The sequence below is a fragment of the Ruegeria sp. AL12 genome (genome assembly GCF_056540885.1).
Genome location: NZ_JBQFXN010000001.1, coordinates 510,355 through 620,655 on the forward strand (window position 1 = coordinate 510,355; position 110,301 = coordinate 620,655).

At 58.7% G+C, this 110,301-nt stretch carries 114 protein-coding genes (2 of these 114 cut by a window edge); 67 read left to right on the plus strand and 47 right to left on the minus strand.

The window, feature by feature from the left end; translation table 11 throughout:
* Window position 1, minus strand: a 1-nt sliver of a protein-coding gene (locus tag ACR0C6_RS02540) for a hypothetical protein (protein ID WP_480445499.1). It extends 422 nt beyond the left edge of the window; just 1 of its 423 coding nucleotides falls inside the window; its start codon straddles the left edge of the window (only 1 of its three bases is visible, at window position 1); its stop codon lies beyond the left edge, outside the window.
* Between the two features lie 456 nt (window positions 2-457).
* Between ACR0C6_RS02540 and ACR0C6_RS02545 the strand changes: the two genes are divergently transcribed.
* Entirely contained in the window at window positions 458-1,441 is a 984-nt protein-coding gene (locus tag ACR0C6_RS02545) for a fatty acid desaturase (protein WP_480445498.1), read from the plus strand.
* Window positions 1,442-1,534: 93 nt separating this feature from the next.
* Window positions 1,535-2,176 (plus strand): helix-hairpin-helix domain-containing protein, encoded by a 642-nt coding sequence (locus ACR0C6_RS02550; protein WP_480618157.1) that lies wholly within the window; start codon window positions 1,535-1,537, stop codon window positions 2,174-2,176.
* A gap of 57 nt (window positions 2,177-2,233) precedes the next feature.
* Here the strand turns inward: ACR0C6_RS02550 and serS are convergent, their stop codons facing one another.
* Both serS and ACR0C6_RS02560 read right to left on the minus strand, forming a co-directional pair.
* Entirely contained in the window at window positions 2,234-3,526 is a 1,293-nt protein-coding gene (gene serS, locus ACR0C6_RS02555) for a serine--tRNA ligase (protein ID WP_480618158.1), read from the minus strand.
* 72 nt (window positions 3,527-3,598) lie between these two features.
* The gene (locus ACR0C6_RS02560) at window positions 3,599-5,263 is read right to left on the minus strand and encodes a mechanosensitive ion channel family protein (RefSeq protein ID WP_480618159.1); all 1,665 of its coding nucleotides are present in this window, start codon (window positions 5,261-5,263) and stop codon (window positions 3,599-3,601) included.
* A gap of 201 nt (window positions 5,264-5,464) precedes the next feature.
* On the opposite strand from ACR0C6_RS02560, the gene yajC reads away from it, so the two are divergent.
* The 10 genes from yajC to ACR0C6_RS02610 all read left to right on the plus strand — a co-directional run bounded on the left by yajC (window position 5,465) and on the right by ACR0C6_RS02610 (window position 12,462).
* Window positions 5,465-5,752, plus strand: coding sequence for a preprotein translocase subunit YajC (yajC, locus tag ACR0C6_RS02565; RefSeq protein WP_152458368.1), 288 nt, complete (start codon window positions 5,465-5,467; stop codon window positions 5,750-5,752).
* 33 nt (window positions 5,753-5,785) lie between these two features.
* Entirely contained in the window at window positions 5,786-7,447 is a 1,662-nt protein-coding gene (gene secD / locus ACR0C6_RS02570) for a protein translocase subunit SecD (protein ID WP_171228065.1), read from the plus strand.
* A 1-nt stretch (window position 7,448) separates the two neighbouring features.
* Window positions 7,449-8,417, plus strand: coding sequence for a protein translocase subunit SecF (gene secF / locus ACR0C6_RS02575; RefSeq protein WP_480618160.1), 969 nt, complete (start codon window positions 7,449-7,451; stop codon window positions 8,415-8,417).
* Window positions 8,410-9,162 (plus strand): sulfite exporter TauE/SafE family protein, encoded by a 753-nt coding sequence (locus ACR0C6_RS02580; RefSeq protein ID WP_171116500.1) that lies wholly within the window; start codon window positions 8,410-8,412, stop codon window positions 9,160-9,162. Before secF ends, ACR0C6_RS02580 begins: the two co-directional genes overlap by 8 nt.
* A gap of 12 nt (window positions 9,163-9,174) precedes the next feature.
* Window positions 9,175-9,528, plus strand: coding sequence for an Mth938-like domain-containing protein (locus tag ACR0C6_RS02585; RefSeq protein WP_480618161.1), 354 nt, complete (start codon window positions 9,175-9,177; stop codon window positions 9,526-9,528).
* A gap of 144 nt (window positions 9,529-9,672) precedes the next feature.
* The gene (gene ccmA / locus ACR0C6_RS02590) at window positions 9,673-10,287 is read left to right on the plus strand and encodes a heme ABC exporter ATP-binding protein CcmA (RefSeq protein ID WP_480618162.1); all 615 of its coding nucleotides are present in this window, start codon (window positions 9,673-9,675) and stop codon (window positions 10,285-10,287) included.
* Entirely contained in the window at window positions 10,284-10,940 is a 657-nt protein-coding gene (gene ccmB, locus ACR0C6_RS02595) for a heme exporter protein CcmB (RefSeq protein WP_152458362.1), read from the plus strand. The genes ccmA and ccmB overlap by 4 nt, the downstream gene beginning before the upstream one ends.
* A gap of 61 nt (window positions 10,941-11,001) precedes the next feature.
* Window positions 11,002-11,775 carry a heme ABC transporter permease gene (locus tag ACR0C6_RS02600; protein WP_171362647.1) on the plus strand — a complete coding sequence of 258 codons (774 nt, stop codon included), beginning with the start codon at window positions 11,002-11,004 and terminating at the stop codon, window positions 11,773-11,775.
* A complete protein-coding gene (gene ccmD / locus ACR0C6_RS02605; RefSeq protein WP_171115312.1) occupies window positions 11,772-11,930 on the plus strand; it encodes a heme exporter protein CcmD in 159 nt (52 codons plus the stop codon). Before ACR0C6_RS02600 ends, ccmD begins: the two co-directional genes overlap by 4 nt.
* Window positions 11,923-12,462 (plus strand): DsbE family thiol:disulfide interchange protein, encoded by a 540-nt coding sequence (locus ACR0C6_RS02610; protein WP_171231406.1) that lies wholly within the window; start codon window positions 11,923-11,925, stop codon window positions 12,460-12,462. Before ccmD ends, ACR0C6_RS02610 begins: the two co-directional genes overlap by 8 nt.
* A gap of 29 nt (window positions 12,463-12,491) precedes the next feature.
* Here the strand turns inward: ACR0C6_RS02610 and ACR0C6_RS02615 are convergent, their stop codons facing one another.
* The 3 genes from ACR0C6_RS02615 to acnA all read right to left on the minus strand — a co-directional run bounded on the left by ACR0C6_RS02615 (window position 12,492) and on the right by acnA (window position 17,646).
* Complete coding sequence (locus tag ACR0C6_RS02615) at window positions 12,492-13,193, minus strand: SDR family NAD(P)-dependent oxidoreductase (RefSeq protein WP_480618164.1); 702 nt, start codon at window positions 13,191-13,193, stop codon at window positions 12,492-12,494.
* A gap of 140 nt (window positions 13,194-13,333) precedes the next feature.
* The gene (locus tag ACR0C6_RS02620; RefSeq protein ID WP_480618165.1) at window positions 13,334-14,836 is read right to left on the minus strand and encodes a BCCT family transporter; all 1,503 of its coding nucleotides are present in this window, start codon (window positions 14,834-14,836) and stop codon (window positions 13,334-13,336) included.
* A 119-nt stretch (window positions 14,837-14,955) separates the two neighbouring features.
* Entirely contained in the window at window positions 14,956-17,646 is a 2,691-nt protein-coding gene (gene acnA, locus ACR0C6_RS02625) for an aconitate hydratase AcnA (protein WP_480618166.1), read from the minus strand.
* A gap of 224 nt (window positions 17,647-17,870) precedes the next feature.
* On the opposite strand from acnA, the gene ACR0C6_RS02630 reads away from it, so the two are divergent.
* Window positions 17,871-18,572, plus strand: a complete 702-nt coding sequence (locus ACR0C6_RS02630) for a DUF1223 domain-containing protein (RefSeq protein WP_480618167.1) — start codon at window positions 17,871-17,873, stop codon at window positions 18,570-18,572.
* Here the strand turns inward: ACR0C6_RS02630 and ACR0C6_RS02635 are convergent, their stop codons facing one another.
* From ACR0C6_RS02635 to purB, 4 genes are all read right to left on the minus strand, one after another.
* A complete protein-coding gene (locus ACR0C6_RS02635; RefSeq protein WP_171228073.1) occupies window positions 18,573-19,496 on the minus strand; it encodes a lysophospholipid acyltransferase family protein in 924 nt (307 codons plus the stop codon).
* A gap of 138 nt (window positions 19,497-19,634) precedes the next feature.
* Entirely contained in the window at window positions 19,635-20,708 is a 1,074-nt protein-coding gene (locus ACR0C6_RS02640) for a flagellar motor switch protein FliG (RefSeq protein WP_480618810.1), read from the minus strand.
* A 96-nt stretch (window positions 20,709-20,804) separates the two neighbouring features.
* The gene (locus tag ACR0C6_RS02645) at window positions 20,805-21,347 is read right to left on the minus strand and encodes a tetratricopeptide repeat protein (RefSeq protein WP_171167585.1); all 543 of its coding nucleotides are present in this window, start codon (window positions 21,345-21,347) and stop codon (window positions 20,805-20,807) included.
* A 374-nt stretch (window positions 21,348-21,721) separates the two neighbouring features.
* On the minus strand, window positions 21,722-23,026 hold the full coding sequence (gene purB, locus ACR0C6_RS02650; RefSeq protein ID WP_171228076.1) for an adenylosuccinate lyase: 1,305 nt from the start codon (window positions 23,024-23,026) through the stop codon (window positions 21,722-21,724).
* Between the two features lie 88 nt (window positions 23,027-23,114).
* Here purB and ACR0C6_RS02655 point away from each other — a divergent pair, with 88 nt between their 5' ends.
* The 3 genes from ACR0C6_RS02655 to ACR0C6_RS02665 all read left to right on the plus strand — a co-directional run bounded on the left by ACR0C6_RS02655 (window position 23,115) and on the right by ACR0C6_RS02665 (window position 24,523).
* Window positions 23,115-23,447: a hypothetical protein gene (locus tag ACR0C6_RS02655; RefSeq protein ID WP_480618168.1), complete on the plus strand. Its 333-nt coding sequence runs from the start codon at window positions 23,115-23,117 to the stop codon at window positions 23,445-23,447.
* Window positions 23,448-23,621: 174 nt separating this feature from the next.
* On the plus strand, window positions 23,622-24,182 hold the full coding sequence (locus tag ACR0C6_RS02660) for a hypothetical protein (protein WP_152458352.1): 561 nt from the start codon (window positions 23,622-23,624) through the stop codon (window positions 24,180-24,182).
* 11 nt (window positions 24,183-24,193) lie between these two features.
* Window positions 24,194-24,523 carry a hypothetical protein gene (locus tag ACR0C6_RS02665; RefSeq protein WP_171167593.1) on the plus strand — a complete coding sequence of 110 codons (330 nt, stop codon included), beginning with the start codon at window positions 24,194-24,196 and terminating at the stop codon, window positions 24,521-24,523.
* Between the two features lie 30 nt (window positions 24,524-24,553).
* Here ACR0C6_RS02665 and ACR0C6_RS02670 read toward each other — a convergent pair whose 3' ends face one another.
* Window positions 24,554-25,768 carry a bifunctional alpha/beta hydrolase/OsmC family protein gene (locus ACR0C6_RS02670; RefSeq protein ID WP_171639268.1) on the minus strand — a complete coding sequence of 405 codons (1,215 nt, stop codon included), beginning with the start codon at window positions 25,766-25,768 and terminating at the stop codon, window positions 24,554-24,556.
* A gap of 274 nt (window positions 25,769-26,042) precedes the next feature.
* Between ACR0C6_RS02670 and ACR0C6_RS02675 the strand changes: the two genes are divergently transcribed.
* A complete protein-coding gene (locus tag ACR0C6_RS02675) occupies window positions 26,043-26,237 on the plus strand; it encodes a hypothetical protein (RefSeq protein WP_480445481.1) in 195 nt (64 codons plus the stop codon).
* A 10-nt stretch (window positions 26,238-26,247) separates the two neighbouring features.
* On the opposite strand, the gene dddP is transcribed toward ACR0C6_RS02675, so the two are convergent.
* Complete coding sequence (gene dddP, locus ACR0C6_RS02680) at window positions 26,248-27,591, minus strand: dimethylsulfonioproprionate lyase DddP (RefSeq protein ID WP_480445480.1); 1,344 nt, start codon at window positions 27,589-27,591, stop codon at window positions 26,248-26,250.
* A 123-nt stretch (window positions 27,592-27,714) separates the two neighbouring features.
* On the opposite strand from dddP, the gene ACR0C6_RS02685 reads away from it, so the two are divergent.
* Complete coding sequence (locus ACR0C6_RS02685) at window positions 27,715-28,458, plus strand: heme-dependent oxidative N-demethylase family protein (protein ID WP_171725542.1); 744 nt, start codon at window positions 27,715-27,717, stop codon at window positions 28,456-28,458.
* A 36-nt stretch (window positions 28,459-28,494) separates the two neighbouring features.
* Here the strand turns inward: ACR0C6_RS02685 and ACR0C6_RS02690 are convergent, their stop codons facing one another.
* From ACR0C6_RS02690 to ACR0C6_RS02710, 5 genes are all read right to left on the minus strand, one after another.
* Window positions 28,495-29,406 carry a hypothetical protein gene (locus ACR0C6_RS02690; protein WP_480618169.1) on the minus strand — a complete coding sequence of 304 codons (912 nt, stop codon included), beginning with the start codon at window positions 29,404-29,406 and terminating at the stop codon, window positions 28,495-28,497.
* A gap of 197 nt (window positions 29,407-29,603) precedes the next feature.
* On the minus strand, window positions 29,604-30,392 hold the full coding sequence (locus tag ACR0C6_RS02695) for a lytic murein transglycosylase (RefSeq protein WP_480618170.1): 789 nt from the start codon (window positions 30,390-30,392) through the stop codon (window positions 29,604-29,606).
* Between the two features lie 66 nt (window positions 30,393-30,458).
* Window positions 30,459-31,106, minus strand: a complete 648-nt coding sequence (locus ACR0C6_RS02700; RefSeq protein WP_152458344.1) for an MSMEG_1061 family FMN-dependent PPOX-type flavoprotein — start codon at window positions 31,104-31,106, stop codon at window positions 30,459-30,461.
* Window positions 31,107-31,232: 126 nt separating this feature from the next.
* Window positions 31,233-32,639 (minus strand): type I glutamate--ammonia ligase, encoded by a 1,407-nt coding sequence (gene glnA / locus ACR0C6_RS02705; RefSeq protein ID WP_171228085.1) that lies wholly within the window; start codon window positions 32,637-32,639, stop codon window positions 31,233-31,235.
* 41 nt (window positions 32,640-32,680) lie between these two features.
* A complete protein-coding gene (locus ACR0C6_RS02710; RefSeq protein WP_152458342.1) occupies window positions 32,681-33,019 on the minus strand; it encodes a P-II family nitrogen regulator in 339 nt (112 codons plus the stop codon).
* A gap of 171 nt (window positions 33,020-33,190) precedes the next feature.
* On the opposite strand from ACR0C6_RS02710, the gene ACR0C6_RS02715 reads away from it, so the two are divergent.
* The 3 genes from ACR0C6_RS02715 (at window position 33,191) to tig (ending at window position 37,741) form a co-directional block, all read left to right on the plus strand.
* Window positions 33,191-34,792 carry an NAD(P)H-hydrate dehydratase gene (locus ACR0C6_RS02715; RefSeq protein ID WP_480618171.1) on the plus strand — a complete coding sequence of 534 codons (1,602 nt, stop codon included), beginning with the start codon at window positions 33,191-33,193 and terminating at the stop codon, window positions 34,790-34,792.
* A gap of 308 nt (window positions 34,793-35,100) precedes the next feature.
* On the plus strand, window positions 35,101-36,225 hold the full coding sequence (locus ACR0C6_RS02720) for a porin (protein ID WP_480618172.1): 1,125 nt from the start codon (window positions 35,101-35,103) through the stop codon (window positions 36,223-36,225).
* A 184-nt stretch (window positions 36,226-36,409) separates the two neighbouring features.
* Window positions 36,410-37,741: a trigger factor gene (tig, locus tag ACR0C6_RS02725; RefSeq protein WP_480618811.1), complete on the plus strand. Its 1,332-nt coding sequence runs from the start codon at window positions 36,410-36,412 to the stop codon at window positions 37,739-37,741.
* A gap of 100 nt (window positions 37,742-37,841) precedes the next feature.
* Here tig and ACR0C6_RS02730 read toward each other — a convergent pair whose 3' ends face one another.
* The 6 genes from ACR0C6_RS02730 to rpsF form a co-directional block, all read right to left on the minus strand.
* Window positions 37,842-38,696 carry an acyl-homoserine-lactone synthase gene (locus ACR0C6_RS02730; RefSeq protein WP_152458338.1) on the minus strand — a complete coding sequence of 285 codons (855 nt, stop codon included), beginning with the start codon at window positions 38,694-38,696 and terminating at the stop codon, window positions 37,842-37,844.
* A gap of 107 nt (window positions 38,697-38,803) precedes the next feature.
* Window positions 38,804-39,505, minus strand: a complete 702-nt coding sequence (locus ACR0C6_RS02735; RefSeq protein WP_152458337.1) for an autoinducer binding domain-containing protein — start codon at window positions 39,503-39,505, stop codon at window positions 38,804-38,806.
* A 236-nt stretch (window positions 39,506-39,741) separates the two neighbouring features.
* The gene (locus tag ACR0C6_RS02740) at window positions 39,742-40,227 is read right to left on the minus strand and encodes a transglycosylase SLT domain-containing protein (protein WP_480445470.1); all 486 of its coding nucleotides are present in this window, start codon (window positions 40,225-40,227) and stop codon (window positions 39,742-39,744) included.
* Between the two features lie 157 nt (window positions 40,228-40,384).
* Window positions 40,385-41,005: a 50S ribosomal protein L9 gene (rplI, locus tag ACR0C6_RS02745; RefSeq protein WP_171115363.1), complete on the minus strand. Its 621-nt coding sequence runs from the start codon at window positions 41,003-41,005 to the stop codon at window positions 40,385-40,387.
* Between the two features lie 12 nt (window positions 41,006-41,017).
* Window positions 41,018-41,245 carry a 30S ribosomal protein S18 gene (rpsR, locus tag ACR0C6_RS02750; protein ID WP_005608650.1) on the minus strand — a complete coding sequence of 76 codons (228 nt, stop codon included), beginning with the start codon at window positions 41,243-41,245 and terminating at the stop codon, window positions 41,018-41,020.
* 28 nt (window positions 41,246-41,273) lie between these two features.
* Window positions 41,274-41,627 (minus strand): 30S ribosomal protein S6, encoded by a 354-nt coding sequence (gene rpsF, locus ACR0C6_RS02755; protein ID WP_152458335.1) that lies wholly within the window; start codon window positions 41,625-41,627, stop codon window positions 41,274-41,276.
* Between the two features lie 283 nt (window positions 41,628-41,910).
* On the opposite strand from rpsF, the gene ACR0C6_RS02760 reads away from it, so the two are divergent.
* Together ACR0C6_RS02760 and ACR0C6_RS02765 are read left to right on the plus strand one after the other, a co-directional pair.
* A complete protein-coding gene (locus ACR0C6_RS02760) occupies window positions 41,911-42,429 on the plus strand; it encodes a hypothetical protein (protein WP_171167615.1) in 519 nt (172 codons plus the stop codon).
* A 125-nt stretch (window positions 42,430-42,554) separates the two neighbouring features.
* Window positions 42,555-43,127 carry a YceI family protein gene (locus ACR0C6_RS02765; protein WP_152458333.1) on the plus strand — a complete coding sequence of 191 codons (573 nt, stop codon included), beginning with the start codon at window positions 42,555-42,557 and terminating at the stop codon, window positions 43,125-43,127.
* A gap of 61 nt (window positions 43,128-43,188) precedes the next feature.
* On the opposite strand, the gene ACR0C6_RS02770 is transcribed toward ACR0C6_RS02765, so the two are convergent.
* Window positions 43,189-44,415: a cytochrome b/b6 domain-containing protein gene (locus ACR0C6_RS02770; RefSeq protein WP_171231423.1), complete on the minus strand. Its 1,227-nt coding sequence runs from the start codon at window positions 44,413-44,415 to the stop codon at window positions 43,189-43,191.
* Between the two features lie 174 nt (window positions 44,416-44,589).
* Between ACR0C6_RS02770 and fabD the strand changes: the two genes are divergently transcribed.
* The 7 genes from fabD (at window position 44,590) to mltG (ending at window position 50,900) form a co-directional block, all read left to right on the plus strand.
* Window positions 44,590-45,528, plus strand: coding sequence for an ACP S-malonyltransferase (gene fabD, locus ACR0C6_RS02775; protein ID WP_171204964.1), 939 nt, complete (start codon window positions 44,590-44,592; stop codon window positions 45,526-45,528).
* A 42-nt stretch (window positions 45,529-45,570) separates the two neighbouring features.
* The gene (gene fabG, locus ACR0C6_RS02780; RefSeq protein ID WP_480445467.1) at window positions 45,571-46,308 is read left to right on the plus strand and encodes a 3-oxoacyl-[acyl-carrier-protein] reductase; all 738 of its coding nucleotides are present in this window, start codon (window positions 45,571-45,573) and stop codon (window positions 46,306-46,308) included.
* A gap of 206 nt (window positions 46,309-46,514) precedes the next feature.
* Complete coding sequence (locus ACR0C6_RS02785; RefSeq protein ID WP_008756330.1) at window positions 46,515-46,748, plus strand: acyl carrier protein; 234 nt, start codon at window positions 46,515-46,517, stop codon at window positions 46,746-46,748.
* 138 nt (window positions 46,749-46,886) lie between these two features.
* A complete protein-coding gene (locus ACR0C6_RS02790) occupies window positions 46,887-47,426 on the plus strand; it encodes a GNAT family N-acetyltransferase (RefSeq protein WP_480618173.1) in 540 nt (179 codons plus the stop codon).
* A gap of 123 nt (window positions 47,427-47,549) precedes the next feature.
* Window positions 47,550-48,293 carry a 1-(5-phosphoribosyl)-5-[(5-phosphoribosylamino)methylideneamino]imidazole-4-carboxamide isomerase gene (locus tag ACR0C6_RS02795; RefSeq protein WP_152458328.1) on the plus strand — a complete coding sequence of 248 codons (744 nt, stop codon included), beginning with the start codon at window positions 47,550-47,552 and terminating at the stop codon, window positions 48,291-48,293.
* Window positions 48,294-48,476: 183 nt separating this feature from the next.
* The gene (gene fabF / locus ACR0C6_RS02800) at window positions 48,477-49,742 is read left to right on the plus strand and encodes a beta-ketoacyl-ACP synthase II (protein ID WP_480445463.1); all 1,266 of its coding nucleotides are present in this window, start codon (window positions 48,477-48,479) and stop codon (window positions 49,740-49,742) included.
* Window positions 49,743-50,900, plus strand: a complete 1,158-nt coding sequence (mltG, locus tag ACR0C6_RS02805; protein ID WP_480445461.1) for an endolytic transglycosylase MltG — start codon at window positions 49,743-49,745, stop codon at window positions 50,898-50,900.
* An 81-nt stretch (window positions 50,901-50,981) separates the two neighbouring features.
* On the opposite strand, the gene ACR0C6_RS02810 is transcribed toward mltG, so the two are convergent.
* Both ACR0C6_RS02810 and ACR0C6_RS02815 read right to left on the minus strand, forming a co-directional pair.
* Window positions 50,982-52,247, minus strand: coding sequence for a DEAD/DEAH box helicase (locus ACR0C6_RS02810; RefSeq protein WP_480618175.1), 1,266 nt, complete (start codon window positions 52,245-52,247; stop codon window positions 50,982-50,984).
* Between the two features lie 326 nt (window positions 52,248-52,573).
* The gene (locus tag ACR0C6_RS02815; protein ID WP_171362669.1) at window positions 52,574-53,110 is read right to left on the minus strand and encodes a winged helix-turn-helix transcriptional regulator; all 537 of its coding nucleotides are present in this window, start codon (window positions 53,108-53,110) and stop codon (window positions 52,574-52,576) included.
* A 39-nt stretch (window positions 53,111-53,149) separates the two neighbouring features.
* Here ACR0C6_RS02815 and ACR0C6_RS02820 point away from each other — a divergent pair, with 39 nt between their 5' ends.
* The 3 genes from ACR0C6_RS02820 (at window position 53,150) to ACR0C6_RS02830 (ending at window position 55,350) form a co-directional block, all read left to right on the plus strand.
* On the plus strand, window positions 53,150-53,527 hold the full coding sequence (locus tag ACR0C6_RS02820) for a VOC family protein (protein WP_171204959.1): 378 nt from the start codon (window positions 53,150-53,152) through the stop codon (window positions 53,525-53,527).
* A gap of 199 nt (window positions 53,528-53,726) precedes the next feature.
* The gene (locus tag ACR0C6_RS02825) at window positions 53,727-54,071 is read left to right on the plus strand and encodes a hypothetical protein (protein WP_480445457.1); all 345 of its coding nucleotides are present in this window, start codon (window positions 53,727-53,729) and stop codon (window positions 54,069-54,071) included.
* Window positions 53,992-55,350, plus strand: coding sequence for a DNA-packaging protein (locus ACR0C6_RS02830; RefSeq protein WP_480618176.1), 1,359 nt, complete (start codon window positions 53,992-53,994; stop codon window positions 55,348-55,350). The genes ACR0C6_RS02825 and ACR0C6_RS02830 overlap by 80 nt, the downstream gene beginning before the upstream one ends.
* 19 nt (window positions 55,351-55,369) lie before the next feature.
* On the opposite strand, the gene ACR0C6_RS02835 is transcribed toward ACR0C6_RS02830, so the two are convergent.
* The gene (locus ACR0C6_RS02835) at window positions 55,370-56,338 is read right to left on the minus strand and encodes a cation efflux transmembrane domain-containing protein (RefSeq protein WP_480618177.1); all 969 of its coding nucleotides are present in this window, start codon (window positions 56,336-56,338) and stop codon (window positions 55,370-55,372) included.
* Between the two features lie 179 nt (window positions 56,339-56,517).
* On the opposite strand from ACR0C6_RS02835, the gene ACR0C6_RS02840 reads away from it, so the two are divergent.
* The 16 genes from ACR0C6_RS02840 (at window position 56,518) to ACR0C6_RS02915 (ending at window position 69,192) form a co-directional block, all read left to right on the plus strand.
* The gene (locus tag ACR0C6_RS02840; RefSeq protein WP_480618178.1) at window positions 56,518-57,678 is read left to right on the plus strand and encodes a phage portal protein; all 1,161 of its coding nucleotides are present in this window, start codon (window positions 56,518-56,520) and stop codon (window positions 57,676-57,678) included.
* Window positions 57,671-57,889: a GTA head formation protein, RCAP_rcc01685 family gene (locus tag ACR0C6_RS02845; protein ID WP_480618179.1), complete on the plus strand. Its 219-nt coding sequence runs from the start codon at window positions 57,671-57,673 to the stop codon at window positions 57,887-57,889. The genes ACR0C6_RS02840 and ACR0C6_RS02845 overlap by 8 nt, the downstream gene beginning before the upstream one ends.
* Window positions 57,890-57,915: 26 nt before the next feature.
* Complete coding sequence (locus ACR0C6_RS02850; protein ID WP_480618181.1) at window positions 57,916-58,461, plus strand: HK97 family phage prohead protease; 546 nt, start codon at window positions 57,916-57,918, stop codon at window positions 58,459-58,461.
* Window positions 58,462-58,495: 34 nt separating this feature from the next.
* Window positions 58,496-59,674 (plus strand): phage major capsid protein, encoded by a 1,179-nt coding sequence (locus ACR0C6_RS02855; protein WP_480618182.1) that lies wholly within the window; start codon window positions 58,496-58,498, stop codon window positions 59,672-59,674.
* 170 nt (window positions 59,675-59,844) lie between these two features.
* On the plus strand, window positions 59,845-60,444 hold the full coding sequence (locus tag ACR0C6_RS02860) for a head-tail connector protein (protein WP_171115395.1): 600 nt from the start codon (window positions 59,845-59,847) through the stop codon (window positions 60,442-60,444).
* Window positions 60,441-60,779, plus strand: a complete 339-nt coding sequence (locus tag ACR0C6_RS02865; protein WP_480618184.1) for a phage head closure protein — start codon at window positions 60,441-60,443, stop codon at window positions 60,777-60,779. Before ACR0C6_RS02860 ends, ACR0C6_RS02865 begins: the two co-directional genes overlap by 4 nt.
* On the plus strand, window positions 60,776-61,189 hold the full coding sequence (locus ACR0C6_RS02870) for a DUF3168 domain-containing protein (RefSeq protein WP_480618186.1): 414 nt from the start codon (window positions 60,776-60,778) through the stop codon (window positions 61,187-61,189). Before ACR0C6_RS02865 ends, ACR0C6_RS02870 begins: the two co-directional genes overlap by 4 nt.
* Window positions 61,190-61,209: 20 nt before the next feature.
* Entirely contained in the window at window positions 61,210-61,623 is a 414-nt protein-coding gene (locus ACR0C6_RS02875; protein ID WP_170343937.1) for a phage major tail protein, TP901-1 family, read from the plus strand.
* Between the two features lie 4 nt (window positions 61,624-61,627).
* Window positions 61,628-61,948: a gene transfer agent family protein gene (locus ACR0C6_RS02880; RefSeq protein ID WP_152458312.1), complete on the plus strand. Its 321-nt coding sequence runs from the start codon at window positions 61,628-61,630 to the stop codon at window positions 61,946-61,948.
* A complete protein-coding gene (locus ACR0C6_RS02885) occupies window positions 61,945-62,154 on the plus strand; it encodes a rcc01693 family protein (RefSeq protein ID WP_152458311.1) in 210 nt (69 codons plus the stop codon). The genes ACR0C6_RS02880 and ACR0C6_RS02885 overlap by 4 nt, the downstream gene beginning before the upstream one ends.
* Window positions 62,141-62,803 carry a phage tail tape measure protein gene (locus ACR0C6_RS02890; RefSeq protein WP_480445444.1) on the plus strand — a complete coding sequence of 221 codons (663 nt, stop codon included), beginning with the start codon at window positions 62,141-62,143 and terminating at the stop codon, window positions 62,801-62,803. Before ACR0C6_RS02885 ends, ACR0C6_RS02890 begins: the two co-directional genes overlap by 14 nt.
* Before the next feature lie 15 nt (window positions 62,804-62,818).
* Complete coding sequence (locus ACR0C6_RS02895) at window positions 62,819-63,451, plus strand: DUF2460 domain-containing protein (RefSeq protein ID WP_152458309.1); 633 nt, start codon at window positions 62,819-62,821, stop codon at window positions 63,449-63,451.
* On the plus strand, window positions 63,451-64,338 hold the full coding sequence (locus tag ACR0C6_RS02900) for a DUF2163 domain-containing protein (RefSeq protein ID WP_480618189.1): 888 nt from the start codon (window positions 63,451-63,453) through the stop codon (window positions 64,336-64,338). The genes ACR0C6_RS02895 and ACR0C6_RS02900 overlap by 1 nt, the downstream gene beginning before the upstream one ends.
* Window positions 64,335-64,781 carry an NlpC/P60 family protein gene (locus ACR0C6_RS02905; RefSeq protein ID WP_480618190.1) on the plus strand — a complete coding sequence of 149 codons (447 nt, stop codon included), beginning with the start codon at window positions 64,335-64,337 and terminating at the stop codon, window positions 64,779-64,781. The genes ACR0C6_RS02900 and ACR0C6_RS02905 overlap by 4 nt, the downstream gene beginning before the upstream one ends.
* Window positions 64,781-68,896 carry a baseplate multidomain protein megatron gene (locus tag ACR0C6_RS02910; protein WP_480618192.1) on the plus strand — a complete coding sequence of 1,372 codons (4,116 nt, stop codon included), beginning with the start codon at window positions 64,781-64,783 and terminating at the stop codon, window positions 68,894-68,896. The genes ACR0C6_RS02905 and ACR0C6_RS02910 overlap by 1 nt, the downstream gene beginning before the upstream one ends.
* Window positions 68,896-69,192, plus strand: a complete 297-nt coding sequence (locus ACR0C6_RS02915) for a DUF7742 family protein (protein WP_152458306.1) — start codon at window positions 68,896-68,898, stop codon at window positions 69,190-69,192. The genes ACR0C6_RS02910 and ACR0C6_RS02915 overlap by 1 nt, the downstream gene beginning before the upstream one ends.
* Here the strand turns inward: ACR0C6_RS02915 and ACR0C6_RS02920 are convergent.
* Complete coding sequence (locus tag ACR0C6_RS02920) at window positions 69,173-69,511, minus strand: TraR/DksA family transcriptional regulator (protein WP_171228355.1); 339 nt, start codon at window positions 69,509-69,511, stop codon at window positions 69,173-69,175. The genes ACR0C6_RS02915 and ACR0C6_RS02920 overlap by 20 nt on opposite strands.
* A gap of 83 nt (window positions 69,512-69,594) precedes the next feature.
* Here ACR0C6_RS02920 and cysE point away from each other — a divergent pair, with 83 nt between their 5' ends.
* On the plus strand, window positions 69,595-70,404 hold the full coding sequence (cysE, locus tag ACR0C6_RS02925) for a serine O-acetyltransferase (RefSeq protein WP_171639287.1): 810 nt from the start codon (window positions 69,595-69,597) through the stop codon (window positions 70,402-70,404).
* Between the two features lie 4 nt (window positions 70,405-70,408).
* Here the strand turns inward: cysE and ACR0C6_RS02930 are convergent, their stop codons facing one another.
* The 7 genes from ACR0C6_RS02930 to ACR0C6_RS02960 form a co-directional block, all read right to left on the minus strand.
* The gene (locus ACR0C6_RS02930; protein WP_171639288.1) at window positions 70,409-70,579 is read right to left on the minus strand and encodes a hypothetical protein; all 171 of its coding nucleotides are present in this window, start codon (window positions 70,577-70,579) and stop codon (window positions 70,409-70,411) included.
* Window positions 70,580-70,805: 226 nt separating this feature from the next.
* Entirely contained in the window at window positions 70,806-72,119 is a 1,314-nt protein-coding gene (locus ACR0C6_RS02935) for a pyruvate dehydrogenase complex dihydrolipoamide acetyltransferase (RefSeq protein WP_480445438.1), read from the minus strand.
* A 14-nt stretch (window positions 72,120-72,133) separates the two neighbouring features.
* Window positions 72,134-73,507 (minus strand): pyruvate dehydrogenase complex E1 component subunit beta, encoded by a 1,374-nt coding sequence (locus ACR0C6_RS02940; protein WP_480445437.1) that lies wholly within the window; start codon window positions 73,505-73,507, stop codon window positions 72,134-72,136.
* A 15-nt stretch (window positions 73,508-73,522) separates the two neighbouring features.
* Complete coding sequence (gene pdhA, locus ACR0C6_RS02945; RefSeq protein ID WP_171115415.1) at window positions 73,523-74,512, minus strand: pyruvate dehydrogenase (acetyl-transferring) E1 component subunit alpha; 990 nt, start codon at window positions 74,510-74,512, stop codon at window positions 73,523-73,525.
* A 170-nt stretch (window positions 74,513-74,682) separates the two neighbouring features.
* On the minus strand, window positions 74,683-74,982 hold the full coding sequence (locus ACR0C6_RS02950; protein ID WP_171115419.1) for an FtsB family cell division protein: 300 nt from the start codon (window positions 74,980-74,982) through the stop codon (window positions 74,683-74,685).
* Between the two features lie 140 nt (window positions 74,983-75,122).
* On the minus strand, window positions 75,123-75,437 hold the full coding sequence (locus ACR0C6_RS02955; protein ID WP_171228109.1) for a lysozyme inhibitor LprI family protein: 315 nt from the start codon (window positions 75,435-75,437) through the stop codon (window positions 75,123-75,125).
* Between the two features lie 101 nt (window positions 75,438-75,538).
* Window positions 75,539-76,729 carry a phosphoglycerate kinase gene (locus ACR0C6_RS02960; protein WP_480618194.1) on the minus strand — a complete coding sequence of 397 codons (1,191 nt, stop codon included), beginning with the start codon at window positions 76,727-76,729 and terminating at the stop codon, window positions 75,539-75,541.
* Window positions 76,730-76,862: 133 nt separating this feature from the next.
* Between ACR0C6_RS02960 and ACR0C6_RS02965 the strand changes: the two genes are divergently transcribed.
* Entirely contained in the window at window positions 76,863-77,369 is a 507-nt protein-coding gene (locus tag ACR0C6_RS02965) for a peptidylprolyl isomerase (protein WP_152458298.1), read from the plus strand.
* Window positions 77,362-77,919 (plus strand): peptidylprolyl isomerase, encoded by a 558-nt coding sequence (locus ACR0C6_RS02970; protein ID WP_152458297.1) that lies wholly within the window; start codon window positions 77,362-77,364, stop codon window positions 77,917-77,919. Before ACR0C6_RS02965 ends, ACR0C6_RS02970 begins: the two co-directional genes overlap by 8 nt.
* A 62-nt stretch (window positions 77,920-77,981) precedes the next feature.
* Here the strand turns inward: ACR0C6_RS02970 and aqpZ are convergent, their stop codons facing one another.
* From aqpZ to ACR0C6_RS03000, 6 genes are all read right to left on the minus strand, one after another.
* Window positions 77,982-78,671, minus strand: a complete 690-nt coding sequence (gene aqpZ, locus ACR0C6_RS02975) for an aquaporin Z (RefSeq protein WP_480618195.1) — start codon at window positions 78,669-78,671, stop codon at window positions 77,982-77,984.
* Between the two features lie 113 nt (window positions 78,672-78,784).
* Window positions 78,785-79,594 carry a M90 family metallopeptidase gene (locus tag ACR0C6_RS02980; RefSeq protein ID WP_480618196.1) on the minus strand — a complete coding sequence of 270 codons (810 nt, stop codon included), beginning with the start codon at window positions 79,592-79,594 and terminating at the stop codon, window positions 78,785-78,787.
* Window positions 79,595-79,715: 121 nt separating this feature from the next.
* Window positions 79,716-80,216 (minus strand): bactofilin family protein, encoded by a 501-nt coding sequence (locus ACR0C6_RS02985; RefSeq protein WP_117868644.1) that lies wholly within the window; start codon window positions 80,214-80,216, stop codon window positions 79,716-79,718.
* A complete protein-coding gene (locus tag ACR0C6_RS02990) occupies window positions 80,206-81,537 on the minus strand; it encodes a DUF5930 domain-containing protein (protein ID WP_171167673.1) in 1,332 nt (443 codons plus the stop codon). The genes ACR0C6_RS02985 and ACR0C6_RS02990 overlap by 11 nt, the downstream gene beginning before the upstream one ends.
* Window positions 81,538-81,711: 174 nt before the next feature.
* A complete protein-coding gene (locus ACR0C6_RS02995) occupies window positions 81,712-82,554 on the minus strand; it encodes a ferritin-like domain-containing protein (protein ID WP_480618197.1) in 843 nt (280 codons plus the stop codon).
* A gap of 60 nt (window positions 82,555-82,614) precedes the next feature.
* A complete protein-coding gene (locus tag ACR0C6_RS03000; protein ID WP_480618198.1) occupies window positions 82,615-83,076 on the minus strand; it encodes a peroxiredoxin in 462 nt (153 codons plus the stop codon).
* Window positions 83,077-83,144: 68 nt separating this feature from the next.
* Between ACR0C6_RS03000 and ACR0C6_RS03005 the strand changes: the two genes are divergently transcribed.
* The 4 genes from ACR0C6_RS03005 (at window position 83,145) to ACR0C6_RS03020 (ending at window position 89,688) form a co-directional block, all read left to right on the plus strand.
* Window positions 83,145-86,531, plus strand: coding sequence for a YhdP family protein (locus tag ACR0C6_RS03005; RefSeq protein WP_480618199.1), 3,387 nt, complete (start codon window positions 83,145-83,147; stop codon window positions 86,529-86,531).
* A 42-nt stretch (window positions 86,532-86,573) separates the two neighbouring features.
* Entirely contained in the window at window positions 86,574-87,620 is a 1,047-nt protein-coding gene (queA, locus tag ACR0C6_RS03010; RefSeq protein ID WP_480618200.1) for a tRNA preQ1(34) S-adenosylmethionine ribosyltransferase-isomerase QueA, read from the plus strand.
* A gap of 111 nt (window positions 87,621-87,731) precedes the next feature.
* Window positions 87,732-89,003 (plus strand): MFS transporter, encoded by a 1,272-nt coding sequence (locus tag ACR0C6_RS03015; RefSeq protein ID WP_171115435.1) that lies wholly within the window; start codon window positions 87,732-87,734, stop codon window positions 89,001-89,003.
* 109 nt (window positions 89,004-89,112) lie between these two features.
* Window positions 89,113-89,688, plus strand: a complete 576-nt coding sequence (locus tag ACR0C6_RS03020; protein ID WP_152458288.1) for a DUF924 family protein — start codon at window positions 89,113-89,115, stop codon at window positions 89,686-89,688.
* A gap of 43 nt (window positions 89,689-89,731) precedes the next feature.
* On the opposite strand, the gene ACR0C6_RS03025 is transcribed toward ACR0C6_RS03020, so the two are convergent.
* A complete protein-coding gene (locus ACR0C6_RS03025) occupies window positions 89,732-90,166 on the minus strand; it encodes a hypothetical protein (RefSeq protein ID WP_480445422.1) in 435 nt (144 codons plus the stop codon).
* A 213-nt stretch (window positions 90,167-90,379) separates the two neighbouring features.
* On the opposite strand from ACR0C6_RS03025, the gene lpdA reads away from it, so the two are divergent.
* Window positions 90,380-91,774, plus strand: a complete 1,395-nt coding sequence (lpdA, locus tag ACR0C6_RS03030; RefSeq protein WP_480618201.1) for a dihydrolipoyl dehydrogenase — start codon at window positions 90,380-90,382, stop codon at window positions 91,772-91,774.
* 153 nt (window positions 91,775-91,927) lie between these two features.
* Here the strand turns inward: lpdA and ACR0C6_RS03035 are convergent, their stop codons facing one another.
* A complete protein-coding gene (locus ACR0C6_RS03035; protein ID WP_480618202.1) occupies window positions 91,928-93,313 on the minus strand; it encodes a dipeptidase in 1,386 nt (461 codons plus the stop codon).
* Between the two features lie 325 nt (window positions 93,314-93,638).
* On the opposite strand from ACR0C6_RS03035, the gene hemA reads away from it, so the two are divergent.
* From hemA to ispG, 3 genes are all read left to right on the plus strand, one after another.
* Entirely contained in the window at window positions 93,639-94,862 is a 1,224-nt protein-coding gene (hemA, locus tag ACR0C6_RS03040) for a 5-aminolevulinate synthase (protein WP_152458284.1), read from the plus strand.
* A gap of 129 nt (window positions 94,863-94,991) precedes the next feature.
* Window positions 94,992-96,197, plus strand: coding sequence for a helix-turn-helix domain-containing protein (locus ACR0C6_RS03045; RefSeq protein WP_152458283.1), 1,206 nt, complete (start codon window positions 94,992-94,994; stop codon window positions 96,195-96,197).
* A gap of 71 nt (window positions 96,198-96,268) precedes the next feature.
* A complete protein-coding gene (gene ispG, locus ACR0C6_RS03050; RefSeq protein WP_480618204.1) occupies window positions 96,269-97,390 on the plus strand; it encodes a flavodoxin-dependent (E)-4-hydroxy-3-methylbut-2-enyl-diphosphate synthase in 1,122 nt (373 codons plus the stop codon).
* A 9-nt stretch (window positions 97,391-97,399) separates the two neighbouring features.
* Here ispG and ACR0C6_RS03055 read toward each other — a convergent pair whose 3' ends face one another.
* The 3 genes from ACR0C6_RS03055 to ACR0C6_RS03065 are packed head-to-tail and all read right to left on the minus strand — an operon-like array spanning window position 97,400 to window position 100,617.
* Window positions 97,400-98,479 carry an agmatine deiminase family protein gene (locus tag ACR0C6_RS03055; RefSeq protein ID WP_480618205.1) on the minus strand — a complete coding sequence of 360 codons (1,080 nt, stop codon included), beginning with the start codon at window positions 98,477-98,479 and terminating at the stop codon, window positions 97,400-97,402.
* Between the two features lie 24 nt (window positions 98,480-98,503).
* On the minus strand, window positions 98,504-99,262 hold the full coding sequence (locus ACR0C6_RS03060; RefSeq protein WP_480618206.1) for a DsbA family protein: 759 nt from the start codon (window positions 99,260-99,262) through the stop codon (window positions 98,504-98,506).
* A complete protein-coding gene (locus ACR0C6_RS03065) occupies window positions 99,259-100,617 on the minus strand; it encodes a M48 family metalloprotease (RefSeq protein WP_480618207.1) in 1,359 nt (452 codons plus the stop codon). The genes ACR0C6_RS03060 and ACR0C6_RS03065 overlap by 4 nt, the downstream gene beginning before the upstream one ends.
* Before the next feature lie 22 nt (window positions 100,618-100,639).
* Between ACR0C6_RS03065 and ACR0C6_RS03070 the strand changes: the two genes are divergently transcribed.
* The 3 genes from ACR0C6_RS03070 (at window position 100,640) to ACR0C6_RS03080 (ending at window position 105,674) form a co-directional block, all read left to right on the plus strand.
* A complete protein-coding gene (locus tag ACR0C6_RS03070; protein ID WP_224852903.1) occupies window positions 100,640-101,803 on the plus strand; it encodes a pyridoxal phosphate-dependent aminotransferase in 1,164 nt (387 codons plus the stop codon).
* Window positions 101,804-101,869: 66 nt separating this feature from the next.
* Entirely contained in the window at window positions 101,870-103,090 is a 1,221-nt protein-coding gene (locus tag ACR0C6_RS03075) for an N-acetylmuramoyl-L-alanine amidase (protein ID WP_480618208.1), read from the plus strand.
* A 94-nt stretch (window positions 103,091-103,184) separates the two neighbouring features.
* The gene (locus tag ACR0C6_RS03080; RefSeq protein ID WP_152458276.1) at window positions 103,185-105,674 is read left to right on the plus strand and encodes a penicillin-binding protein 1A; all 2,490 of its coding nucleotides are present in this window, start codon (window positions 103,185-103,187) and stop codon (window positions 105,672-105,674) included.
* Here the strand turns inward: ACR0C6_RS03080 and ACR0C6_RS03085 are convergent.
* The gene (locus tag ACR0C6_RS03085; protein ID WP_480618210.1) at window positions 105,671-106,114 is read right to left on the minus strand and encodes an aminoglycoside phosphotransferase family protein; all 444 of its coding nucleotides are present in this window, start codon (window positions 106,112-106,114) and stop codon (window positions 105,671-105,673) included. The genes ACR0C6_RS03080 and ACR0C6_RS03085 overlap by 4 nt on opposite strands.
* Before the next feature lie 45 nt (window positions 106,115-106,159).
* Here ACR0C6_RS03085 and prfB point away from each other — a divergent pair, with 45 nt between their 5' ends.
* From prfB to ACR0C6_RS03105, 4 genes are all read left to right on the plus strand, one after another.
* Entirely contained in the window at window positions 106,160-107,287 is a 1,128-nt protein-coding gene (gene prfB / locus ACR0C6_RS03090) for a peptide chain release factor 2 (protein WP_152458274.1), read from the plus strand.
* A gap of 1 nt (window position 107,288) precedes the next feature.
* Complete coding sequence (locus ACR0C6_RS03095) at window positions 107,289-107,993, plus strand: M50 family metallopeptidase (protein WP_480618212.1); 705 nt, start codon at window positions 107,289-107,291, stop codon at window positions 107,991-107,993.
* Window positions 107,994-108,096: 103 nt separating this feature from the next.
* Entirely contained in the window at window positions 108,097-109,497 is a 1,401-nt protein-coding gene (locus tag ACR0C6_RS03100) for an amidase (protein ID WP_480618812.1), read from the plus strand.
* A 26-nt stretch (window positions 109,498-109,523) separates the two neighbouring features.
* A protein-coding gene (locus ACR0C6_RS03105; RefSeq protein WP_480445403.1) for a DUF2189 domain-containing protein crosses the window boundary here: on the plus strand, window positions 109,524-110,301 show its 5' portion. The gene runs 8 nt beyond the window's last position; the window shows 778 of its 786 coding nt (coding positions 1-778); its start codon is at window positions 109,524-109,526; the stop codon falls past the right edge of the window.

Genomic DNA, 110,301 nt, shown 5'->3' on the forward strand with positions numbered 1-110,301 from the left:
TTGCCAGTCAAGATGGCGGCAGAGGATGAGGTGCCGAAGCCGTTAAAAGAGTACCCCGCAAGCGAGACGCAGATGAATGGCGCAAATGGCAAAATATTTCTCGATAAAGTCAATCAACAGGCCTGAAAATACTGTTTGTTTTTCTGATCGGCAGCCTCCACGCGTCAACTCAGAGGGGCATACGAATGCGGTTGAAGCGTTCCGAGACACTTCAGGGCAGTATTTTTCGGGCGCTTCCGTCATATGAAAGGCTCGCGTATTTCAGTGCCGGTGATCCTGACGCCAGCGCGTAACTGCGCCAATTTTCAGCGTTTTCGCTCTGAGGGCGTGACAGCCCCTGTTCTGCGCGCTAGCATTCATGTGTGTGCATCTGTCAGCACATGCATTGCCTGCACGCGGTTGAGCCGCGACTGGATTTTAGCAGATTAAAACAGGGCCATCGTGGGGAGCGGACTGGATGGATCTGAGGGAATACACAAGACACTACGCAGTTCAGGACAACAGATTGGCTGCACTGAGCTATTTTGGCACGTTTGCGGTGTATTTCGCATCGCTGTCTCTGGCGATCGTATTCGTGGATCGCTGGTACATCATGATCCCGGCCGGGATCGTCTTCGCCTTTTCGGCGGTACGCCTTTATGTGCTGCAACATGATTGCGGGCACCATTCGCTGTTTGAAACGCGAATGCAGAACGAATGGGCAGGGCATGGTCTGTCGCCATTCACCTTTGCACCGTTCGAGGTGATGAAACAGAACCACAATCTGCACCACGCGGGGATCGGAAACCTTGAGCATCGTGAGACCGGCGAAATTCACACCATGACATTGCAGGAATGGAAAAATGCGGACTGGAAAACACGTTTGTTTTACAGGCTGTATCGAAACCCTTTCATTCTGGTGCCGGTCGGTGCGCTGTTCACATATTTCATTCGCTATCGCTGGCCCAAGAACACTGTTCGTTTCGGTGTCAAAGGCGTCTTGCTGCACAATGCCTCGATCATCGTGTTTTTGGGCCTGTTGTACCTGGTGGCGGGCATGACCGGTATTCTGGTCTGGCTGGTATTTTCTTTTCTGGGCGGAATGCTGGGTGTGTTTCTCGTGTATCTGCAACACAATTTTGAAGATACCTATTGGGATCGCCGTCCTGATCTGAACCCGCAGACTGCAGCGTTGCATGGATCTTCTGCACTGGATTTCGGATGGTGGTTCGATACTGCCGTCGCCTGCATCACGCTACATGACATCCATCATTACAACGCACGTATCCCGTCGTACCGGTTGCGGGCCTGCCACTATAACCTGCCGCCTGAATTCACGCCTCGTCGGATCAAGTTCCCCGAGGCAGTGGCGGCTTTGAACCTCAAGCTTTGGGATGAGGATGCGAAACGCCTCGTGCCATTCCCGAAAAATGACCGAACCGCTGGGTTGGCGCATAGCTGATCCATTGGCTCTGAGAAGGCAAGCGCTGAACTGGCGTACATGCATTTCCAATGTATACGCGATGAGGCAGGGCGATAGAGAAAGGACCCTTAGATGACTGCAGTGACCGACGTAAAAGGTGTGGGAGAGGCGCTGGAAAAAGCCCTTGCAGCCAATGGCTTTAAGACCGCAGAAGTGATAGCGAAGGCGTCACCCGCAGATCTGGTCAAGGTTCCTCGGGTCGGTGAGAGTCGAGCCGCCGTATTGATCGAAGCCGCAAAAGCCGCAATAGCCGCAACACCCACTGCCGGTAAACTTGGCGCGCGCAAGGCGCCGGCACGAAAGTCAGCGGCACGGAAGCCAGCAGCCGCAAAACCAGCCGCCCGAAAGCCGGCGACACGAAAAGCCGCCCCGCGCAAGACCGTGGCCGCTGTAGCGGCAGAAAAACGGGCGGAAGAAGCTGCACGCAAAGCGGCAGAAGAACAAGCGGCGGCCGAAAAAGCCGAAGCCGCCGCCAAGAAAAAGGCCAAGGCCAAGGCGAAAGCTGAAAAAGCCGCCAAGAAACGCAAAGAAATGGAAGCAGCGTTTTCCAAGGCCAAGGATAAGGTGAAAGCAAAGTCCAAGAAGGACAAAAAATCGAAAAAGGACGAAAAGAAAAAAGACGCCAAGAAGGGCAAAAAGGACGCCGAGAAGGGCAAGAAAAAAAGTGACAAGAAGAAAGATAGCAAGAAGGACAAGAAAAAGGCGAAGAAATAAATTCCTTCGCCCCGTCTTGCATTGTGAACCGGCGCCCGGTGGTGCCGGTTTCGTTTTTCAGGCCAGTGTGCCGTCCAGTTGCAGGGTCAGTTTGCCGCCCAGATAGGGGCTCAGGACTTCGGGCAGGGTCACGGTGCCGTCCGCGTTCTGGCCATTTTCCAGCACGGCAATCAGGCAACGCCCAACGGCCAAACCCGAACCGTTCAGCGTATGGACGTATTCCGGCTTGCCGCCACCTTCGGGGCGGAACCTTGCGTTCATGCGGCGGGCCTGGAAATCACCACAGGTCGAAACCGAGCTGATCTCGCGATAGGTGTCCTGACCGGGCAACCAGGCCTCGATATCATAGGTGCGGCGGGCGCCAAAGCCCATGTCACCGGTACACAGGATGACAGTGCGGTAAGGAATGCCCAGCTTTTCCAGAATGCCCTCGGCGCAGCGCAGCATGCGCTTCTGTTCTTCATCCGATTTGTCCGGATGCGTGATCGAAACCATCTCGACCTTTTCGAACTGGTGCTGTCGCAACATCCCGCGGGTGTCTTTGCCCGCGGATCCGGCCTCGGACCGGAAGCACACGGAATGCGCGGTGTAGCGACGGGGCAGATAGCTTTCCTCGATCAAACTGTCGTTTACGATATTGGTCAGCGACACTTCGGAGGTCGGGATAAGCCACCAGCCTTCGCGGGTCTGATAGCTGTCTTCGCCAAATTTCGGCAATTGGCCGGTGCCCTGCATCATCTCGGACAGAACCAGAACCGGGCCATTCACCTCGGTCAGCCCGTTTTCGGTGATATGCGTATCCAGCATGAACTGCGCCAAAGCGCGATGAATACGGGCGACTCCACCGGACAACAGCACAAATCGCGAACCCGAGAGTTTGGCCGCGGTTTCGAAATCCATGCCTTGCTGAACGGCTTCGATCTCGAAGTGTTCCTTGGGCGCAAAATCCAGTTCACGCGGTGTGCCCCAGCGGCTGATCTCGACATTGTCGTTTTCATCCACGCCATCCGGCACATCCTCGGCGGGCAGATTTGCGATCCGGATCAACTGATCCGTCAGCAGGGCATCCAGATCCTTGGCCTCGGTCTGCATACGCGCGATTTCGGCCTTTTTCTCGGCGACCAGCGCGCGCAGGCGTTCGAATTCGGCTTCGTCGCCTCGAGCTTTGGCAGCCCCGACTTCCTTGGACGCTTTGTTTTGTTCGGCTTGCGCTGTTTCGGCCGCCAGAATCTTGGCGCGGCGGCTTTCGTCCAACCTGAGCAAATCTGACGACACCGGCGCGTCCCCACGGCGCGCTAAAGCGGCGTCGAAAGCGGCAGGGTTTTCGCGAATGGCGCGGATGTCGTGCATGTCTCAGATCCTTGAATGCGTGAATCACTGAAACCGCTTATGCACCATCTGTGGGGCAGGGTGTAGCGCCGGTTACGACTTATCGGCCTCGTCGTGGGTTTCATGTGCCAGATGTCCATCCCATTCCTCCGCCGGGATTTTTGGTTCTGGCGGATCAGCCATGTAAGAGGGCGTCATGATCTGCACTTTGTTCTCGTTGAAAACGGCGACAATGTTGCGATGCAGGTCCGAGCGGATTTTCGGAATGATGCTGCCGCGGGTGGTGTAACCGTTGATCTGATAATTGATGGCGTAGTCGGCCAGCGCCGTCCACAACACGAAAGGTTCAGGCTTGGCCTTGATCCCCTTGGTGCGGTTGGCCGCCTCAATCAGCATTGCTTCGACTTTTTCGGGCGGTTCTTCATATCCGATACCAACCGTCGTGTGCAGCAGCAAACCACTGCCATCGGTTTTCTTCGAGAAATTCACGACGTCCGAATTCATCAATTGGGCGTTCGGGATCGAAATCAGCTCGTTCTTGATGGATTTCAGATGCGTCTCCATCAGTTTGATCTGAACCACGTCACCGATATGCTCTCCGATCTGAATGCGGTCGCCGATTGACGTGGAGCGGCGATAGATCACGAACAGCCCTGCCAGCATGTTGGACACGACCGAGTTGGCACCCAGCGACAGCATAGCGCCGACCAGAATGGTCAGACCCTGGAAGGCGGCCGAATCCGAACCGGGAATGTAGGGAACGGCAAAGACGAGCGCTATCAGAATCACGATAACCCGAGCGATGTTGAACGTCGGATTGACCCAGTGTTTTTCAAAATCGCCCATTTCGAACGAACCGGCTTCGACCGCGTCGAAGAACACGCGCATGCCCTTGATGATGTACAACGTGACCCATGCGATCAGGCTGAGCATAATCAGGTTTGGGATATAGCTGAGTATTCCCTTGAATATCAGCAGTACCGGTTCTGTCAGATAGGTCAGCAGCAGTTGCGCGAAATAGCGTGTTTCCGCAAAGGCCAGTAGAACGAAGGACAGGTAGTAGTAGAAGCCGAGAAAGAAGATGACCAACAGGGCAAAATTCAACCCGTATCGGATCAGGGCGGCGATTGCTTCGGCCTGAACGCTTTTGGCCGTCGCCGTTTCGACATCCTTCAAGTAACGCTTTACCAGTTTCAGAGTGCGCCGCCTGATCCGTCGGTGCAGCCAAAGGATAACCAGCACCAAGACGACAAAGCCAAAGGTCCATCCGGCGGCCTCAATCGCTCCGGATACCCGGGCTTGATCTGTACGGTTGGAGCGGTAGGCAAGGATGGCCTCTTCGATGGCCTGACCATGCAAGAAGCCGAGGACGTCCAGCTCCATCTGGTCCAGTTCGGCGTCCGCAACCGTTACGATCGATACGATTTCACCGTCGGCGCGAATGCGTATGCCCAGGTCGGTCTCTTCAAAGGTGATGTCGACCGTTGGGCTTTCCGAGGCCTCGGCCACCTCAATGATCTTGTTCTGCACGCTTTCGGCACGTTCCGGCGCGGGCAGGGCGCTGGAGCCGCGCAGGAAGAACAACATGTCGCCGTCCACGATGACGGGTGCCTTGAAACTTTCGGTTTCTTCCGCCTCGGGTTCGGTGGCTTCCGCAGGCAATTCCTGGGCCTTCACCGGTGCGGCCAGACACAGGATCAAGCTCAGCAGAGACAGCAAAAGCGTCAACGATTGGAATGGTTTGTATCTAGCTCTCATTGCCCCCCCTGATGTTCGACTATAGCCAAATTGAGATATCTGCATAGGACATATCTGCAACGATTGACCGGTTCATGTGGCACCTTTGTCAGGTTGCGGCCGATCACATGACCACCTTTGCTTGCAAACACGCATTTCAAAGCATAGGTTCCGGCAAAATTTGCGGAACGGTGCCGCAAAATCTGAACAAAGGAATATCCCATGGAAGGTGGCGCAATCGCCCAGTTTCTCCCGCTTATCCTGATCTTTGCGATCATGTATTTCCTGCTGATCCGTCCGCAGCAGAAGAAAATGAAGGAACATCAGGCCATGGTCGATGCCGTGCGTCGAGGGGATCAGGTTGTCACCCAGGGCGGGCTGATCGGCAAAGTGTCGAAGGTCAAGGAAGGCGAAAACGAGATCGAAGTCGAGATCGCCGAAGGTGTCAAAGTGCGTGTGGTCAAATCGACCATCGCTCAGGTTCTGAACAAAACCGAACCTGCGAAATAACATCACCTTACAAATCCTTGAAAAGGCAGGGTAATGCTGCACATTGATACCTGGAAGCGGGTTCTGATCTGGCTGGTCTGCGTGACTGGCCTGATCATGGCCCTGCCAAATGCGTTTTATACACGGGTCGAGCAATCAAACGACGCCAAAGCCGCGATCGAGCTGGGCGTGGACACGCCCGAGTTGCAGGCCGAGGCGGGGCAATGGCCGAACTGGCTGCCCTCGTCACTGGTTAATCTGGGCCTTGACCTGCGCGGCGGTGCACACCTGTTGGCCGAAGTTCAGGTGCAGGACGTCTACGAATCCCGGATGGAGGCGATGTGGCCAGATATCCGTGACGCCCTGCGCGATGAGCGTTCGACCGTTGGGACGGTCCGCCGTCAGGAATCGGCCCCAGATGAGATTCGCGTGCGCATCAGCCAGCCTGAGGGCATGGCGCGGGCACTGGAGGTCGTGCGCGGCCTTGCCCGCCAAGTGCAGACCCTGACCGGTGTCGGGGCAACGGATATCGAGGCACGTGCCGAAGGCGACACGATTGTCGTTCAGTTGTCCGAGGCAGAAAAACTGGCCTCAGACGACCGCACAGTGCGTCAATCGTTGGAAATCATCCGCCGCCGGATCGACGAAGTGGGCACCCGAGAACCGACCATTCAGCGTCAGGGTGCCGATCGTATCCTGATTCAGGTGCCTGGCATCGGCAGCGCGGGTGAGTTGAAAGAGATCATCGGCACGACGGCGCAACTGACCTTTAACCCGGTTGCCGGACGCGGCACCGATCCGGATGCCGTTGCAGGCATCGGCGAAGAAATCGTGCCGTCGATTGACGAAAGCGGTGTTTACTACACAATTGAGTCCGCTCCAGTCGTTACCGGAGAGGAACTGGTCGATGCGCAGCCCGCATTCGACCAAAACGGCCGCCCTGCGGTCAACTTCCGGTTCAACACGTCTGGTGCGCGCAAATTCGGGGATTACACCCGCGACAATATCGGAGCCCCCTTTGCCATCGTTCTGGACGATGAAGTGATTTCAGCCCCCGTGATCCAAAGTCATATTCCGGGCGGCTCGGGCATCATCACCGGCAACTTTACGGTTGAGGAAAGCACCAACCTGGCCGTCCTGCTGCGAGCGGGCGCACTGCCAGCCGGTTTGGAATTCCTCGAAGAACGTACCATCGGACCCGAGTTGGGGCAGGACAGTATCGACGCGGGCAAAGTCGCCACAATCGTGGCCTTTGTGGCAGTACTGGTTTTCATGGCGCTCAGCTATGGTCTGTTCGGGATCTTCGCCAACATCGCGCTGATCATCAATGTGGGCCTGTTGTTCGGTCTGCTGTCCGTGATCGGAGCAACCTTGACCCTGCCGGGTATCGCGGGGATTGTATTGACTGTCGGTATGGCGGTGGACGCCAACGTGCTGATCTTTGAACGTATCCGCGAGGAATTGAAATCCGCCAAAGGTCCGGCGCGTGCAATCGAACTGGGCTATGAGAAGGCGCTGTCTGCCATTCTGGATGCGAATGTGACCACATTTATCACCGCCGTGATCCTGTTTGCCATGGGCAGTGGCCCGGTGCGCGGCTTTGCAATCACTCTGGGCCTCGGCATTCTGACCTCGGTCTTCACCGCGATCTTCGTGACGCGCCTGATGGTCGTGATGTGGTTCGAACGCCGCCGTCCGAAAACGATCGAGGTTTGACATGAGACTGAAACTCGTACCCCAGAACACCTCGTTCGATTTCTTCAACCGCTGGAAGGTCTGGTTGGGCATTTCCGGCCTGATGATGGTGATTGCCTTCACCTCGTTCATGCTGCAAGGGTTGAATTTCGGTATTGATTTCCGGGGTGGCACGACGATCCGGACGCAAAGCGCGGTCGAGATCGATGTGGGCACATACCGAGATGCCATCGCCCCGCTGGAACTGGGCGATGTGACCATCACCGAGATTTTCGATCCAACCTTTGCGGATTACGAAAACGTTGCGATGATCCGCATCCAGGCGCAGGAAGATGCCGAGGCCGTCGAAGCAGCGACCATCACCGCCGTGGAGGGCGCGTTGCAGCAGGTTGTTCCCGACATTCAGTTCGTGTCCGTGGAATCCGTCGGCCCCAAGGTCTCGGGCGAGTTGATCCAAACCGCCGTCATCGCGGTGGCTTTGGCGATTGGCGCGGTGCTTGTCTATATCTGGCTACGGTTCGAATGGCAGTTTGCGCTGGGGGCCGTGGCGGCGCTGGTTCACGATGTGATCCTGACCATCGGTATCTTCTCGGAACTGCAAATCCGCTTTGATCTGGCCATTATCGCGGCCCTTCTGACCATCGTCGGTTATTCGCTGAACGATACCGTGGTCGTTTTCGACCGAGTTCGAGAGAATCTGCGGAAGTACAAAAAGAAAGACCTCAAAGAGGTGCTGAACATTTCGATCAACGAGACGCTCAGCCGGACGGTGATGACCTCGGTCACCACGTTGCTGGCGTTGATCTCACTTTATGTTCTGGGTGGCGATGTGATCCGCGGATTTGTATTCGCGATGATCTGGGGCGTGATCGTGGGCACCTATTCATCGGTCTTCGTCGCCTCGACCATCCTGTTGTGGCTGGGGGTCAAGCGCGACTGGTCCAAGCCGTCGAACACGGCGGGCAACCAGTTTGCCAATATTGATGCCTGAGGCGTTGCAACAGGCCTTGTCCCTGCCGGGGCTGGGTTGGTTGGTTCTTACCATCGGAGCCGCGGGACTTGTCCGCGGCTTCACTGGTTTTGGCACCGCGATGATCTTTGTTCCGGTGGCCACTCAATTTCTGCCGATTGCAGATGTCGTCTTTCTGATGGCAGCCACCGGGATCGTATCGACCTTTGCGCTGGCGCCGCAGGCATGGCGTGAATGCGACAAGACTGAAATCAGCACTTTGGGCGTTGCAGCGGCATTAACCGTGCCGCTTGGCCTTTGGGTCATGGCACAGGCCGACACGGTCGTTCTGCGCTGGATTGCCTGCGGTATCACCGGCGTGACCCTGTTGGCGATCGTCACTGGTTGGCGCTGGCAGGGGCGGCTGGGTGTGCCGGGACGGCTGGCCATCGGAGGCAGCGCAGGCGTGATCGGCGGCATGACCGGACTGACCGGCCCGGTCGTTATCGTATTCTATCTGGCCAGCTCTTCAGACGTACGCAAGATTCGTGCCAACACGATCATCTTTCTGGCTTTGCTGGACGTGGCCATCGTCTTCAGCATCCTGATCGGAGGCGCTGCGGATCTGTCGATCCTTTGGATTGTCCTGCTGCTGGGCTTGCCCTATCTGACCACGACACTGATCGGCAAGGCTCTGTTCGATCCAAAGCTCGAACGGATCTATCGCGCTGCGGCTTATTCGGTCATTCTGATAGCAGTCGTGTCCGGCTTGCCGATCCTGGATTGAAGGAGGGAAGAAATGCGCCTGAACAAAGTTACGTTTTCAGATGCCAAACCGGTTGATGGCTATGGCCCCGGTTTTTTTCGCATTGGCGGTGATGTGTTCGAAGGCGCCGTTCTGACGGGCCCCGCAGGACCTGCCACCTGGGGCGGTTATGAAGATGCGCAGCCACTTCTGGAGCTGGCCGATGGAATTGACGTTCTGCTTGTCGGTACGGGCAAAGACATGGCCCACATTCCCCAGTCTTTGCGCACCCGGCTGGAGAGTGCCGGTGTCGGCGTCGAAATCATGAATTCTCCGGCTGCGTGCCGCACCTACAATGTCTTGCTCTCTGAAGGTCGTCGAATAGCGCTTGCTCTGATCCCGGTCTGACGGGATCCCTTCATCTGGCTGAAAATATCCCGGGGTGTGTGAGGGGCTGGCCCCTCACTCGGACCTCTCTGCTCAGAGCTCCCACAACCGAACTGCGGCAAATCCCACCTTTTGCCTCTGATGACATTCCGATAAGCGGGTCTCATGACTCTGATTGTAACCGACCTGTCGATCACCCGTGGTGGCATTCCCGTCCTGGAGCATCTCAGCTTTCAGCTGCCTCCTGGCAAAGCGCTGATTCTGCGTGGGCCGAACGGGATCGGCAAAACGACCCTTCTGCGCACATTGGCCGGGTTGCAGCCGCCGCTGAAGGGTCAGATTCAGGGCGCGGAAGATCAGATTGCATATGCGTCACATTCGGACGGGCTGAAACCGACGCTGACCGTATCCGAGAACCTGACGTTCTGGGCTTCTGTCTTTGGCACCGACGGCATCCAGACGGCGCTGGACGCGTTCCAGTTGAACGAGCTGGCGGATCGCCATGCGGGGAACCTGTCGGCCGGTCAGAAACGGCGGCTGGGGTTGGCACGAATGCTGGTCACCGGGCGGCCGATCTGGATGCTGGACGAGCCGACCGTTTCGCTGGACAGAAATGCGGTGCAGATGTTTGCCGATGCAGTCCGCGCGCATCTGGGGCAGGGTGGGTCAGCCCTGATCGCGACCCATATCGACCTTGGTCTGGATGGCGAGGTTCTGGACGTCGGCCCGAACAAGGCCAAACCCAAACCCATTGACGATTTCGACGGAGGTTTCCTGTGATCGCCCTTCTGCTGCGCGACCTGAAACTGGCCTTCCGTGCGGGTGGCGGGTTTGGTTTGGGATTGGCCTTTTTCCTGATCGTGACCGTAATGGTGCCTTTTGCAGTGGGGCCACAATCGTCACTGCTGTCCACCATCGCGCCCGGTGTGCTCTGGCTGGGGGCGTTGCTGGCTTGCCTGCTGTCTCTTGACCGTCTTCTGGCGCTGGACTGGGAGGACGGATCGCTGGACCTGCTGGCCACGGCGCCGCTGCCACTGGAATCTGTCGTGACCATCAAGGCGCTGGCCCACTGGCTGACCACAGGCCTGCCTTTGGTTCTGGCCGCACCTTTCCTGGGGGTCTTGCTGAACCTGCCTGCACAGGGGTTCTTCTGGCTTGTCATCTCGCTGCTGATCGGCACCCCGGCCATGAGCGTGATCGGAACGTTCGGGGCTGCCCTGACCGTCGGTCTCAAGCGCGGCGGATTGCTGTTGTCGCTTCTGGTGCTGCCGCTTTATGTCCCCACCCTGATTTTCGGGGCCGAGGTCGCCCGGCGTGGGGCAACGGGGATGGACGTGCAGACGCCGTTGTTGATGCTGGCGGGGATCACGGCGGCCACCATCGCATTGTTGCCCTTCGCCAGCGCGGCTGTGTTGCGTATCAATCTGCGGTGAACCGTCCCAACTTTGACTGATGTCAATTGAGAAACCCCCCAACTCGGACTAGATAGGGCCCATGTCGATAGCAGCCAAAGCCAATGCCCTCTGGGAATACGCCAACCCGCGCAAGTTTCTTGCGACCAGTGAACGTGTCCTGCCGTTTTTCTGGATTGTCTCGATTTTAAGCATCGTCGTCGGGCTGGTTTGGGGGTTCTTCTTCACGCCGGACGACTACAAACAAGGGTCGACGGTCAAGATCATCTATCTGCACGTCCCGGCGGCCCTGATGGCGATCAATTGCTGGCTGATGATGCTGGCGACTTCTCTGGTCTGGCTGGTGCGGCGTCATCATGTCAGCGCGCTGGCGGCACGGGCGGCTGCGCCGATCGGGATCGTGATGACCCTGATTGCGTTGCTGACAGGGGCGATCTGGGGACAGCCCATGTGGGGCACCTGGTGGGCGTGGGATCCGCGCCTGACGTCGTTCCTGATCCTGTTCCTGTTCTATCTTGGCTATGTCGCGTTGTGGGAAGCCATCGAGGATCCGGACACTGCGGCGGACCTGACTTCGGTTCTGTGTCTGGTCGGATCCGTGTTTGCGCTGCTCAGCCGATATGCGGTCAACTTCTGGAACCAGGGCCTGCATCAGGGCGCATCGGTCATGCGCGCGGCAGCCGTGACCGGGGCCGATACGGAAGAGAAAGTCAGCAATATCTACTTCTATCCGTTGTTGCTGTGCATCATCGGATTTGTGCTGCTGTTCATCGCTTTGGTGCTGTACCGCACCGGAACTGAAATCCGCGCGCGGCGTATCAAGGCGTTGCAGGCGCGGGAAAGGGTGGGCGGATGATCCCCGATCTCGGAAAATATGCTGACGCGGTTTTGTCGTCTTATGCCGTGTCCATCGTGCTGCTGGTGGCATTGATCGTGTTCAGCGTGATGCGAGGGCGCAAGGTACGCACTGAAATGGAAAAGATCGAACAAAGGATTTCGCGAAATGGCTAAGATATCGCCCCTGATGATCGCGCCGCCTTTGATTTTTGGCGCGTTCGCCGTGTTGGCCGGGATCGGTATGTTCCGTGAAGACCCCAACGCGTTGCCCTCTGCCCGCGAAGGTCAACCGGCTCCGCCCGTGGTTCTGAGCGAGTTCCCGGAAAAGAAGCTGTTTGATGATGCCACGCTGCGGGATGGAGAGGTCAAGCTGGTCAACTACTGGGCCAGCTGGTGCGCGCCATGCCGTGCCGAGCATCCCAATCTGGAGGCTCTGGCCGCCGAAGGCATCCCGGTCTATGGCATCAACTACAAAGACCAGCTGGACAACGCCCAAGCCTTTTTGACCGAGCTTGGCGATCCCTACGCCGCGATTGGACGTGATGAGAAGGGTCGCATGGCATTGGATTGGGGCCTTTACGGCGTTCCCGAAACCTATGTGGTTGATGGCGACGGCACGATCATTCTGCGCTTTGCCGGCCCGATCACGCAGCGTGTGATTGAAAACACTCTGCGTCCGGCGTTGGAAAAGGCTGCGGGCGGTTGAGCAATTTGGAAAACGAGGTTTAAGCCACCTTACAAGCGATAGCCTCCGGTCACGCCCAGAACCTCTCCGGTTACGAATCCCGCCGCGTCCGAGGTCAGAAACCGAACGACCCTGGCGATGTCTTCCGGAGTTCCGATCCGGCCCAGCGCCGTTTCCTTGACGAATAGCGATGTCAGATCGTCAGGACGGGGGTCTTCGGGGATGTTGATGGCACCCGGCGCAACCGCGTTGACGCGGATTCCGTCCGGGCCAAGCTCTTTCGCCATGGCGCGCGTCCAGAGGTTCAGCGCGGCCTTGCTTGCCCCATAGGTCGCGGCGTCGCGCGGTGGCAATGTTGCGTTCATCGATGAGATGCTGACGATCGAAGCGCCGCGTTTCAGATGCGGTAATGCCGCGGCAAGCAACGCGGCGGGGGCCAGCACGTTGAGGTCAAGAATGGCGCGATGGTCCGCGGCCTGAAACTCTTGTTTCGGAGTGGAGCGAACAAGACCGGCGTTGTTCACGATCACGTCCAGTCGTCCGAAGTGATCGATGACCTTTTCGACCACCCGGGTGGGTTGGTTGTCTTTTGTAAGGTCCGATTGAATCGCCAGAACGTCGCCTTTCAGCAATTCTGAATCGGGGTGGCTGGCCAACCAGGTGAAGGCGACATGGTGATCACCGCGCAGGTCTTCGACTATTGCCCGCCCAATTCCACGGGCGCCACCGGTTATCAGTGCAACTTTTTCCATGAACTCAGATGACCGTCAAAGCGCCCAGTATTCAACGTTGATTTTTTGCGCTGCCGGAATGCTGTCATTTGCGCAGTAATATCCAGAGCATTGCCGCGATGAAAGCGAAGGTGACAAGGTTCATCAATGTGTCCGTGAGATCACCGATCAGCATTGCGTTGGCCCTCCTCTCTGAGCCCGCGGAACAGGCAAACCATCAGCAGGACCGAAATGAAGACAAAGGGCAATGCGCCAAGCGAGATGAGGATCTTAACCGAGTCGACGGATCCCGAAAGGATCATTGCAACGCTCAGCAATCCCAGCAATCCCCCCCAGATCAGACGCACACGCGGCGGGGGGTTCTCGTCCCCGCCCGTCGAGAAGGTGCCCAGAACAAAGGCTGCGCTTACGACGCTAGTCACGATGAACAGAAAGGCGGCCAGCACCGTTGCAAGCGTGGTGATTACGGAAAGTGGAAGTCGGTCGAGCAGGGCGAAGGTCACGCGTTCGATGTTTGTCTGTGTATAGGCCAGCAGTTCGCCCGCACCATTGAGTGCCTCGAACAGGCCAATGCCACCAAAGGCACCGAACCAGAGGATTGAAAACAGCGTGGGGGCGAACAGGACGCCGATCACGAATTCCCGTATCGTGCGACCGCGAGAGATGCGGGCGACAAAGACGCCCACGAACGGGCCCCAGGCAATCCACCAGACCATGTAGGTCAGGGTCCAGTCGCTGAACCATCTGGTGACGTCATCGCTGAAGAACGTAAAGGTCTGAAATCCCCTGGGAATGACATTGGTGACATAGTCGCCGAACCCCTGAACGATGGTATTCAGAAGGTATTCGGTGGGGCCCAGGACCACCGTGTAGGCAACAAGGCCGATTGCGATCAGCATGGCGGCATTGGACAGGCGCGCCATGCCCTGGCCCAGATCGATCATGAGTGCCGGGATATACGCAGCAACCATTGCCAGAAACACGACACCAATCAAAAGGGCGCCGACCGTTTCCCGACCGCCCAGCACTGCGATGCCGTCAGCCACCTGAAACACGCCCATGGCCATGGAGCCGCCAACACCAATGGATATGGCGATGATCGCCATGAAGTCCGAAAGCCACCCGACGCGTTCAGCCCAGCGTTCGCCGGGAAACAGGTTTTTGATCGGCGCACTGACCATCATCCCGGTACCGCGCCGGAAGCTGAAATAGGCAATAGTCAGCGCGGTAGAGCCATAAATCGCCCAGGCATGCAGCCCCCAATGGAAATTTGTCGCCAGCATGGCCTGCTGCGCCGCGATGAAATCTGGTGCCATGCCGGAGATGAAGTTGAAATGGGTCAGCGGTTCCGCCACAGCCCAAAACAGCAGGCCGACGCCCATACCGGCGGAGAACAACATTGAAATCCATGTGGCGGTGGAAAACTCTGGCTCCTCGTCATCCCGGCCGAGGCGAATGTTTCCATAGGGTGAAAATGCCAGAAACAGGCATCCGATCAACATGCCCGAAGCGGCGAGCATCACGAACCAGCCGCGGCTGTGGAAGGTCTGCTGGACGATGCCGCTTGCCCAGGTCACCAGGCTTTGAATGTCCACGACACCCCATATCCCGACCACGGCAATTACGCTGAGCGAACATACCAGCAGGGCGTTGGGTTTCTTCATGGCGTTTGGTTTTCCGTTGATGACCTTGCCCAACAGTTTCAGGTTTTCGAATAAATGACCAGAATACAAAAAACCCCCGGCGGGTGGCCGGGGGTTTGAATTGCACGCTTTGGTATCGGTTATGATGCCTTCGCAAGATTGCGCAGGACGTAATGCAACACGCCTCCGTTTTCGATGTATTCAATCTCGGGCGCGGTATCGATGCGGCATTTCAGGGTGATGGTCTTTTCGGTTCCATCGCCATAAACGATCGTGCAGGGGACTTCCTGTAGCGGCTCGATCGTATCCAGCCCGTGAATCGAAACGGTTTCATCCCCTTTCAGCCCCAGGGTTTTACGGGTGTCGCCACCTGTAAACTCGAACGGAATGACCCCCATGCCAACAAGGTTCGAACGGTGGATACGCTCAAAGCTCTCGGCGATTACGGCCTTGACGCCCAGCAGCGCCGTGCCCTTGGCCGCCCAGTCGCGGCTTGAGCCCGCGCCATATTGCTCGCCACCGAATACCACAAGCGGGGTGCCGTGCGCCTGATAGGCCATCGAGGCGTCATAAATTGACGTCTGTTCACCATCCGGGCCTTTGGTGTAACCGCCTTCGACGCCGTCCAGCATCTCGTTCTTGATGCGGATGTTGGCGAAAGTTCCGCGCATCATCACCTCGTGGTTGCCGCGGCGTGAACCATATGAATTGAATTCACGCGGCTGAACCTGACGTTCAATCAGGTACTGGCCTGCGGGCGAAGTTGTCGCAAAAGACCCCGCGGGCGAGATGTGGTCGGTCGTGACCATGTCACCCAGAATGGCCAGAACCTTGGCGCCTTCGATGTTGGAAATCGTGCCCGGTTCGGGGCCCATGCCCTGGAAATAGGGCGGGTTCTGGATATAGGTCGATGTCGGCGGCCAGTCATAGGTTTCCGCATCGGTGGTTTCGACCGACTGCCATTTCTCGTCCCCTTTGAAGACGTCGGCGTATTTCGATTGGAACGCTTCGCGCGTGACGGTCTGTTCGACCAGTTCCGCGACCTCCTGCTGGGTTGGCCAGAGGTCTTTCATATAGACGTCGTTGCCGTCCTTGTCCTGACCGATCGGTTCGGACGTCAGGTCGATGTCCATGGTGCCCGCCAGGGCGTACACGACGACCAGAGGCGGCGAAGCCAGATAGTTTGCGCGCACGTCGGGCGAGATGCGGCCTTCGAAGTTGCGGTTGCCGGACAAGACCGAAGTGGCGACCAGATCGCCTTCCGCAATGGCCTCCGAGATTTCTTTCTGGATCGGCCCCGAGTTGCCGATACATGTGGTGCAGCCGTATCCGACGAGGTTGAAGCCGATCTTGTCCAGATCCTCTTGAAGGCCTGCGGCCTCGAGGTAAGCGGACACAACCTGCGAACCCGGTGCCAGTGAGGTTTTGACCCAAGGTTTGCGATCCAGCCCCAGCGCGACTGCCTTACGCGCCACGAGGCCCGCTCCGATCATCACGTATGGGTTCGACGTGTTGGTGCAGGACGTGATCGAGGCGATCACGACCTTACCCGATTCCATGCCATAGTTTTCGCCTTTGACCTCGACCTGTTTGCCCATCGGGCGCTTGAAGGTCTCGGCCATTTCCTTGGCGAAAGCGGCCTTGGCGTCAGTCAGCGCAACATAATCCTGCGGGCGTTTGGGCCCCGAGATTGCCGGAACAATCGTGCCCATATCCAGGGTCAGGGTGTCGGTGTAGATCGGCGCATAGTTTTCATCGCGCCAGAAACCGTTTTCCTTGGCGTAGGCTTCAACCAGCGCGATGCGATCCTCGTCGCGGCCGGTGTTGCGCATGTAGCGCAACGTTTCGCCGTCAATCGGGAAAAAGCCGCATGTCGCGCCGTATTCCGGGGCCATGTTGGCGATGGTCGCACGGTCGGCCAGCGGCAGACGATCCAGGCCTTCGCCGTAGAATTCGACGAACTTGCCGACAACGCCTTTTTCGCGCAGCATTTCCACGACCTTCAGAACCAGGTCGGTGCCGGTGGTGCCTTCGACCAGATCACCGGTCAGCTCAAAGCCCACGACCTCAGGGATCAGCATCGAGATCGGTTGACCCAGCATCGCGGCCTCGGCCTCGATCCCGCCGACACCCCAGCCCAGCACGGCCATGCCGTTGACCATGGTGGTGTGACTGTCGGTGCCGACCAGCGTGTCGGGATAGGCGACTTCTTCACCGTTCTGGTCGGTGTCGGTCCAGACGGTCTGGGCCAGATATTCAAGGTTAACCTGGTGGCAGATACCGGTGCCTGGGGGGACAACGCGGAAGTTGTTGAATGCACCCTGACCCCATTTCAGGAACTGGTACCGTTCCATGTTGCGTTCATATTCACGGTCCACATTCATCTGGAACGCGCGCGGGTTGCCGAATTCGTCGATCATGACCGAATGGTCGATGACCAGATCGACCGGGTTCAGCGGGTTGATTTTTTGCGCGTCGCCGCCCAACGCCTTGATGCCGTCCCGCATCGCGGCCAGATCCACCACGGCGGGAACGCCGGTGAAATCCTGCATCAGAACGCGGGCAGGGCGATAGGCGATTTCACGAGGATTTTTGCCACCGTTGGCCCCCCATTCGGCAAAAGCTTTGATGTCATCGACCGAGACCGAGAACCCGTCATCCTCGAACCGCAACATGTTTTCCAGCACCACCTTGAGGGCGGCGGGAAGGCGCGAGAAATCGCCCAGACCGGCCTCTTGCGCGGCGGGAATCGAATAATAGGAAATGGATTTACCATTCACGCTCAGACTGCGGCGCGTTTTGGCGGTATCCTGTCCGACTTTGATGGGCATCTGTGGCCTCCCTCTCAAATGACTTGGATATTAGGATTTGCTGAGTGTTATCTGCATCACCAAGCCCCCGTGTTCAAGGCTGAACACGCGATGAGAGGCAATTTTGTATACTATTGTACACTTTTTCGCGGAGGGAATGTATCAAAGCCTCAAGAAACCTTGATTGGCTGTTGAGTGTCAAAGCAGCTATCCCTGAGATCCAACCGCTCAACCCGAGAGTTCTCATGTTCAGATCCATTGCTTTGGCCACCGTGTTTTCCTGCCTTGTGGCGGTACAGGTCGCGGCCGAGGGAGACCCGGTTGTGGTCGAGCTGTTCACGTCTCAGGGGTGCTCATCCTGCCCGCCGGCGGATCGGATCATGCATGATTTGGCCAAGCGCGATGACGTCATAGGGCTGGCTTTGCATGTCGACTACTGGGACTATATCGGGTGGAAGGACGAATATGCGAACCCCGATCATACGCTTCGGCAGCGGGCTTATGCCCGCGAGGGGGGGCGTTCCATGATCTATACCCCGCAGATGGTGATCAACGGGCAGCACGACATCGTCGGGGCGCAATCCCGTGAACTTGATCGATTGATCGAAGCGCATCTGAAAGCAGCGCCCGAAGCGCTTGTGACGGCCGTGCGCTCAGCCGATGAAGTGACAGTGGATGTGACGCCCGTCGAGTTGCCGAAAGGCGATACCTATGACGTGCATGTGGTTCAGTATTCTCCCATGCGTCACGCTTCGATCCGTCGTGGAGAGCTGGCCGGGCACGAGCTGGACTATGCCAATGTCGTTGAGGCCTGGCAGATTGCGGGGCAATGGGATGGAACTGCACCGCAATCATTCACGGTTCAGCTTGGTTTGGACCTGCCGGCAGTCGTTCTGGTTCAAAGGGCCGGGGAAGGGCCGATTGTTGCCGCCACCCGGGTCAAGTGATCAGGGCATTTCTTCCGGTTTGATGCCCAACCCGTTCCAATGTTTCCAGCGACGGTGAATCCAGAACCATTGCCCCATATGCTGCCGCACCATCTTTTCCAGATCGTCATTGGTGAACTGGGTCATGGTTTTAGGGTCCGTGTGCGGAACCGGTTCGTGCAGAACGATCTCAAAATCGATACCGTTGGGCTGACGCACCGCGTAACACGGAATCAGCTCGGCATTGTATTTGATGGCCAACTCGGCGTTCAGCACGGATGTCACGGCGGGTTTGCCGAAGAACATCAGTTCCTCACCGCCCATTGCATGAAGATCGGAAACGATGGCAATGATCCCGCCCTTTTTCAACGAGCGTACCATCTCGACCATTCCGCGCCGCCCCTGTTCGAACATCGGGGCGCCTGTCTTGTAGAAGGCTTCGACATAAGCGTCGTTGAAATACGGGTTGGCCATCCGCCGATACAGGCAGCCGATGGGCTGACCGCTGTATGTCTGCAAGGCGATGCGCGCTGCCAGGTAGTGACCGAAATGCGCCGTAATCATCATGACCGGACGCCCCTCGGCAACAGCCGCGTCTAATGCAGCGATACCTGGCCCAGAAATCTTGGCCTTGCTCTGCCGTTCGATAAAGTCTTCCGGAGAAAAATGTTCCATGATCGCACGACCGGCATTGTCCGGCACATCGCGGCAGATCTGCCTGACTTCGGCTTCAGGCAAGTCCGGGCAAGTCAGCTTCAGATTCCGACGAACACGTTTGCGAAACCCAACAACAGGTGCCAGAAACCGCACGATGGCCCCCATCGTTGCAATACGCCGCTCATAGGGAAGCATGCGCATAACGCGGATGACCCCCTGCAGAAACAGGTTGGCGACATAGTATTTCCCAAGCTCAAACCGGCTGAGCTCCGACTTTTCAACGGGCATGGAGGTGTCTCACCGCGTGTTGCGAATTGCTGAGAAAGACATACAGCCCGATGCCTGCAAGCTCAAGCGCCCAGACGGGCGGAAAACCTGAACCCGCAGCAGGTGGCCGGATCGCGCAATACCCGTGGGTTCGCGGGGTCAGGCTGCATCTTCCTCGTCATCGTTTTCGATCAGAACAATGGAACCGGCATCGACCAGAACGCGAATGGCGGCCACGACCTGTGTCATGGCATCTTCGGCTTCCGATTGTTTGACGCGCCCACGTTCGGCCATTTCCTCGCGCAGATTGTCGGCCATGCGGGACGAAATGTTTGACAGAATGAATTCAACGGAGGCCTTGTCATCATCCGCGGCGGCACCTGCCAATGCGGTGACAAGAACCGGCTGTTCCACTTCACGCAGGATGGCGGGAACATCGCGGGTCGCGATACGGTTTGGGATATGGGCAAAGGTGAAGATCGATTGGCGTACCAGATCCGCAAATTCGGCGTCGTCCTCGTCCAATGCGTTCAACAAGTCGTCGCGTGTTGCGGCCGCCGACTGGTTCAGGATCGCGCCCACGCGTGCGTCGGGACCATTGTCGAAAGCCTGAGCAGGCCGCTGATCCAGTTGCGCGGCCAGCGACCAGCCAATACGTTCAACCGCTTCGGGGGTGACATTTGTTGTTTTCGAGATGGCATAGGTAATGCGCCGCGCAACCGGGCCCGGCATATGGGCCAGCATCTGCGCCGCCTGTGCGGTATCCATCTTTGAAAGCATGACGGCCGCCACCTCGGTGCTTTCCGACTGGGCCATTTTGGCAAGATCCTCAACGGATATGTCACGCAGGCGTTGCCAAGGGTCGCCGATTTGGCGCACCCCGGCAAGCTTGCGCAGGCGCGCGGCCGTCGATGGTGCGATCTTTCCGTTCATCGCATCCAGTGCACCTGCAAGCCCATGTGGAAAAGCAAGCCCGACATTGTCCAGAGCGTCGCTGAATTCCTGGGCCACCACGCCTAGAGTGACGCGATCCACAAGGCCCATCTGACCAAGTTGATGGGTCAATGTCTCTTGCAGGTCGTCAGGCAATTCCTCAAGTGGAATATCGGCGCCCTCGTTCAACAGAAGGCGCACCACAACGGCCGCTTTTTGCCGACCGGTCAATGTGCGCGAAACAACTTGCGGCGCGTGTTCATCCCCCGCGGCAAGTGGGGCAGACCCCCCATTTGCCATTTGTATCAAAGCGTTTGTGTCCTGCATCTGCCCGTAATGCCAAATTTTCCGAACCACGGGCAGATTAACGGGAGTCGGGTTAAATAACCCTGAAGCTCAGTAGCTGTAGGTCAACCCTGTCCGGATGGCCTCGCGCAGAGACGTCTCGGCCCAGGTCCCTTCGCCGCCGCGGGCCTTGATCTCGCGCCACTGCTCGATTGCCAGATCGGTTTTTCCTTCGGTTACAAAGCCTTGCGCCATATAGCTGCGCGCCAGAAGATTGTCGGGATTGGCATTGATGGCATTCTGGTAAAAGACGTTCGCCAGCTCCAGCTCGCCCATCTTGCGGTAGGTAAAGCCCCAATAGGTCAGCACACGGTCGTCGTCCTGATCCATGATCCGCAGGATATCCTGCGCGTGCCCGTATTGCCCGTCATAGGCCAGTTCGCGGACGGCGTCGTAAAGCTGATCTTCCGACAGGTTGGTTTTGTTGGGTTTGACGCACCGACCTCTGGCTTCGTCATAGACCCGACCGAACAAACACTTCTTGGTCGTATTCGTCGGTTTCGGCGGGCTACTGCTGTCGCCGCCTGCGGCGTGGACCACCGGGGCAAAGGCGAAGGCCTGCAAAGCGAGGGCTGAAGCTAACAAAAGGCGCATATTCTTACTCCGTTCTCGGGGCTGCTCACAAAATCATAGTACGATCTACAAAAAAGCTAACAGTGGAACGGTTGCTTTTATTCACAAGTCGGACAGAAATTTGTCAGCTGTTGACGGATTTCGCGCAGCTTTGCGTTTCAGTGTCCCAGGTTGTGCCGGGTGCGCAGGATTGTGTCTGTTTGGAATGCCCGCTGCATGCAAGGCCGGCAGATGCCACACAAACAAGTGCAAGTGAGCAAAGAACGGTACGGATCATGGTGCCTCTCCCCAAAAAATCATCCGCAGAATAACCGATTTCGGGCGGTCTGGCAAAAAACAAGGCCCGGCCTGTGAAATGCAGACCGGGCCGTGGGAAGGCGGCGTCGAAACGTACCTTATTCGCCGAATACCCGGGCGAAGATCGTATCCACGTGTTTGGTGTGATAGCCGAGGTCGAACTTCTCTTCGATTTCTTCGGGGCTGAGCGCGGCTGTCACGTCGGCGTCCGCCAGCAGTTCCTGTTTGAAATCGGTGCGGTGTTCCCAAACCTTCAACGCGTTGCGCTGGACCATGGCATAGGCGTCCTCACGGCTGACCCCTGCCTGGGTCAGGGCCAGAAGAACGCGCTGGCTCATGACAAGACCGGGGAATTTGTTCATGTTTTCCAGCATGTTTTCGGGGAAGATCAGCATCTTGTCGATCACACCGGTCAGACGGGCCAGCGCAAAATCCAGAGTAATCGTGGCATCCGGACCGATCATGCGCTCGACCGAGGAATGCGAGATGTCGCGTTCATGCCAGAGCGCGACATTCTCCATTGCCGGGATCACTGCCGCGCGTACCATGCGGGCCAGCCCGGTCAGGTTCTCGGTCAGTACCGGGTTTTTCTTGTGCGGCATGGCCGACGAGCCTTTCTGGCCCATCGAGAAGAATTCTGCGCCCTCCAAAACCTCGGTCCGCTGCATGTGGCGGATTTCGATGGCGATGTTTTCGATGCTGCTGGCGATGACGCCAAGCGTTGCAAAGAAGGCCGCATGGCGATCACGCGGGATCACTTGGGTGCTGATCGGTTCGGGCACAAGGCCCAGTTTGTCGCAGACATGTTCCTCGACGGCGGGATCGATATTGGCGAATGTGCCGACGGCGCCGCTGATGGCCCCAGTTGCGATTTCCGCTCGGGCGTCGCGCATACGGGACAGGTTGCGGTCCATCTCGGCATAGAACCGGGCAAAGGTCAGGCCCATTGTCGTGGGCTCTGCGTGGATGCCGTGGCTGCGGCCGATGCGAACGGTGTCCTTGTGTTCAAACGCGCGGCGCTTGAGCGCTGCCAAAAGCCCTTCGAGATCGGCGATCAGAAGGTCCGCCGCGCGTGTCAGCTGGACGTTGAAGCAGGTGTCCAACACGTCCGAACTGGTCATGCCCTGGTGCACGAACCGGGCCTCTTCACTGCCGACATGTTCGGCGAGATGGGTCAGGAATGCGATGACGTCATGCTTGGTGACGGCTTCGATCTCGTCGATGCGGGCGACGTCGAATTCCACGTCCTTGGCTTTCCAGACAGCTTCTGCATTCTCGCGCGGGATCACGCCCAGATCGGCCATGGCATCGCAGGCATGCGCCTCGATTTCGTACCAGATGCGAAACTTCGTTTCGGGCGACCAGATGGCAACCATGTCAGGACGGGAATAACGGGGAATCATTGGCGGCAGCACCTTTATGTGATTGGGATGAGGCGTTGGCGCGGGGTTTAGCCGCCTGTGCGCAAGGGAACAAGATGTGAGAGTAGGTATGAGACGGTTTGCCCTGATTTTCGCCCTTTGGCCGGGTGTTTTGGTGGCCGGAGACTTCCAGAAACTGTCCGGAGAGGAAATCCTGTCAGCCTTGGCGGGCAAGAAGCTGGAATACGGTGCGGGTGTTTGGCAGGTTTTCGAAGCCAGCATGACCACGCAGTATTTCTCGGGCGGGCCCAGTGTAGGGCGCTGGGCGGTGAGAGGGGATCAATACTGCTCGACATGGCCACCTGCCGATTTGTGGGCCTGCTACGACGTCTGGCGAAAAGGGGACGCGATCCGTTTCGTTGATGATGCGGGCGGCCAGACCGTCGGGGTCTATGCGCAATAGATTTCATGTATTTGTCTGAAAGATTGGGGCGGGATGTTTGCAAGAGCCAGACGACATGTGTGGGGCAGGGAAATACCTGAACGCGGTTTTCCTGGGTCTTTGCAACGCAGTGCTGGACAAGTCGCGCTTTCAGCGGTCAAGCTGAGGGTGAAGAAATCATCAGGTTATTGAGATATGCGTTTATTATCATCTCCAATTCTTGCCGCTTGCGCCGCTGTCTGGCTGGGTGGGGCAGGATCAGCACTGGCCGACACTCCGGTGACGTATACCGAGGATGGTCGCGCCCTGTTTCGGTTCGACGTGCCCGATTTCTGGGTGCTGCGCACTGGCGGCCCGCGTGAGATCGAAGACACCGGGTTGGATGATCCGCGTGCGGTGGCCCGAGTCATGGGGCTGCGCCCCGTAACGGACGACAACGTCTGGATGGGGTTTGTTTCACCTTCAGGGGTTGCAACCATTCAGGATGGGGTCCGCTACTTGCAGGACATCGACAAATTTCTGGTCAAAGACCCGACCCTTACCAGCACCAGCGACACCCGTATCGGCGGGTTGCCTGCCCGGGTGTTTCGGGGGACAGGGCGCCGGGATGGCAAGGGGGTGAACTTCACGGCCACTGTCATTGATTTGCCGCGCAACCGTGTCGCCATAGCTGTTGCCATCCTGCGGGACGGGGCAGACCCGGATTTCGCCGAAGATTTGAACGCCGTTTTCGCGTCGTTCCGGTCGCTTCTGTAAAGGGGGGCAAGATGCGCATTGGACTGATCAAACGGATTTCCCTCGCATTGGGGCTGGGGGCTGCAACTTTGACGTTGTCGGCCTGTGACGGCGTAACGGTCGGCGTTGGATACGGGTATGACCCGTTCTATGACTCGATGCTGTGGAACGATTACTATCGCGATGTCGATGTGAATGTTGATATCGACCGCCCGGACCGCCCAGATCGACCTGATCGGCCCGTGCGTCCCGAGCGCCCAAATCCGCCGGTTGCCAAACCTCCTGCACGGCCGCGACCCCCGGTGGCCCGGCCACCTGCCGCGCGGCCACCGATCCACCGCCCGGCACCACGCCGCAGATAATCAAAAGGCCGCCTGTCCGGCGGCCTTTTCTCAGGTAAGAAGTTCGGTCGTGATATGCGCCGAGCCTTCAAGTGTCCGGTGAACCGGGCATTTGTCTGCGATTTCCAGCAGGCGCTGTTTTTGTTCCTGATCAAGCGGGCCGCTCAGGCGGATTTTGCGGCGGAACTGATCCACTTTGCCCTCATTTGCCAAACCGGCATCCTGAGCATGAACTTTGTCATGGCAGACATCGACGCTGACACTGGTCAGCGGCCATTTTTTGCGGCGCGCATACATCCTTATCGTCATGGACGTGCAGGCGCCGAGGCCGGATGAGACAAAGCCATAAGGCGACATGCCCTTATCCGTGCCGCCATAAGAGGCAGGCTCATCTGCAACCGCATGATGGTGCGGACCGGCCTGAATATCCTGCATGAAGCCATTCGGATCCGCCTCTGTCACGCGAACGACACCTTCCGGCGCACCCGGGGGTGGCGCGGGGGGGCAAAGTTTCAGATAGCGCGAGACCCAAGCCGAGATGACATCCGCGGCATATTCAGCATCAGACGCCCGTGTGATCAGGTGATCGGCTTCGTCGAGGGTGACGAAGCTTTTTGGGTGCTTTGCAGCCAGAAAGATGGTGCTTGCGTTGTCGATACTGACCGTTTCGTCCCGAGGAGCGTGCAGGATCAGCAAAGCGGCCTTGAGATCAGCGATCGAGGCAGACAGGGCCGATCCCGCAATGTCATCCACGAACGCTTTGCCAATTCGAAACGGGCGCCCGCCCAAGGTGACCTCGGCGCTGCCCTCCTGTTCGATCTGGGGCAGGGCATCCTCGAAATGATGGGACACGTGGCCGGGATCCGCCGGTGCGCCCAAGGTGACCACGGCCTTGACCGTCGGAATTCCGGCACGCGCCCGCAAAACCGCCGCACCGCCAAGCGAGTGACCGATCAGAAGGGCAGGGGCCATGTTTCGTCCGGCCAGATATTGCGCGGCCGAGATCAGGTCCTCGACATTCGACGTGAAAGTCGTGTTGGCGAATTCTCCTTCGGAATGACCCAGGCCGGTAAAGTCGAACCGAAGCACTGCAATTCCCATGGCCGCCAGGCGGGCCGAAATGCGCCGGGCCGCAGGTATGTCCTTGGAACAGGTGAAGCAATGGGCAAACAGGGCCGTCGCAAGGACCGGACCATCCGGCAAATCCAGCCGCGCGGCCAATTGGCTGCCGTCATGTCCGGCAAAAGTGATGCGTTCCGTGGGCATGTCGGCTCCTTGAACGGTTCGGGGAAACATCCCCAATACTGTGGTCAAGCCCGCCGGGTCACAACCCTTATGTCAAACGCGTCACGGGAAGGTGAGAACCAAGCGAGCGTCTTGCAATCCGAAAGATGCCACGGGCGGTGACAGGCGTGGCCGCTAATTGGGGGTGTTTGGCGCTCCATCAATGTGTGTGATGCAAAACCGAACAAACATTCGTTTCACTTATGTCGCAATCAGGCCCATCTACGGCCTACAGCAATTGATAAAGGAGACGCAGATGGCACATGCAGACGCTGCCGCACACCTTCCAAAGATACTTCCCGGTACAGTCATGGCGATTGTTCTGGCTGGCCTCGTGGGTTTTGCCGTCGGGCAATCCCGGCCCGCAGTTTTCAGCGGGCCGCAGGCTCAGGTAAGTCCAACTGTCGAAGACTGGCACGGCAACGTGCGCCGGTCTCATTGGTTAGAATGAGGCGCCGGCCTCACTCGAGCCCCATCAACCGGGCATCGAAGGGGTATTTCGTCAGGTTTTCGTATCCGTCTTCGGTTATGAGAACCTGATCCTCCAGCTTGATGCTGAAATCGCCACCCACTTCGCCCACGCAGGCTTCGACACACAAGACCATTCCGGGTTCCAGCGGATAATCGTAGGCCCCTTCAACCGCCTTGTCCGGATAAGCAACCAGCGGCCATTCATCGCAAAGCCCGACGCCGTGCATCAGACAGCCATATTTCTGCGCCTGGAACTTCTCGTCCAGCCTGTGGGAATTTGCGGTCAGTTCGGGGATCATCACGCCGGGCTTGAGCATCTCCATATTGGTCATGATGTGTTCATGGGCGTGTCGCATGGCATAGATCATGTCCTCGCGTGGCTTCTGATCGCCAATCCACCAACTGCGGGAAATATCGATACAAATCCCGTAAGATCCAATCAGGTCGGTGTCGAACGAGATGATCTCGTTCTGCTGGGTGATCCGCGGGCCACATTCCTGAAACCACGGGTTGGTGCGCTGGCCCGAAGCCAGCAGACGGGTTTCGATCCATTCACCGCCACGCTTGATGTTTTCGGCGTGAAGTACAGCCCAGATATCATCTTCCGAGGTCTTGCCGTCGCCGACATTGGCACGGGCAAACCGTTCCATTTCGGCAACCGCAGTTTCGCAGGCATGGCTGGCGCAGCGCATGGCCAGGATTTCGTCAGGCCCTTTGATGGCGCGGGTCTTCTCGGTCAGTTCTTCGCCTTCCATGATGTCGAACCCCTGCGCCTCGAGCGCGCGCAATCCGTGCAGCATGATCTTGTCGACCGCCAGGCGCATATTTCCGCCGCCGTGTTCTTCGATCAGTACGCGTACTTCGTTCGAGAACACATCTGCGGCAACGTCAACCTTGTCGCCCCGGTCGAAGTAAAACAGGTCAGCGCCCGAGCGCTGCTCGCGCACAAGTGGGTTGAAGGTGCTGAGGAAGGGGGAGTTTTTGTAATCCCAGATCACCATATAGCCATCTGCACACAGCAAAACCGCCCGAAACGGATTGTGGGTGTTCCACAGCTGCATATTCGTGCTGTCGGTGGCATAGCGGATATTCAGCGGGTCAAAAATCAGCAAGCCGCCATAGCCGCGGTCCACGATGGCCTGTGTCAGCCTCTTCCAGCGGTGTTCCCGCATCCGTGCCAGATTGGGAAGTTCCAGCCCCGCAGCGGCCCACTCGTCAAACGCAAGCTGCGTCGGACCAATCTCGATCCGATCATTTTCGTTTGGCGTACCATCGCCCAATGTCGTGCCACGGCTGGGGTCAATCTTGCGCGCGTCTCGGTAGTGCTGGTTCATGGCTGGCCTCGTTGCTTGTTCCAATTACAATTCATCCGCCACAACCAATCGTCTGAGAAAAATGCGACGGCGAGGTTGTCGTTTTCGACCGACAAGAAAAGCTGCGCATGCTAAGCCCCCGGCATGACTCGTATTCTGCAAAACAAGATCCCGTATGATGTCGAAAACCCACGCGCTTTGCCGGGTATTCAACCGGCAACCATGGAAAACTGGCTGCATCAGGATGAGGCTTTTGCCGACCAGATGCGGCGTCGCGAAGAAATTCTGGCTGAGCGGCGCGACGATGTTCTTGCGCTTGATCCTGGGGCCAAACCTGCCGCGCAAGAGTTGCTGGATCTGGTGCTGATGCAGACATATCCCACGGCCGGGGCAGAGGCCGCAAGGCCGGATGGCATATCCGTCGCGATCGACCGCGACCGACCGCTTGATACGCTGTGCAGGCTGGTGCAGGAGGACTTCTGCATTCTTCAGAAACGGGGAAATGAGCATGTTCTGACGGGTGCCATTCTGTGTTTTCCTGCCAGTTGGCGCTTGTCCGAGAAATTCATGCGGCCGCTGATTGATATCCACGTGCCTGTGGAAAGCTATGACGCTAATGTCGCGAAACGGGTGCAGAGGCTGTTTGACGGTATTCAACCCGGTCGCCCGCTGTGGCGCTTCAACGCCCTGTGGTACGAAGACCCGGAGCTGTTCCAACCTCGCAGTGCCAGTGAGCCGCGCGAAATACGGGACCGGCGTCAGGCGTCTTATCTGCGAAGCGAGCGGCAGACGTTGTTGCGTTTGCCGAAATCCAACGCGGTCGTGTTTTCCATCCACACATACGTTCTGGCCGCAAACGCGATCCCAAAAACGGAAAACCCCGCCTGATGGCGGGGCCTCCTAGGAGGGTCTTCGATAATTCTTTTACATGCCCAAGGCACCCGCTACATCAGCGAAGGCGTTGCTGGCGTTCAGCGCGACAATGGCGAATGTGAGCACAAGCACCTGTGTGTTCAGGCGGAAATCCTCGCCCCGGATCAGGTTGACTGCGGCCATCGATACAGCAATTGGCGCTGAAATGCTGGCCAACACTCCGGTCATGCACCAACTACTAAGGCGCAGGATGTCGCTTGGCTTGTCATCATCATCCGCGATGGCCGCACCTCCGTCCATCTGGGTGGGCAGGTCTGCCTCGTCGCTTCGGAACGCGATGCTGAGCAATTGTTCGTCGGTCAGTTGAATTGGACGCGCGGCAGGAGAGTGTAGGGCAGTGATCGTGTCATCCTGTTCAGACTGCTGCATCCCGGCGAACTGTCCGGTCAGTGATTGAAAGATCTGCTTTCGATCCCTGCTTGTTCGGCTTGGTGTCAGGGTGTCAAAGGCGCTCATGAAGTGCTCGACTGTAAGAACCGTGTGCGGCGACAACCATTCAACCCGTCGGGTCGAACAGATATCGACCATGCGATACAGAGTGACCACCAGCATCAGTTCCGAAATCTCGGCGTCGTCCAAAAGTGGCGAGACTGGCGTAATTGTCAGCACCAACCTGTTTTGGGGATGCGACACGCGGGGCTTTGTTATGGTTTTCAACCCTGCGGCGCGATCCATGCGCTCGTAGCGGTCCTGCTGCCCGGAGGCGCCTGTATCCAGAGTCATCCGCACAAGATACTGGCTCGAGACGATGCTGGCCTCGGTCGCGCTGAGCAGGGCCTTGCGCTCGACCAGATGACCGTAGTCTTCCAGCGTCGTGGCAACGATGGATCCAAAGCGCTCTATTGCGCCGGTTGCGTCGCCATCAAATTGCAGGCCGCCATGGTAGCTGTGCTTCCGAGCCACTGCCCCGTCCTTTTCTGCGTTCTGTTATTCAAAGACTAGCACCCCATCTTGGAGAGAATTTGGCGAAAAATGCAAAAAAGTGAAATTTCCCAGCGATTGGTTACGCTTTGGAAACCAAGCAACTAAAGGCTTTTGTTTGTCACTGTGGCGGAAATGTGGCGAAATCAGGTGCGGCGCGTGTTGACGGTGCGGCGGGGTTAATTGTCGATTCGGGCAGCCATTATAGCGATGGATTGCTGATAGACCGAGGCAGCATTCCACTGCTGCAAGACGCGAAAATTTGGTTCTCCGGGTTGATAACCGCGCCCCGGTTTCCACCCTTTCTGGCGAAGGAAATTGGCGGTTGAGGCCAATGCATCCGTCATGTTGTAGAAGTCCACGCGCCGGTCGCCTGTAGCATCGACACCATAGGTCAGGGCGTTGCCTGGCAGGAATTGCGTGTGGCCCAGTTCGCCATGTTTTGCCCCTTTTGTCGCCATTGTGATACTGCCCATGTCGACCAGTTTCAGTGCCCCAATTGCGTGGGGAATAAAGAACTCTGACCGGCGACAATCATAGGCCAGTGTTGTGATTGCGGAAACAACCTGACTGTCGCCCATGAAATTGCCAAAGCCGGTTTCCATGCCGTGAATGGCGATCAGAACACCCGCAGGAACACCATATTGCCGCTCAAAGGCGGCATAATAGTTCGGGTTGGCGGCTTTGCGTTTGCGCCCCTGTGCGACGATTGTATCGGCCCCTCGAACACGCATGAATTTGTCCAGCGAGTATTTGAAGCTTTTTTGATTGCGGTCCGCGGCGATGGTGCGCGTGGCATATTGGGTCTGGGACAGCGCTTGCAGACCTTTCTTTTTCACTCCCGCCTTGCGTGCCTGTTTGGCAAAATCGGCCTTCCACGCCTCAAATCCAGCGCTGGTGTTGCCACAGGGTGCGGCCAGAACCGGGGACGTCAGGGAAAGGGCAAGAATGGTGGCAAGGCGAAACATGGGCGTAATCCGATGGAATTGAAATCTGCGGTTAGCCTAGCGTGGGCTGCGTCTTGGGCAAAGCGGTTAATAGAGGTCCAACTCGCCCTTTTTCCTGAGCGTTTCGAACCATTCCTCAGGCGTGGCATTGATGCGGGCGTGTTTCACCATCATCGCATTCATATTTGGCAGATGGGTCGAATCCGGCCAGTCTTCGGGTTGCCACAGATGTGCGCGGATTACACACTTGGGACAGTGTGCAAATGCTGTCTCGACGTGGATGAGCAGCGCCAGTTTGGGTGGGTGCCCGTCAATGGCCATGGTTTCAAGCAAACGGGGGTCAGCACAGATGCGGGCCGTGCCGCGAATGCGGAGCGTTTCCATCTTGCCGGGAACAAAGAACAGGACGCTGACGCGCGGATCCTTGAGAACATTGTGAAACGTATCCACGCGTTTGTTTCCCGGCCGATCCGGGATCGCGATCAGGGTATCGGACAGCACCTGAACAAAGCCGGGCGGGTCACCACGGGGTGAAACATCAAGATGCCCATCCGTGTTGGCCGAAGCGATAAGGCAAAAGGGCGAGGTCGCTATGAAATCGCGACACATCTGATCGAGGGAGGACACCTCCTTGGCAGTGATCTGTGGCAGCGGATGGCCAGAGATCCTCCTCAGCTCCTGTTCGGATGTCACAAGGTTTGTGAATTTCGAGAAAGGTGAGGTATCGCAAGGCATGCTGTCGTCTCCGGTCGGGAGTGTTCTCACCAGTTTGTTGGATCAACGGCGGCGCGTCAAACCGTGTGGGCAGAAATGACAAGGGCGCCCGAAGGGGCGCCCTGCCAAATCGTTTCCGTACTCAGCTTAGCAGCTGTAGTACATGCCGTACTCCACCGGGTGCGGAGTGTGCTCGTAGGTTTCCACCTCTTCCATCTTAAGTGCGATGTAACCGTCGATCTGGTCTTTGGTGAACACATCGCCCTGAAGCAGGAAGTCGTGATCGGATGCCAGAGCTTCCAGAGCCTCACGCAGGCTGCCGCAGACGGTCGGGATGTCGGCCAGTTCCTCGGCGGGCAAGTCGTACAGGTTCTTGTCCATCGCCTCGCCGGGGTTGATCTTGTTCTTGATACCGTCCAGGCCAGCCATAAGCAGGGCGGCAAACGCCAGATAGGGGTTGGATGACGGATCGGGGAACCGCGCCTCGACACGTTTGGCTTTGGGGCTTTCAGTCCATGGGATACGCACACAACCCGAACGGTTACGTGCCGAATAGGCTCGTAGAACGGGGGCTTCAAACCCGGGGATCAAGCGCTTGTAGCTGTTGGTCGACGGGTTGGTGAAGGCGTTCAGGGTCTTGGCGTGTTTCAGGATGCCGCCGATGAAGTAAAGCGCCTCGTCCGAAAGGTCGGCATATTTGTCGCCAGCGAACAGCGGCTTGCCATCTTTCCAGATCGACATGTTCACGTGCATGCCGGTGCCGTTGTCACCTGCGACCGGCTTGGGCATGAAAGTGGCCGATTTGCCGTAGGCGTGTGCTACGTTGTGGATGACGTACTTGTATTTTTGCAGCTCATCGGCCTGCTTGGTCAGGCTGTCAAAGACAAGGCCCAGCTCGTGCTGGCACGAGGCCACTTCGTGGTGGTGCTTGTCGACCTTCATGCCCAGACGTTTCATGGTCGACAGCATTTCCGAACGCAGGTCCTGCGCTTCGTCGATGGGGTTGACTGGGAAGTAGCCGCCCTTGACGCCCGGACGATGGCCCATGTTGCCCATCTCGTATTCGGTGTCGGTGTTCCACGACGCATCCGTTGCATCAACTTCGAAAGATACTTTATTGATGCTGTTGGAAAAACGAACGTCATCGAACAGGAAGAATTCAGCTTCGGGACCCATATAGGCAACGTCACCGATACCGCTGGACTTCAGGTAGGCTTCGGCTTTCTGCGCGGTTCCGCGCGGGTCGCGACCATAGGCTTCACCGGTGTCGGGCTCAACGATCGAGCAGTGCAGACACAGTGTCTTCTCCGCATAGAACGGGTCGATGTAAGCCGAAGTCGTGTCGGCGATCAGTTTCATGTCCGAGTTTTCGATCGATTTCCAGCCTGCAATGGACGAGCCGTCAAACATGAAGCCTTCTTCCAGGAAGTCTTCGTCGACCAGATCGACGTCCACCGTGACGTGCTGCAGTTTGCCGCGCACGTCGGTGAAGCGGATGTCGACATATGCGACGTCTTCTTCGCGGATTGTATTGAGAACTGCCTCTGCGCTCATTCCCTTGGTCCTTCTGATAGATGTGTCAGTAATGTTGTGAGTTAGAGTGCTTCCGAGCCGGTCTCGCCGGTCCGGATGCGAATGGCTTGGTCGACAGGCGAGACGAAAATCTTGCCGTCTCCGATCTTGTCGGTTTTGGCGGCCGATACGATGGCTTCGATCGCGGCGTCGACCTGGTCGTCGTCCAATACGACCTCGACCTTAACCTTGGGCAGAAAATCGACGACATACTCGGCGCCGCGATACAGTTCGGTATGGCCTTTCTGGCGACCGAAGCCCTTGACCTCGATGACGCTGAGGCCCTGGACGCCCACATCCTGCAATGCCTCTTTCACTTCGTCCAGTTTGAACGGCTTGATGATCGCTTCGATCTTTTTCATCCCGGCTCACCTTGAATGGTTGTCTCAGGGGCAGTGATCACGTCTAAGATCGGGCGGCAATGTGATTGCGATATCGTGCGGGTCGGGGTGCTTGGAAAAACGGCTGCGTGCTATTTTTTGAGCGACTTGCACAAAAAGTAATCAAAATTGAATCGAGCAAGGGGTGAAAGGATGGAATTGCTGACAGCGGCACAGATGCGGGCCATTGAGCAGGCCGCCATCAAGTCTGGTGACGTGACCGGTCTGGAGCTGATGGAGCGGGCCGGGCGGGGTGTTGTTGACGCGATTTTCGAAGAATGGCCCGTGTTGGACAGGCGAGGGGCCAGCCCCTCGCGCTCCCCGGGATATTTAGGGCCAGATGAAGAGGATCCGCTGCGCGCAGTGGTGCTGTGCGGACCGGGCAACAATGGGGGTGACGGGTTTGTCGTGGCGCGGCTTTTGCAGAAGCAGGGGTGGGAGGTTGAGGTGTTCCTTTGTGGAGACCCGGAAAAGCTGCCTCCGGATGCGCGGGTGAATTATGAGAGATGGGGTGCAAAGAACGAGGTTCGCGTCTTCGCTGTCGACTCCGCCCCGTTGGCGGATGATGTTCTTGGGTTTCCAAAGAGCATTGATCTGGTTGTCGACGGGGTTTTTGGCACGGGTCTCACCCGGTCATTTGCAGGGGCGTTCTCCATGCTGGCCAATGCGCCGGTCAGAGCCCTGCTGCGAGAGCGAGGCGTAAAGGTCGTTTCAATTGACGCGCCAAGCGGCCTGTGCGCCGACAGCGGTCGCATTCTTGGTCAGGCGATTGTTGCGGACATGACGGTGACGTTCCACAGCAAAAAGCTTGGGCATGTTCTAGGTGATGGTCCGGTGACCTGCGGGACGGTACGAACCAAATCGATCGGGCTTGAAACACTGGAAGACGGTCAGATCGTTCACGCGACCGAGGCTGACGGGGTGAAGCTTTCGAAAGTTTCGGTTGGCCACAAATACTCACATGGTCATGCTTTGATCCTATCTGGGGGGGCGGGCAAAACAGGGGCCGCGCGTTTGGCGGCGCGGGGGGCTTTGCGGGTTGGAGCGGGGCTGGTGACGCTGGGCGTGCCGCCGTCTGCGCAGATGGAGGTGGCCAGCCAGATCACGGCTCTCATGTTGCAGCGGGTTGATGGGGCTGATGGATTGCCTGAAATGCTTGAGGATACGCGCCTGAATGCACTCTGCCTTGGGCCTGCGCTGGGATTCGAGCGGGCGCAGGCGCTGGTGCCGATTGTCCTCGCTGCACGGCGGGCGACCGTGTTGGATGCGGATGCTTTGTCAGCTTTTGCCGAGGATCCCGGCGCCCTGATCGCGCGATTGCACGACAAATGCGTACTGACACCGCATGGCGGGGAATTTGCATGGGTATTCCCGGACATCGCCGCGCAGATGAACGCGCAACCGGCCAAAGGCCCGGCGTTTTCCAAGGTAGACGCAACGCGTGCTGCCGCAAAACGGGCTGGGTGCGTGGTTCTGTTCAAGGGCCCGGACACGGTGATTGCTGCGCCGGATGGCCGGTGCGTGGTGAACTCGGCCGTTTACGAAAGAGCGGCCCCCTGGTTGGCGACGGCCGGGTCCGGCGATGTACTGGCCGGATTCATCGCAGGGTTGTTGGCGCGAGGTTTGGCACCGATGCAGGCGGCGGAAACTGCGGCGTGGCTGCATGTGGAATGTGCGCGCCAGTTCGGGCCGGGTTTGATCGCGGAAGATTTGCCGGAACAGGTGCCGGAGGTTTTCAGAAAGTTGAATATTTGAGTTCGTTGGGCGTGGAACGGCTCAATTCCCGGCGAGTCGGCGGAAATCCGCCGTCAAGCTTCACGTCAATGCAGACCGAATGTTTGCCAGATGCATAGCTGGACGTCACAATTTATTTGCACACGGTGCCGCGGATTTTCGAATGGATTCGTAACTGTATGATATAAAATGCGAAATGACCTGTTTTTTGACATGCCATGTTGCGAATTTGCAATGTTTGCGAGGGAGCGAATGCGGGCCACTGGAACGCTCGCAGTTCGTAAACAAATGGACAGTATCTGAACCCCGAACCTTTCATGGTGAGTGAAATGACCCTTAACATCAAACCGATATCAGTAGCCGCTGTTCTGACTGCGACGACCGCCATCCCGGCTGTGGCGGAAATGAAATACGAAAACAATAGTGGCGGATATGTGCTGCTGTATGGACAGTTGCACCCCGCCTTGATCTCGGTGGATGACGGACAGGACACCGAGACCCGTGTTCTCGACAACGATCTGTCGAACAGCCGTGTTGGCCTGCGACTTGTGCAGCCATATGGAAGCAACGAATTCCAGTTTTGGTTTGAAACAGGCCTTGGCCTGCCGGGTTCGGCGTCTGCCGATCAATTCGGAACCAACGCAGATGGATGGAATCGCGAAGACATTCGACATGTGGATTTCTCGCTGAAAGGTGGCTACGGCAAGTTTTCGGCAGGTCAGGGCAGCATGGTCGCCGATGGTGCCGCAGAGGTTGATCTGTCATATGTCGGAACCGCGCTGTATTCGTTTACCAACGATGAAAACGCAGGGTTCTTCTATCGCGACACGACCGGAATGCTGAGCGGTATTACGGTTGGTGACAGTTCCAGCAACTTTGATGGCGCGCGGCGTGGTCGTGTGCGGTATGATACGCCAACGTTCAATGGGTTCTCCGCCGGATTCGCTTATGGTCAGAACATTTTGTCCAGCAGCGACGACGACGACTATTATGACGTCGGTCTGTTTTACGAAAACACTTTTGCCGGTGGTGTGGAGTTCGCTGCAGCCGTTGCCTATTCGGTAAGAGACCGGGATAACAATTCGGGGGATCGCAAAGATACGATCGGTTCCGCTTCCGTCCTGCTTCCCAGCGGGTTGGGCTTTACGATTGCGGGCGGTACGCGCGACGATGATCAGGCCGGTGCCACGGATCCGAACTATTGGTACGGTAAGATCTCGTACGAAGGCAACTGGGTGTCCTGGGGCAAGACCGGTGTCGGTATCGACTATTATGATGGCTCGGATTTCCAGAGCAACGGTTCTGACACCAAAGCTTGGGGTATCGCGGTCGTGCAAAAAGTCGAGCCGATCAACACGGATGTTTATCTGAAATACCGCAACCACGATTTCGATGACGGCTCGTCATTCGACAACAACGAAGCATGGGTTCTGGGCGCACGCTGGAAGTTCTGATTGTCTGGCTGGAACAAGTGCGAGCGCCCCGGTTTCCGGGGCGTTCTTTTTTGCGGTTTAGGCGATCAAATACCACTGGATTCAGCCTTTGCCTCTTGCACGCGGGCGGCAGGGCAAATAGAAGGCTTCAAATTTGCCCGGCGCGCCCTATTTGCGCGCCCCGAATCCTATGGGGACTACCATAATGCAGGTTACCGAGACGCTGAACGAAGGTCTGAAACGTGGCTACAACATCGTTGTGTCAGCAGCCGAGCTGGACGAAAAGGTCAATGAAAAGCTGACCGAAGCGCAGCCGGAAATCGAAATGAAAGGTTTCCGTAAAGGCAAGGTGCCCATGGCGCTGCTGAAAAAGCAGTTCGGCCAGCGCCTGTTGGGCGAGGCGATGCAGGAAACCATCGACGGCGCCATGAACAAGCATTTCGAAGACAGCGGTGACCGCCCCGCGCTTCAGCCCGAGGTCAAGATGACCAATGAGGACTGGAAAGAAGGCGATGACGTAGAAGTCGCCATGTCTTACGAGGCGCTGCCAGCGATCCCAGAAGTTGATCTGAAATCGGTCGAGTTGGAAAAACTGATCGTCAAGGCTGATGAAGCAGCCGTTGAAGAAGCGCTGAACAATCTTGCGGAAACCGCTCAGGATTTCAAAGCGCGCCGCAAGGGGTCAAAAGCCAAGGACGGCGACCAGATCGTGTTCGATTTCGTCGGCAAGGTTGACGGCGAGGAATTCGAAGGTGGTTCGGCAGAGGATTACCCGCTGGTTCTGGGCTCGAACAGCTTCATCCCCGGCTTCGAAGAGCAACTGGTTGGCGTGAAAGCCGAAGAAGTAAAGGACGTCAACGTTACGTTCCCTGAAGAGTACGGCGCCGAGCATCTTGCTGGCAAAGACGCTGTTTTCACCTGCACCATCAAGGAAGTTAAAGAACCGGTTGCTGCGGAAGTGAACGACGAACTGGCTAAAAAATTTGGTGCCGAAGATCTTGAAGCCTTGAAAAGCCAGATCGCAGAGCGCCTGGAAGCTGAATATGCAGGTGCATCGCGCGCCGTGATCAAGCGCGCTTTGCTGGATGCGCTGGACGAGAAGGTGTCGTTCGATCTGCCGCCGTCGCTGGTTGAAGCCGAGGCCAAGCAGATTGCGCATCAGCTGTGGCACGAAGAAAACCCAGAAGTCGAGGGCCACGACCATGACCCGATCGAGCCCACAGACGAGCACACCAAGCTGGCCGAGCGCCGCGTGCGTCTGGGCCTGTTGCTGGCTGAACTGGGCCAGAAGGCGGAGGTTGAAGTTACCGACGCTGAGATGACACAGGCGATCATGAACCAGGCACGTCAGTACCCGGGTCAGGAACGTCAGTTCTTCGAGTTCGTTCAACAGAACGCACAGATGCAACAGCAGCTGCGTGCGCCGATCTTTGAAGACAAGGTTGTGGATTACGTTTTGGAGCTGGCTCAGGTCACTGACAAGGAAGTCAGCAAGGACGACCTGCAGAAAGCCGTTGAGGCACTGGAAGAGGAGTAATCCTCTTCCTTCCCTTCGTCAGAAGAAGAGGCAAAAAACGGAGCCGCCTGCAATCAGACGGCTCCGCATGGGTGGCTTTTGTATCTATGAGGTGAGGGGGTCAGGCCTCATGAGCAAAAGCACGGGGGGTTTCCAAAAGAGCGGTTCTTTGCTCTGGCGTGAACGTATCCGTGAGCGCTTCGATCAGCTTGAGAACATCCTGCCGTTCAGCTTCTGTTTTTGCGGCGCTCATCTGTTCCACAAAATATTTCTCGAGATCGGTGAGTGGTTTGTGATCCTGGTTCGCGGGGTTCTGTGCTGCGGCTTTCTTAGCGGCGAACAGAGCCAACGCTTCTTCTTCGTCCATAAATACGTCGTTGTGAATGCCCGCAAATTCACGCAGGCCGGCGATACGTTCTTCGGTGCAGTCCAGCAGAGCGGCCAATGCGTGAACCTTGCCCATTGGAACTGTCTTACCGACATAGTCGTAAGGCGCGCAATTCGAACGCTTCAACACCCGATCCATGACCGGATCAATCACGGTGATGATGTCCTGAATACCTGCATTTTTCGCATATTCCAAAGATCCGATCATCAACTCGCAAGTCGCGTAGGAGACCGAGTTCTTTTCTTTGCCACGCGTGAGCCGTTGCGTGTCGACGCAGAACCGGGTCGATTCCCACATGGTCGCACTGCGAAGTGGTGCTTCGCCGCAAAGGATCGCCGAGAAGACATCCGACAACATGTGTGGTCCGGTGGTCTGGAGGGCACGCACGGCTGCGACGACATTCCCCTCATCGTCGAGTCCGATTACATATGCCGGGTCCAGGTGATCGAACTCGTCGATCTCTTTGCCATCTTCAATGTTGACGTCCCATCCCAGGCGTTCGCCAAAAACTCGTGCTCTCAACTCGAACATTTCATCAAGAACTTCGCTGAACATATGTCTGTTCAGGCCATCTACCACGATGATCATTTCTTCCCCCTTCGAGTGGTTATTCGGTAACTTAGACGTTACCGGACACAGGGGATTTTTCTATTGGGGGTTTCCCGTATTTTGGCGAAATTTTGCGTTTTTTTTGTTTAACTTGGGGTAATAAGCCCAATTGCAATCGCCCGGCCAACGGCCTGAGGAGTGGTCAGCGCACTAAGCTTTTCTCGACTGGAACGCAAGTGCACTTCTACGGTTCGGTGTGAAATGGACAAAATATCGCCGATGTCCTGTTGCGATTTCCCTGCCGCAACCCACTGCAAGATCTCTGTCTCACGTCTGGAAAGTGTTGGATGATACAGCGCGCTGGTCAATTCGTCTGAGGAAACCACGTTGTCATGGATGTGCACTGCCATCGATTGCAAGTCACTAATGACATGCGTGTATAGCTTGCGCCATTCCTCTTTGCTGCAATTGCGCGTTGCGCTCAGCAGGCCGATATCTCCGTAGGGACCGCGCACGGGAATTGTAACGCCTTGGTTTGGCAATCCAAAATCATGGGCATCCCGGAATACACGTTGGAAGTCGGGGCTGCGCTCAAGTCGGCTCCAATCCACTGGCGCGATGCTGCGGCGGGCCATATGGATGGTCGGATCAATCATGATCAGACCCTGGTTTTGGTAGTGCTCATTCCAGGCGTCGTCGTAGGTAACAAAGCCGGCAACCGTGCCGGCAGCAGGGTTCATGCCAGCATAAGCAGCATGATCCATATCATGCTTCTCACAGATTTGCCTTAGAAATTCGGTGTATCGAACTTCTGAATCCGGCAGAGTGCTCAGATCGACAATTTCCATGTGGTGCCTACCAGCTGCGGCCCATCTTACAGCCCGATGGTGTCGTCGAGCATGCATATAACACAGAGTGGAACCCGTTTACCTCACCGAGCCAGAACACCATACTTTCCTAAACATGACAAGGCGAGGTACTAATTGTCTGCGCAATTCCAAATAATGAGACATTCAATAGAACATTTTTGTCACTATTCGGCAAAAAGTGCTAATTTCACGCGGCTTTCTGACGCTAATCACCGTCAGTTGGCGGGTTTCAGCCCAGTTTCCACCAACAATCCGCGCGCTTTGGCCTCGGGGTAAAAGCCCTTGGCATAAAGAAATATGGCCCGATCCTGGTTGCCGTCAGCCAGAAGCCAGGCGCCACGAAGGTATTTCCCGGCGAACTCAAGGTTGGTGTCCGCGTCCAATAGACCTTTGGCGTTTCCGGTGTATCCCATGGATCGTGCGGTGGCCGGAAGGATTTGCAACAACCCATAATAGGGCCGGTTGACCGCCCAGGGGCGATGCGTGCTTTCACGAATAGCAAGCTTGTGAACAAGCTCTCGCGGAAGCTCGTAGTGGTCCGCCCATTTGTTGATCGACGCGCGAAGTTCTGGCGTTTCGTTTGGATAGAGCGGAGGATTGAATTGTTGTGTCTCTGCCTTGGAGACTTCTCCTGCACCGCAGGCAACCAACGGGGCTGTCAGCAAGAGTGCCATGAGATTGCGACGGGTGAACAGGGGCATAAGTTTCTCCGGGGTTTCGAGTTGCAATGATATGGCCTGAGTATTTGGCTGCAAGATTATGGATGGAGTTGGGCTAAAATTTGCTGGTTTGGCTCGGAGACAAGAAAAAAGGCCGCGCTTGAAGCACGGCCTTTGTTGTGTTCGAAACCTTGCCGGATCAGGCTTTGGCTTCGTCTTCCTCGGCAGGAGCGGCTTCCGGAGCCAGCTCTTCGTCCTCGGACGCGGCCGAGCCGATGTCGTCGAACAGTTCGGCGATCTCGAATTCAGCGGCTGCTTCTTCTTCGGCGGCCAGTTCCTGGATCGATTTGCCCGAGGCCTGAAGTTCAGCTTCTTCTTCCGAACGCGCCACGTTCATCTTGATTTCAACTTCGACTTCGGGGTGCAGCTTGACTGCAACCGAGTGCAGGCCCAGTTCCTTGATCGGATTGACCAGAACAACCTGCTTTTTGTCGACGGTGAAACCAGCTTCGGTTGCAGCCTCTGCGGCGTCACGCGGGGTGACCGAGCCGTACAGAGCGCCAGCATCCGATGCCGAGCGAATCACGATGAACTGCTGTCCGTCCAGCTTTTCAGCCAGTGCTTCAGCTTCTTTCTTGGTTTCCAGGTTGCGTGCCTCAAGCTGCGCTTTCTGGGCTTCGAACGACGCGATGTTGGCGTCCGAGGCGCTCAGAGCTTTGCCCTGAGGCAGCAGGAAGTTGCGGGCGTAGCCGGGCTTGACGTCAACGACGTCGCCCATCTGACCCAGTTTCGCAACGCGTTCCAGCAGGATAACTTGCATGTCAGTCTCTCCTTACTTCACAGCGTAGGGCAGCAGGGCGAGGAAGCGGGCGCGCTTGATAGCACGGGCCAGTTCACGCTGCTTTTTCGCCGAAACGGCGGTAATGCGCGAAGGAACGATCTTGCCGCGCTCAGAGATGTAGCGTTGTAGCAGACGGGTGTCCTTGTAGTCGATTTTTGGCGCGTTCTCACCCGAGAACGGGCAGACCTTGCGGCGGCGGAAAAATGGTTTTGCGGCCATGGTTTAGTGTCCTTTCCTCAGGCGGTGATCAACGACGCTCGCGGCGGTCGCCACGTTCGTCACGCTTCTGCATCTGAACCGACGGGCCGTCTTCGTGACCGTCAACCTTGATGGTCAGAACGCGCATGACGTCATCATGCAGGCGCATCAGGCGTTCCATTTCCTGAACCGCACCCGAGGGCGCATCGGTTTTCAGGAAGGCGTAGTGGCCCTTGCGGTTCTTGTTGATCTTGTAGGCCATCGTCTTGACGCCCCAGTACTCGCTATCAACCAGCTTGCCGCCGTTGTCAGCCAGAACGGTGCCGAAATGTTCGACGAGGCTTTCCGCCTGCGCGTTGGACAGATCCTGACGCGCGATCATTACATGCTCATACAGTGGCATGTGCACTCCTGTTTATGTCAAGGCGCATTTCATAGGCGGGGCCATCCGGTCCTTCGCGACCCTGCCACGAGAGGCTGCGCGATTCATCTGATTGCGAAGGATGGCCCCGTATACACGTTTGAACCGCAGGAGCAAGCCCCGCCACATATGCCTTTGAGACGCCGCCCAATTTCCTTTGGGCCGCCCAAATGCTGACGCTTTTCGGCTCAAAGTTGTTTTGCATACCGGACGTTACCCGGACCAAACAGAAATTCGACAGTAACCTGATAAAAGGTGAAGTGTTATGACCGCGACCAATACAAACACATACCGGGAAGAGGCGGCGGGCTCGCGCTTTGAGCATTCGGTGCCGGTAATGATTGCCTTCGCGCCAAACTGGAAGGCCCGTTTGATCCTGGCGCGGTTGGTAGGAGCGTTCTTGATCTTTTCGGCGTTTTCGATGTGGCTGATGCCAGGTTCGATCGTGGGTGCAGATGTCTGGCCGATCAAGATGGTGGCATCCATGCTGTTTCTGATCGTCGGTGTCAGTTTGCTGACGATCGAAGTTCTTGATCAGCGCCCGGATGCCTATTTCGATCCGATCCGCCGCGAAGTCCGTGTTCTGCAAAAGAACGAAGACGGGCGCCCTCAGACGGTGCTGCGCCGCAGCTATGAATCGCTGGGTGGTGCGCGTTTTGAAGAAAACGAAGTCCACTTGTTTGATGTGGACGGGAGCCTTTTGATGAAGCTGCCCCTTGAATCGGCGGATGTCAGCCGAGCGCTGAAAGGGCAACTGAGCAAGAGCGTAACAATTTTCGGCTGAACTTTATTCTGTTCAAAAAGGAACAGATGTTGTGACTCGAAAAAGGTTGTGTGCCGCCGACAGGCGGCACATTTTGTTTGTGAGCAACCCTGCCGGGTTGCGTTCACAAAAACGCGGAGATTGTTATGAAATCCACCCTTCTTGCTGCTGCACTGGCCGTATCGGCGACCACGGCATTCGCCAGCGCCGAGAAATACGTGCTGGACCCGAGCCACAGCCAGGTTGTCTTCAGCTATGACCACCTGGGCTTTTCAACCACAACCGGCATGTTCTCGGGCTTTGAGGGCGAGATCATGTTTGATCAGGAAAATCCCGCCGCCTCCAGCGTGAGCGTGTCGATGCCGGTATTGGAGATGTTCACCGGCTGGAAGCCGCGCGAAGATCACTTCATGACCGAAGATTTCTTTGGTGCGACCGAGGGCGATCTGATCACCTTTACCTCGACGGGTATCGAAGTTACGGGTGAAAACACTGCCAAGATCACCGGCGACCTCACCATGAACGGCGTGACCAAATCCGTTGTTCTGGATGCCAAACTGAACAAGGTTGATACCCATCCAATGGCGAACAAGCCATGGGCCGGTTTCGACGCCACCACGACCCTTGTCCGCAGTGAATTTGATCTGGGCCAGTTCGCACCGTTTGTCAGTGACGAAGTGCAGGTGCAGATCTCGGTCGAAGCGCAAAAAGCCGAATAAGCGCAAGACGGCGAACACGAAAACCGCCGGTGATCCTGTCACCGGCGGTATGTATTTGGCATCACTGACTGCGGGACGCGGCGAGTTCCACAGCGACTGTGACGGTGAAGCCGAGCGAATCTTCGGTGGGCTGCGATGCGCCGATGCCGAAATCCAACCTGTTCAGATCAACCGAGCCTGTCATGGTCGCGGTGTCGTCCTGAAGGTCCAGTGAAAACGGGAGTATAATATCGATCGTCTTGTCGCGGATTGTCAGTGGTCCGCGTGCCTCATATCCGCTTTCGGTTTTGAAAAGGTCAGCCGCGAACTGGGCCGTCGGAAACTGGGCGTTGTTGAAGAAATCCGCACCCATGGCCTGTTCGGTTACGGTTCCGAGGCTGAGAGAACCTATTGCGATCGTGACCTCGACGGACCCGGCCGGACCAGGCTCGGCCGGGTCGTCAAAAGCAATTGCGGCTGTCCAGTCAGAAAACGAGCCGGTGACCGGGCTGCCCAATTGGGAAATCGTGATGGAAAGGGTGCCGTTCTGAACCTGCCAGTCTGATTGCACTTCGGCCAGTTGGACGTCGGCGTCATCATCGTCGGCCTCACGCGCAAATTCGCCAGAGACCCAGCCGCCGGTGAGGACAAGCGCCCAAACGGCCACCGCGGCGACGGCGGGCACAAGGGAATGATGCTGGTGTGGAGGCTCCGGTGCATCTGACCCACCCGGCAACATCCTGCGCAACGTGCTGTCTTTGTCTATGACGTGATGCTTCAACGCTCCGGCAACATGCAGGACCAGCGCGCCGACGAGCGTCCACATGAACAGCCAATGCAGAACGCCTGTCACCTCGGCCACAATGGTTGATTTCGGTACAAAAGGCAGGTTTTGGCCGAAGGGCCAGAGGATTGGAGCAAACCCTTCGGTTGCGGCGTGGTGCACCCAACCGGTCAGTGGCACAAGCACCAATGACCCATAAAGAAGCCAGTGGACAGTTTCGGCGGCAAAAGCCTCGGGCTTGTTGTCGGCATTCAGCAGGCCGGGCTTGGTTTGCGTGAAGGCCCACATTATCCGAGCCAAAGCAACGAAGAACACGGTGACGCCTACGGTTTTGTGCAATGAGAACATGCGCGCCGCGCGTGCGATTTCGGCCTCGCTTGGGGCTGTGGAGGCATGCAATACGGCATGGGCCAGGTTGTCCGCGATCCAGCCGAGCGGCAGGGCCGTGAAGATCAGCAACGCGGTGAGCCAGTGAAACGTCTTTGCGACACTTCCGTAGCTTGAGAAGGAATTGGTCGAGGCCATGGGTGCAACGCTCCGAGATTCTGTGCTGCGCCCAAGTTAAGGTTATCGGAAGTCGGCACAAGTAAGCGCTTGTGCACAGCCAAGGTGCCAGAATGCAGAACACAGGCAGTGCTTGTGCCAGACGATCAGTCAGTTTACACCCCGCCGCAACCTGACATCATCCATGAGGTTGCAATGACACTCGCGTTCGTTTTTCCGGGGCAGGGCGCCCAGACCATCGGTATGGGCAAAGCACTGGCCGATGCCTATCCGGCGGCGCAGGCCGTCTTCGATGAGGTGGACGAGGCACTGGGAGAGAAGCTGAGCAGCGTGATCTGGGAAGGCGATATCGCCGACTTGACGCTGACTCAGAATGCCCAGCCGGCTCTTATGGCGACATCCATGGCGGCAATGCGTGCGCTGGAAGCCGAAGGCGTTTCGGTTGGTCAGGCGGCTTTTGTGGCGGGTCATTCCTTGGGTGAATACTCGGCCCTTGCGGCTGCGGGGGCTTTGTCGGTCGCGGACACCGCGCGCTTGCTGCGCACCCGCGGTCTGGCGATGCAAAGTGCCGTACCGGTGGGCGAGGGCGCAATGGCGGCCATTCTTGGATTGGATCTGGAGGCGGTGCGCGCCGTTGCAGAAGAAGCCGCGCAGGGGCAGGTCTGTCAGGCTGCCAATGACAATGATCCAACCCAGGTCGTTGTGTCCGGTTCCAAGGCTGCCGTGGAGCGTGCCGCCGAGATTGCCAAGGAAAAAGGCGCAAAACGTGCTGTTATGTTGCCTGTAAGTGCTCCATTTCACTGTGCGCTGATGCAGCCTGCGGCAGATGTCATGGCGGAAGCGCTTGCTGCCGTCGAGATTAAGGCGCCTTCCGTGCCTTTGGTGGCCAATGTGCGCGCCGAAGCCGTCAGTGATCCGGATCTGATACGTCAGTTACTGGTGGAACAGGTGACGGGGTCGGTTCGCTGGCGCGAAAGCGTTCAGTTCATGGCCGCGCAGGGCGTGACTGAAACGTGGGAAATCGGTGCCGGCAAAGCGTTGTCCGGCATGATCCGCAAGATCGATCGTGCCATTGCAGGCAAGGCAGTGGGCACACCGGAAGATGTTCAAAAGGCCATTCAGGCCGAATCGTAAGCTCAAAAAGCGTCGTGGCCGACGCACCAAGAGGAAAACCGAATGTTTGATTTGACAGGTAAAAATGCGCTGATCACCGGTGCTTCGGGCGGTATCGGAGGCGACATTGCACGTGCGTTGCACGGTGCTGGCGCAGCGGTCGGATTGTCCGGTACACGAGTCGAGCCATTGCAGGCTCTGGCAGACGAACTGGGCGAACGCGCGCATGTGTTGCCTTGCAATCTGAGCGATCCGGAAGCCGTAGAAGCGTTGCCAAAGCAAGCGGCCGAGGCGATGGGATCGGTGGATATCCTGGTGAACAATGCGGGTATCACGCGCGACAACCTGTTCATGCGCATGTCCGATGAGGAATGGCAGAGCGTGATTGACGTGAACATGACCTCGACGATGAAACTGTGCAAAGGTGTGATCCGCGGCATGATGAAGTCACGCTGGGGCCGGATCGTGAATGTCTCGTCCGTGGTGGCCGCAATTGGCAACCCGGGGCAGGCCAACTATGCTGCGTCAAAAGCCGGGATGATAGGGTTTTCCAAGGCTTTGGCTCACGAAGTGGCAACGCGCGGAATTACCGTGAATGCCGTGGCACCAGGTTTTATCACGACTGCAATGACCGAGAAGCTGACCGAGGAGCAGAAAAAGGGTCTGTTGCTCAAGGTTCCGGCGGGCCGCATGGGTGAACCCGAAGAAATTGCAGCGGCTGTTCTGTATCTTGCCAGCGCCGAAGCGGGTTATGTTACCGGAAGCACCTTGCATGTGAACGGTGGTATGGCCATGTTGTGATCGCCACAGGGGCAGCGCGAAAGCGTTTGCCTCTTGCGTCGACTATGCTATAGGCGGCGCATCTATGCGGGGCCGGTTGTTCAGGTCGGCCTTCGACTTCCCGGTTCGCCGGGACCCAAACCGCCCGAAACGGGCAAATCAAAGCCAACCCGTGCGGGCAAGGGCAGAATCGGGCAGACCGCCCTGTAAAGGAATGAGGAATAGACATGAGCGACGTCGCAGATCGCGTTAAGAAGATCGTTGTTGAGCACCTGGGTGTTGAAGAAGACAAAGTCGCGGAAAACGCGTCCTTCATCGATGATCTGGGCGCAGACAGCCTGGACACCGTTGAACTGGTCATGGCCTTCGAAGAAGAGTTCGGCATCGAAATCCCCGATGACGCAGCCGAGACCATCCAGACCTTCGGCGACGCGGTCAAATTCATCAGTGAAGCGTCCTAAGCGTTTCCTTCTGATCAAAAGCGGCGCTTCCGAGCAACGGAGGCGCCGTTTTTTTATGCCCGCTCAAAATTCATGCTTGCGCGTGCATTTTCGGATGCGCACTGTTTCCATTGAGGCAAAATTCAAAGTGGACAGGGCATGATAAGATCCACTCCCATGATAAATACCGCGCGTTTGACGCTGTGTGCCATGCGCCCGGAGGACTTTGACCGGTTCGCCGAGATCTGGAGAGATCCGTGCGTCGTTCAGCATGTTGGCGGCTCACCCCGATCGCGCGGAGAGGCATGGGATTCCTTTTTGCGCAATGCCGGGCATTGGCACATGGCCGGGTTTGGACAATGGGGTGTGCTGCAACAATCGAATCGAAAGCTGATCGGACAGGCCGGTTTCTTTTACGGAAACCGTCAGATGGGCGATGATTTCGACGGCTTTCCCGAGGCGGGCTGGGTTCTGGCGCCCGAGGCGCAGGGGCAGGGCCTGGGGTATGAGGCGGCCAAGGCAGCGCATGACTGGTTTGACCGGGTGATTCCCGGGCCTTTGGTTGCGATGGTGAATGCGTCCAACGCCTCGTCGCAGAAACTTGCCAAAAAGCTGGGCTATGTATTGATGCGGGAAGGGGTGTATAATGAAACCCCGGTGCATTTGCTTCGGCGCAACGGGCCACCGGCGCTCGCGTAAATCCGCCACTTCGACACTATGCCGCAAAATGGCCAAACTGTGCCGATCCCGGTGATATTGGGAGGGCGTTCAAGGTGTATGCTTCCGGGGATTTTCAGAGCGATTGAGCGGAGGACCAAGCTCATGAGGATATACCCCACTATGGAATTGCAGAACGGCCGGTGTGTCACGTTGGACAAAGGTCGTTTGGACAACGCTATGATTTGGCATGTAAACCCAGTCGAAACAGCGCGAAGCTGGGCGGAAGCGGGTGCCGAATGGATGCATCTGACCGATTTCGACGCGATCGAAGGCAAGGATACCAACGTCGAATTGATTGAAGAGATTATCCGCGCTGCCGAAATCCCGGTTCAGTTGGCGGGGGGTATGCGGACCCGCGAACAGGTCGAACGCTGGATCGACAAGGGCGTCGGTCGCGTCGTGATCGGGACGCTGGCAGCGCGCGAGCCGAAACTGGTCAAGGAATTGGCCACGCTCTACCCGGATCAAATCGTGCTGTCGGTCGATGTCTGGCAAGGTTATGTAATGACGGATGGCTGGCGCAGCCAAAGCGTATTCACGCCCGAAGCGTTTATCGATGCATTCGAAGGAGCGCCATTTGCTGCTATCGTGGTGACGGATATCGACAGCGATATGGAGGACGTCGAGGCTCAGCTTGGCCTGATCTCGGGACTTGCCAGCCATTCGCGCACCCCGGTGATAGCAAGCGGGGTTGTACGTACCGCGGATGACATCTCGCGGCTGGCCTATATTCCCAATATCTCGGGTGCAATCGTGGGGCGTGCACTGTTTCGCAAGACACTTGATCTGACGGATGCACTGGAAATGGCAAAATCGGCGCATGAGCCGGTGGCACAGTTCCAATAAATACGCTTCGCCCTTTCAACCGGATCCGTGAAAGGGCGGGCACCGATTTCCGTAACCCACAGCGGTACTGCTTCGGTTGCCCGGCGGCGGGAAGCCCGCCTGAAATCGCCGTTGCTCTTGCCCCCGCACCCCGGGCCGGGGTAAGAGCGGTTCTCATAACAGGAAGCAGGCAAGAGGCACTTCATGCGCAGAGTCGTTGTAACCGGTCTTGGATTGGTCACTCCTTTGGCCAGCGGGGTCGAGGAAACCTGGTCGCGGCTGCTGGACGGAGAGTCCGGCGCTGGTCCCATCACGCATTTTGATGCGGAAGGCAGTGGTGTCGCCACGACCTACGCCTGTGAAGTGCCCCGCGGGGACGGAACCAACGGGACCTTCAATCCCGATGACTGGATGCCGCCGAAAGAGCAGCGCAAGATCGAGGACTTTATCCTGTATTCCATCGCAGCCGCGGAAATGGCCTGCAAGGATGCGAACTGGTTGCCGGAAGATGAAGAGGACCGCCTGCGAACGGGTGTTCTGATCGGTTCTGGCATCGGGGGGTTGGGTTCGATCGCGAATACCGCCAATCTGATCCGCGACAAGGGCCCGCGCCGGGTTTCACCGTTCTTTATTCCGGGTGCTCTGATCAACCTGGCATCAGGTCAGGTGTCGATCCGGCACGGCTTCAAAGGGCCGAACCATTCGGTCGTGACGGCGTGTTCCACCGGTGCCCATGCAATCGGTGACGCCAGCCGTATCATTCGGGCAGGTGACGCAGACGTCATGGTTGCAGGTGGCGGCGAAGGCTGCATCTGCGAAATCGGCATCGCCGGGTTCAACGCATGCAAGGCGTTGTCGACCAAATATGCAGACAACCCGAAGGCGGCCAGCCGACCCTATGACGTTGACCGCGACGGATTCGTCATGGGCGAAGGTGCGGGCATCGTCATCCTGGAAGAGTATGAACACGCAAAGGCCCGCGGTGCAAAGATCTACGCCGAGGTGCTGGGCTATGGCATGTCGGGCGACGCATATCACATCACGGCACCGTCCGAGGATGGTGACGGGGCAGAACGTTCGATGAAAGCCGCGTTGCGCAGCGCCGGGCTGGAGCCGAAGGACTTGGACTACATCAACGCCCATGGCACTTCGACCATGGCGGATACGATCGAACTGGGTGCGGTCGAACGTCTGCTGGGAGACCACGCCGCGAACGCCACCATGACGTCGACCAAATCGGCAACCGGGCACCTTTTGGGTGCAGCGGGGGCGATCGAGGCAATCTTCTCGATTCTGGCGATCCGCGATCAGGTCGCACCTCCGACGATCAACCTGGACAACCCCGCGGTGGAGACACCAATTGATCTGGCCCCGAACACCAAGCGTGAGCGTGAGATCAACGTGGCCCTGTCGAACTCGTTCGGGTTTGGCGGCACCAATGCCAGCGTGATCTTCGGAAAGGCCAACTAAATGTGGCGGGCCATTGCTTCGAACGCGCTGACCATTCTGGTGGTCGGTCTGTTCCTGATGGGTGGACTGATCCTTTGGGGGCAGACCCAGTACAAGGCCGAAGGCCCGCTTGAAACCGCGATCTGCCTTCAGGTCAGAAGCGGATCGAACATGACACGTGTCAGTCAGGAACTGGAAGAGCAGGGCGCGATCCGCAGTGCCACGATCTTTCGGATGGCCGCCGATTACACGGATCGGGCGCAGCAGTTGAAAGCCGGCAGCTTTTTGGTGCGGGAAGGCGCGTCGATGGAGCAGATCATCGACGAAATTACCAGCAGCGGTGCCAGCACCTGTGGATCCGAGATTGAGTATCGTATCGGTGTGACGCGTGCTCAGACCCGTGTGCGCGAGTTGAACCCGGCGACCCTGGATTTCGTCGAAATCGCGTCGTTTGATCCCTTGGAAGACGAGGTGCCCGAGGCCTATGACGAGAAACGCAACGAGGCGGACACCCGTTACCGCGTGTCGCTGGCCGAAGGTGTGACCTCGTGGCAGGTGGTACAGGCGTTGAAGGCGTTCGACGCTTTGACAGGTGAGGTGACCGAGATCCCGGCCGAAGGGATGCTGGCGCCTGACAGTTACGATGTTGTGGCGGGCCAGGACCGTAACGACATTTTGCAGGCGATGCAGGACAAGCAACAATTGCGGATCAATGCCGTTTGGGAAAGCCGTCAGGACGGGTTGCCGCTGCAAAATCCCGAAGAAATGCTGATCCTTGCGTCGATCATCGAAAAGGAAACCGGAGTTCCGGAAGAGCGCGGGCAAGTGGCCAGTGTTTTTGTGAACCGGCTGAAACAGGGGATGCGGTTGCAGACGGACCCGACCGTCATCTATGGCGTCACCAAAGGGCAAGGCACGTTGGGACGCGGGCTGCGCCGCAGCGAGCTGAACCGACCAACCCCGTGGAACACCTATCAGATAGACGGTTTGCCGCCGACGCCGATTGCCAATCCGGGCTTGGCCAGCCTTGAAGCTGCTGTTGCGCCGGATGACACGGATTTCGTGTTCTTCGTTGCCGATGGCACGGGCGGCCATGCATTTGCCGAAACCTTGCAGGAGCATAATCGCAATGTCGCCAAATGGCGCGAGATTGAGGCAGAGCAGAATTCGGGGAATTGATCTGAACGAAAAATGGTTTCGTTCATCGTGTTGCGCCAACGCCGGTCATTGAACCGGCGTTGGCTTTTTTGTGTTCCGATCTTAGGCCGCCGGACGTTTGCCGCGTGGGCGACGCCGTTTGTTTGCTGCGGGTTTTGACCCCGCGTCGGCGGATTTGGGTTTGAACCCCCGGCGACGGTTGTTCGGGCGGCGCGCCGGTTTTTCAGGTTGCACAGCTTCGGGCATCGCGCCACTGGCAACTGGAATCTCGATCTTCATCAGCTTTTGAATCTGGCGCAGCAGATCAACTTCTTCCGCGGAACAGAAGGCGATGGCTTCGCCCTCGCGCCCTGCGCGGGCGGTGCGCCCGATACGGTGGACGTAGTTGTCAGGCACCTCGGGCAGGTCGAAGTTGATCACATAGGCGACGCCCGGGATGTCGATGCCTCGGGCGGCAACGTCGGTGGCCACCAGAATGTTGATGTCACCCGCGCGGAACGCCTTGATCGCGCGATCACGCTGACCCTGGCTTTTGTTGCCGTGGATGGATGCGGCGTTGTAGCCATCGGCCACAAGCCCTTTCATCAGCCGTTCCGCACCATGTTTGGTGCGGGTAAAGACCAGTGTCAGGGCGTCCATGTCCTTCGACAGGATTTCACGCAGCTTGGCTGGTTTCCCGGGTTTGGAGACGAAGTGCAGAGATTGTGTAATCTTGTCTGCGGCTTTGCCCGGAGGCGAGACCTGCACCCGCTGCGGGTTGGTCAGGTAAGCGCGGCTGAGCTCTTCCATCTGCTTCGGCATGGTGGCCGAAAACAACATGGTTTGGCGTGGGGTGCCCAGCGCCGGAGCGATTTTTCGCAGTGCATGGATAAAGCCCAGGTCAAGCATCTGGTCTGCTTCGTCCAGCACCAGATGGCGCACCGCTCCGAGGTTTACCGCGCCCCGCTCCATCAGATCTATCAGGCGGCCCGGTGTGGCGACCAGAATATCGGTGCCACGGGAAAGGAGCATTATCTGCTTGTTGATCGATTGGCCACCGACAACGGTGGCCACACGCAGCTTGGTGCCTTTCGTCAAGGTGCGGAGGCTGTCGGCGATTTGATTCACAAGTTCGCGGGTGGGCGCCAGGATCAGTGCTTTGGCGGTTTTCGGGTCGGGCTTGCCGGGTTGGGCCAGAAGGTGATCGATCAGAGGCAGGCCAAAAGCCAAGGTCTTTCCTGTGCCGGTTTGCGCCAGTCCCAGAATGTCGTGACCATTCAGAGCAAGTGGAATCGCCTGGTTCTGGATTGGGGTGGGTCGAGTGAAATTGGCGCGTTTGAGTGCCTCGTTCAGTGCCGGGGCAAGGCCCAGCATATCAAAGTCGAACAAATAACTATCCTTTGCAGCCCGGAGCGTTGGCCCACGGACAGGTCATGAAGGGTCGCGCGTTGGCGACCGACAGGGGTTGTGCGAGACCTCGGGACGAGCAGGCGTATCCTGCGCCATCCGGCCGCCGCGTCAAGAACCCTGCGTGATGGGGAACTGGAATGATGAGTTGGCGCTGTGGGGCGGACGAGGTCCGCTTGAACTCACGCATCAGCGCTGTGATGTGGGGCACATGAGGGTTCCGCCATGAAATGTCAAGCGCTGGCAAGCCTTCTGGTGGTCTACTGAGTCGAATAAGGCACTGTTCGCGGCACCAGACTGCCATTGAATTACAGCGTAAAACCAACGGCCCTGTTGATCGCCATTCCAGTATTCACGGCCTGATAGGTTGGAAATGGCATCCTCTCGGCAGTGTGAATGTCGCGTCGGATCCAGTTTTGTGCTTCCAATTGGTGAAGGGATGAGGACAGCGCCCGATCTGTAATGATCGTAAGACCAGATTTGATGGCCGAGAAACGATGAGGGGTACCTGTCAACGCCAGAACTGGCACAGTCCAGGATTTTCTTAGCAGTCTGATTTCATCCTCAGAGCGGGCGGTAGTAATTATCTTGCTGGCGATCGTGGCAGCCTCGGTTCCGAATGGCGTAAGTCGAAATTCTGGACGCAGAGGGTGCCCATGTCCGGGGTTTCTTTCGATCATTCCAAGTTCAATAAGATGAGAAAGGCTGGCTGCAAAGGCCGTTCGGCTTGCGTCGGTCGCTGCCAAAAGCGGGGCTTGCCGGCCCGGAACTTTGGCGTGCAGCAGGGCAAGAATTTTCAGGGACCAAGCCCGCGATGTCAGCTTGACAAGTGTATTTATGTCCATAAAGTATAGTAAATATATTTTTCAAAAAGGGAAAGCCTTATGTCGCTCGTTTCATTGAAAAACACCATCACACTTGCGATGTCCGTTCGGGATCGACACGCCAGTGCGGAATGGTATGCCGCCAAGCTGGGATTTGAGCTTATCCACCACATTGATGAAGCGGGATGGAGCGAATTGCGAACCAATGTCGACCGAGTCACTTTGGGGCTGGGCGAACAGGCCGAAGCCTCTCCGGGGAATTGCGTGCCTGTTTTCGAAGTCGCGGATATCGCGGAGGCGCGCGGAAAGTTGGAACTTGCAGGAGTGGAATTTGACGGTGAAACGGACACGATTGAGGGGATGGTCAGCACGGCAACGTTTTACGATCCGGATAGGAATGCGCTGATGCTGGCGCAGGATTTGACAGGCCAGAGCTGAGAGTAAGAGGTAAAGGAAAACTCAACACAGCGACCGCTGCGCGTTGCGCTGGCGTTGCGCAACTCATTGACTTTGCGCACTTAATACCGTATAGCTTGTGACATGCTAGAGGAAGTGGGCAACGGCCCCGGGGCGACCCGGTGGCCGTTTTTTGCTTCCCTCGTGCGGAGAAAACTCACGCATGAGGTCACAGGCAAACATGACTTTGATTACCCCGGAAGAGCGGATTTCCCAGACGGCTGAATTGTTGCAGTCGCTTGAGAGGTCCATTCGCGATCTGCGGCAAGCGGCGGAAGACCTGCGCAAACAGATCGGAGCCGGGGAGGATGTAGATCTTGCTGGTTCAGCCAAGCAACTCGGGCAGTTAGAGGGGCTGATCCGAAGTTGTCAGAAAGTGGAGACAAGCTTTGTCGAACAACATCACAGACAAGCCGGAATTGCCCAAGGAGGGTACGCGCTCGATCTTGACCGAGCTCGGTTTGAAGTCGGGTGCAGGCTGGCTCGCCTCCGCGCCTGTTGCGGCGCAGAACAGATTTCTGAGTGAGATCGGGGAGGGAGGGCTGTGTGCCCTCCCTTTCCTGTTCGAATTCTGGGCGCTGCCGCATCAGCTGCCACCCGAGGGCGACTGGCGGTCCTGGGTGATCATGGGCGGGCGCGGTGCGGGCAAGACGCGCGCCGGGGCCGAGTGGGTACGGTCGATGGTCGAGGGGTCTTTGCCATTGGATAAGGGCCAGGCCCGTCGGGTGGCCTTGGTCGGCGAGACCTTTGATCAGGTGCGCGATGTGATGATTTTTGGCGACAGCGGGATATTGCAATGCTCGCCTCCGGATCGTCGGCCGCAGTGGAAGGCATCAGAGCGCAAGCTGATCTGGCCCAACGGGGCCGAGGCGCAGGCGTTTTCGGCGCATGATCCCGAGGGGCTGCGCGGCCCGCAATTCGATGCGGCATGGGTGGATGAACTGGCCAAGTGGAAGAAGGCGGGCGAGACCTGGGACATGCTTCAATTTGCGCTGCGGCTGGGGGATCAACCTCGGGTCTGTGTGACCACGACGCCGCGCAACGTGAAGGTGCTGAAGGATCTGTTGGCCTCGCCGTCCACGGTGCAGACCCATGCTCCGACCGAGGCGAACCGGGCCAATCTGGCGGACTCGTTCCTGCAAGAGGTGCGTGCGCGTTATGCGGGCACGCGTCTGGGGAGGCAGGAGCTGGACGGGGTGTTGCTGGCCGATGCCGAAGGGGCGTTGTGGACCGGATCCACGCTGGATGACGCACGCTGTTCGCAGGTGCCGGACCTGGACCGCGTCGTTGTGGCGCTGGACCCGGCGGTGACGGCGGGGTCAAGCGCCGATGCCTGCGGGATCGTGGTGGTGGGCGCGCAATTGCAAGGCCCGCCCGAGGAGTGGCGCGCCTATGTGCTGGCTGATCGGACGGTGCAGGGCGTCGGCCCGGCGGGCTGGGCGCAGGCGGCGATTGACGCGATGGACGAATTCGGGGCCGAACGGCTGGTGGCCGAGGTCAACCAAGGCGGGCAGCTGGTGGAAGAGGTGGTACGGCAGGTGGACCCTCTGGTCGCGTTTCGGGCGGTGCGGGCGTCCCGCGGCAAGGTGGCGCGGGCAGAGCCGGTGGCGGCGCTGTACGAACAGGGGCGGGTGCTCCATGTGGCCGGGCTGGACGCGCTGGAGGAACAGATGTGCCAGATGACCGCGCGCGGGTTCGAGGGGCAGGGCTCGCCCGACCGCGTCGACGCGCTGGTCTGGGCGCTGCATGAGTTGGTTGTAGGGCCCGCGGGGGCGTATCGGCGGCCGAGGGTGCGGATTTTGTAAGCCCAGTGCGGCAAACACATCAAGCGCTTTGGACAGGGGCGAGTTCATCTGGCCATCGTCTGGGGTGTTCAGAGACAATCAGCAGAACGTCAGCCCCGGCCAATACGGTTCGAACATCACGTATCAAATCCAGATTGAGGCGGTCGATTTCGTGCGCGAAAACGGAGCGACATGGGTCATAGTAGACAGTCACTAAATGGGATCGGCCCAGTTTGGTAACAGACAGATCCCGGATCCGGCCGCCATCTTCAATGAGAGTTGCACGTACGGCGCGGCGCGCGGTCGCAATAGTGGCGGGGTTGGCGCTTAACCCCGCAAGCTCGCCCAATCCGCCTTTGAATTCACGGATATACGCCCCGAGGGCCAGCAGGCAAAGCAGTAGGACAATCACGGAGTCCCCGATCGGAGCGATCAAGGCAAGTGGTCCTTCCCTGAAATAGTAGATGGCAGCCAGGCCGATGCCTGCCGCCGCAGTGATCATCCCGTCAAAAAGCGCCGCTTTGGCCTCCAGTCGCAGGATTGCGCTGTTTCGTCCGATGCGACGCCAGGTGAAATGATGAAAGGCCCAGAGCAAGGTGCAGGTCAGTCCAATCCCCGAGAAATAGAGGATCATTGGCGCAAAGCTCAGAGGCTCGGGGGGCAGGCCGTTCAGATAGTTGTAGATGCTTTTGAGGGCGCTGGTGATAGCAAACAATACAAGACCCAAAAGGGATAGAGAGCGGAGTGTTGAAAAGATGGCCTCGTCTGCGGCATAGCCGAACGGTCGTAGCTTGTCGGGTCCAGCATCAATTCGTTGGCTGATCCTTCGGCCGAGAACGGCTGAAGTAAAACCGATCAGTGAGAACAGTCCGTCCATCATGATCGCGTTCGAATTCGACAGAATGCTGGCCAGGATTCCTGCAGCACCCATGAAGAGATTTCCCCCCATTGCCACTACGAGTGCGCGGCTTTCCAGTCGTTTTCTGATGGCCAATTCTGGCTGGGTCATTCGATCGGTCCCGGATTGCTTTCAGTACTTCTACCAATAGCCATCCATTCGGAATTCGCCACCCACTTTGGTTGCTCGTGTTGCCCAACCCCCGTACGCCCCATTCCCGAGGCTTAAACTTCTTTCCGTCATAACTCCTTTCAACAAGCCGGGCAGAGCGGCGGCAGAAAGGAGCACAGATGGTATTCGATTTCTTGCGTCGTGGATCGGCTGAAGCGGCGCCCGAGGCAAAAGCAAGCGCGGCTGGGCCGGTGGTGGCGTGGCAGACGGGCGGGCGCGTGGCCTGGAGCCCCAGGGACGCGGTGTCGCTGACGCGGACGGGGTTTTCAGGGAACCCGGTGGGGTTTCGTTCCGTCAAGCTGATTGCCGAGGCGGCGGCGGCTTTGCCGTTGGTGTTGCAGGATCAGGCGCAGCGGTTTGATACCCATCCGATCTTGTCCCTGATGCGTCGTCCGAATGCGGCGCAGGGGCAAGCGGAGTTGATGGAGGCTCTGTTCGGGCAGTTACTGCTGTCGGGCAATGCCTATGTCGAGGCGGTTCAGGCAGAGGAAGGCCTGCCGGTCGAACTGCATGTATTGCGTTCCGACCGGATGAGCGTGGTGCCGGGCGCGGATGGCTGGCCCAAGGCATATGACTATGCGGTGGGTGGTAAAAAGCATCGCTTCGCAGCGGAAAACATCTGTCATATCAAATCGTTCCATCCGCAGGATGACCACTATGGGTTCTCGCCGATGCAGGCAGCGGCGATGGCGATTGATGTGCATAACAGCGCGTCGCGGTGGTCGAAATCGCTGCTGGACAATGCGGCGCGGCCATCGGGGGCGCTGGTGTGGAAGGGCGATGGTCACGGGGTGATGGCCGAGGATCAGTTCCGGCGTCTGTCGGATGAGATCGAACAGAACTATCGCGGGGCACGCAATGCGGGCCGGCCGATGGTTCTGGAGGGGGGATTGGACTGGAAGCCGATGGGCTTTTCGCCCTCGGACATGGAGTTTCAGAAGACCAAGGAAGCCGCCGCCCGCGAGATCGCGCTGGCCTTTGGGGTCCCGCCGATGCTGCTGGGGATCCAGGGCGACGCGACCTATTCGAACTATCAGGAGGCCAACCGGGCGTTTTATCGCCTGACCGTGTTGCCCCTGGTGACGCGGGTGGCGGCGGCGGTGTCGGAGTGGCTGGTGGGCTTTACCGGTGAGGATTTGATGCTGAAGCCCGATCTGGATCAGGTGCCCGCGCTTTCGGCGGAGCGTGATGCGCAATGGGCGCGGGTCAACGGGGCCGAATTCCTGACGGACGCCGAGAAGCGTGCTTTGCTGGGGCTGCCGGAGCGCGCCGATGGGTGATGGGTATCCTCCGTTTGAATGCGCGCCTGGCCTGCGTCTGGCCGCGCACGAACGGGTGGCCGAGATCCAGCATGCACATCTGTGTCGGCGTCTGGATCAGATCGAAGAGATGATGGAGCGGCTGGAGCGCCGGCTGTGGCTGACGGTTTATGGCGTGGCGGCGGTGATCCTGGCACAGGCGTTTCAATCCCTCTTGGTTGTATCGCCATGAGTTCAATGGGTTACATGGAGAAGTTCATGGATTTAGAACATAAGTTCGCACGGTTCGGCGACGGTTTGTCGGTTACGGATGATGCGGTAATCGAAGGCTATGCCAGCCTGTTTGGGCAGGTCGATCAGGGCAGTGACGTGGTGCAGCGTGGCGCCTATCGCGGTTCGCTTGACAGGCTGGCCAGGGCGGAGCAGCGCGTCAAGATGCTGTGGCAGCATGATCCGGCCCAGCCCATCGGCGTGTGGGACGACGTACGCGAGGACGACAAGGGCCTGTGGGTCAAGGGGCGTCTGCTGGAGAGCACGCAGAAGGGCCGCGAGGCGGCAGAATTGATCCGGGCAGGTGCGATGGATGGTCTGTCGATCGGCTACCGCACCAAACGGGCCGTGAAGAATGACAAGGGCCAGCGGGTCCTGACCGAACTGGAGCTGTGGGAGGTGTCATTGGTGACCTTCCCGATGCTGCCCAGTGCGCGGGTGGCGGCGAAGGGAAGGACACCTGACGCCGAGGAAGCCCTGCGCTGTATTGCCGACGTATTCAACGATGCCCGGCAGGAGCTGGCGCGGAACTAGCGCGCCTCAAAACCACTCAGAACAGGACATGCTGATGAGCAAGACCGAAACCCCGGCCTTGACCGGAGAGGGTGCGCCCCTGGTTCAGGAGGTGAAGCAGGCGATGGCTGGCTTCGTGAATGAATTCAAGGGCCTGAAAGCCGAAGTTAACACCAAACTGCAACAGACAGAAGAGCGACTGACCATGCTGGATCGTAAATCAACAATCGCGGCACGCCCGCATCTTGCCGCTTCGATCGAAGAGGGAGCCCCGCATCAGAAGGCATTTGACGCCTATGTGCGGTCCGGCGAAGATGACGGGCTGCGTGGACTCGAGATGGAGGCCAAGTCCCTGTCAACAGCGGTCAACAGCGATGGTGGCTATCTGGTTGATCCGCAGACTGCCGAGACGATCAAGTCGGTTTTGAACTCGACCGCCTCGATCCGTTCGATTGCATCGGTCGTGAATGTCGAGGCAAATTCGTTCGACGTGCTGATCGATCACACCGATGTAGGTGCGGGCTGGGCTGACGAAAACTCGGCCACAGCGGAAACCGGAACACCGTCGATCGATCGCATCTCGATCCCGCTGCACGAGCTGAGCGCGCTGCCCAAGGCGTCGCAGCGTCTGCTGGATGACAGTGCCTTCGACGTCGAAGGTTGGCTGGCCGGGCGCATTGCCGACAAGTTTGCACGCGCCGAGGCGGCGGCATTCATCAACGGCGATGGCGTCGACAAGCCCAAGGGGTTGATGATCCACCGAGCGGTGCCGAATGATGGCTGGTCGTGGGGCAGCCTTGGCTATGTCGCGACCGGAATTGATGCGGGTATTGATGCGGATGCGATTGTCGATGTGGTTTATGCGCTGGGCGCGCAGTACCGGGTCAACGGGACTTTCGTGATGAATTCGAAGACCGCAGGTGTGATCCGCAAGCTGAAGGACAGCGATGGCCGCTTCCTGTGGTCCGATGGTTTGGCCGCAGGTGAGCCGGCGCGTCTGATGGGGTATCCGGTTCTGATCGCCGAGGACATGCCGGATGTGGAAACCGACAGTTTCTCGATTGCCTTTGGTGACTTTCAGGCTGGTTACACCATTGCCGAGCGTCCTGATCTGCGCGTGCTGCGCGACCCGTTCAGCGCCAAGCCACATGTCCTGTTCTACGCGACCAAGCGCGTCGGCGGCGATGTCAGCGATTTTGCTGCGATCAAGCTGGTGAAATTCGGCACCGCCTAACGCGGGCTGAATCCGGGGGGCCCTGGCCCCTCGGACGGCGGGCGCGGGCCGGAGTGAGATCCTCTGCGTTGTCTAGCTGCTCCCCTCCGTCCGAGCAACGTGGGGCGGCGCGTGCCCGCCATTTTCCAAGGATGGGGCCCTGGAGGGGTCCGAGATTGCGGAGTGAGTGGATGATGTTGATCGAAGAGACCGCCATCGCGGATGCGGCGCTGCCGGTGGATCAGTTCAAGGCGCATCTGAGGTTGGGCACGGGCTTTGCCGAAGATGATGTGCAGAATGAAGTGTTGAAGGGGTTCCTGCGGGCTGCCATCGCGGCGATCGAGGCACGCACTGGCACGGTTCTGATCACACGGGATTTCTCGTGGAGTTTGAACAGGTGGCGCGACCCGTCGGGCGAAGTGCTGCCTGTGGCCCCGGTGGTTTCAGTGCAGGCCGTGACGCTGACTGACAAGCAAGGAGCCGAAACGGTCGCGGACGCCGCGACCTATCGCCTGGAGCATGATAGTCAGCGGCCCCGGATTCGCCCATTGGGATCCAGCCTGCCTGCCATCGAAACGGGTGGTTCCGTAAAGATTTCGTTTGTCGCGGGGATGGCGCAGGATTGGGGCGGGTTGCCCGCCGATCTTGGGCAAGCCGTGCTGCTGCTGGCGGCGCATTACTATGAATACCGGGATGAAACCTCATTGGGCGCTGGATGTATGCCCTTTGGTGTCACTAGCCTGATCCAGCGCTATCGCATGGTGCGTTTCGGGGCGGGGGTATCGCAATGAATACGCCGCATCTGAGCCGTAAATTGGTGCTGGAGGCGCCAATGCGAAGTGCTGATGGGTCGGGGGGCTATACCGAAACATGGGCCGCGATGGGGACACTATGGGCCGAGGTGACGGCGCGCAGTGGGGCCGAACGGCAGATCGCCGGAGCGTCCGTTTCGCGTGTCGGGTACCGCATCGTGGTACGTGGTGCGCCCATGGGATCTTCGGTGCGCCCCGCGCCAGATCAGCGGTTTCGCGAGGGAAATCGCTGTTTCGTAATCCGGGCCGTGGCCGAGCATGACCCGCGCGGCAAGTTCCTGACCTGTTTCGCAGATGAAGAGGTGGCGGCATGAGCTATGGCGTTTCCGCCGCTTTGCAGGCGGCCGTGTATCAACAGCTTTCAGCGGACGCAGCAGTCAGCAGCCAATCGGGGGGCGCGATCTATGATGCCGTGCCCGCGGGAACCGTGCCGCAGACCTATGTGACGCTGGGCCCCGAAGAGGTGCGCGACGCGTCGGACCGAACAGGCGCGGGCGCGATACACCGCTTCACCGTTTCGGTGGTGTCCCAGGAGGCAGGGTTCGGTGCTGCCAAAACACTGGCGGGCGCGGTGTGTGACGCGCTGGAAAACGCGCCACTTAACCTGGTTCGCGGGCGTTTGGTGGGGCTGTGGTTCGAGCGGGCCTCGGCCCGGCGCACCGGGACCGGCGGCACCATCCGCCAGATCGACATGAAGTTCCGCGCCCGCGTGGAAGATGACTAAGCAATCAACGGAGAGAGCACATGGCTGCCCAGAACGGAAAAGACCTGTTGGTCAAAATGGATATGAACGGTACCGGCCTGTTCCAGACCATCGCGGGGCTGCGGGCCACGCGCATAAGTTTCAATGCTGAAAGTGTGGATGTCACCAGTCTGGAAAGCCAGGGTGGATGGCGCGAGCTTTTGTCCGGGGCGGGGGTCAAATCGGCTTCTATCTCTGGCTCGGGCGTGTTCAAGGATGCTGGCACGGATGAACGCGCGCGGCAGTTGTTCTTTGATGGCGAAACTCCGGCCTTTCAGGTCATCATCCCTGATTTCGGGATTGTAGAAGGCCCGTTCCAGGTGACCAGCATCGAATATGCGGGCTCGCACAACGGTGAGGCGACCTATGAGATGAGCATGGCCAGTGCCGGTGCTCTGACCTTTACGGCGCTTTGATCCGATGGCCAATCCGTGGACAGGCGAGGTGGCGCTGACCATCGATGGCGAGCAGCGGGTGCTCAAACTGACGCTTGGTGCTTTGGCGGAGCTGGAGCAGGAGCTGAATGCTGGGTCGCTGGTTGAGCTGGTGCAGCGATTTGAGGGCGGTGCGTATTCCAGTGCGGATGTTCTGGCGCTGATCGTTGCCGGTTTGCGGGGCGGTGGCTGGAACATTGCCCGGGCCGACCTGATGCATGCCGAGATCGAAGGCGGCCCCATGGCGGCCGCCAGAACAGCAGCCGAATTGTTGGCGCGCGCCTTCATGGTGCCGGAGGGCGCATGAGCGGGTTCGACTGGCCTGCCCTGATGCGGGCCGGATTTCTGGGGCTGCGACTGACGCCGGATCAATTCTGGCGTCTGACCCCGGCAGAGCTGCGGCTGATGCTGGGGCAGGGTTCCGGAGCGCCCGCAATGAACCGGGCGGGGTTGGACGCTTTGCTGGCCGCCTATCCGGACAAGACACAAGGAGAGCGTGATGACAGATCGTGACGGGTTTGAGGACCTGCAAGAACGAGGCGAAGCGCTGGGCGATTCCCTCGGCGATGCTGCGACTATGGCGGCAGCGTTTGACAGCCAGATGAAGCGCATCAGCGCCGCATTTGAAGAGACCGGCAAGGATGTCGCCACGCTGGAGCGCGGCATGTCCAGCGGATTGCGCAAGGCCTTCGATGGTGTCGTTCTGGATGGGATGAGCCTTTCCGGTGCGTTGGATGTCCTGAAGAACTCTTTGATCCAAACGGCTTATGCGGCTGCGATCAAGCCGGTGACGGACCACTTTGGCGGCATGCTGGCCAACACGGTCGGCGGGTTGGTGAAAGGAATTCTGCCCTTTGCCGATGGCGGCAGCTTCAGCCAGGGCCGGGTGATGCCCTTCGCCAATGGCGGTGTGGTCAGCGGCCCGACCATGTTTCCCATGCGTGGCGGCACCGGGCTGATGGGAGAAGCCGGGCCAGAGGCGATCATGCCGCTTGCGCGCGGGGCCGATGGCAAGCTGGGCGTGCGGACGCAGGGTGCCGGGCGTGCCGTGAATGTGGTGATGAACATTTCGACACCTGACGTGCAGGGGTTCCGCCGCTCTCAGGGGCAGATTGCGGCCCAGATGAGTCGCGCGCTGGGGCGCGGCAATCGCAACAGGTAAATCAGGGAGCAGCTGATGAATTTCCACGAGGTGAGATTTCCCGCCAGCCTGAGCTTTGGCTCGGTCGGGGGGCCGGAACGGCGCACGGACATCGTGACGCTGGCCAATGGTTTTGAAGAGCGCAACACGCCCTGGGCCCATTCGCGTCGCCGATATGATGCGGGGCTGGGGATGCGGTCGCTGGACGACATCGAGACACTGATTTCGTTCTTCGAAGCGCGGCAGGGCCAGATGTTCGGCTTTCGCTGGAAAGACTGGTCGGATTTCAAATCCGGCAAGGCCACGGCGGACATCAATTTCGGAGATCAGGTGATCGCGAAAGGCGACGGAACACGCACCGAATTCCAGTTGATCAAGACCTACCAATCGGGTGGGGTAAGCTATGCGCGCCCCATCGTGAAACCGGTATTGGGGACGGTGCGTCTGGGGCTGGATCAGGATGAGGTCCGCGAGGGCGTGGATTTTGACGTTGATCTGACGACGGGCAGGGTCACGTTCGCGGACCCACCGCCGGAAGAGGTCGATATCACCGCGGGTTTTGAGTTTGATGTGCCGGTGCGTTTTGACACCGACAAAATCCAGACCAGTGTTGCCAGTTTCCAGGCCGGCGACGTACCGAACGTTCCAGTGGTCGAGGTGCGCATCTGATGGCTGAAGATATTAAGGGTCTGCACGCGCATCTGCAAAGCGGGTTGACAACGGTCTGCCGCTGTTGGGCGATCAAACGCACGGACGGGCAGGAATACGGTTTCACCGACCACGACACGGAGCTGAGTTTTGACGGGTTGACCTTCAAGGCCAGTACCGGCCTGACGGCCGCCGCCATCGAGCAGGCCACGGGCCTGTCCATCGACAACACGGAAGCGATGGGCGCCCTGTCTGACGCGGCCATTCGCGACGAGGATATCGAAGCGGGGCGTTTTGACGGGGCCGAAGTGCGCGCCTGGCTTGTCAATTGGGCAGATCTGGATCAGCGCGTCCTTCAGTTCCGTGGTTCTATCGGTGAATTGCGCCGCTCTGGCGGCGCGTTCCATGCGGAATTGCGTGGCCTGACCGACTTGCTGAACCGCCCTTTGGGGCGCGTTTACCAAAAGCCTTGCACGGCTGTGTTGGGGGATCGGGCCTGCCGGTTCAACACCGACACGCCGGGGTATTGGTTCGACGGTGTGATCTCGGGTTTCGATGGCGGCACCCTTTTGCATGTTGTAGGAGGCCAGACCATTGAAGAAGGCTGGTTCGAACGGGGGCGCGTGGATGTTTTGTCCGGTTCTGCCAAGGGGTTGTGGTCTTCGATCAAGAATGACAGGCAGACGGCAACCGGGCGCGAGATCACGCTTTGGTCCGGTTTCGGGGCAAGCCTGGCGATCGGCGACAGTGTGAAACTGCGGGCAGGATGCGACAAACGCATGGAAACCTGCCAGTTCAAGTTCAACAACTTTCTGAATTTTCAAGGGTTTCCAGATCTTCCGGGCGAAGACTGGGTCATGGCTGTTCCCAAGAAAAGCAAAGCCAATAGCGGAGGCAGCTTACGATGACGATACGTAGAGAGGATATTGTGACAGAGGCGCGCAATTGGCTTGGAACGCCTTATGTGCATCAGGCCTCGGCCAAAGGTGCCGGTGCGGATTGTCTGGGCCTGTTGCGCGGCGTTTGGCGCGCCGTGATCGGGCGGGAACCAGAATCTGTTCCGGCCTACAGCATGGACTGGTCCGAACCGCAGGGTGAGGAACGGATGTGGGTGGCTGCCAGGCGGCATCTGGTCGAAAAACCAATAGGCAAGATGGCATCGGGGGATGTTCTGCTGTTTCGGATGCGCGACGCAAGCGTCGCCAAGCATCTGGGCATCGTCAGTACCACGCACCCCGAGCCCCGCTTTATTCACGCGTATTCCGGACACGGCGTGGTGGAAAACGCACTGAGCAGGCCCTGGTACCGTCGTATCGTTTCCTGTTTCGAATTCCCGATGGAGATGTATTGATGGCCACTATTCTTCTTTCTGCAGCCGGGGCCGCGCTGGGCGGTTCGATCGGGGGCACGGTTGCGGGCCTTTCAACCGCGATTATCGGTCGGGCCGTCGGTGCGACGGTCGGGCGGGTCCTTGATCAGAAGTTCTTTAACCAGTCCGTTATGGGCAGCGGCAGTGAGGTCGTCGAAACCGGCCGCATGGATCGGTTTCGGTTGACGGAAACTGGCGAAGGTGCGCCGGTGACCACCGTGTTTGGCCGTATGCGTGTGGGTGGTCAGGTCATTTGGGCTTCGGATTTTCTGGAGACCCAGGCGACCACCACAGAGGGTGGCGGCGGCGGAGGCAAGGGGAAACCCAAAACCCCTGAGGTGACTACGGTCACGTACAGTTACTCGATTTCGATGGCGATTGCGGTCGGCGCCGGTGAGATTGCCGATGTCGCGCGGATTTGGGCGGATGGAGAAGAACAAGATCGATCCAGCCTCAACATGCGGGTTTATCATGGCACGTGGGATCAGTTGCCGGATCCTCTGATCGAGGCGATGGAAGGCGCTGGAACGGTTCCAGCATATCGCGGAACCGCCTATGTCGTGATCGAGGACTTCCCGCTCGGCGCTTTTGGCAACCGGGTGCCGCAGTTTTCATTTGAAGTTGTGCGCCCCACGCAGCGGGACATGCCCGATCACGGCAGTGCATTGCCTCAGATCGTGCGCGGGGTCGCCATGATACCGGGGACCGGAGAATACGCTCTGGCCAGCTCTCAGGTGAATTATTCACAATCTGGCAAGAGCTGGCCTGCAAACGCACATTCCGCGTCAGGCACCTCGGATCTTGTCTCCTCGACCCGAGCGCTGGAAAGCGAGTTGCCCAATTGCGATGCTGCATCATTGGTGGTGTCGTGGTTCGGCGATGACCTGAGATGCGGACATTGCAAGATCCGGCCAAAGATCGAACAGCGCGAGAACGACAGCAGCGATATGCCCTGGATCGTATCTGATCAGGCCCGAAGTGACGCCGGGCTTGTGGTGCGACAGAACGGCCGCCCGGTCTATGGGGGGACTCCGGCCGATGCGGCCGTGGTCGAGGCGATCCGGCATCTGAACCAATCCGGCAAACGGGTGATGCTTTACCCATTCATCCTGATGGAGCAATTGCCGGGGAACGGGCTGCCTGATCCCTGGTCGGATGCGTCAAGTCAGCATCACCTGCCATGGCGTGGGCGGATCACCCTCGATGTGGCGCCGGGGCGTCCGGGTTCTGCGGACCAGACGGCATCGGCCGATGCACAGGTCGCCGCGTTCTTCGGAACAGCACGTGCACAGGATTTTGCGATCAACCAGGATACGAACGGATCGGGCGGCACCGGCAGTGGCTCGGGTGGTCTGGTCAGGCCCAGACCGGGTGGTCGGCCTGACGACGGAGGGGATACCGGTTTAACTTGGGTCTCCGGGGGCGGTACCTTTGGCGGGCTGCTGGGGGACAGCGGTGTCACGGCCAAAGAAATCATCACATATTCCGGCCCTCAGGAATGGAGCCTGCGGCGTTTCATTCTGCACTATGCCATGCTGTGCAAGGCTGCCGGCGGCGTTTCGTCGTTCTGCATCTCGTCCGAGATGCGTGGCCTGACCCAGATCAGAGGGGCTTCGGGCTTTCCGGCCGTTGTACAACTTCGCGCCTTGGCGGCCGAGGTGCGTCAAATTCTGGGGCCGAACACCAAAATCGGCTATGCAGCGGATTGGAGCGAGTATTTCGGATACCAGCCAAAGGGCACCAGCGACAGGTATTTTCACCTCGACCCTCTCTGGGCGGACGACAACATCGATTTCATCGGCATCGACAACTACATGCCGTTGTCCGATTGGCGCGACGGTGAAAACCATCTGGACGCCGAGGCCGGCGCGCCTTCGATCTACGACCTGGGGTATCTTCGCAGCAATATCGAAGGCGGTGAAGGGTATGACTGGTACTACGCCTCTCCGGAAGAGGCGGAGGCGCAGATCAGGACTCCGATCGAAGATCAGGGGCATGACGAGCCGTGGATCTGGAGATACAAGGACCTGCGCAACTGGTGGTCGAATCCGCATCACGAACGGATCGGAGGCGTGCGTCAACCCAACCCGACCGATTGGGTGCCCGGATCGAAACCGATCTGGTTCACCGAGTTGGGGTGTGCGGCAATCGACAAGGGCACGAACCAGCCGAACAAATTCCTGGACCCGAAGTCATCGGAATCGCTGTTGCCCGCGTATTCAAACGGGCTGCGCGACGACTTCATTCAGGTTCAGTATCTGACGGCGATGCTTGGCTATTGGAGCGATCCGAAGGTCAATCCGATCTCGGGCATCTACGGCGCGCCGATGCTGGACATGGCAAACGCGTATGTCTGGGCATGGGATACCCGCCCGTTTCCGACCTTTCCGAACCTGAAAAGCCAGTGGGACGATGGCGAGAACTATCCCAGAGGGCACTGGCTGAACGGTCGGTCCGGGTCTCGTACGTTGGCCTCCGTGGTGACCGAAATCTGCCACGGTGCAGGTGTCACGGATATAGACGTCTCTGGTCTGTACGGTGTGGTCCGCGGGTATGTCATCGAAGACGTGACGAACGCCCGTTCCGCCTTGCAGCCGCTGATGCTGCGCTATGGGTTTGATGCGATCGAAAGGGATGGAGTGTTGAAGTTCCAGATGCGCGACGGGTACGGCGCTGTTGCCTTGAACCCCGACCATCTGGCGATCAGCAGCGATCTTGAGGGCACGGTCGAACACCGGCGCGAGGCCGAGGCCGAAATGACCGGGCGCGTTCGTCTGCGCTTTGTTCAGTCGGACGCGGATCATGATGTCGTCGCGGAAGAGGCGGTTCTGCCCGATGATCGCACCCATTCCGTATCCGTGAATGAAATGCCTCTGTCCATGACCCGCACCGAAGGGCGGCAAACGGCCGAACGCTGGTTGAGCGAAGCCAGAGTTTCCCGTGATACGGTTCGGTTTGCGCTTCCGCCGTCTCAAATGCACCTGGGGGCAGGGGATCTGGTTCGTTTGACGGATGCTGAAACCGGGCCGGTGTACCGGATCGACCGGTTGGAATCCGCCGACCTGCAACTGGTTGAAGCGGTCCGGATCGAACAGGGCGTGTACAAAGCGTCCGAATTGAATTACGACCCGGCAACGGTCAAACCCTATGCGGCGCCGGTCCCCGTGCTGCCGGTTTTTCTGGATCTGCCCTTGATCACGGGGGCCGAGGCCCCTCATGCGCCCTATCTGGCCGTTACCGGGGATCCATGGCCCGGGGCGGCAACAGTCTATTCCTCGTCCAGTGACGATAGCTATCGCCTGAGCGACGTCATTGCACAGCGGGCAGTGGTCGGCGTGACTGAAACACCGCTGAGACGCGCCAGTGTCGGTGTCTGGGATGAGGGCCCTGCCTTGAAGGTCAAACTGCTTGCAGGTCAGTTGGAATCCCGCCCGCGCAGCTCGGTGATGAATGGCGTCAATCTGGCTGCAATCGGTGACGGAACACCCGGTAACTGGGAGGTTTTTCAGTTCGCTGACGCGGCGCTCGAGGCCCCGGATGTATACGCGTTGTCCGGGCGGCTCAGGGGTCAACTGGGAACAGACGCCTTGATGCCTGATGTCTGGCCGGATGGATCGGTATTCGTGCTGCTGAATGACAGGGTGCAACAGATCAGCCTGCTGCGAAACGAAAGGCGTCTTGCCAAACATTATCGCATTGGGCCTGCGACCCGCGGCTATGATGATCCGTCCTATCAACATCTGATTGCCTCGTTTGCAGGCAACGGATTGCGCCCCTATGCGCCTGTGCACATGCGGGTTCGGTCTGGTGCCGCCGGGGATGAGCTTACGTGGATCCGACGTGCCCGAACGGATGCGGATGACTGGTCGGGGCTGGAGATTTCCCTGGGCGAAGAAACCGAATCCTACCTGGTCCGTGTCGTTGCGGGTGGAACCGTTCTGCGTGAAGAACTGACATCCGAACCAAGGTGGACCTATTCGACGGCCATGAAAGCGGCGGATGGTCTGTCCGGGGGCTATGAGGTCGAAGTGGCCCAGGTATCTGCTGTATTCGGACCGGGTGCCTGGTCGCGTCTTGCGGTTGGGCAAGCTGCCTGATGCGGCCGGTTCTGCATGGAGATGTCAGTGCTGCGGCGCGCGCCTTGCTGGCCGTGCCGCAGCCGGACAGGGGGGCTTTGTGTGTGCGGATGATCCACGAGGCGGAATTGGCCGATAGGCATTTGGAGCGCACGGGCAAGCTCCACCCGGTTTACGGCAATGGTTCTCTCATGGCCGTTGCGCGAAACAGGGCCCTGGCCGATGAACCCGGGTTTGACGATCTGCAATATTGCCAGTGTTTTGAGATGGTTCTGCACCAGCTTGCGAGATTTCAGGCTAGCCGGACGCGCAGCTGACGCATTTGCTGGCGGCCAGATCCAGAGTCAGCCGCCCATCCGGAATCCGCTCGCCGCAGTCTTCGCAATATCCGAACTCGCCCGCTTCAAGCCGGTCCAACGCGGCCAGAAGCCGGCGTGTTTCCACATCGCGATTGGCCTGCTGTGCCTTGGCCATGGCCTGATTTTGCAGCGCATCCATGCGGCTCAGCCGTCCAACGGCCTGTTGATCCAGCTCGACAACGGCCTGGGCCTGCTGCCCCGAAGCTGACATCTGCTGCAATTCCGCCAATCGCTCGCGAATTCGTGTTTCGAAATGGGTGCGCTCTGACTCATTCATTTTCGTTACATGACCGATCATGGGTTTGCGTTTGGTCTTTTTGCCACTAAATGGCATTCTAGGCGCAGCAAAGGATCAAAGCCATGTTCGAAAAGCGCAGCCATGTGACACCGGTTGATCCGGTCTGGACCCGTATCACATCCGAGGCCCATGCGGCCGTCGAGAAAGAGCCCCTCATGGGGGGGCTCGTGCACGCCTGTATCCTGCATCACCGCAGCCTTGAACGCGCGCTTTCATATCGGGTGGCGGCGAAGCTGTGCTCGAACGAAATGTCGATGATGGTTCTGCGTGAAATCGTGGATGAGGCATATGCCGACGATCCGGGTTTGCTCGAAGCTGCTCGGGCGGACCTTATGGCCGTTTACGAACGTGACCCGGCCTGTCATCGGCTGTTGCAGCCGATCCTGTATTTCAAAGGGTACCAGGCCATGCAGGCATATCGCGTGGCCCATTGGTTGTGGCGCAAGGGGCGCTATGATCTGGCCTATTTCTTCCAGATGCGCTCATCCGAGATTTTCGGGATCGACATTCACCCGGCAGCCAAAATCGGCAAGGGCATCATGATCGACCATGCCCATTCCATCGTGATTGGCGAGACAGCAGTGGTGGGCGACAACGTGTCGATGCTGCACTCGGTGACGCTGGGCGGAACCGGCAAGGAAGAAGAAGACCGTCATCCAAAAATCGGAGACGGTGTTCTGATCGGGGCCGGGGCCAAGGTGCTGGGCAATATCTCCATTGGCCATTGCAGCCGCATCGCCGCAGGTTCGGTGGTGCTGCAAGAGGTGCCGCCCTGCAAGACGGTCGCCGGTATCCCCGCCAAGATCGTGGGGGAAGCCGGGTGCGACCAGCCTTCGATCTCGATGGATCATATGCTGGGCAAGGATCAGTAACAGCTCAGCGAGAGCGGTTGGCGCGTTTGTCCAACCGCTTGCGCCGCTGTTCTTCCCGTTTTTGTTTGCGAAGCTCTAGCCGTCTGTCCTGTGCGGCTTTCTGCCGGGCAATCGCGGCCGGATCGTTTGGCTTGAACTTTGAATGCTCACCCGTATAGCTGTTGGGCTTTGCCATGGCACATTCAGGTGCCGTGGCTGCGGGTATCGCCAAAACAGTCAGGCTGAGAATGAGATTTCTTGAGAGCATCGCGCACCTGCCTTCCGTCTGCTTCTAAAGGAAGGAAGTGGGGCGCTTGGATACATCGGGCAATCGGTGCCCCGATCACGCAAGTTCAATTCAATGCAAACACTTGAGGCTGCCCGCGCTCCGGCTGTCCGGGGCGCGGGTATTCTTTGGGTTGTCAGGCCAGCATGACCATCGGGTTTTCCAGGTTGTCGACAATAGCCTTGAGCAGTTCTGCCCCCAGCGCGCCGTCGATGACGCGGTGATCGACGGACATGGTAACGGACATTACGGTTGCCACCGTCAGTTCTCCATCATCCCCGACAACGGGCTTTTTCACGCCGGTACCCACCGCCAGAATGCCGGCATGAGGCGGGTTCACGATGGCGTCGAAATTGTCGATGCCGAACATGCCGAGGTTCGAGATGGCAAACGTGCCACCCTGATACTCGTGCGGTGCCAGTTTGCGCTCGCGGGCACGGGCGGCGAGATCCTTCATCTCGGTCGAAAGCGCCGACAGAGATTTCATGTCGGCGTCCTGAAGAACCGGGGTGAACAACCCGCCCTCGATCGCGACCGCTACGGCCACGTCCGACGGCTTGAGTTGCAGCACGCGGTCACCCGCCCAGACGGCGTTGCATTCGGGCACCTGCTGAAGCGCGTTGGCGACGGCCTTGATGATGAAGTCGTTGACGCTCAGCTTCACGCCACGGCCTTCCAACTGCTTGTTCAACTGGCTGCGGAACTTCAGCAGCGCATCCAGCTTGATGTCACGGCGCAAGTAGAAATGCGGGATGGTCTGTTTGGCCTCGCCCAGTCGCGCAGCGATGGTTTTCCGCATACCGTCGAGCTGAATTTCTTCGTACTCGCGGCCCTCATACATCCGCGCGACCATATCGGCGGACGGTCCAGAGGCCGCCGTCGGTGCGGTCGCAGGCGCGGCCGCTGCGGCTGCCGGGGCAGGAGGCGTCGCAGTGGCCGTCGCGCCTTCGACATCCGCCTTGACGATGCGGCCATGCGGGCCAGAGCCTGTGATCTGTGCCAGATCGAGGCCTTTCTGCGCAGCGATCCGTCGGGCCAGAGGGGAAGCAAAGATGCGACCGCCATCCGCCTTGACCGGAGCGGCCGGCGCAGGGGCAGGGGCGGGCGCCTCGGACGCCGCAGGGGCGGCGGCCTCGTTGCCCGGGTCGGCTGCGGGGGCAGCCTCCGGGGTCTTGGCCGGGGCCGCGGCGATGTCATCGGCGCTTTCGCCATCTTCCAGCAAAATCGCGATGGCGGTGTTGACCTTGACCCCTTCGGTGCCTTCGGGGATCAGGATCTTGCCGACGATGCCTTCATCGACGGCTTCGAACTCCATCGTGGCCTTGTCGGTTTCGATCTCGGCCAGCAGATCGCCGGAGGAGACGGTGTCGCCTTCCTTGACCAGCCATTTGGCGAGCGTGCCTTCCTCCATGGTCGGCGAAAGGGCGGGCATCAGAATTTCGGTGGGCATCTGTCTGTCGCTCCTTACCGGTAAGTCACTTGTTTGACGGCTTCGATCACCTCGTCCGTAGTGACCAGGGCCAGCTTTTCGAGGTTTGCGGCGTAGGGCATCGGAACATCCTTGCCGGTGCAGTTGATGACCGGCGCGTCGAGATAATCGAATGCTTCCTGCATCACGACGGATGAGATGTAGCTGCCGACCGAACCTTGCGGCCAGCCTTCTTCCACAGTCACCAGACGGTTGGTCTTCATCACCGAATTGATGATCGCACCGGTATCCATCGGACGGATGGTGCGCAGATCGATAACCTCGGCGCTGATGCCTTCTTCGGCCAGCCTGTCGGCGGCTTCCAGCGCGTATTGCATGCCGATGCCGAAGCTGACGATGGTCACGTCCGAGCCTTCGCGCCAGATGCGGGCCTTGCCCAGCGGCACGGTCAGGTCATCGACCTGCGGCATGTCGAAAGTGCGACCATAGAGGATTTCGTTTTCCAGAAAGATCACCGGGTTGGGGTCGCGGATGGCCGATTTCAGCAGGCCCTTGGCGTCGGCTGCGGAATAGGGCATCACCACCTTCAGGCCGGGGATCTGCATGTACCAGGCGGCATAGTCCTGGCTGTGCTGGGCTGCCACGCGCGCGGCGGCGCCGTTGGGGCCGCGGAACACGATCGGACACCCCATCTGACCGCCGGACATGTACAGCGTCTTGGCGGCCGAATTGATGATCTGGTCGATCGCCTGCATCGCGAAGTTGAACGTCATGAACTCGACGATCGGCTTCAGCCCGCCAAAGGCCGACCCAACGGCGATGCCGGCAAAGCCGTGCTCGGTGATCGGTGTGTCGATCACGCGTTTGGGGCCGAATTCGTCCAGCAGACCCTGGGAAATCTTGTATGCGCCCTGATATTCCGCGACCTCCTCGCCCATCAGATAGACATCTTCGTCGTTGCGCATTTCTTCGGCCATCGCGTCGCGCAGAGCTTCGCGAACGGTTTCGGATTTCATCTCGGCATCTGCCGGCCAGTCGGGCGACAGGTCGACCACCGGCGCAGCGGGGGCCGCAGCGGCAGGAGCGGGGGCCTCGACCGCCGCAGGGGCGGCTTCGACCACCGCTGCGGCTGCGGGTGCAGCCGCGGTCACGGCCGAGGCGTCTTCGCCTTCCTCGACCAGAACCGCAATCGGGGTGTTCACCTTGACCCCTTCGGTGCCTTCGGCGATCAGGATCTTGCCGACGATGCCCTCGTCGACAGCTTCAAATTCCATTGTCGCCTTGTCGGTCTCGATTTCGGCCAGGATGTCACCGCTGGATACGGTGTCGCCTTCCTTGACCAGCCATTTGGCCAGCGTGCCCTCTTCCATCGTGGGCGAAAGGGCGGGCATGAGAATTTCGGTTGCCATGTCTTATTCGTCCTCTCAGGCGTAAATGTCGGTCCAGAGCTCTTCAACGGCGGGCTCGGGGCTTTCTTTCGAGAATTCGGCGGCTTGGTTCACGATCTCTTTGATTTCCTTGTCGATCGCCTTCAGGTCATCCTCGGTCGCGTGTTTGCCGGTCAGCAGCAGCTCGCGCACATGTTCGATCGGGTCGCTTTGTTCGCGGACTTTCTGAACCTCTTCGCGGGTGCGGTACTTGGCCGGGTCAGACATCGAGTGCCCGCGATAGCGGTAGGTCTTGACCTCAAGAATGTAAGGGCCCTTGCCGGCGCGGCAGTGGGCAACGGCCTTTTCACCAGCGGCTTTGACGGCCAGCACATCCATTCCGTTGACGATCTCGCCGGGGATGCCGAAGGCTTCGCCGCGCACATAGATATCGGGTGACGAGGTCGAACGCGCCTGCGCTGTGCCCATGGCGTATTGGTTGTTCTCGATCACGAAAACCACGGGAAGATCCCACAGGGCGGCCATATTGAACGTCTCATAGACCTGGCCCTGGTTTGCGGCACCGTCGCCGAAATAGGTAAAGGTCACGCCGCCATTCTCTTTGTACTTGTCGGCAAAGGCCAGACCTGCGCCCAGCGGAACCTGCGCGCCGACGATGCCATGGCCCCCATAGAAATGCTTTTCTTTCGAGAACATGTGCATCGAACCGCCCTTGCCCTTGGACAGGCCGCCTTCGCGCCCGGTCAGTTCGGCCATCACGCCGCCCGGATCCATGCCACAGGCCAGCATATGGCCGTGGTCACGATACGATGTGATCCGCTTGTCGCCGTCCTGTGCTGCCGCTTCGAGCCCGACAACAACCGCCTCTTGACCGATGTACAGGTGGCAGAACCCGCCGATCAGACCCATGCCATAAAGCTGACCCGCCTTTTCTTCGAATCGACGGATCAGAAGCATCTCGCGGTAGTATGTCTTGAGTTCTTCCGCAGAAACATTTGGTTTCTTTGTGGTTTTTCGCGCAGCCATAGTGGCGATCTCCCCCTTTCGGCAAGATAGTTTAGCGTTAAACTATCTCATAAAGCATTTGGGGCTTTCTGGCGAGGGGAAATGTGACGCAGCGTCCGCGCGGGCGTGGCGCAGCCGACAGGCAAAGCGGTGCGACGATGGTCCGAAGGCGTCCGGCAGCCCAAAAAGGATCAGCGGATCACGATCTCATCCGCCCGGATCATGCCAAGAACCGAACGCGCCTGCTGATCGAGCAGGTCAAGATCCAGATAAGTGTCGGACAGGCGCCGAGTCAGGTTTTCCAATTCGGCGATTTGGGCATTCAGCTTTTCCAGGTCCTGTGACAGGGCGTCCCGTTCCGCAGCAATTTCGACCCGCCGAAACAGGCCATAGTCACCTTGTACGGCGGCAAAGGTGAAATACACACCAAGCATGAAAGCCACCGAGAAGAAGATGATTGAGCCCAAACCGGGCCGATGGGAACGGGACACTCTGTTTACCGCCGTATGAAAACTAGCCTCAAAAACGTGCCCTTTGCGAGCATCTGGACACACTATGTCACAGGTGATTCGGGTTGTGAATCCCCTGTTTCGATTTTTTCATCTGTAATTTAAGCGCGTCCTGATCCGCGTCAGCGCCATGATTCCAGCGCCTGATTTCGCGCGACGGTTTGTTCTTTCATGCAGGTCCAGTAGAACATCGGCGCAGCGCTGCCGCCGCCCGACAATTCCTTGTCGCAGGTTGCGTCTCGGGCCTTCAGCCAGGCGCGTTGTTCGGTCAGAAGGGCATCACCGTCGCCGCGTGCATCGGCTGCGGGTTTGATCTGTGCCCACAGCCGGTTGAGTTCGCGATCTGCGGCCTCCCATTGTTCCTTGGCGCAGAAATTGGCGTCAAGCTGGGTTTGGCCGCTGCAACTGGATTGAGCAGCGGCAGAGCAGGGCAGCATTATTAGGACAAGAAGGTAAATTGGCTTCACGGCAATATCCCCCGTTCAAAAGGGGATACTACCATGGACCATGTCAGGCGATCAAAGGCGGCAAGTGGTGCTTACTGATCCAGAGCTGCGACACCGGGCAGCGTTTTGCCTTCCATCCATTCCAGAAACGCGCCACCCGCGGTCGAGATATAGGTGAAGTCCTTGGCGGCACCCGAGGCGTTCAGGGCAGCAACCGTGTCTCCACCTCCGGCGACCGAGATCAGCTGGCCCGAACGGCTGAGCGCGGCCGCCTTCAAGGCAGCGGCATTGGTGGCGGCGTCGAACGGTTCCAGTTCGAATGCGCCCAGCGGTCCGTTCCAGATCAGGGTTTTGCTTTTTTCGAATATCTCGATGATCGCGGCCACGCTTTCGGGGCCAGCGTCCAGGATCATGCCATCGTCGGGGCATTGATCCGCGGGCAAAACCTGATGAGTGGCATTGGCTTCAAACGTTTCGGCAACCACGACGTCACGTGGCAGAACGATCTGACAGCCGGTGCTTTCGGCTTTGGTCAGAATTTCGGCTGCGGTGTCTTTCATCGCCGTTTCGGCCAGCGATTTTCCGACATTGACACCTTGCGCGACAAGGAACGTATTGGCCATGCCGCCACCGATCACCAGATAATCTACCTTGTCGATCAGATTGCCCAGCAATTCCAGCTTGGTCGAAACCTTGGCCCCGCCCACAACCGCTGTTACGGGGCGTTCGGGTGCGCCCAACGCGCTTTCCAGTGCCTGCAACTCGGCCTGCATCAAACGACCGGCACAGGCGGGCAGCAGGCGCGCGATGGCCTCGGTCGAGCTGTGGGCCCGGTGCGCCGCTGAAAACGCGTCGTTGCAGTACACGTCACCCAGCCTGGCCATACCTGCGGCCAGATCGGCATCGTTCTTGGTTTCCGCAGCGTGAAAACGCGTGTTCTCAAGTAACAGCACCTGGCCGGGCTGCAACGCCTGCGCCGCCAGTTCGGCCTCGGTTCCGACACAGTCGGCGGCAAACAGGACTTTGGTGCCAATAGCGCTTTCGAGGGTCGGAACCAGTTGCTTGAGCGACAGGTTCTCGCGCCGCTCGCCTCCGGGGCGACCGAAATGGGCCAGAAGGATCGGTTTGCCGCCAGCGGCCAGAATGTCGCGAACCGTCGGCACGATTCTCTGGATGCGGGTGGCGTCGGTCACGACACCGTCAACCACGGGCACGTTGATATCCACACGCACAAGTACGCGTTTGCCGTTCAGGTCCATATCGTCCAGTGTTTTCCAGCCCATTGTGCGATCCTTGTCATTGGCAAATGATTTAGGCGGTTCTTTTCCTGCAATTTGCCCTCAGGTCAATGCGTCACTTGGCATTCGTACGCGTGCGTCATAGGTATTTGCGCAAGATAAACGACAGGAGGGCCTCATGGCCGAGATCAAGGATCCCGAAAACACGATCATCATCGAGCTGAAAGACGGCAATGTCGTCATCGAGCTGCTGCCGGATGTGGCGCCTTTGCACAGCGCGCGGATGAAAGAACTGGCCCGCAGCGGAGAATACGACAACGTGGCCTTTCACCGAGTGATCGACGGCTTCATGGCCCAAACCGGTGACGTGCAGCATGGCGACATGGAAGATGGGTTCAACCTGCGTATGGCGGGGACCGGCGGTTCGTCGCTGCCGAACGTACCGGCAGAGTTCTCCAAGCTGCCCCATGATCGCGGTACGCTGGGCGCGGCCCGTTCGCAGAACCCGGATTCGGCCAACTCTCAGTTCTTCATCAACTTCAAGGACAACCACTTCCTGAACGGTCAATACACCGTTTACGGCCGTGTCATCGAAGGCATGGAGCATGTGGATGCGATCGTACGTGGCGAGCCGCCTGCGAACCCCGACCGCATGATCAGCGTCAAGGTGGCCGCAGATGTATAAGCTTGCCGCCACCTTTGCCTTGCTGGCAAGCCCGGCGCTGGCCAGCGGTTTGCAGATCGAGGTCGAAGGGGAAGGGGCCAATGGCACGATCTCCATCGATCTGTTCGAAGATGTAGCGCCGAAGCACGTGGAACAGATCACGGTACTGGCTGCGGACGGCAAGTATGATGGTGTGGTGTTCCACCGCGTGATCGAAGGTTTCATGGCCCAGACCGGCGATGTTCAATACGGCAATTCCACCGCGAACGGCTTTGACATGCGGTATGCCGGGCGTGGTGGGTCAGACCGCCCGGATCTGCCGGCTGAGTTTTCTGATCTGACCTTTGATCGTGGCGTGGTCGGCATGGCCCGGTCGCAAAACCCGGATTCAGCCAATTCGCAGTTCTTTATCATGTTCGAACCCGGCCCGTTTCTGGACGGCCAGTACACCGTGGTCGGTCAGGTGACCGACGGTATGGACGTGGTGGATGCGATCAAACGGGGGCATTCCCAGACCGGAGCGGTTACGGGACAGCCCGACGTGATGAAAAAAGTCACCGTCACCGAATAAACCGAAACAGCCCGGCGTTCCAAAGAGCGCCGGGCTGTTCCTTATGGTCGATTGAACGAAACTCAATCGTCCGGTGACATCGCTTTCCAGATGAGCGCTCCGATCGCGCCGCCAATCAGCGGGGCCACCCAGAACAGCCACAGCTGCGACAGGGCAGGTCCGTCGGCAAACAGGGCGACGCCTGTGGACCGGGCCGGGTTGACCGAAGTGTTGGTGACCGGAATTGATACCAGGTGGATCAGGGTCAATCCCAGACCAATCGCGATGGGGGCGAAACCCGCCGGTGCCTTGTCCGAGGTTGCGCCCAGAATGATCAGGATAAAGAAAGCGGTCATCACGATCTCGATCACCAGAGCGGACATCAAAGAATACCCGCCGGGCGAGGCCTCACCATATCCGTTGGACGCAAATCCCCCGACGCCGGCGAAGTCGGGCGCACCGCTGACGATCAGATACAGAACCACTGCGGCGGCGATGGCGCCGATGACCTGAGCGATCCAGTAGGGCAGCAGATCCTTTGCCGGAAACCGCCCGCCGATCATTAGGCCCAGGCTGACCGCCGGATTGAAGTGCCCGCCCGAGATATGGCCAACCGTGTAAGCCATTGTCAGAACCGTCAGGCCGAAGGCGAAGGAAACGCCAAGCCACCCAATGCCGACATCTGCAACGCCCGCTGCCAATACGGCACTGCCGCAACCTCCGAGAACCAGCCAGAAGGTGCCGAAGAACTCGGCCAGTAGTTTTGATGACATGAAATTTCCTCCACAATGCAATGAGCTTAAGTGTAGTTCATAAATTAACTTTTGTTAAATTGTGCAGAACGGGGAATTTTCCCGGCACCCTCGCACCAGGGGTCGCAAAGCCCTTAGTGCCATTGAGCAGGATCCAGGTGAAACAGCTTGGAGAGTTGCTTGTAAACCTCCGGGTCCGACCTGCGCAGGGCCTTTGGTCGCTCAAAGAACACTTCAACCGAAACGGCGAAAAACTCCTCGTGCCCTTCCGCGCCATAGGGGTCGATTACGGTTGGCTGCCCGGATTCAACGGCGCGTACATGCGCGTCATAGGCTGTCAGGAATGCGGCTTCCCATTCTGAAAAGCTTTGGTCGTCGCTGAGTACGGGCACCCCGTTGGCCGACCCTGTCAGATCGTCGATCTGGTGGGCAAATTCATGAAATACAACATTTTGGCCGTCATGATCGTTCATGGCCCCGCGCTGGCTATGCGCCCAGGACAGGATCACCGGGCCGCGGTTCCAGCTTTCCCCTGTGCGCACGATTTCCTTCTCGGTGACGACATAGCCGCTGTGCCGGCTCTGCCTGGATTTGAATGCGCTGGGATAGATCAAAATTGTGGTCAGGTTGTCATACCAGAGATCGGTATTCACAACCAGCAGACAGGCTTGCGCGGCGATGGACAGTTGCATGTCTTCGGTAACGTCCAGGCCGTCACACCCAATGAATTCAACCTGATCAAGGAACAGGTTGATCTTGCCTTCCAGCTTTGCGCGCAGGCCTTGCGGCAGTTTCCGCAAGATCGGGACCTGAGCGTCGACAAGCTGCCGTTGTTTGTCAGTCAACGGCGCGGCCAACAGGGCGTGGCGCGCCTGTCGTTTGGACCAGAAATAAAAGGCCAGACCTGCGGCGATCACCGCAACAAGTGTCAGAAAAATCAACATGACCCGACCCTAACGTGATCCCGGCGGGATCAAAACAAGTTTCCCGGGTACAGGCTGTGGCGCAAAAAAGAAACGCCGCTGGTCTCCCTGCGGCGTTTCCGATCTGACCTGATGGGTCGAATTACTGTTTGACGTCTGCTGCCGGGTTCGATCCGGCTTTGGCGCTGCGGCCCGGATTCAGCGGATCGTCCTGGCGCTGTACAGACCCTTCGAAATGCGCTCCGCTTTCGATGGCGATGGTCTTGTGGATGATGTCGCCTTCGACACGTGCGGTCGATGTCAGACGCACCTTGAGGCCACGTACGCGACCCACGATACGTCCGTTGATCACGACGTCATCTGCGGTGACTTCACCTTTGATCGTTGCCGATTCACCAATGGTCAGAAGGTGAGCGCGGATGTCGCCTTCGACTGTGCCTTCCACCTGTATGTCACCAGAGGTTTTGATATTGCCAGTGATGTGCAGATCCGAAGACAAAACCGACGCAGGCGGCTTGGGCTTGGGTGCAGTGGCAGGTTTCGACTCGGTCGGTGCAGGGGCCGCTGGGGTCGCCGGAGCGGCTGGTTTGGCCGCCTCGGGTGCCTTGGATGCGGGCTCGTTGATTTTGCTTTTAGAAAACATTTCTCGCAGCCTTGATGTAAGTCATTGGGTTTACGGGTTTTCCGTTCACGCGTACCTCATAGTGCAGATGCGTGCCGGTCGACCGTCCGGTGCTACCCATATCAGCAATATGATCCCCGCGCGAGACCCTTTGACCAACCTTCACGTTGATCTTGGTGTTATGAGCGTAAAGTGTCTCAATTCCGAATGCGTGCTTGATTTTCACAAGCCGTCCGAAACCGGATTGCCAGCCTGCATGGGTAACGACGCCGTCTGCGGTCGCAAAGATATCCGTGCCTTGCGGCCCTGCGAAATCGACCCCGTTATGCATCCGGCGACCACCGGTTTTGGGGTCGCGCCGGCTGCCATAGCCGCTGGTGAAACGCACGGCCGAATGTACAGGATTGGCAAAGGGGGCCTTTTCGGCCGCAAGTCGGTAAAGGTTCAGCTGATCCATCTGTTTCAGCAATGTATTCGCGCGGGCTTCCTCGGCGGACAACTCGTCCACCTCACCGCGCGTGCTAAGGGATAAAGGGGTCAGCGGACCGCCCATACCGCTGTATCCGCGCCGGACCTCTTCGATGATACGGTCTGTTGGCATTCCCGCCTGACGGAACATCTTGTCCAGCGGCTCGACCGAGATCACCATGGCCTCTTCCAGCTGCCGGAAAATCTCGTCGCTGCGTTCCTGCATAAGGCGAATTTCCAGCTCAAGATCATCGCGCTGGTCCAGTGCTTGCCGGGCGTCGGCGGCGATCTGATCGCGTTCCTCGGCCGTACGCGCCAGAGCGTCCGTCATGAAGGCCATCTGTACCGGCGCGCTGGAGGCCGTTACGTACATGTCTGTATTGCTGTTTTCCTGCTTCAGCGCCGCCAGTTCCTTCCGCGCATCTTCCCGCTGTTTCATGGTTGTGCGCAGCGTGGTCTGAATGACTTCGATCCCCGTCTCAAGTTCGCGACGGCGGTTTTCCGAAGCCAGCAGTTCGGACTGCATGGCGGATATCTGTTCCAGCGCGGCGTTGAATCGATCCTGAGCGGCGAGGGCTTCCTGCGCACGGGCGTCGCGTTCTGCGGACAGGACATTCAATCGTTCCTGATAGGTTGCCTGGTCGCGTTTCGCCTGTTCCCGGAAGTTGCCCGAACCGATGCTGTCCATAAGCAGAATGGCAGTTGCGACCGCGGTCCATCCGACCATGACGGCAACACCGGCCACCGCGACCACCTGCGTTTCCGAGCTGAGACGGATAAAACGTGTATCTTTGTCAGACTTCAGAAAAACCCGGCGTTCCGGAAAGTACCGTTCAAATGCGGAGTGTATTTTTATTGCCAGACGTGTTCGCACGCGTCCTACCTCTCATCCCCAAGATCGGGACCGGTTGTGAGTGCCGGCCGCTCCTTGGGCCGACTGCATAAAGGGCAGGCAGCGTTCGGGCAAGTTTGTTGATCAGTCTGGCGCCAACTGCGTAGAAATCCCCCCAAAGATCGGCGGGAAATTGCCGAAAAGCATGTTGAGGCGTCAGTTGGTGATATCGCCGGGCGCGGGTAGGTCTTCGGTCAGCGGCCAGTAGAAATCGGGCGGCAACCCGGCCTCGGCCCGTTTTTCCTCGTTGAAGGGTGGTTTCAGGACGCCGTGGAAATACCGGCGTACCAAAGCGTGAAACACATCCTTGGGGTCCGCGTTTTCACGGCCACACAGGAAATGAAACCACTTGGACCCATAGGCGACATGGCCGACTTCTTCGGCATAGATCACCTCAAGCGCTGCAATGGCCTGTTCGGCCTTGGCCTTGCGAAAGATCTCGATCATGCCGGGGGTCACATCCAGACCACGCGCTTCGAGCACCATCGGCACGACCGCAAGCCGTCCCATCAGGTCGTCTGCGGTGTCCTCGGCCGCGCGCCACATTCCCGCATGGGCGGGCAAGGCGCCATAATGGCTGCCCATTTGTTCCAGACAATCGCAGACCATCTCGAAATGGCGCGATTCCTCTTCGGCGCATTTTACCCAATCGTCATAAAACCCGATCGGCATCGGCACATGGCCAAAGCGGGCAATGATATCCCAATGCAGATCGACGGCGTTCAGTTCGATATGCGCCACGGCGTGCAAAAGGGCGATGCGGCCCGCCTCGGTGCCCGGTTTGCGCTTTGGCACCTCGCGCGGAGACAGGAGTTCGGGCCGTTCCGGGCGCGCGGGCCGCAGCGGGGGTGACGCCGTCCCGATCTCGATCGGGGGCGCGTCGCCCTTGCGCGAGGCAAACCACGCGGCGGCGTGCTGTTTGGACAGGGCGGTCTTTTCCCGACCTTCCGCCGTTGCAAGAACTTCGGTCGCCATCTGGGTCAGCGATTTGGACACCATTATTCTCCGCCTGGTTGATCCTGTGGCTCTTAAACCGGATGGCGACCGTGGTCGAGGGCGTTACAGCGCGCGCACGGCTTCCAGCACCTCGTCCACGTGGCCGGGAACTTTGACCTTGCGCCAAACGCGGGCAATTTTGCCTTCGGGGTCGATGATGAAAGTCGAACGCTCGATCCCCATCGATTTGCGCCCGTACATGTTTTTTTCGACCCACACGCCGTAGTCTTCACAGACGGTCGCGTTCTCATCCGATAACAGCGGTGTGGTCAGCCCATGCTTGGCGACGAATTTGTCATGTTTGGCGACGCTGTCGCGCGAGATGCCGAAAACTTGAGCGCCCGCATCGGCAAAGGCCTGAAGTTGTTCCGAGAAACCGATGGATTCCTTGGTGCAGCCCGGCGTATCATCGCGGGGGTAGAAAAACAGAACCACGGTGCTACCGCGCAACGCCGAAAGCGTCACCTCGCCGCCGCCGTTGCGCGGCAAAGTGAAGTCAGGGGCGATGTCTGAAACGTCGGGCATTGGAAACTCCGCTAAAGGTTTTTAAAGGCTGCCTGATATCATAGGGCAACGCGTGCGGGTTGGAAGGCGTGGATAGCAATTTGAAGCAGCACGAAGACGGTGACGGAGCACGGCCCGTCAAGCCCGCGCGCCGCCGGTCTCGCCGCCGGGCAGCGGGTCTGTGGGCCATGCGCGGCACTTTCGTGCTGGTACTTCTGGCGCTGTTCACCGGTTTCATGGTTGTCGGGCAAAGAATGCACGCCCCCGTCTGGTTGCGGGACAGGGTCGAAGCGCGGCTTGAACAGGCATTGGGTGGGCTGCAAATCCGGTTTGGTGATGTCAGTTTCATCATTCACGAAGGATGGCGCCCCCGTCTGCGTCTGACTGATGTGGCCATCAGCGACGCTGAGGGTCGGCAAATTGCGCAGGTGTCCGACATGCGCGCCAGTCTGGCCATGCGCCCCTTGTTGCGGGGTCATGTCCGACCCAAAAGGATCATTCTGAGGGGGGCGCAGATCGCCGTGACCCGAGACGAGGACGGGGCGCTGAGCCTTACGGTCGGGTCCGGCAGCGCACCGGTGCAGGAGGCCCCGAACCTGGCACAGCTTATCGAGGCTTCGGATCAGGTCTTCCTGTCTCCGGCCCTGTCTGCACTGACTTCAGTCGAACTTGACGCAATCACACTGGATTATCGCGATCTTAGGCAGGGGCGGTCCTGGATACTGGACGGTGGGCATATTCAAGCCAACCGAGCCGGCAACGAAGTGCGCTTGGCGACCGGGTTTTCGGTTCTGGCGGGGCGTGACTATGTCAGTGCCATCGAGGCCAATTATACAAGTGTTCTGGGCACACCTGCCGCACAATTCGGAATCTCGGTCACCGATCTTCCGGCCGAGGACATCGCGGGCCAAACGCCTGCCCTTGCCTGGTTGCAGGTTCTGCGGGCCCCGATCTCGGGTGCCTTGCGCGGTGGTGTCGACGAAAACGGAGCGATCGGAACTTTGTACGCCACGCTGAATCTGGGGGCGGGGGCGGTGCAGCCAAACCCGGAAACACGCCCGGTTCCCTTCGAATCCGCGCGCACCTATTTCACCTATGATCCCGAAGACCAGATCCTGGATTTCAACGAAGTTTCGGTGGTCTCGGCCTGGGGTGAGGTTCAGGCTGACGGAAAGGCGTATCTGGAAGGTGCAGAAGATGGCGTGCTGGACAGCCTGTCTGCACAGTTGCGGCTGTCCGGTATCAACGTGAACCCGGCAAACCTGTTCCCGCAACCTCTTCAGCTTTCGCGGGCCAGCCTGGATTTCAATATGGCCCTCAACCCGTTCCAGCTGCATCTGGGTCAGATGACCATAGAAGATCCGGGTCACACGGTGCGTGCCTTTGGCGTCCTGACCGGGCGGCCGGATGGCTGGGCCGTCAAGCTGGACGCACATCTGGATCAAATGACGTCGGACAAGGTTCTGGGATACTGGCCCGAACGTCTGGCCCCGAAACCGCGAGAGTGGGTGACCGAAAACCTGTACGAAGGGGTCCTTTCGGATATGGACTTTGCCCTGCGCCTGCTGCCCGGATCGAAACCGGATCTCTATCTGGATTTCGGATTTGAAAAGGCGAAGATCCGGTTTGTCAAAACGCTTCCGCCGATCGAAAAGGCGCAAGGTCAGGCCAGCCTGATCAACAGCAGGTTCACGGTCACTGCGCAGCAGGGCGTCGTGATTGCGGATGACGGCGGTGCTGTGGATGCGTCGGGGACGTCCTTCATCATACCCGACACGGATATCAAGAAATCCGCGCCTGCGATTGCGCGCATTCAGGCCAAAGGCAGCGTGACGGCTGCGTTGTCGTTGTTGGACCGGCCTCCGCTGGAATTGCTCAGCAAGGCGGGGTTGCCCGTTGATGTGGCGAAAGGAACGGTGTCGCTGGCCGGAACCCTTTCCCTGCCCTTGAAAAAGGGTCTCAAGTTTGACGAGACCGAGTTCCATTTTGAAGGCCGGCTGGCAAACCTGTTCAGTGACCGCTTGGTGCCCGGATTTGACGTCAGTGCTGATCTTCTGGACCTTTCTGGTGATCAGTCCGGCGTTCAGCTTCAGGGGCAGGGGCAGTTCGGGGACGTACCGCTGACGGCGCTCTGGCGGCAGCCGATAGACGGCAAGTCGGAACAGCGAAGCACCCTGACCGGTCAGATCGAGCTGTCGCCGCGATTGATGGATGAGATCGGCGCCGGTCTGCCTCCGGGGATGCTGACCGGCAAAGGGATTGCGGATATCACATTGGGGCTCGGCGCCGGGGTTGCCCCGAAATTGTCCGTCACGTCTGATTTGCAGGGTGTCGCGCTGGCCATACCCGAACTTGGTTGGAGAAAGGGGGCCAATTCGACCGGCTCTCTGACGGCCGAAGCGACTTTGGGGTCGCAGTTGAAGGTGGATAGTCTGCGCATAAATGCAGCCGGATTGCGTACATCTGCCTCCATTACGTTTCGTGAAAACGGCGAATACGACCGGGTTCGCTTCACCTCTTTTGACCTGGGCGATTGGCTGGCAGTTCCGGCAGAGCTGATCGGGCGCGGAAACGCCATGCCGGATATCCGTGTGCTTGGCGGCGTCCTTGATATGGGCCGCGCGAATTTCGGCGAAAGCGGCGGATCGGGCGGCGGGGGCGGCGCCGGGCCGAAACTGGACGTGGCTCTGGATCGCCTTCAGGTTACGGAAACCGTCGCGCTGACCGGGTTCCGGGGCGCATTTCAGACGACGGGCGGAATACAAGGGAACTTCACCGCGCAGGTCAATGGCGGCGCGCCGGTCAGAGGGCAGGTCAGCCCCAGAGGGAACCGAAGTGCTGTTGACCTGACGTCGCAAGATGCGGGGTCCGTGCTGCGATCGGCCGGAGTACTGACACAGGCGCGGGGCGGAGAAATGAATCTCAAACTCGAACCTGTGACGGCACCGGGTAGCTATGACGTGATACTGAAAATCACCAACACGCGGATAACCGACGCCCCGGCCATGGCGGCCTTGCTGAATGCCATCAGCCTTGTGGGCCTGTTGGATGAAATGGCCGGACAGGGTATCTTTTTTGCAGCAATCGACAGCCGGATGCGTGTCACCCCCACAGACATCAAAGTGCTCAGCGGCAGTGCCGTCGGCCCGTCGATGGGCCTGTCTTTTGATGGCACCATCGATACGGTGAACGGCTTGCTGAACCTGCGCGGTGCGATCTCGCCCATATACCTGCTCAACGCAGTTGGCAGCGTGTTTACGCGCAAGGGCGAGGGCGTCTTTGGATTCAACTACACCCTGACCGGCCCGCTTGCCTCGCCCAAAGTTTCGGTAAATCCGTTGTCCGGTCTCGCACCTCTGTTCCTGCGCGACCTGATGCGTGCCCCGGCACCCAAAGTTCAGGATGGTCCGAACGCAGTGCCGCAGAAACCGGATGAACCCAAACGCACATTCGGCTCATCCCCAAGTGACCGCTGACAGGATATGGCCGAATCTGATGCAGGGTTGTAAGGCGCGGGCATGAAACTTAGCGATTTTGATTTCCATCTGCCCGAAGACCTGATCGCCACGCGGCCGGCCAGCCCGCGTTCCTCTGCGCGCTTGCTGGTGGCGCAGGGGGATGCAATCACGGACAGCCATGTTTTCGACCTGCCCGATTTCCTGCGGCCGGGTGACCGGCTGGTGTTGAATGACACACGGGTCATTCCGGCGCGACTGAACGGCCGACGCCACCGGGACAGCGCGCAGGGGCCGGTTTCCGCAGGGATCGAGGCCACTTTGCTTGATCCACAGGCCGATGGCACGTGGTCTGCGTTGATCAAGCCGCTCAAGAAGGTGAAGCTTGGGGAAGAGATTGTCTTCTCGGATGATCTCAGCGCCACGCTGGACAGAGTTGCGGATGGCCAGGCTTATCTGCGCTTCAATCTCAGCGGCGAGGATTTCGACGCGGCGCTGGATCAGGCCGGAGCAATGCCTCTGCCGCCCTACATCGCAGCCAAACGTCCGGCTGATGAACGGGACAAGACGGACTATCAGACCATCTGGGCAAATCATTCCGGTGCCGTGGCCGCCCCGACCGCATCCTTGCATTTCGACGAGGCGCTGATGAAGGCGCTGGCAAAACGGGGGGTAAGCTTCACGCATGTGACGCTGCACGTGGGGGCAGGGACTTTTCTTCCGGTCAAGGTTGAGGATGTCACAACACACAAGATGCATGCTGAATGGGGGCAGGTAAGCCCCGACGCCGCCGCTGAGATACAGGCAACCAAGGCCGCCGGCGGGCGGGTGATCCCGGTGGGGACAACGGCTTTGCGACTGATCGAAAGTGCGGCAAGGTCAGGAAAGATCGAACCCTGGGAAGGCGACACGGATATCTTCATCTATCCCGGTTTTGAATTCCACGTCACTGACGCATTGATGACCAATTTTCACCTGCCGAAATCCACGTTGCTCATGCTGGTTTCGGCGCTGATGGGGCAGGATCGGATGCGCGATGTCTACGCGCATGCCATCGCCCGGAAATACCGGTTCTTTTCCTATGGCGACGCGTCGCTTTTGATCCCTTGAGAGGCGCGGAAACAGCATCGCGGATCGGGAATGTCGTAGACAAGCGCGACGTAGGCGGTCTTTGATCGCAGAACGACACTAAAATCAGGTTGGCATTAGTCGGAGGCCCCAATGATTCAGGTCCTTTCCAGCGCATGGGCGCTGCTGCTCGGCATGGGGTTGCTGATGGTCGGAAACGGCCTCCAGGGCACGATTCTGGGTGTGCGGGGTGAGATCGAAGGCTTTTCGACCCTCGAGATGTCTTTTGTCATGTCGGCCTATTTTCTGGGCTTTCTGGGCGGCTCACGCCTTGCGCCCGAGATGATCCGGCGCGTTGGCCATGTGCGGGTCTTCGCGGCCCTTGCGTCGTTTATTTCGGCCGTGATGATCATGTATCCCATGCTGACCAACCCGATCGCGTGGGCCTTGGGCCGGGTGGTGATCGGATTCTGTTTTTCGGGCGTGTATGTTACCGCCGAAAGCTGGCTCAACAATGCGGCCAGCAATGAAAATCGCGGGCAGGCGCTGTCGCTCTATATGATCGTCCAGATGACGGGGATCATCAGTGCGCAGGCGCTTGTTCTTGTCGGCGACCCGGCTGGTTACGAGACCTTTGTGATCGCCTCGATCCTGGTTTCAGTGTCCTTCGCACCGATTTTGCTGTCGATCTCGCCGACACCGGCCTTTGATACCACCAAACCGATGACCTTGAAGAAACTACTTGAAACATCGCCTCTGGGCTGCGTGGGCATGTTTCTTCTGGGGGGTGTGTTTTCCGCGCAGTTCGGCATGGCGGCGGTGTATGGCGCCCGGGCAGGGCTGTCGCTTGTTGAAATTTCAACCTTCGTTGCGGCGTTTTATATCGGCGCTGTGGTTCTGCAATACCCTTTGGGCTGGTTCTCTGACCGTATGGATCGCCGCTTTCTGATCCTGCTTGTGGCGCTCGCCGGTGCCGGTGGCGCAACGATCGCTATGATGATGGGCGGATCGTTTCCAATTCTGCTTGCTTCGGCTTTCCTGATCGGCGGTATGTCCAACCCGCTATATTCACTGCTGATTGCGCATGCGAATGACTTTCTGGATCACGAGGATATGGCGGCCGCATCCGGTGGGCTGGTATTCATCAACGGTCTGGGCGCGATTGCCGGGCCGGTGATCACCGGCTGGCTGATGGGGGATGCCGTATTCGGGCCACCGGGCTTTTTTCTCTTTATTGCGGCACTGTTACTCGCAATGGCACTTTACGCCCTGTATCGGACGACGCAGCGGGCATCGATACCCGTGGACGAAACCGGCACGATGTCGACGCTGTATCCAACGGCCTCGCCAGTTGCGTTTGAAGTGGCACAGGAAGTCGCCATCGAAGCCGCCGAGGCCGAACAGGCCGAGCAGGAAGATGCCTAGGACACAGGATTATGTCGCAAGTGTTGCAATATGTTACTGTAACAGTTCTGTAAAACGGCCTTAAATGACGTTACGTCCAAACTACGGGCACAAGACGGAGTTTAAGGCAATGGTAACGCCTGAAGAAGTATTGAGTTTTTGGTTAGATGAGGTGGGTCCAAAGGGCTGGTACATAGAGGATGAAGCGCTGGATTCAGAAATCCGCGCACGTTTTCAATCAACGTGGGAGGCTGCGGCCGAGGGCAAGTTTTCGCTCTGGCTGACCTATCCCAGCGGGTCACTGGCTTACATAATTTTGACGGACCAGTTTCCACGCAACATGTTCCGCGGGCAAGCGCGTGCTTTCGCGACGGACCGAGCGGCCCTGGCAGCTGCGAAATGCGCGGTGGACAGAGGTTGGGACAAGAAGATCGATGAACCGGCCCGGCAGTTCTTTTACCTTCCGATGATGCATTCGGAAAATCTGTGCGATCAGGAACGCTGCGTGCGTCTGATCTGTCAGAACCTAAGCGGCGATACAAGCAATCTGCTGCACGCCCGTGCGCATCGTGAAGTGATCCGCAAGTTTGGTCGTTTCCCTTACCGGAACAAAGCACTGTCGCGCAGCTCGACCCCCCATGAAGAGGCTTATGTCGACATGGGCGGCTATGGCAGCACCGTGCGAGAGCTGCAAGCAATGGCCTGAGACCGTACAAAGGTTTTGCGCCTCTGTTGTTAGTGCGGGGGCTTCAGGCTCCCGGCTCGCATCCTTTGAACGACAAGACCCGTTCGGACGCGATGTCTGCTCCGGTCTGAATGGCTTGGGCGATCAGAACCTCTGGTGTCTCGGCAAGTTCAGTGAACCGCTCCTGCGCAGTTTGCAGCTTTTGGTCAACTGCGTTCAGGCGGCGCAATGTTGCCTGAAGGTTTTGCGCGGCTTGACTGTCAGTGATCTGGTTCTCATTCCTCAAGGTCGCCAAATCCTCACGCAATGCGGAAAGTTCTGCCCGAATGCCCTTCGCCTCATCCCGAATAGGGGCAAGAACCTGCACGGCCTCTGAGAATTCCGCCGAGACGCTTTCGACTTTCGATGCCAGCTTCCAGCCTAAAAACAAGCACAGCGCCACAAGTATCAAAGTTGCGTTTAGCAGAGCAAGCGCCAGATCTTTTAGTGTTTTGGCCATGGTAAACCCCTTGAATTCAATGTGTTCACAAATGTCCGAGCGGCGTCGGCGTTTCTGTTCTAGCCATAGCATGGGCCTGCGTATAGGCTGAAATCCGCATATTCAGGTAAGGTTTACCCTGCGTCTCATTTGTCGCGGGAACGCGTGTTGATGCGTTTCTGAAAATAGTTTAATGGTAAACTAAATTTTCACCACCTGCGCCGAGAGGAACACATGGCTGCACAATCCTATGATCTGATCGTAATCGGGGCTGGCCCCGGTGGCTATGTCGCCGCCATCCGTGCGGCCCAGCTTGGACTGAAAACCGTCGTGGTCGAGCGCGAGCACCTTGGTGGCATCTGCCTGAACTGGGGGTGCATTCCGACCAAGGCATTGCTGCGGTCCTCCGAAGTTTTCCATCTGATGGAACGCGCCAAGGATTTCGGATTGAAGGCCGACAAGATCGGTTACGATCTGGACGCGGTCGTCAAAAGATCCCGTGGCGTTGCCGGGCAGCTTTCGGGTGGCATCGGCCATCTGCTGAAGAAGAACAAGGTCGCCGTGGTGATGGGTGAGGCAACAATCCCCGCAAAAGGCAAAGTCAGCGTCAAGACCGATAAGGGCACCGAAGAACTGACGGCCAAGAACATCATTCTTGCAACCGGCGCACGGGCCCGCGAAATGCCCGGTCTCGAGGCTGATGGCGATCTGGTCTGGACATACAAGCACGCGCTGCAACCGCCCCGGATGCCAAAGAAGCTGCTGGTCATCGGCTCGGGCGCGATCGGAATCGAATTTGCCAGTTTCTACAACACGCTGGGGGCCGACACGACGGTGGTCGAGGTGATGGACCGCGTGTTGCCCGTGGAAGATGCGGAAATCAGTGCCTTGGCTAAGAAAGCCTTCACCAAACAAGGCATGACCATCATGGAAAAAGCCATGGTCAAGCAGTTGGATCGCGGCAAGGGCAAGGTCACCGCTCATATCGAGGTCAAGGGCAAGGTTGAAAAGCACGAGTTCGACACCGTTATCTCGGCTGTCGGGATTGTTGGGAATGTCGAAAACCTCGGGCTCGAGGCGCTGGGCGTCAAGATCGACCGCACGCATGTGGTGACGGATGAATATTGCCGCACCGGCGTCGATGGCCTTTATGCGATCGGTGACATCGCGGGCGCGCCCTGGCTTGCACATAAAGCCAGCCACGAAGGTGTCATGGTTGCCGATCTGATCGCGGGCCAGCATGCGCATCCGGTCAAGCCCGAAAGCATCGCCGGATGTACCTATTGTCAGCCGCAGGTGGCCTCGGTGGGATATACCGAAGCCAAGGCCAAAGAGCTGGGTTACGACATCAAAGTCGGTCGCTTCCCCTTCATCGGCAACGGCAAGGCCATTGCTCTGGGCGAACCGGAAGGTCTGATCAAAACCGTGTTCGACGCCAAGACAGGCGAACTGCTGGGGGCCCATATGATCGGCGCGGAAGTCACGGAACTGATTCAGGGCTATGTGGTTGGGCGGCAGCTGGAGACCACCGAAGAAGACCTGATGAACACGGTCTTCCCGCACCCGACTCTGTCAGAAATGATGCATGAAAGCGTGTTGGACGCTTATGGCCGCGTGATCCACATGTAACGTCATACGCGTGTTGCGGTCGGACAGGGGGCTCTGCCCCCGCCTTGCTGCGCGCGGCTCCCCCGGGATATTTTGGGCCAGATGAACAAGGGATCCTTTATTCATCTGGCGTCAAATATCCCGGAGCGCGAGGCAGAGCCTCGCTGAAATCCGTTACTTGTTCAAAGCATCCAGAATGCGGGCCCACGAACGGATGCCCTTGTGAAAGCTTTTGACGTCGTATTTCTCATTCGGCGAATGGATGGCGTCGTCCTCGTTGGCATAGCCGACCAGCATCGAATCCAGCCCCAGAACGGTATTGAAATACCCGACGACGGGGATCGAGCCGCCCATGCCGGTAAACACCGCTTCGCGGTCCCACTCGTCCGACAGTGCTTTGCGCGCGGCTTCGAATTCCGGGCGATCGATATTCATGACCGAAGCGGGCGAACCTTCCAGATCGTTGTCCCAGACAACTTTTGCATCCGGGGACAGGCGATCCTCGACATGTTTGCGGATCTTGTTGCGCAGCGCGTCGGGGTCCATGTCGCCGACCAGTCGGCACGTGATTTTACAATGCGCTTCCGAAGGGATAACGGTTTTCGAGCCTGCGCCATTGTATCCGCCCCACAGCCCGTTCACCTCAAGTGTCGGGCGCGCCCATTGCTGTTCGAGCGTCGAATAGGCTTTTTCGCCGTGCGGCTGGGTATAGCCGACCGAATTCAGATAATCCGCTTCATCGAAACCGCAATTCTGCCACTGGCGCAGCTGGTCCTGGGGCACTTCATGAACGCCTTCATAGAAACCATCGACCGCGACACGCCCGGTTTCGTCATCATAGAATGAGGCAACGATCTTCGACAGCTCGCGCAGCGGGTTCAACCCCGGGCCACCGTAATGGCCGGAGTGCAGATCGATGCGGGGCCCGATGATCGTGAACTCGTCCTTCAGCATGCCGCGAAGCTGCGCGGCAATCGACGGAACACCTCGCGACACCATGGATGTATCGCAAACCAGCGCCAGATCCGCTTTGAGTTCGGCCGCGTTTTCTTCGAGGAAGGGGACCAGCGAGGGTGAGCCGGATTCCTCTTCGCCTTCAAAGAAGAAGGTGATGCGGCAGGGCAGGGTTCCGTGCACCGCTTTCCATGCGCGGCAGGCTTCGACGAATGTCATCAATTGACCTTTGTCGTCCGATGCCCCGCGCCCGCGGATGACGGGGCCGTACTCGGTATCTTCGATGGCAGGGTCAAACGGGTCGCGTGTCCAAAGGTTCAATGGATCGACAGGTTGCACATCATAATGGCCATAAAACAGGATATGGGGTGCATCCGAGTCCTCGCCCACATGGCCTACGACCATCGGGTGCCCCGGGGTTTCCCGTTTTTCTGCTGCAATTCCGATACTGTTGAGGTCGGCGACCAGCCAGTCGGCTGCACGGCTGACGTCGGCCTTGTACGCGGGATCGGTTGAGATCGAAGGGATGCGCAGCAGCTCCATCAGGCGGTCGATAGAGGTTTGCAGATCTTCGTCAATCCGGTTCAGCACGGTGTCTAGGGACATGGGGATCTCCTGCTTGTCTGTGTTCGCGCGAACCCTAGCAGCGTTGACAGCGCCGTCCAGAGCGGTTGATCTGAATTGTTCATGCAATCACAAGCCCGCAAATGACGTTGCGCGGGCTGCGTCGTTTCCACGCGTCCGATAGCCGGAACTATACTTGCCGTGAGCATTGCAAACTTATATTTGATGCAAATCAAAGTTGGGTTCACCTGTTCGGCTGTAACCAGCTGAATAAAGTAACACAAAGCTGCTGATACAGGTTAAGCTGTGGGATGTGGCAGACTAATTGCCCAAGGGAAACCGGAAACGGGCATTCAAGGAGGGTCCGTTGGACTATACTGCTCAGCTCGATTCAGCGATTGCCAGGCTGCATGACGAAGGACGTTACCGGACCTTCATCGATATCGAACGTCGCAACGGACATTTTCCGCACGCGGTGCGCACGCGCCCGGACGGCTCGCAGCAGAACATCACCGTATGGTGCGGCAATGACTATCTGGGCATGGGCCAGCACCCTGTTGTTCTGAACGCAATGCACGAGGCGGTCGAAGCCGCAGGTGCAGGATCGGGCGGGACGCGCAACATCTCGGGGACAACGGTCTATCACAAACGGCTCGAGGCCGAGCTGGCAGATCTGCATGGCAAGGAAGCCGCGCTTTTGTTCACCAGCGCGTATATTGCCAACGACGCCACGCTCAGCACGCTGCCCAAGCTGTTTCCGGGGCTGATTATCTATTCTGACGCGCTGAACCATGCTTCGATGATAGAAGGGGTGCGCCGAAACGGCGGGGCCAAGCGCATCTTCCGTCATAACGACGTGGCGCATCTGCGCGAATTGCTCGAGGCGGACGATCCCGCCGCACCCAAGCTGATCGCGTTCGAGTCCGTCTATTCGATGGACGGTGATTTTGGTCCGATCGAAGAAATCTGCGATCTGGCAGATGAATTCGGCGCGCTGACCTATATCGACGAAGTGCACGCGGTGGGCATGTATGGCCCGCGCGGTGGCGGCGTGACCGAGCGGGATCGCCTTGCACATCGGATCGACATCATCAATGGCACCCTGGCCAAGGCCTATGGCGTCATGGGGGGCTATATCGCCGCCAGCGCAAAGATGTGCGATGCCGTGCGGTCTTATGCGCCGGGCTTTATCTTTACGACATCGTTGCCGCCGGCAGTTGCCGCAGGGGCTGCTGCATCCGTTGCGCACCTGAAAACCGCGTCTGAGCTGCGCGAGCAGCACCAGACCCAGGCGAAGATCCTCAAGCTGCGGCTGAAGGGAATGGGCCTTCCGCTGATCGACCACGGCAGCCATATCGTGCCAGTGATCGTCGGCAATCCGGTGCACACCAAAAAGCTCAGCGATATGCTGCTGGACGATTATGGCATTTACGTGCAACCGATCAATTTCCCGACCGTCCCGCGCGGAACCGAGCGTCTGCGTTTTACCCCGTCTCCGGTGCATGGACCCGACGAAATGAACCGTCTGGTGCAAGCGATGGACGAACTTTGGTCACATTGTGCGCTAAATCGCGCCGAACTTGCCGGATAACCTAACGCCAAAGTGTGCAACGAGTTTGCCGCGTGTTAAGCTTACGCTAACAAAACGAGTAGACGAATCATTGTGGGGATGATTCGCCACTTACGCGAAATACGCGACAGGCAGAATGGGGCAGCAGGGATGATTGGGCGCAGATCTCAGCGCGAATCCGAAGAGGACGTAGATGTCAGACCAAAAGGGTTTGACGACTACGAAGTTCGCCTAGGCGACAAGATGCGCGGTGAACGCGCAACGATGGGCAAATCTCTTCTGGATGTTCAGCGCGAACTGCGGATCAAAGCCAACTATATTGCTGCAATTGAAAACGCCGACCCTGATGCGTTTGATACACCCGGCTTTATCGCCGGGTATGTGCGTTCCTATGCGCGCTATCTGGGTATGAACCCCGATGAGACCTTCGCGACTTTCTGCGAGGAAAGCGGATTTGAGGTCGCGCATGGCATGTCCGCAGAGGCCTCGGTGGTGCGGAAACCTTCCGGGGCTCTGCCTGCGCGCGGTCCGATGGGGCGGGATCCATTCATTTCGCCCAATACGCCCTATATTCCGGGCAAGGAGTCTCTGGTCAGTCAGATTGAACCCCGCGCAATCGGCTCGTCGCTGGTTTTGCTCGCGGTGATCGGTGGCATTGGCTATGGCGGTTGGGCTGTTTTGAACAAGATTCAGCAAGTACAGGTCAGCCCGGTTGAACAGGCACCGGTGGTTCTGTCTGATCTGGATCCGCTGGATGCGGCGCGCAGCAACGTGTCAGATGATGTTACGGAAGTAGCAAGCGCAGAAGCACTGGACCGTCTCTATCGTCCGCAGGCGCTGGATGTTCCGGTGCTGGTCTCGCGGGATGCTCCGATCTCAACGCTTGATCCGCGCGAGGTTGGAACCTTCCGCCCGCCCGAATTGCCGCAGTTCGAAGTGGCTGAACTGCACACGGTCGAAAAACCGGCCCTGCCGCAAGTGGTCGAACAGATCGACACCACGCTAAAGATCGTGGCAGTTGATCCCGCGTGGATGCGTGTGACGGCTGCGGATGGCAGCGTCATTTTCGAAGGTACGCTGGGAACCGTCGAGCAAGGCAGCGTATTCGAAGTGCCCCTGACGGAAGAACCGCCGACATTGCGTGCGGGCGCGTCGGGATCAGTATATTTCGCGATGAACGGTGAACACTACGGCCCGGCGGGTGCTCCGGGAACTGTCGCCAAGGGTGTCGTTCTGTCGAAAGACGCCGTGTCCGAGGCCTATGCCGTCGCCGATCTGGAGGCGGAACAGAACAGTGCGCTCAAGCAACTGGTGGCGGAACTGCAAACCGAGGCGACAGAAACGCCCGCCGAGTGATCTAGCCATTGCGATAACCCGGTTGCCGAACTATCTACAATCGCAACTCAGGCAGACACGGATCCGTCCTTATGTCCCTCAATCACGTGCGCCCATGGCGCGACATCTATCGTCGTAAATCCCGTCAAATCATGGTCGGCAATGTCCCCGTTGGTGGCGATGCACCCATTGCTGTGCAGACCATGACCAACACGCTGACCACCGATGTCGCTGCCACCGTAGCACAGGTGCAGGCCGCGGCCGAGGCGGGCGCGGATATCGTGCGGGTTTCGGTACCCGATGAGGGTTCGTCCAAGGCGCTGAAAGAGATCGTGCGCGAAAGCCCGGTTCCCATCGTGGCGGACATTCATTTTCACTACCGCCGCGGCATCGAAGCAGCCGAAGCCGGGGCTGCCTGTCTTCGCATCAATCCCGGCAATATCGGGGACGAGACCCGCGTGAAAGAGGTCATTCAGGCCGCCCGCGACCACAACTGTTCGATCCGCATCGGCGTGAACGCGGGAAGTCTGGAAAAGCACCTGCTTGAGAAATACGGCGAACCGTGCCCCGAAGCGATGGTCGAAAGCGGCTTGGAACATATCCGCATCCTGCAAGACAACGACTTTCACGATTTCAAGATCAGTGTGAAAGCCAGTGACGTTTTCCTGTCCGCCGCAGCTTATCAGGGTATTGCCGAGGCCACGGACGCCCCAATCCATCTGGGTATTACCGAAGCTGGTGGGCTGGTCTCCGGCACCATCAAGTCCGCTATCGGTCTGGGCAATCTTCTGTGGATGGGGATCGGTGACACGATCCGTGTCAGCCTGTCTGCCGATCCGGTAGAAGAGGTGAAGGTCGGGTTCGAAATCCTCAAATCCCTTGGTCTGCGTCACCGGGGTGTAAACATCATCTCATGCCCATCCTGCGCGCGGCAGGGCTTTGACGTCATCAAAACCGTCGAGGCGCTGGAGCATCGACTGGAACACATCAAAACGCCGATGTCTCTGTCGATCATCGGCTGCGTGGTCAACGGGCCGGGTGAAGCGCTGATGACCGATGTTGGTTTCACCGGCGGCGGGGCAGGGTCCGGCATGGTCTATCTGGCCGGCAAAGCCAGCCACAAGATGTCGAACGACCAGATGATCGATCACATCGTGGAAGAGGTCGAGAAAAAGGCGGCTGAACTGGATGCGGCGGCTGAAGCGGCTGAATAGCCTGTTTCTTCACGACATCTGAAAAACCGGCATCTGTTGTGTGGCGCAATGGATGCCGCCGCCAAGCTCTCCCAGCACATCCACGTCAAGCGTCACGACTTCACGCCCAGGGTGGTGCCTTGCAAGCGTTTCCGACGCGATCCTGTCTGTTTCCGAGTCTCCGAACCGGGCCGCAATCACACCGCCATTGCAGACGTAGTAATTGGCATAAGAGGCCACGAAATCCGGGTCTTCGACACGGCGGAAATGCGGCTCGGGTATCACGTCCATGTTGATGCCCGCGGCAATGAGACGATCATGGGTGTCCAGCGCGGCCATGTGGAAAGGATCATCTTTGTCCGGTTCATCCGGCAAGTTGATGATGCCGCGACCGGGGCCGGTAAAGCGGGCCAGACTGTCAATGTGATAGTCGGTGATGTCTTCGCCCCAGACACCTTCGGACCAGATCATGCGTTTGGCCCCATAGGCCGCCAACAACCGGGCTTCGATCTCGTCCCGAGTGAGGCCGGGATTGCGGTTGTCATTCACCCACGAGCTTTCATGCGCCATAAGTGTCCCATGCCCATCCTGCTCGACGCCACCGGCTTCGCCGATCAGCCCGGTCGGCAACAGGGGCAGACCCAGCGTTTCGGCCACTCTGCCGGCAATTTTCGCATCATGTGCGTGAACCTGTTTTCTTCCCCACCCATTGAACTGGATCTGTTGGACCGCAAGCGCGCCACGGTCGTTGATCGCAAAGACCGGGCCTGCGTCCCGGCACCACAGATCTTCGGTCGGGACATCCCAGATCTCGACCGCCGCAGAAAGCCGTTTGCTGATGTCTGCGTGATGTTCCGATCCGGCGAGCATTGTGACGGGTTCAAAAGCAGAGATCGTGTTTGCGATTTCCGCAATGGTCCCCTGTACCATTTCCAGAAAAACGGGGTCGGGATAGACGGTTCGGCTGACCGGCCATTGCATGAAAGTGCGTTCATGCCGGGCGTCTTCGGCCGGCACGTGGAAGCCTGTCGCGGACTGCGCAATAGACTGGCCAGAGAAACCCGTCATACTCAACGCTCCTCCGGCCACCAGAAATTCCCGCCGCTTCATGGCATGTTGCCGACAGTTCCGGCCTCAGCCGCGTTCGGCACGTATACCGTCAACGATCTGCTGCATCTGATCGGCTGGCAAATAGCCGCGCAGCATCTCTGTGCCCAACACAAACGAAGGCGTGCCCGAGATCTGCATCCGCCGGGCCAGAGCACGGGTGCGCGCAATCTCATCCGTGACGCGATCGCTGTCCATCGCCGCGATGATCTCGTCGCTGTTCAGCCCCAAACCGTCCGAGATGCGGCGTAGGGCAACTTCGCTTGGCTCGCCGGTGAATTCCAGCAGGGCATCATGGACCTGCTTATATGCGTCGTCGCCCGCCACGTGTTTGGTGGCCACGGCAAAACGTGAGGACAGCACGGACGCATCACCCAGGATGGGGAATTCCTTGATCACAAGGCGGATGTTGCCGTCTTCTGCCAGCAGGCTGGTAACTTCGGGAACGGCACGGCGGCAATAGCCACACCGGTAGTCCATGAACTCGACCAGCGTGATGTCGCCATCCGGGTTGCCGCCAACCCAGCTGTACCCGTCATCGAACAGTTCATCCGCATTGGCGGCGACCAGTTCTTTGTCCGCAGCAGCTTCGGCGACGGCATTGCGCTCTTCCAGAATGTTGATGGCTTCGAGGATCACTTCGGGGTTTTCCAGCAGGTATTCGCGCACCTGGGCACCAAATTCCGCTTTCTCGGCATCGTTCATCGCGTTCAAGTCCAGCGCCTGCGCCGAGGTCGCTGCCATGGAAAGCCCCAGAAGGGCGGGTGCAGCATGTCTGAGGATCATTTCCGTTTCCTTTTGTCTTTGTCGAGTCGTTCCGACGCAATCAACACGTCTTGTGCCCTTTGCCAACCCGGTGAACCTTCGGGCAGTCGTGCCACGGCGCGTTTCGCGTGAATTTCGGCATCTTTCAACCGCCCTTGCAGCGCATACCGCTCTGCCGTCACGGTCGATGCCATACCATCATTGCCAACCTGAGCATAGGCCACACCCAGATCCTGCAACAGCCTGGCGTTCCGGTAGTCCCGGGCGCGGGCTTTTTCCAGCACGCTCAGGGCCTGTTTGGTTTGACCCTGCGCCAGCAACGCCCGCCCGTATCCAGCCAGGATAAGCGCATCGTTCGGAGCCATTTCAACAGCGTTCCCATACGCTTCAACAGCCGCGCCTATTTGCCTGTTTTCCAGCAGAATTTGCCCTTTCAGGTCATAATAGTAGGGGTCGTTCGGGCGCAGCGCCAGTGCCTCGTCGATGGCACGACGCGCGCGATCCAAATCACGGTTCTGATGATAAGCCGAAGCCTCGCGCATCAGGCGGATGTCCTGAGCGGTTTCTTCTTTGGCGCGCCGTAATGTCCAACTGGGTGAGCGTAAAAAGGCCGACAGTTTGCCTTTGACGCGGGCAAACCAGTAATCGGCATTGGCATTCGGAACGGCCTTGTCGCCGAACTCATCCAGAAACGCTTCGGCGGCGCGCAATCGTTCACGACTGGTGGGATGCGACCGCATGTACGGGTCCTGATTGGCGACGCTCAGCAATTCCTGACCCGCGAATTTTCTGTGCAGCTCGACCATGCCGCTGGGGGAAATCTGAGCCCATCGCAGATAGCTTGCGGCGCTTCGGTCGGCCGAGGCCTCTTCGGCGCGGGTATGGCCCAGAAAGCTGCGGATTGCGGCGCCTTGGGTGCCTGCGGCGATGCCAATGGCGGCTTCACCCCCTCCGGCCGCAGCCGCAAGCAGGGCCAAAGCGGTACCAAGGCCCGCATTGCGCCGCGCCGCCTTCAGGTTTTCGGCGCGGCGGGCCAGATGACCATTCGCGATATGCGCCGCCTCATGCGCGATCACCGCTTGCAGCATTTCGGGGCTTTCGACCGTAAGGATCAGCCCGTAATTCAAATAGATCGCGTTGTAGTCGATGACGAAGGCATTGAACGTGTTGTCATTGACCACAAGGATTTGAACCCGGTTGGTGTTCAGGCCGGCGGCGCGCAGAACCGGAAACGCCAGCTCGCGCAGGCCATGCTCGATATCGGGGTCGCGGATCAGGCTTTGCCCATGAGATTGCGTTGCCGCCGTCAGCCAGACGACAACCGACAGTATCAGAGCCGGGATTGACGTCAGCCGGGATACGCGTTCAAAAGCCATGGCTGCAACATGGGAGATGGGTATGAGAAACTCAACCCGGTCCGGGGTCGATCCCTTCATCGTGATGGACGTGATGGAGGCCGCGCGCCGTGCGGAAGAAGCGGGCCGACATGTGATTCACATGGAAGTTGGCCAGCCCGGAACCGGCGCCCCCAAGGGTGCGACCGAGGCGCTGGCGAAAGCGATGGATCAAAGCCCGTTGGGCTATACGGTGTCTCTGGGTTTGCCTGCGCTGCGAAAGCGTGTCGCGCAGCTTTATGGTGAGTGGTACGATGTGGACCTGAACCCGGGGCGCGTGGTCATCACGCCCGGATCGTCCGGCGGGTTTCTGCTGGCTTTCACGGCATTGTTCGACAGCGGGGATCGCGTCGGAATCGGTGCGCCGGGGTATCCGTCTTATCGCCAGATTCTCAGGGCACTTGGATTGGTGCCGGTCGATCTGCCGACCGCGCCTGAAAACCGTCTGCAACCCGTGGCAGCGGATATTCAGGGAATGGGCCTGAAGGGGCTGATGGTGGCGTCTCCGGCGAATCCTACCGGCACGATGCTGGATCACGCCGCCATGGGGTCGCTGATCGAAGCCGCACACGGGCAGGGGGCATCCTTCATCAGCGACGAAATCTATCATGGTCTGGAATACGAGGCCAAGGCCGTGACCGCGCTGGAACTGACGGATGAGTGCTATGTGATCAACTCGTTTTCCAAGTATTTCTCGATGACCGGTTGGCGCGTGGGCTGGATGGTCGTGCCCGAGGATCAGGTGCGCGTGGTCGAGCGGATAGCCCAGAACATGTTCATCTGCGCGCCGCATGCCAGTCAGGTTGCCGCACTGGCCGCGATGGATTGCGAGGACGAGCTGCAAGCCAATCTGGACGTGTACCGCCGAAACCGCGCCCTGATGCTGGACGGGCTGCCCAAGGCGGGCTTTACGAAAATCGCACCTCCGGACGGGGCTTTCTATGTCTATGCCGACGTGTCTGACCTGACCGATGACAGCCGCGCATTTGCGGCCGAGATTCTGGACAAGGCCGGCGTCGCGGTCACGCCGGGTCTGGATTTCGATCCGCAACGCGGCCATACGACGTTGCGGTTTTCCTATGCGCGTTCGACGGCCGACATTCAGGACGGGCTGGAACGGTTGCGCCTGTTCATGACCCAGCGGAAGGTGATCGGGGAACCTGCCTGAGCCGTTCACAAATCAGCCCTTGTGGTATAGGCTGCCCGGCAAACGATCTCGGGAAAACTTGAGGCCATGAGCAGGATCTTCATTTGCATCGCCCTGATCTGGGCGCTGTGCGGCAGTGCCGTCGCGCAGGATTTCAGCGCGCTGGCACGCGTTCAGCCCGACCAAAGCCGCATCACGGATGTGGGGCGAACTGGCGTTCGCGTGGATATCGGCCTGAGCCAGGGGGTGCCGTACCGGATCTTCACCTTGCAGGATCCGTACCGGATGGTTCTGGACTTCAACGAAGTGGATTGGACCGGGCTGAACCGAAAGGATTTCCTGCAATCCGAACGCGTCAGCGGCGTGCAATTCGGAGCCTATGTTCCGGGTTGGTCGCGGCTGGTGTTGGAACTGGGCGCTCCGATGGCCGTAGACACTGCCGTATTGTCAGTTGCCGAGGATTCGGGGGCGGCTCTGCTGTCTCTCAACCTCAAGGGTACGGATTTTGATACGTTCAACGCAACCGCAGGTGCGCCGCGCAACCCGGGATGGGACCTGCCGGAACCGGCTGATGTGCCGCAGGCATCGGCGCGCTCGGCAGACAGGCCGTTGCGCGTGATGCTCGATCCGGGGCATGGCGGGATTGATCCGGGTGCCGAAATCGACGGCGTTGATGAAAAAACCCTGATGCTGACCTTTGCCCGCGAACTGCGCGAAGTTCTCTTGCGATCAGGAGGTTATGAGGTGGTCCTGACCCGGGTTGACGACCAGTTCGTCTCGTTGGAGCGCCGGATTGCCCTGGCGCATCGGGCTGGCGCGGATCTGTTCATTTCGCTGCATGCGGATTCCCTTTCGGAAGGTCAGGCCCATGGGGCTGCCGTCTATACCCTGTCGGCCGATGCTTCGGATGTGGCCAGTTCAAAACTGGCCGAGCGGCATGATCGGGGGGATTTGATCTCGGGTATCGATCTGAATGGTGCCGATGATCAGGTGGCCGATGTTCTACTTGATCTGGCGCGCCAGGAAACGATGCCGCGGACCAGGTCCTTGGCCAGCGCGATCGCCAACGGGATGGCCCAGCAAGGCGGGCCGATGAACCGTAAACCGCTGCGGACCGCTTCGTTCTCGGTGCTCAAGGCGGCCGATATTCCGTCTGTTTTGGTCGAACTTGGATTTCTGTCGAGCCCCAGAGATCGAGAAAACCTCAGGGATTCGGAATGGCGGGCGAAAATGGCCTTGGGTATCTTTCAGGGGATCGAAGACTGGCGTCAGCAGGATGTGATCCGCAAATCCCTGATTGGCCAGTGACCTTGCGACGCAAAACGGCTAGAATACGCTTGGTGTTTTGACCCTTGGGCGGTGCAACACTATATAGGCACCACCGCGAGAAAAAGGCAGTAACGTGATCCGGTTCATTCTTTCGTTTTTCGGGGCGATCTTCAGTATCGTTACCTTGGGTATTTTCATGGTCGCACTGGTGATCGGTGCGGTGTTCTGGATGTATGGCCGGGACCTGCCCAGCCACGAATCCCTGGCCCAGTACAAGCCCCCGACGATCAGCCGGATCTATTCGGGCGAAGGCCAGTTGATCGACGAATTCGCGCAGGAACGCCGCCTGTTCACGCCGTCCGCGGAAATTCCCGATCTGGTGAAGCAGGCGTTTATTTCGGCGGAAGACAAGAATTTCTATACCCATCAGGGGTACGACCCACGCGGCATTGTCGCGGCAGGTGTCGAAGCGGTGCGCACCAAAGGCGGGACCGTGCGGGGTGCATCGACCATTACGCAGCAGGTAATGAAGAACTTCCTGTTGTCGGGCGACCGCCGGGCAGAACGCAAGATCAAGGAAATCATCCTCGCCACCCGGCTCGAGGATACCCTGGACAAGGAGCAGATCCTTGAGCTCTACCTGAACGAGATCTTTCTGGGTCAGAACTCGTACGGTGTGACGGCCGCTGCACAGACCTATTTCAACAAGACCTTGCAGGAACTTGCCCCGCACGAAGCCGCGATGCTGGCCGCGATGCCCAAGGCGCCGTCGGATTACCACCCGGTTCGGGAAAAGGAACGCCTGCTGGCCCGCCGAAACTATGTGCTGCGTGAGATGTACCAGAACGGTTACATCGATCAGGCGACCTATGAGTCCGAGGTCGAGATGCCGCTGCGCTCGGTTCAGAACGGCGATTTCGAAAGCTTCCGCACCGCATTGCCGCCGCGTGACTACTTCACCGACGAAATCCGTCGCCAACTGAGCGAGGACTTTGGTGAAGGTGAGTTCTTTACCGGCGGCTTCACGGTTCGTGCGTCGGTGGACGAAGAAATGCAGGTCGAGGCCGCAAAGGCCCTGCGCACGGCGTTGCAAAAATATGACCGGTCGCGCGGGAAATGGCGCGGCACCGGCGAAGTGATTCCGGAAGAAAAACTTGCGGATGAGGCACAGTGGCGCGAGGCACTGTCGCTTCTGGAAATCCCGCGCGATGTGGTGCTGCCGACCCGCTGGTATCCCGCCGTGGTTCTGAATGTCTCGGATCAGCAACTTACCGTCGGGATCGAAGACGGCCCTGCGGATGGCACTATTCCGCGGTCCGATATCAAGTGGATGCAGGGTGATTTTGCGGCGAACTTCAAACGCGGTGATGTGATCCTTGTTGTCGAGGGCGAAGAGGGGCAGTGGTCTGCCCGTCAGGTGCCCGAAGTTCAGGGCGCCTTTGTGGCGATGGATGTGAACTCGGGCCGCGTTCTGGCGATGCAGGGCGGGTTTTCTTATCAGGATACCGTGTTCAACCGCGCCACGCAGGCACAGCGCCAGCCGGGGTCCAGCTTCAAACCCTTTGTCTATGCCGCCGCGCTGGACAGCGGATACAGCCCCGCAACCATCGTGGTGGACGCACCGATCGAGGTGAACACGCCACAGGGCTTGTGGCGGCCCAAGAACTCGTCGAACAAGTTCTACGGGCCGACTCCCTTGCGCACCGGGATCGAGCAGTCGCGGAACCTGATGACCATCCGTCTGGCCCAAGAGGTCACGATGCCGGTGGTTGCAGGCTACGCCGAACGCTTTGGCGTCTATGACCGGATGGGCGCGTTCCTTGCAAACTCGCTGGGGTCCGAAGAAACGACGCTGTACAAGATGGTCGCGGCTTATGCGATGTTCGCGAACGGGGGTCAGCGGGTTGAACCCACTCTGGTCGACCGTATTCAGGACCGGTTCGGCAAGACCATCTATCGTCATGATGATCGCCAATGCCTGAATTGCAACTCGACCTGGCTCGAGCCCGACGAGGCCCCAACCCTTGTCACGGACCGCGCGCAGGTCATGGATGCCATCACGGCTTATCAGCTGACGTCCATGATGAAAGGCGTGGTGGATCGCGGCACCGCCTCGCGCTATGTGAACCTGCCGGTGCCGACGGCCGGCAAGACCGGAACCACCAACGAATCCAAGGATGCGTGGTTCATCGGCTTTACCTCGAACATCGTGGCGGGCTGCTATATCGGTTACGACCGCCCGCGCCCGATGGGGCGGGGGGCTTATGGTGGTACCTTGTGTGGCCCGGTGTTCCAGAGCTTCATGGAAAAAGCCGTCGAAAAGTATGGCGGTGGGCCATTCAAAGTTCCAGAAGGTGGTCACTTCATCAAAATCGACCGTTTCAGCGGCGCCCGCCTGCCGGATGACGCCACCGGTGACTATGTCGTGGCCGAATTCTTCCGCGACGGTGTCGATGGGTTCATCGACCGTGTTTATGACGGTGGTTTTGCGATTGGTTCCGACCTGCCTTTGTTCGAGGAAGCGCAGCGCGCAGGTGTGCAGGTTCAAACCTCCACCGGTCAAACCATCACGGTCGGCCCCAAGGCCACCCAAGGCGATCTGAGTACCGGCGGTCTTTACTAATCGGCCGCGTCCAGAAAAAGGCGCAAAAGGTCGGCTTCCGGGTCCTTTTCGATGGCACCGTCGGATCGCCAGCAGATGGACAAGGTGCATGTGACGGCTGCCCATTGGGCCAGCCGTTTCTTGGAAACATTCATGGCTTCGGAATAGAGCGACAGGCAGGTTTCGATCTGCCGGGGATCGCGCACCAAATCGGTCATGCCTTTTGGGTGCCGCAGTGCATTTGCCAGTTCAAAGGCCGGGTCTGCTGCATATCCTTTGGCATCGAAAACCCGCGGGCCATTGTGGGTCAGAATAATGTTGTCCAGGTGAAGATCCCCGTGCAGGGGCACCGGCGGGGGTTGTCTCGGCAACCAGTTCCGGTTGATGCAATTCCCATCGGTCCAGAAACTCTTGGAATGTGCCTTGCATTCACGCTCAGCCCGTCTTGTGGTGTCTCGCACCTCTTGCTATCACGCAGGCCTGATTGAGCAAGTTGGGACAAGACCATGCGCGCCGAAACCCAGAACACTGTGGCGGAAATCGAAAAGTCGCTGGAGCTGCTGGCGCAGCGCATGGACTATGAGACCGCGCCGCATCGCCTTGAGGAATTCAATGCGCGTGTCGAAGATCCCAATCTGTGGGACAACCCGGAAAAGGCGCAGAAACTGATGCGCGAGCGGCAGATGCTGGTCGACGCGATCGAGACCTACGAGTCCATCAAAACCGATCTCAGCGACAATATCGAACTGATTGAGCTGGGCGAAATGGAAGAAGACGAAGAAGTTGTCCAGGACGCCGAAGCGGCGATCAAGGCGCTTCAGGCCAAGGCCGCGAAGAAAGAGCTTGAGGCCCTGCTTGACGGCGAGGCCGACAGCAACGACACCTTCCTCGAGATCAACTCGGGCGCGGGCGGAACCGAAAGCTGCGACTGGGCCTCGATGCTGGCGCGGATGTATGTGCGCTGGGCCGAGAAAAAAGGCTATACGGTCGAGCTTCAGTCCGAAACCCCGGGCGAAGAGGCAGGGATCAAATCCGCTGCGTACAAGATTTCGGGGCACAACGCTTATGGCTGGCTGAAATCCGAAAGCGGCGTGCACCGGCTGGTGCGGATTTCGCCTTTTGACTCGGCGGCCAAGCGGCACACCTCGTTCTGTTCGGTCTGGGTTTATCCGGTGGTCGACGACAATATCGAGATCGAGGTAAACCCCGCCGATATCCGCATCGACACCTACCGGTCATCGGGGGCGGGCGGTCAGCACGTGAACACCACGGACTCGGCCGTGCGCATCACCCACATTCCGACCGGGATTGTCGTGACCTCCTCCGAGAAGTCGCAGCACCAGAACCGCGATATCGCCATGAAGGCTCTGAAATCGCGCTTGTATCAACTGGAGCTGGACCGCCGGAATGCCGACATCAACGCGGCACATGAAGCCAAGGGGGATGCGGGCTGGGGCAACCAGATCCGGTCATATGTTTTGCAGCCCTACCAGATGGTCAAAGACCTGCGGACCAATTACGAGACTTCGGATACCAAGGGTGTTCTGGACGGCGATCTGGACGGCTTCATGGCGGCCACACTGGCCCTGAACGTGGCGGGCAAGAGCCGCTCCGAGGCCCAGGGCGACATCTGAGGTGAAGCGTAACAGCCCTTTCCTGAACGTTCTGAAAGGGCATTGGCAGCTTATCCTCATCACGGCCCTGGTGTTTCTGCTTTGGAATACACTGGTTGCGGTTCCACTGAAGATACTGGTCGTCTTTCTGCATGAGCTGTCTCATGCGGTGACGATCCTGATGACGGGTGGCTCGGTCGAGAGCTTTTCGATCTCACCACAACAGGGCGGCGTTGTCGTCGGCCGGGGAGGCAATCGCTTTCTCAGCCTGTCTGCCGGGTATCTTGGTTCACTGGCGCTGGGCATGGCCCTTTTGATCCTTGCCTTGCGATCACGGGCCGACCGCGCCGTTCTGGCTGGTTTTGGCGGTGTCATGTGTCTGGTGGCGGTGCTGTATATCCGCGACCCGTTTGCCCTTGTTTTCAGCATCGGAACCGGGGCTGCGATGATTGCTGCGGCGTGGTATCTGCGCCCCGATGCAAGCGATCTGGTGCTGCGCGTGATCGGATTGACCAGTATGATCTATGTCCCTTTCGACATCTTCGATGACACGATCCGACGGTCTGGCGCGCGCTCGGATGCATTCATGCTGGCCGAGGAATTCGGTGGGTCTGCCATGTTGTGGGGCGGGATCTGGCTGGTGCTCAGCTGCATCGCGATCGTTCTTTGCCTGCGCTACTGGCTTGGGGCTGACAGCAACCTGCATTTTCGCAGATCAGCGCGCTGACATTGCCGTCTGAGACTTCACTGAAAAGATACATTTAAACAGTGGGTTTAAATGATCCGAGCTGCCCGCTAGGCTGCCGGAAACGACAATGGATTGGCGCGTCATGGACCTGACCCGGATATCGGCTACAGACCTTTTGAAACAGTTGGCCAACCGGCAGGTTTCAGCCTCGGACGTGATGCAGGCCACGCTGGATCGCATCGCCAAGGTCAATGGTGAGGTGAATGCCATCGTGGCGCTGAGGGATTCAGATGGTTTGATGGCTGAGGCGAAGGCCTGTGACGACGGCCCGATCACCGGCCCGCTGCACGGTCTTCCAATCGCAGTCAAGGATCTTGTGAATGTGGCGGGTGTCGCCTCGTCGCAAGGTTCACCTGTTTTTCAAGACCACGTGCCAGCCAGTGACGATCTGATCGCCGCGCGGATGCGGCAAGCCGGTGCCATCCTGATCGGAAAGACCAATACGCCGGAATTTGGGCTGGGATCGCACACGTTCAATCCGGTCTATGGCGCAACGCGCAACCCTTATGATGCCAATCGCACCTGCGGTGGCTCATCCGGCGGGGCGGCGGTAGCCTTGGCGACGGGCATGGTTGCTTTGGCCGATGGCTCGGACATGATGGGCAGTTTGCGCAACCCTGCCGCCTGGAACAACGTTTATGGCTTTCGGCCAAGCTGGGGCAGGGTGCCTTTCGATCCCGTGGGGGACAGCTTTTTGCACCAGTTGTCGACACTGGGCCCCATGGCGCGCTGCCCCGAAGATCTGGGTGTTCTGCTTGATGTCATCTCGGGGCCGGACCCGCGCTTGCCGCTGGCCGTTGAAAGTGCGCCGGTGTCGCCGGTGACCGCCGCAGATCTGCAAGGGCTGCGGATCGGGTGGCTTGGCGACTGGGGCGGCGCTTTTCCGACCGAGCCCGGTATTCTTGACATCTGCAAAGACGCGATGGGCGTGTTCGAAACGCGTGGCGCGCGGGTTGAGGACGTCGCCCCGCCTTTCGATGCCGAAAAACTCTGGACCAGCTGGATCACCTTGCGGTCGTTCAGCGTGGCCGCCGGGCTGGAACCCTTGGTGTCGCAAAAGGAAGATTTGAAAGACTCGGCACAATGGGAACTGGATCGGGGTCTGGCACTGAGTGCAATGGAGGTGCACCACGCCAGTGTCATCCGCTCGGGATGGTTCCGTTGCGCGGCGAAGCTGTTCGAAAAGTTTGACGCTTTGGTTCTGCCGTCTGCTCAGATCTGGCCATTTTCGGTTGATTTGCCTTACCCGACAGAGATCGCGGGCCGGGCCATGGATACCTATCACCGATGGATGCATGTCACGATACCGGTCAGCCTGATCGGCCTGCCATGCCTTGCTGCGCCCGCGGGGTTTGGCACGCAGGGGCTGCCAATGGGGTTTCAATTGTTCGGGCCCAGAGGATCGGATCGAAAACTTTTGTCAGTCGGTGCGGCTTACCACGCCGAAACCAATTGGCCGAACAAGAGGCCGGCGATGCCATAACGCCGGTCAGGGAGGAGGAAGACAACATGGACAAACCCTTTGGTGTTCCGGATATGCGACCGGTCGATACCGCCATGCTGCGGACTGCATTGCAGCGCGCTTGGGCCGACTTTCGCCGCGCACCGCTGTTCGGCCTTATTTTTGCGGGGTTTTACGTACTGTCCGGGTGGGCGATGGCATGGGTGACAGTTCAGACCGGAACAACCTTTTGGCTGGTGCTGGCGGCCATCGGGTTTCCGCTGATCGGCCCGTTTGCCGCTGTTGGTCTGTACGAGGTATCGCACAGGCTGGAACAAGGAGAGCCGCTCGATTTTGGCGCGATCTTCGGGGTCGTGATGCAGCAAAGCCGCAGACAATTGCCCTCGATCTGCGCGATCATAGTTGTCGTGTTTCTTTTCTGGTTTTTTCTGGGGCACATGATTTTTGCCCTGTTCATGGGGTTGGCGACGATGACCAACGTGTCGACCTCGCTTGAGGTGTTTCTGACATTGAATGGCCTGACAATGCTGGCTGTCGGCACGGCAGTCGGGGCGGTTTTTGCGACCGTTCTGTACATGATCACCGTTCTGTCGATCCCTCTGCTGCTGGACCGCGAACTGGATTTCGTAACGGCCATGATCACCAGCTTTACCTACGTGTCAGAGAATTTTCCGGTGATGCTGGCCTGGGGTGCCTTCATCGCGGTGCTGACATTTCTGGCGATGGTGCCCTGGTTCCTGGGGTTGCTGGTGGTTCTGCCGTTGCTGGGACATGCCAGTTGGCATCTGTACCGGCAGATCACGCAGAATGATGAAGAGGAAACAC

What these genes read in the sequence shown, in the direction of transcription:
- ACR0C6_RS02730 (WP_152458338.1), bottom strand. Translation starts at nt 38,696, where the DNA reads ATGATCATCGTGGTAGATGGCCTGAACAGACATATGTTCAGCGAAGTT.
- ACR0C6_RS02875 (WP_170343937.1), top strand. Translation starts at nt 61,210, where the DNA reads ATGGCTGCCCAGAACGGAAAAGACCTGTTGGTCAAAATGGATATGAAC.
- ACR0C6_RS03060 (WP_480618206.1), bottom strand. Translation starts at nt 99,262, where the DNA reads ATGATCCTCAGACATGCTGCACCCGCCCTTCTGGGGCTTTCCATGGCA.
- ACR0C6_RS02955 (WP_171228109.1), bottom strand. Translation starts at nt 75,437, where the DNA reads ATGCTGCCCTGCTCTGCCGCTGCTCAATCCAGTTGCAGCGGCCAAACC.
- mltG (WP_480445461.1), top strand. Translation starts at nt 49,743, where the DNA reads ATGTGGCGGGCCATTGCTTCGAACGCGCTGACCATTCTGGTGGTCGGT.
- aqpZ (WP_480618195.1), bottom strand. Translation starts at nt 78,671, where the DNA reads ATGTCATCAAAACTACTGGCCGAGTTCTTCGGCACCTTCTGGCTGGTT.
- ACR0C6_RS02885 (WP_152458311.1), top strand. Translation starts at nt 61,945, where the DNA reads ATGAGCGGGTTCGACTGGCCTGCCCTGATGCGGGCCGGATTTCTGGGG.
- ACR0C6_RS02995 (WP_480618197.1), bottom strand. Translation starts at nt 82,554, where the DNA reads ATGGTGTCCAAATCGCTGACCCAGATGGCGACCGAAGTTCTTGCAACG.
- ACR0C6_RS02840 (WP_480618178.1), top strand. Translation starts at nt 56,518, where the DNA reads ATGGTATTCGATTTCTTGCGTCGTGGATCGGCTGAAGCGGCGCCCGAG.
- ACR0C6_RS03035 (WP_480618202.1), bottom strand. Translation starts at nt 93,313, where the DNA reads ATGTCCCTAGACACCGTGCTGAACCGGATTGACGAAGATCTGCAAACC.
- ACR0C6_RS02785 (WP_008756330.1), top strand. Translation starts at nt 46,515, where the DNA reads ATGAGCGACGTCGCAGATCGCGTTAAGAAGATCGTTGTTGAGCACCTG.
- ACR0C6_RS03045 (WP_152458283.1), top strand. Translation starts at nt 94,992, where the DNA reads ATGATTGGGCGCAGATCTCAGCGCGAATCCGAAGAGGACGTAGATGTC.
- ACR0C6_RS02855 (WP_480618182.1), top strand. Translation starts at nt 58,496, where the DNA reads ATGAGCAAGACCGAAACCCCGGCCTTGACCGGAGAGGGTGCGCCCCTG.
- ACR0C6_RS02905 (WP_480618190.1), top strand. Translation starts at nt 64,335, where the DNA reads ATGACGATACGTAGAGAGGATATTGTGACAGAGGCGCGCAATTGGCTT.
- queA (WP_480618200.1), top strand. Translation starts at nt 86,574, where the DNA reads ATGAAACTTAGCGATTTTGATTTCCATCTGCCCGAAGACCTGATCGCC.
- glnA (WP_171228085.1), bottom strand. Translation starts at nt 32,639, where the DNA reads ATGAGCGCAGAGGCAGTTCTCAATACAATCCGCGAAGAAGACGTCGCA.
- cysE (WP_171639287.1), top strand. Translation starts at nt 69,595, where the DNA reads ATGTTCGAAAAGCGCAGCCATGTGACACCGGTTGATCCGGTCTGGACC.
- ACR0C6_RS02545 (WP_480445498.1), top strand. Translation starts at nt 458, where the DNA reads ATGGATCTGAGGGAATACACAAGACACTACGCAGTTCAGGACAACAGA.
- ACR0C6_RS02790 (WP_480618173.1), top strand. Translation starts at nt 46,887, where the DNA reads ATGATAAGATCCACTCCCATGATAAATACCGCGCGTTTGACGCTGTGT.
- rplI (WP_171115363.1), bottom strand. Translation starts at nt 41,005, where the DNA reads ATGCAAGTTATCCTGCTGGAACGCGTTGCGAAACTGGGTCAGATGGGC.
- ACR0C6_RS03055 (WP_480618205.1), bottom strand. Translation starts at nt 98,479, where the DNA reads ATGAAGCGGCGGGAATTTCTGGTGGCCGGAGGAGCGTTGAGTATGACG.
- ispG (WP_480618204.1), top strand. Translation starts at nt 96,269, where the DNA reads ATGTCCCTCAATCACGTGCGCCCATGGCGCGACATCTATCGTCGTAAA.
- ACR0C6_RS02610 (WP_171231406.1), top strand. Translation starts at nt 11,923, where the DNA reads ATGGCTAAGATATCGCCCCTGATGATCGCGCCGCCTTTGATTTTTGGC.
- dddP (WP_480445480.1), bottom strand. Translation starts at nt 27,591, where the DNA reads ATGAACCAGCACTACCGAGACGCGCGCAAGATTGACCCCAGCCGTGGC.
- ACR0C6_RS02920 (WP_171228355.1), bottom strand. Translation starts at nt 69,511, where the DNA reads ATGAATGAGTCAGAGCGCACCCATTTCGAAACACGAATTCGCGAGCGA.
- ACR0C6_RS02710 (WP_152458342.1), bottom strand. Translation starts at nt 33,019, where the DNA reads ATGAAAAAGATCGAAGCGATCATCAAGCCGTTCAAACTGGACGAAGTG.
- lpdA (WP_480618201.1), top strand. Translation starts at nt 90,380, where the DNA reads ATGGCTGCACAATCCTATGATCTGATCGTAATCGGGGCTGGCCCCGGT.
- ACR0C6_RS02720 (WP_480618172.1), top strand. Translation starts at nt 35,101, where the DNA reads ATGACCCTTAACATCAAACCGATATCAGTAGCCGCTGTTCTGACTGCG.
- ACR0C6_RS02910 (WP_480618192.1), top strand. Translation starts at nt 64,781, where the DNA reads ATGGCCACTATTCTTCTTTCTGCAGCCGGGGCCGCGCTGGGCGGTTCG.
- ACR0C6_RS02915 (WP_152458306.1), top strand. Translation starts at nt 68,896, where the DNA reads ATGCGGCCGGTTCTGCATGGAGATGTCAGTGCTGCGGCGCGCGCCTTG.
- ACR0C6_RS02970 (WP_152458297.1), top strand. Translation starts at nt 77,362, where the DNA reads ATGTATAAGCTTGCCGCCACCTTTGCCTTGCTGGCAAGCCCGGCGCTG.
- ACR0C6_RS02685 (WP_171725542.1), top strand. Translation starts at nt 27,715, where the DNA reads ATGACTCGTATTCTGCAAAACAAGATCCCGTATGATGTCGAAAACCCA.
- ACR0C6_RS02980 (WP_480618196.1), bottom strand. Translation starts at nt 79,594, where the DNA reads ATGTTGATTTTTCTGACACTTGTTGCGGTGATCGCCGCAGGTCTGGCC.
- ACR0C6_RS03100 (WP_480618812.1), top strand. Translation starts at nt 108,097, where the DNA reads ATGGACCTGACCCGGATATCGGCTACAGACCTTTTGAAACAGTTGGCC.
- ACR0C6_RS03070 (WP_224852903.1), top strand. Translation starts at nt 100,640, where the DNA reads ATGAGAAACTCAACCCGGTCCGGGGTCGATCCCTTCATCGTGATGGAC.
- ACR0C6_RS02770 (WP_171231423.1), bottom strand. Translation starts at nt 44,415, where the DNA reads ATGGCCTCGACCAATTCCTTCTCAAGCTACGGAAGTGTCGCAAAGACG.
- ACR0C6_RS02865 (WP_480618184.1), top strand. Translation starts at nt 60,441, where the DNA reads ATGAATACGCCGCATCTGAGCCGTAAATTGGTGCTGGAGGCGCCAATG.
- ACR0C6_RS03075 (WP_480618208.1), top strand. Translation starts at nt 101,870, where the DNA reads ATGAGCAGGATCTTCATTTGCATCGCCCTGATCTGGGCGCTGTGCGGC.
- secF (WP_480618160.1), top strand. Translation starts at nt 7,449, where the DNA reads ATGAGACTGAAACTCGTACCCCAGAACACCTCGTTCGATTTCTTCAAC.
- ACR0C6_RS02635 (WP_171228073.1), bottom strand. Translation starts at nt 19,496, where the DNA reads ATGCCCGTTGAAAAGTCGGAGCTCAGCCGGTTTGAGCTTGGGAAATAC.
- ACR0C6_RS02815 (WP_171362669.1), bottom strand. Translation starts at nt 53,110, where the DNA reads ATGGACATAAATACACTTGTCAAGCTGACATCGCGGGCTTGGTCCCTG.
- ccmA (WP_480618162.1), top strand. Translation starts at nt 9,673, where the DNA reads ATGACTCTGATTGTAACCGACCTGTCGATCACCCGTGGTGGCATTCCC.
- ACR0C6_RS02715 (WP_480618171.1), top strand. Translation starts at nt 33,191, where the DNA reads ATGGAATTGCTGACAGCGGCACAGATGCGGGCCATTGAGCAGGCCGCC.
- ACR0C6_RS03020 (WP_152458288.1), top strand. Translation starts at nt 89,113, where the DNA reads ATGGTAACGCCTGAAGAAGTATTGAGTTTTTGGTTAGATGAGGTGGGT.
- fabG (WP_480445467.1), top strand. Translation starts at nt 45,571, where the DNA reads ATGTTTGATTTGACAGGTAAAAATGCGCTGATCACCGGTGCTTCGGGC.
- yajC (WP_152458368.1), top strand. Translation starts at nt 5,465, where the DNA reads ATGGAAGGTGGCGCAATCGCCCAGTTTCTCCCGCTTATCCTGATCTTT.
- acnA (WP_480618166.1), bottom strand. Translation starts at nt 17,646, where the DNA reads ATGCCCATCAAAGTCGGACAGGATACCGCCAAAACGCGCCGCAGTCTG.
- pdhA (WP_171115415.1), bottom strand. Translation starts at nt 74,512, where the DNA reads ATGGCTGCGCGAAAAACCACAAAGAAACCAAATGTTTCTGCGGAAGAA.
- ACR0C6_RS02735 (WP_152458337.1), bottom strand. Translation starts at nt 39,505, where the DNA reads ATGGAAATTGTCGATCTGAGCACTCTGCCGGATTCAGAAGTTCGATAC.
- ACR0C6_RS02860 (WP_171115395.1), top strand. Translation starts at nt 59,845, where the DNA reads ATGATGTTGATCGAAGAGACCGCCATCGCGGATGCGGCGCTGCCGGTG.
- ACR0C6_RS02560 (WP_480618159.1), bottom strand. Translation starts at nt 5,263, where the DNA reads ATGAGAGCTAGATACAAACCATTCCAATCGTTGACGCTTTTGCTGTCT.
- ACR0C6_RS02930 (WP_171639288.1), bottom strand. Translation starts at nt 70,579, where the DNA reads ATGGCAAAGCCCAACAGCTATACGGGTGAGCATTCAAAGTTCAAGCCA.
- ACR0C6_RS02580 (WP_171116500.1), top strand. Translation starts at nt 8,410, where the DNA reads ATGCCTGAGGCGTTGCAACAGGCCTTGTCCCTGCCGGGGCTGGGTTGG.
- ACR0C6_RS02695 (WP_480618170.1), bottom strand. Translation starts at nt 30,392, where the DNA reads ATGTTTCGCCTTGCCACCATTCTTGCCCTTTCCCTGACGTCCCCGGTT.
- ACR0C6_RS02645 (WP_171167585.1), bottom strand. Translation starts at nt 21,347, where the DNA reads ATGCGCCTTTTGTTAGCTTCAGCCCTCGCTTTGCAGGCCTTCGCCTTT.
- prfB (WP_152458274.1), top strand. Translation starts at nt 106,160, where the DNA reads ATGCGCGCCGAAACCCAGAACACTGTGGCGGAAATCGAAAAGTCGCTG.
- ACR0C6_RS02965 (WP_152458298.1), top strand. Translation starts at nt 76,863, where the DNA reads ATGGCCGAGATCAAGGATCCCGAAAACACGATCATCATCGAGCTGAAA.
- ACR0C6_RS02795 (WP_152458328.1), top strand. Translation starts at nt 47,550, where the DNA reads ATGAGGATATACCCCACTATGGAATTGCAGAACGGCCGGTGTGTCACG.
- ACR0C6_RS02630 (WP_480618167.1), top strand. Translation starts at nt 17,871, where the DNA reads ATGTTCAGATCCATTGCTTTGGCCACCGTGTTTTCCTGCCTTGTGGCG.
- purB (WP_171228076.1), bottom strand. Translation starts at nt 23,026, where the DNA reads ATGATTCCCCGTTATTCCCGTCCTGACATGGTTGCCATCTGGTCGCCC.
- ACR0C6_RS03065 (WP_480618207.1), bottom strand. Translation starts at nt 100,617, where the DNA reads ATGGCTTTTGAACGCGTATCCCGGCTGACGTCAATCCCGGCTCTGATA.
- ACR0C6_RS02615 (WP_480618164.1), bottom strand. Translation starts at nt 13,193, where the DNA reads ATGGAAAAAGTTGCACTGATAACCGGTGGCGCCCGTGGAATTGGGCGG.
- ACR0C6_RS02940 (WP_480445437.1), bottom strand. Translation starts at nt 73,507, where the DNA reads ATGGCAACCGAAATTCTCATGCCCGCCCTTTCGCCCACGATGGAAGAG.
- ACR0C6_RS03000 (WP_480618198.1), bottom strand. Translation starts at nt 83,076, where the DNA reads ATGCCCGACGTTTCAGACATCGCCCCTGACTTCACTTTGCCGCGCAAC.
- ACR0C6_RS02890 (WP_480445444.1), top strand. Translation starts at nt 62,141, where the DNA reads ATGACAGATCGTGACGGGTTTGAGGACCTGCAAGAACGAGGCGAAGCG.
- rpsR (WP_005608650.1), bottom strand. Translation starts at nt 41,245, where the DNA reads ATGGCCGCAAAACCATTTTTCCGCCGCCGCAAGGTCTGCCCGTTCTCG.
- ACR0C6_RS02935 (WP_480445438.1), bottom strand. Translation starts at nt 72,119, where the DNA reads ATGCCCACCGAAATTCTGATGCCCGCCCTTTCGCCGACCATGGAGGAA.
- ACR0C6_RS02825 (WP_480445457.1), top strand. Translation starts at nt 53,727, where the DNA reads ATGACTTTGATTACCCCGGAAGAGCGGATTTCCCAGACGGCTGAATTG.
- ACR0C6_RS02700 (WP_152458344.1), bottom strand. Translation starts at nt 31,106, where the DNA reads ATGCCTTGCGATACCTCACCTTTCTCGAAATTCACAAACCTTGTGACA.
- rpsF (WP_152458335.1), bottom strand. Translation starts at nt 41,627, where the DNA reads ATGCCACTGTATGAGCATGTAATGATCGCGCGTCAGGATCTGTCCAAC.
- ACR0C6_RS02585 (WP_480618161.1), top strand. Translation starts at nt 9,175, where the DNA reads ATGCGCCTGAACAAAGTTACGTTTTCAGATGCCAAACCGGTTGATGGC.
- serS (WP_480618158.1), bottom strand. Translation starts at nt 3,526, where the DNA reads ATGCACGACATCCGCGCCATTCGCGAAAACCCTGCCGCTTTCGACGCC.
- ACR0C6_RS02870 (WP_480618186.1), top strand. Translation starts at nt 60,776, where the DNA reads ATGAGCTATGGCGTTTCCGCCGCTTTGCAGGCGGCCGTGTATCAACAG.
- ACR0C6_RS02740 (WP_480445470.1), bottom strand. Translation starts at nt 40,227, where the DNA reads ATGCCCCTGTTCACCCGTCGCAATCTCATGGCACTCTTGCTGACAGCC.
- ACR0C6_RS02985 (WP_117868644.1), bottom strand. Translation starts at nt 80,216, where the DNA reads ATGTTTTCTAAAAGCAAAATCAACGAGCCCGCATCCAAGGCACCCGAG.
- ACR0C6_RS02550 (WP_480618157.1), top strand. Translation starts at nt 1,535, where the DNA reads ATGACTGCAGTGACCGACGTAAAAGGTGTGGGAGAGGCGCTGGAAAAA.
- fabD (WP_171204964.1), top strand. Translation starts at nt 44,590, where the DNA reads ATGACACTCGCGTTCGTTTTTCCGGGGCAGGGCGCCCAGACCATCGGT.
- ACR0C6_RS02900 (WP_480618189.1), top strand. Translation starts at nt 63,451, where the DNA reads ATGGCTGAAGATATTAAGGGTCTGCACGCGCATCTGCAAAGCGGGTTG.
- ACR0C6_RS02620 (WP_480618165.1), bottom strand. Translation starts at nt 14,836, where the DNA reads ATGAAGAAACCCAACGCCCTGCTGGTATGTTCGCTCAGCGTAATTGCC.
- ACR0C6_RS02895 (WP_152458309.1), top strand. Translation starts at nt 62,819, where the DNA reads ATGAATTTCCACGAGGTGAGATTTCCCGCCAGCCTGAGCTTTGGCTCG.
- ACR0C6_RS02850 (WP_480618181.1), top strand. Translation starts at nt 57,916, where the DNA reads ATGGATTTAGAACATAAGTTCGCACGGTTCGGCGACGGTTTGTCGGTT.
- tig (WP_480618811.1), top strand. Translation starts at nt 36,410, where the DNA reads ATGCAGGTTACCGAGACGCTGAACGAAGGTCTGAAACGTGGCTACAAC.
- ACR0C6_RS02660 (WP_152458352.1), top strand. Translation starts at nt 23,622, where the DNA reads ATGCGTTTATTATCATCTCCAATTCTTGCCGCTTGCGCCGCTGTCTGG.
- ACR0C6_RS02760 (WP_171167615.1), top strand. Translation starts at nt 41,911, where the DNA reads ATGACCGCGACCAATACAAACACATACCGGGAAGAGGCGGCGGGCTCG.
- ACR0C6_RS02665 (WP_171167593.1), top strand. Translation starts at nt 24,194, where the DNA reads ATGCGCATTGGACTGATCAAACGGATTTCCCTCGCATTGGGGCTGGGG.
- ACR0C6_RS03025 (WP_480445422.1), bottom strand. Translation starts at nt 90,166, where the DNA reads ATGGCCAAAACACTAAAAGATCTGGCGCTTGCTCTGCTAAACGCAACT.
- ACR0C6_RS02640 (WP_480618810.1), bottom strand. Translation starts at nt 20,708, where the DNA reads ATGGCAAATGGGGGGTCTGCCCCACTTGCCGCGGGGGATGAACACGCG.
- ACR0C6_RS02820 (WP_171204959.1), top strand. Translation starts at nt 53,150, where the DNA reads ATGTCGCTCGTTTCATTGAAAAACACCATCACACTTGCGATGTCCGTT.
- ccmD (WP_171115312.1), top strand. Translation starts at nt 11,772, where the DNA reads ATGATCCCCGATCTCGGAAAATATGCTGACGCGGTTTTGTCGTCTTAT.
- ACR0C6_RS02675 (WP_480445481.1), top strand. Translation starts at nt 26,043, where the DNA reads ATGGCACATGCAGACGCTGCCGCACACCTTCCAAAGATACTTCCCGGT.
- ACR0C6_RS02845 (WP_480618179.1), top strand. Translation starts at nt 57,671, where the DNA reads ATGGGTGATGGGTATCCTCCGTTTGAATGCGCGCCTGGCCTGCGTCTG.
- ACR0C6_RS02835 (WP_480618177.1), bottom strand. Translation starts at nt 56,338, where the DNA reads ATGACCCAGCCAGAATTGGCCATCAGAAAACGACTGGAAAGCCGCGCA.
- secD (WP_171228065.1), top strand. Translation starts at nt 5,786, where the DNA reads ATGCTGCACATTGATACCTGGAAGCGGGTTCTGATCTGGCTGGTCTGC.
- fabF (WP_480445463.1), top strand. Translation starts at nt 48,477, where the DNA reads ATGCGCAGAGTCGTTGTAACCGGTCTTGGATTGGTCACTCCTTTGGCC.
- ACR0C6_RS02880 (WP_152458312.1), top strand. Translation starts at nt 61,628, where the DNA reads ATGGCCAATCCGTGGACAGGCGAGGTGGCGCTGACCATCGATGGCGAG.
- ACR0C6_RS02670 (WP_171639268.1), bottom strand. Translation starts at nt 25,768, where the DNA reads ATGCCCACGGAACGCATCACTTTTGCCGGACATGACGGCAGCCAATTG.
- ACR0C6_RS02765 (WP_152458333.1), top strand. Translation starts at nt 42,555, where the DNA reads ATGAAATCCACCCTTCTTGCTGCTGCACTGGCCGTATCGGCGACCACG.
- ACR0C6_RS02960 (WP_480618194.1), bottom strand. Translation starts at nt 76,729, where the DNA reads ATGGGCTGGAAAACACTGGACGATATGGACCTGAACGGCAAACGCGTA.
- ACR0C6_RS02600 (WP_171362647.1), top strand. Translation starts at nt 11,002, where the DNA reads ATGTCGATAGCAGCCAAAGCCAATGCCCTCTGGGAATACGCCAACCCG.
- ACR0C6_RS03015 (WP_171115435.1), top strand. Translation starts at nt 87,732, where the DNA reads ATGATTCAGGTCCTTTCCAGCGCATGGGCGCTGCTGCTCGGCATGGGG.
- ACR0C6_RS02655 (WP_480618168.1), top strand. Translation starts at nt 23,115, where the DNA reads ATGAGACGGTTTGCCCTGATTTTCGCCCTTTGGCCGGGTGTTTTGGTG.